We start from the raw sequence: 102862 nt of genomic DNA, 5'->3' as shown, positions 1-102862 counted from the left end.
CAATCAGCCTGTCTGTTCGTGCGAAAGACGAAGCTGACGAGAAAGATGCAATCGCTACTGTTAACAACAAACAGGAAGACGGCAACTTCTCCAACGCTATGGCTGAAGCATTCAAAGCAGCTAAAGGCGAGTAATCTTGCTCATTCGGGTTTAACAACCTGAATTGTGATGAGTTTACTTGACAGATTGCAGGTTTCGGCCTGTAATCTAGCACAAAGGGCGGCTACGGCCGCCCTTGTTTAATAAGCTGTTAGCTAATTTTCCTTGAAAGGAAACCGGAGGAATCATGACCAAGTCAGAATTGATTGAAAGACTTGCCAGCCAGCAATCTCATATCCCTGCCAAAGCAGTGGAAGATGCGGTAAAAGAGATGCTGGAGCATATGGCCTCAACCCTGGCCCAGGGCGAGCGCATTGAAATCCGCGGTTTCGGCAGCTTCTCTCTGCACTATCGAGCACCACGTACCGGGCGTAACCCGAAAACTGGCGACAAAGTGGAACTGGAAGGCAAATATGTGCCGCACTTCAAGCCGGGTAAAGAACTGCGCGACCGCGCCAATATTTACGATTGAGTTTTGACCGCTAACCGGCGGTAACTTGGTTGAGAGAAAAGCACCTGCGGGTGCTTTTTTCGTTTTTAGATGCCCACTCTGGAATCACTCTCGCGTTTTTTTCGCAATGCCTGCACGCAACGAATATTCATCTGACACCACCACGCAAGTTTGAAAAACCGCTCACGACAATCGTTTTATCCTACGCGACACTCCTGATAACAAGGAGGTGTCAATGCGTTTACCGCAGCTGGCTGGCTATGTGCTGGCTGGAATCTTACCGCTGAGTGTGCTGCCAGAACTGCCCGCGCTTTGGTGTATTAAGCTTGCCATTGTCGCGCTGATTATTCTCAGCGCGTGTGGACGGTTGGGGCGCTCCGCTTCGTTGGTGGGGCTTATGTTCTGTTGGGGCGTTCTGGCAGCGTGGCAGGTGCAGTGGCCTGCACTGACGCTGCCGGGAAAAAATCGTCAGGTTGAGTTGACGATAACGCAGACTGACGGACAAACGACACATCAGGGCATGATTACCCGGCTGGAAGGTCAGCGCCTGTTCCCCGGCACCGCGATTACCCTCTACGGTAGCTATCTGCCGCAGCCGCCGTGCGTCGGGCAGCGTTGGCGGATGACGATTCGTGCGCGCGCCGTTCACGGGCAGCTAAACTCAGGGGGCTTCGATTCCCAGCGTTACGCGTTTTCACAACACCGTGCTTTGACGGGGCGAGCGATCGCTGCGGAATTGTTGCACAATACCTGTAGCCTCCGCGCTCGCTACCTGACATCGCTGCAAACAACCCTCGCGGCCTATCCCTGGCGTGACGTCATGCTGGCGCTTGGAATGGGGGAGAGGCTCTCGGTGGCGCCGGAGATTAAATCGCTAATGCAGCAAACCGGGACTTCACACCTGATGGCGATTTCCGGGCTGCATATTGCGCTTGGCGCTTCACTGGGCTGGCTGTTGGTGCGCGCCGTGCAGTTTTTCCTTCCCGTCTGGCTGATTAACTGGCGTTTGCCGCTCCTGGTGTCACTGGCGAGTGGATTTGCTTACGCGGCGCTGACGGGAATGCAGCCGCCCGCGATGCGCACGGTGGTGGCAGCCGCCGTCTGCTGTCTGCTCCGCTTACAAGCCAGGCGCTGGGCTGGCTGGGAAGTGTGGCTTTGCTGTCTGGCAACCATCCTGTTTCTCGACCCACTGGCGGTGCTGTCCGATAGTCTGTGGTTGTCGGCAGTTGCGGTTGGCGCGCTCATTTTCTGGTATCAGTGGCTACCGTTGCCCGCGTGGGAATATCCACGATGGCTTCGCCCGCTCGCGAGCCTGATCCATCTTCAGCTTGGCTTGATGCTACTGTTAACACCGCTGCAAATCATGTTGTTTCACGGTATCAGCCTCACCTCGCTGTTGGCGAATCTGGTTGCGGTGCCGGTGGTGACATTTATGGCTGTTCCGTTGATTTTGTTGGCGATGTTCCTGCATCTGTGCGGCCCAATGTCGCTGGAAACAATGGCATGGTACGGCGCCGACCGGGTGATGGCGCTGGTGTTTGCTTACTTACGCCTGCTGCCAACCGGATGGTGGTACATTGGCAGCGCATGGCTGGGGCTTTCGCTGCTGCCGTGGGGAGCGTTGATTCTCTGGCGCTTGCATGGCTGGTTGCGCTTTCCGGCGCTTTGGTTGTCGTTAAGCATACTGCTGGCCTTCCCACTGTGGCGTAAAACGCCTGAAAATCAGTGGCAGGTTACCATGCTTGATGTCGGGCAGGGGTTAGCGATGGTTATTTCGCGAGGGGGTAAAGCGTTGCTCTACGATACCGGGCTAGCCTGGCCGGGGGGTGACAGTGGTGAACAGCTGATTGCGCCATGGTTACGCTGGCACGGACTTACGCCTCAGGGCATTATTCTGAGCCACGATCATCTGGATCATCGCGGCGGTCTGCGTTCGCTACAGCAAACTTGGCCGGAGATGTGGGTCAGAAGTCCTCTGGGCTGGGCCGGTCATCAACCCTGCGCGCGCGGGGAATCCTGGCAGTGGCAGGGGTTAACCTTTCGTGCGCTCTGGCCGCTGCCGGGGAAGGCTCAGAAGGGCAATAACGGCTCCTGTGTCGTGAGGGTTGATGATGGCAAAAACAGTATCCTGCTGACGGGAGATATTGAATTATCGGCAGAAATGGCCATGATTAGCCGTTTCTGGCGACCATTTGCGTCTACAATTATCCAGGTCCCACATCACGGTAGCTCGACGTCCTCGGGGATGGCGCTGATTCAACGGGTGGGCGGTGCAGCCGCACTGGCTTCCGCATCCCGCTATAACGCATGGCACATGCCTTCAGCAAAGGTCAGGACGCGCTATCTTCAACGGCAGTATGCCTGGTTCGATACACCGCATCAGGGGCAAATTACACTCACTTTTAGTGCCAATGGCTGGAAGATTGAAGGCTTACGAGATCAACTTTTACCTCGTTGGTATCATCAGTGGTTTGGCGAGGCTCGCGATAACGGGTAGAATATGCGGCTATTTCAACACAAGCTGGTTTTTTGAATGCAGAACGACAAAGATCTCTCCACGTGGCAGACCTTCCGCCGACTCTGGCCAACTATTGCGCCGTTTAAAGCAGGGCTGATCGTGGCGGGCGTGGCGTTAATCCTTAACGCAGCCAGCGATACCTTTATGCTATCGCTTCTTAAACCGTTACTGGATGATGGTTTTGGTAAAACAGACCGCTCAGTGCTGCTGTGGATGCCGCTGGTCGTGATTGGCCTGATGATCCTGCGTGGGATCACAAGCTATATCTCTAGCTACTGTATTTCCTGGGTTTCCGGCAAGGTCGTGATGACCATGCGTCGTCGGCTGTTCAGCCACATGATGGGGATGCCGGTCTCCTTCTTCGATAAGCAGTCCACCGGGACGCTGCTGTCGCGCATCACCTATGACTCTGAGCAGGTGGCATCGTCCTCTTCCAGCGCGTTGATTACCGTGGTGCGTGAAGGGGCTTCCATCATCGGCCTGTTCATCATGATGTTTTACTACAGCTGGCAGCTGTCGGTGATTCTGATTGTGCTGGCGCCTATCGTGTCGATGGCGATCCGCGTGGTGTCTAAACGATTCCGTAGCATCAGTAAAAACATGCAGAACACCATGGGGCAGGTGACCACCAGCGCGGAACAGATGCTAAAAGGGCATAAAGAAGTGCTGATGTTCGGTGGCCAGGAAGTGGAAACTAAGCGTTTTGATAAGGTCAGCAACAAGATGCGTCTGCAGGGGATGAAGCTGGTCTCCGCGTCGTCTATCTCTGACCCAATCATCCAGCTGATTGCCTCTCTGGCGCTGGCATTTGTCTTGTATGCCGCCAGCTTCCCAAGCGTCATGGAAACGTTGACTGCCGGTACCATTACCGTGGTCTTCTCGTCCATGATTGCGTTGATGCGTCCGCTGAAATCGTTAACTAACGTCAACGCGCAGTTCCAGCGCGGGATGGCAGCCTGTCAGACACTGTTTGCCATTCTGGATAGCGAGCAGGAAAAAGACGAAGGTAAACTGGATATCGAACGTGCCAAAGGCAGCGTTGAATTCCGTAACGTTACCTTCACCTATCCTGGCCGCGAAACCCCGGCGCTGCAAAATATCAACCTGTCGATTCCGGAAGGGAAAACGGTGGCGTTGGTGGGGCGCTCCGGTTCGGGTAAATCCACTATCGCCAGCCTGCTGACCCGCTTCTACGATATCGATGAAGGCGAAATCCTGCTCGACGGGCATGACCTGCGCGAGTACAAGCTGGCATCGCTGCGTAATCAGGTCGCACTGGTTTCGCAGAACGTGCATCTGTTTAACGACACGGTAGCCAACAACATCGCCTATGCGCGCACCGACGAGTTCAGCCGCGAGCAGGTTGAAGAGGCGGCGCGGATGGCCTACGCGATGGACTTCATCAACAAAATGGATAACGGTCTCGATACGGTAATCGGCGAAAATGGCGTTCTGCTTTCCGGCGGCCAGCGCCAGCGTATTGCCATCGCCCGCGCGCTGCTGCGTAACAGCCCAATCCTGATTCTGGATGAAGCGACCTCGGCGCTGGATACCGAATCTGAACGTGCAATTCAGGCGGCGCTGGACGAACTGCAGAAAAACCGCACCTCGCTGGTGATTGCTCACCGTCTGTCCACTATCGAGCAGGCTGACGAAATCATTGTGGTCGAAGACGGACGTATCGTTGAGCGCGGCAGCCATCGCGATCTGCTCGAACAGCGCGGCGTCTACGCACAGCTGCATAAAATGCAGTTTGGCGAATGATAGCGAAGATCTGGTCCGGCGAATCGCCGCTGTGGCGGCTGCTGCTGCCGCTCTCCTGGCTGTACGGCCTGGTGAGCGGCGTGATTCGCCTGTGTTATCAACTCGGCCTGAAGAAGTCCTGGCGTGCGCCATGCCCGGTTGTGGTTGTGGGTAACCTGACGGCGGGCGGGAATGGTAAAACGCCAGTGGTTATCTGGCTGGTGGAACAGCTTCAGCGTCAGGGAGTACGCGTTGGCGTGGTCTCTCGTGGCTACGGTGGCAAAGCGGACAGCTATCCTCTGCTGCTGAATACCGATACCACTACCGCGCAGGCCGGAGATGAACCTGTGCTGATTTATCAGCGCACCGGCGCGCCCGTGGCGGTTTCGCCGGTGCGGGTTGATGCGGTGAAAGCGCTTCTGGCGGCTCACGATCTTCAAATGATCGTCACCGATGACGGTTTGCAGCACTACCGGCTGGCACGCGATAAAGAGATCGTGGTGATCGACGGTGTGCGCCGCTTTGGCAATGGCTGGTGGTTACCGGCTGGCCCGATGCGTGAACGCGCTTCACGTCTGGATACGGTCGATGCGCGGATCGTCAACGGTGGCGAAGCGCTGCCGGGCGAAATTCCGATGACGTTACGTCCCGGCGATGCCGTCAATCTGCTGACTGGTGAGCGGCAGCCTGTTTCCACACTACAAAACGTGGTGGCGATGGCCGGCATTGGTCATCCGCCGCGTTTTTTTGCCACCCTGAATGATTGCGGCCTGCAACCGGTACGAACGGTGGCGCTGGCCGATCACCAGGCGCTGAGTGAAGCGGATGTGCAGGCGCTGGTCGCGCCAGGACAGATGCTGATCATGACCGAAAAAGATGCGGTGAAATGTCGCCGCTTCGCGCAGAAAAACTGGTGGTATCTGCCGGTGGACGCCGTGCTTTCCGGCGATCGCGCGCAGACGCTGCTGCAGGAATTGATTACCCTCGCACGGCGCTAAACCGCGTCGGCGAAAGCAGGGGAACGGCATGGCAGAACTGCAACTCACCCTTCGCGCCGCGCGGCATCTGCATCTGGCGGCACAGGGCCTTCTTACCCGTCCACGTCGTCAGCCTCAGACGACGGATATTCTCCGTACCATTCAGCAAATGTCTTTGCTGCAAATCGACACCATTAACGTGGTGGCCCGTAGCCCGTATCTGGTGCTCTTCAGCCGTCTTGGCGCCTATCCTTCATCGTGGCTCGATGAAGCGCTCGCGCGCGGCGAGCTGATGGAGTACTGGGCGCATGAAGCGTGTTTCCTGCCGCGCAGCGATTTTGCGCTGGTGCGCCATCGTATGCTGGCGCCGCATAACATGGGCTGGAAGTATCACCAAAGCTGGATGGATGAGCACGCCGCCGAGATTGCGGCTCTGAAAGCGCATATCGCTGAGAATGGCCCGGTGCGCTCCGCCGATTTTGCACACCCGCGTAAGGGGCAGAGCGGCTGGTGGGAGTGGAAACCGCACAAGCGACACCTTGAGGGGCTGTTTACCGCAGGCGAAGTTATGGTGGTCGAGCGGCGAAACTTCCATCGCGTATACGATCTGACGGAGCGCGTCATGCCGCAGTGGGACGATCGCCGGGACGCGCTTGCGCAACCGCAGGCCGAAGCCCTGATGCTGGAAAACAGCGCTCGCAGCCTGGGCATTTTTCGTCCTCAGTGGCTGGCGGACTATTATCGATTGCGCCAGCCGGATCTCCGCACGCTGCTGGCGCAGTGGCAGGAGCAGGAACAGGTGGTACTGGTAAACGTTGAACAGCTTGGCGAGATGTGGGTACATCACAGCTTACAACCCGAGCTGGCGCGGGCGGCGGAAGGTAAACTCAATGCGACCCACAGTGCGGTGTTATCACCTTTCGATCCGGTCGTCTGGGATCGTAAACGCGCCGAACAGTTTTTCAATTTTACCTATCGGCTGGAGTGCTACACGCCCGCGCCGAAACGGCAGTACGGCTATTTTGTCCTGCCGTTGCTGCACCGTGGTGAGTTAGTTGGCCGCATGGATAGCAAAATGCACCGTAGCGACGGCGTGCTGGAAATTTTCGCACTGTATCTGGAAGAGGGCGTGCGGGTCAGCCAGCATCTGGAAAAAGGTCTGATGCAGGCCATCAACGATTTTGCCCGCTGGCAGGGGGCGACGCGTGTGACCCTCGGCGCGGTGGCGGAAAAACTCTTTCTCCATCAACGACACGGTTGGGAGATTGACGCCGACCGGTAGCGCTCTATGATATGCTGCACTGGTTTTCGATACGGCCCATCAGGAGGAACCATGGATCACCGTCTACTAGAAATTATTGCCTGCCCGGTTTGCAACGGCAAACTCTATTACAGCCAGGACAAGCAAGAACTGATTTGCAAACTTGATAATCTGGCGTTTCCCCTGCGTGACGGTATCCCCGTATTGCTGGAAAACGAAGCCCGCGTTTTAGCCGCTGAAGAGAACAGACCATGAGTTTCGTTGTGATTATTCCGGCGCGTTTCGCCTCTACGCGCCTGCCGGGTAAGCCGTTACAGGACATCAACGGTAAACCGATGATTGTGCACGTGCTGGAACGCGCACGTGAATCTGGCGCTGAGCGTATTATTGTTGCGACCGATCATGCCGAAGTCGCGAAAGCCGTTGAAGCGGCGGGCGGTGAAGTGTGCATGACCCGTGCCGATCACCAGTCTGGTACCGAACGTCTGGCGGAAGTGGTGGAAAAATGCGCCTTAAGCGATGACACCGTTATCGTTAACGTGCAGGGCGACGAGCCGATGATTCCGGCGGTCATTATCCGCCAGGTGGCGGAAAACCTGGCCGCGAGCCAATCCGGTATGGCGACCCTCGCAGTACCGATTCACGATGCGGAAGAAGCGTTTAACCCCAATGCGGTAAAAGTGGTTATGGATAAAGACGGCTACGCGCTGTATTTCTCCCGTGCGACCATTCCGTGGGATCGTGACCGCTTCGCCAAAAGCCGCGAAGAAATTGGCGACACCCTGCTGCGCCACATCGGTATCTATGGCTACCGTGCCGGCTTTATTCGCCGCTATGTTAACTGGGCGCCAAGTCCGCTGGAGCATATTGAGATGCTCGAGCAGCTGCGAGTGCTGTGGTACGGCGAAAAAATTCACGTTGCCGTCGCCAAAGAAGTGCCGGGAACGGGGGTTGATACGCCGGAAGATCTGGCCCGCGTCCGCGCCGAACTGAAGTAATCCTGCCGCCCCCTGCTTCTCAGGGGGCGGCTTCCTGCCGGGTATTTCTGACTTTCTGTTTCAATTTTGATCTTGTCTGGTGAAATTCACTTTTCATATGCTCATTATGAAAGCAATGGCTTTTATGGGGGTAATCGGATATGGAACAGCTACGGGTAGAACTCAGCCATCTTTTGGGTGAATCGCTCAGCCGCGTAGAGTGCATCAACGAGCAAACGGATACCGCGTTGTGGTCGTTGTATGATGCCGAAGGCAATGCCATGCCGCTGCTGGCGCGCAGCTTTACGTCCCCCGGCCTGGCTCGCCAGCTGGCATGGAAATTCTCAACGCTGGCGCGTCACGGCACCGTGCGGATGCCGGTAGTGTATGGCGTGATGACCCACGAAGAGCACCCTGGGCCGGATGTCTTGCTGCTGGAGCGACTGCGGGGAGTTCCTGCTGAAGCGCCCACCCGTAATCAGCAACGCTGGGACGCGTTAAAAGATCAGATTGTCGAAGCGCTGCTGGCGTGGCATCGGGTAGACAGTGCGGGTTGCGTTGGCTTTGTGGATAGCACTCAGGAAAACAGCTGGCCGCAATGGTATCGACAGCGAATCGAAGTGCTGTGGGGCACGTTGAACCTGTATCAGAATACTGGGCTGACCATGCAGGATAAGCGACTGCTGTTCCGCACCCGCGAATGTCTGGAGGCGCTGTTTGAGGGCTTTAGCGATAACTGCGTGTTGGTGCACGGTCATCTTACTTTACGCAGCATGCTGAAAGATTCGCGCAGCGATCAACTGCTGGCGATGGTCGGCCCGGGGCCGATTCTGTGGGCGCCGCGCGAATACGAGCTGTTCCGCCTGCATGAAAGCCCGCAGGCGGAACAGCTGTTATGGCACTACCTCCAGCGCGCGCCGGTCGCCGAAGCGTTTCTCTGGCGGCGCTGGCTGTATCTGTTGTGGGATGAGGTCGAGAAGCTGGTCAACACGGGAAAATTTAACCGCGCCAATTTTGACCTCGCCTCGAAATCACTGCTCCCCTGGCTCTCCTGAATCGCCTTTCAGCCATTGCCAGATGCGCCCCAGCGTTTCATAGCCTACCCGGTCGCTGTGCATCAGCCAGACCGGGGAAGGGAGAATGCGCTCCCACGGATTCAGCGGCGAGGTGATAGCCAACTGGTTCGCCGGCGCGGGCAGCGGATGCAGGCCAACGTGCTGGAAGAAAATCATCGCGCGCGGCAGATGCGACGCCGACGTCACCAGCAGGAATGGGGCATCACCAATGGCGGCTTTCACCGCGCTCGCCTCTTCTTCCGTATCTTTTGGTGTATCCAGCACGATAATCTCGCTGCGCGGTACGCCAAGGCTTTCCGCGACCCGCGCACCCACTTCGGCGGTACTGACCGGGTTGGTTAATGCCGGGGCGCCGGTGAAGATCATCTTCGACCCTGGATTGGCCTGCCACAGGCGAATCCCTTCCGCCAGCCGCGGTAGGCTATTGCTAATCAGGTTTGAGCTGGGCGCCCACTGTGGGTTCCACGTATAACCGCCGCCGAGCACCACCACATACTGCGCTGGCTGCTCGCCGCGCCATGTCGGGTACTTATCTTCAATAGGTTTAAGCAGGCCGTCGGCAACAGGTTGCAGGCTCAGCAGCAGTAAAAAAAGCCAGCCAGCGGTGATGGCGCATTTACCCGTTTTCTGGAAGCGGGTAAACCACACCAGGACTATTCCCAAACCGATCAATAAAAGCAGCAAAGGTAGCGGCAGCATCATGCCGCCGATAAACTTTTTCAGCATAAAAAGCATTCTATTGAGTACCTTTTTTAACCATCTGACGCATGAATGCAGGGATATTACACCAGATAGCTTCATTCTCGCCGTGGGTGTGACAAAATAGACCCTTTGTGGCTGGTGATGGAAGGACGTCCCGTGCAGGATCGCAATTTCGATGACATTGCGGAAAAGTTTTCGCGCAATATTTATGGCACCACCAAGGGCCAGCTGCGCCAGGCTATTCTGTGGCAGGATCTTGATGTGCTGCTCGCCGCCATGGGCACGCAGCCGCTGCGCATTCTGGACGCCGGCGGCGGTGAAGGCCAGACGGCGATCAAAATGGCGGAGCGCGGTCATCATGTGACGCTGTGCGATCTTTCTGCCGAGATGATCGCCCGTGCAAGTCAGGCTGCCAGCGACAAAGGTGTGAGCCACAACATGCATTTCATACAATGCGCGGCGCAGGACGTGGCCGGGCATTTGGAAAGCCCGGTTGATCTGATATTGTTTCACGCTGTACTGGAGTGGGTGGCCGAACCGCAGGAGGCGTTAAACACGCTGTGGTCGGTGCTGCGTCCAGGCGGCGCATTATCATTAATGTTCTACAATGCAAACGGCCTGTTGATGCATAACATGGTGGCGGGCAACTTTGATTATGTTGCTCTTGGCATGCCGAAAAAGAAAAAGCGTACGCTGTCGCCGAACTACCCGCGCGACCCGCAGCAGGTCTATAGCTGGCTGGAAGAGATTGGCTGGCAAATTAACGGGAAAACCGGCGTGCGAGTGTTTCATGACTATCTGCGCGATAAGCATAAACAACAGGATAGCTATGACATCCTGCTGGAGCTGGAAACGCGCTATTGCCGTCAGGAACCTTATATCAGCCTGGGGCGCTATATTCATGTCACCGCGCTTAAGCCGCAGACAGAAACAAGGATAAACGATGAGTGAATTTTCCCAGACAGTCCCCGAACTGGTTGCCTGGGCCAGAAAAAATGATTTCGCCATTTCGCTACCCGTCGATAGGCTCTCATTTTTGCTGGCTATCGCAACGCTGAACGGCGAGCGGCTGGAAGGTGAAATGACGGAAGGCGAGCTGGTGGATGCGTTCCGTCACGTCAGTGATGCGTTTGAGCAAACCAGTGAAACCATCGGTACGCGCGCCAACAACGCGATTAACGATCTGGTTCGCCAACGTCTGCTGAACCGCTTTACCAGCGAAATCACGGAAGGAAACGCCATCTATCGTCTGACGCCGCTGGGCATTGGCATTACCGACTACTATATTCGCCAGCGTGAATTTTCGACGTTGCGCCTGTCAATGCAGCTGTCGATTGTGGCCAGCGAGCTGAAAAGAGCTGCCGATTCGGCGGAAGAGGGCGGCGATGAGTTTCACTGGCACCGCAATGTTTACGCGCCGCTGAAATATTCGGTGGCGGAGATTTTTGACAGCATCGACCTGACGCAGCGCATCATGGATGAGCAGCAACAGTCGGTCAAAGATGACATCGCGCAGCTGCTGAATAAAGACTGGCGCGCGGCGATCTCCAGCTGTGAGCTTTTGCTGTCCGAAACCTCCGGCACGTTACGCGAATTGCAGGATACGCTGGACGCGGCGGGCGATAAGCTGCAGGCGAACCTGCTGCGCATTCAGGATGCCACGCTGAGTCATAACGATCTGCATTTTGTCGACCGGCTGGTGTTCGACCTGCAAAGCAAGCTCGACCGTATCGTTAGCTGGGGTCAGCAGGCCATTGACCTGTGGATCGGCTACGATCGTCACGTGCATAAGTTTATTCGTACCGCTATCGATATGGATAAAAACCGCGTCTTTGCTCAGCGCTTGCGCCAGTCAGTGCAGTCCTACTTCGACGCGCCGTGGGCGCTCACCTACGCCAGCGCCGACCGTTTGCTGGACATGCGTGATGAAGAGATGACGCTGCGCGACGAAGAGGTCACCGGCGAACTTCCGCCGGACTTAGAGTTCGAAGAATTTAACGAAATCCGCGAACAGCTTGCCGCGCTGATCGAAGAACAGTTGGCTATCTATAAAACCAAACAGCTGCCGCTGGACCTCGGTCTGGTGGTGAAAGAGTATCTGGCTCAGTATCCGCGAGCGCGCCACTTCGACGTGGCGCGTATTGTGGTTGACCAGGCGGTTCGTTTGGGCGTAGCGCAAGCAGATTTCACCGGACTGCCGGCCAAATGGCAGGCAATTAATGATTACGGAGCCAAGGTACAGGCGCATGTCATTGACAAATATTGAACAAGTGATGCCGGTTAAACTGGCACAGGCCCTGGCCAACCCCCTTTTCCCTGCGCTGGATAGCGCGCTGCGTGCTGGCCGCCATATTGGCCTGGACGAGCTCGACAACCACGCTTTCTTGATGGATTTCCAGGAGTACCTGGAAGAGTTTTACGCCCGCTACAACGTTGAACTGATCCGCGCGCCGGAAGGGTTCTTCTATCTGCGCCCGCGTTCTACCACGCTGATTCCGCGTTCGGTTCTCTCCGAACTGGACATGATGGTCGGCAAAATTCTTTGCTACCTCTACCTCAGCCCGGAACGTCTGGCAAATGAAGGCATCTTCACCCAGCAGGAACTGTACGATGAGCTGCTGGCGCTGGCCGATGAAGCCAAACTGTTGAAACTGGTTAACAACCGTTCCACCGGTTCTGACCTTGACCGTCAGAAGTTACAGGAAAAGGTGCGTTCTTCGCTCAACCGCCTGCGCCGTCTGGGCATGGTGTGGTTTATGGGCCATGACAGCAGTAAATTCCGCATCACCGAATCGGTGTTCCGCTTCGGCGCCGATGTGCGTTCCGGCGATGACGCGCGCGAAGCGCAGCTGCGCATGATTCGCGACGGGGAAGCCATGGCGATAGAAAACCATCTGCAGCTCAATGACGAGAACGACGACCATCAGCAGGATAGCGGGGAGGAAGAATAATGATCGAACGTGGTAAATTTCGTTCGCTAACGCTGATTAACTGGAACGGGTTCTTTGCCCGTACTTTCGATCTGGATGAGCTGGTCACCACGCTGTCCGGCGGTAACGGTGCCGGTAAATCGACCACCATGGCGGCCTTCGTCACGGCGCTGATCCCCGACTTAACGCTGCTGCACTTCCGTAATACCACCGAAGCGGGGGCCACCAGTGGTTCACGCGATAAAGGTCTGCACGGTAAGCTGAAAGCGGGCGTCTGCTACTCGGTGCTTGACGTGATGAACTCGCGTCACCAGCGCGTGGTGGTCGGCGTGCGTCTGCAACAGGTGGCGGGGCGCGATCGTAAAGTCGACATTAAGCCATTCGCCATTCAGGGACTGCCAACCTCTATTCAGCCGACCCAGTTGCTGACTGAAACGCTGAACGAGCGCCAGGCGCGCGTGCTGACGTTGCAGGAGCTGAAAGATAAGCTTGAGACCATCGAAGGCGTACAGTTCAAGCAGTTCAACTCGATAACCGACTACCACGCGCTGATGTTCGATCTGGGCATCGTCGCGCGTCGTCTGCGCTCTGCCGCTGACCGTAGTAAATTCTATCGCCTGATTGAAGCCTCGCTGTACGGCGGTATTTCCAGCGCGATTACCCGCTCGCTGCGTGACTACCTGCTGCCGGAAAACAGCGGCGTGCGTAAAGCGTTCCAGGATATGGAAGCGGCGCTGCGTGAAAACCGGATGACGCTGGAAGCGATTCGCGTCACCCAGTCTGACCGCGACCTGTTCAAGCATCTGATCTCCGAAGCCACCGACTACGTGGCCGCCGACTATATGCGCCACGCCAACGAGCGCCGTGTGCATCTGGATAAAGCGCTGGAGTACCGTCGCGAACTGTTTACCTCCCGCTCGCAGCTGGCGGCGGAACAGTACAAGCACGTCGACATGGCGCGTGAGCTACAGGAACACAACGGCGCGGAAGGCGATCTCGAAGCCGATCACCAGGCTGCCAGCGACCACCTGAACCTGGTGCAGACCGCGCTGCGTCAGCAGGAAAAAATTGAGCGCTATGAAGCGGATTTAGACGAGCTGCAAATTCGCCTCGAAGAGCAGAACGAAGTGGTGGCGGAAGCCGCCGAACAGCAGGAAGAGAACGAAGCGCGCGCCGAAGCCGCCGAGCTGGAAGTGGATGAGCTGAAAAGCCAGCTCGCCGACTACCAGCAGGCGCTGGACGTGCAGCAAACGCGCGCCATTCAGTACACCCAGGCGCTACAGGCGCTGGAACGCGCGAAAGCGCTGTGCCACCTGCCGGATTTAACCCCTGACAGCGCAGCGGAATGGCTGGAAACCTTCCAGGCCAAAGAGCAGGAAGCGACGGAAAAACTGCTGTCGCTCGAGCAGAAAATGAGCGTTGCCGAGACGGCACACAGCCAGTTTGAGCAAGCCTATCAGCTGGTGGCGTCAATCAACGGCCCGCTGGCGCGTAACGAAGCCTGGGACGTGGCGCGTGAACTGTTGCGCGACGGCGTAAACCAGCGTCACCTGGCGGAACAGGCGCAGCCGCTGCGCAGCCGTCTGAATGAGCTGGAACAGCGTCTGCGCGAACAGCAGGAGGCCGAGCGTCTGCTGGCCGATTTCTGCAAGCGTCAGGGCAAACAGTACGACATTGACGATCTTGAAAACCTGCATCGTGAGCTGGAAGCGCGCATCGCCGCTCTGAGTGATAGCGTGACTGACGCTCGCGAGCAGCGTATGCAACTGCGCCAGGAACAGGAACAGCTGCAATCGCGTATCTCCGCGCTGATGCACCGCGCGCCGGTCTGGCTGGCGGCGCAGAACAGCCTGAGCCAGCTGTGCGAGCAGAGCGGCGAGCAGTTCGAGTCGAGTCAGGATGTGACCGAATACCTTCAGCAACTGCTGGAGCGCGAGCGCGAAGCGATCGTGGAACGCGACGAAGTGGGCGCGCGCAAACGTGCCGTCGATGATGAAATCGAGCGCTTAAGCCAGCCGGGCGGTTCCGAAGACCCGCGCCTTAACGCGCTGGCTGAACGTTTTGGCGGCGTACTGCTGTCGGAAATCTATGATGACGTCAGCCTGGACGACGCGCCGTACTTCTCCGCGCTGTATGGTCCGTCGCGTCATGCCATCGTGGTGCCGGATCTGTCGCAGATCGCCGAGTATCTGGAAGGGCTGGAAGATTGCCCGGAAGATCTCTACCTGATTGAAGGGGATCCGCAATCCTTCGATGACAGCGTGTTCAACGTCGACGAGCTGGAAAAAGCGGTAGTGGTGAAGACCGCCGACCGCCAGTGGCGTTATTCGCGCTTCCCGGCGGTGCCGCTGTTTGGCCGCGCCGCGCGCGAAAGCCGCATTGAGAGCCTGCACGCCGAGCGTGAAGTGCTGTCTGAACGTTTTGCGACCCTGTCGTTCGATGTCCAGAAAACCCAGCGTTTGCATCAGGCGTTCAGCCGCTTTATCGGCAGTCACCTGTCGGTGGCGTTTGACGACGATCCGGAAGCGGAAATTCGCAAGCTGAATACCCGTCGCAACGAGCTGGAACGCGCGCTGAGCAGCCACGAAAGCGATAACCAGCAGCAGCAGGCGCAGTACGAACAGGCGAAAGAGGGCGTTGCGCTGCTCAACCGTCTCCTGCCGCGTCTGAGCCTGCTGGCCGATGAAACGCTGGCCGATCGCGTGGATGAAATTCAGGAGCGTCTGGATGAAGCGCAGGAAGCGGCGCGCTTTATTCAGCAGCACGGTAACCAGTTGGCGAAACTTGAGCCGATGGTCTCTGTACTGCAGAGCGACCCGGAGCAGTTTGAACAGCTGAAAGAAGATTACGCCTGGTCGCAGCAGGTACAGCGCGAAGCGCGTCAGCAGGCGTTTGCCCTGACCGAAGTCGTGCAGCGTCGCGCCCACTTTGGTTACTCTGACTCAGCGGAAATGCTGAGCGGCAACAGCGACCTGAACGAAAAATTGCGCGAACGTCTGGCGCAGGCAGAAAGCGAGCGTAGCCGCGCGCGTGAAGCCATGCGCACGCACGCTGCGCAGGTGAGTCAGTACAGCCAGGTGCTGGCGTCGCTGAAGAGCTCCTACGACACCAAGAAAGAGCTGCTCAACGATCTCTACAAAGAGCTGAAAGATATTGGCGTACGTGCTGATGCGGGTGCAGAAGAGCGTGCGCGCATTCGCCGTGACGAGCTGCACGCGCAGCTGAGCAACAACCGTGCGCGCCGTAACCAGCTGGAAAAAGCGCTGACCTTCTGCGAAGCGGAGATGGATAACCTGACCCGTAAGCTGCGCAAGCTGGAGCGTGATTATCTCGAAATGCGTGAGCAAGTCGTCAGCGCGAAAGCGGGATGGTGCGCGGTGATGCGTCTGGTGAAAGACAATAACGTTGAACGTCGCCTGCACCGCCGCGAGCTGGCCTATCTCTCCGCAGACGATCTGCGTTCAATGTCGGATAAAGCATTGGGCGCGCTGCGTCTGGCGGTTGCGGATAACGAACATCTGCGTGACGTGCTGCGTATGTCGGAAGATCCGAAGCGTCCTGAGCGTAAGATTCAGTTCTTCGTGGCGGTATATCAGCATCTGCGCGAACGTATCCGTCAGGATATTATCCGCACCGATGATCCGGTAGAAGCCATCGAACAGATGGAAATCGAACTGAGCCGTCTGACTGAAGAACTGACCAACCGTGAACAGAAGCTGGCAATCAGCTCACGCAGCGTGGCGAATATTATTCGCAAAACCATTCAGCGCGAGCAGAACCGTATTCGCCAGCTGAACCAGGGGCTGCAGAGCGTGTCGTTCGGCCAGGTGAACAGCGTACGTCTGAACGTCAACGTGCGCGAGAGTCACTCAACGCTGCTGGACGTGCTCTCTGAGCAGCACGAACAGCATCAGGATCTGTTCAACAGCAACCGTCTGACCTTCTCGGAAGCGTTGGCGAAGCTGTACCAGCGCCTGAACCCGCAGATCGATATGGGCCAGCGTACGCCGCAGACTATTGGTGAAGAGCTGCTCGACTACCGTAGCTACCTGGAGATGGAAGTTGAGGTTAACCGTGGTTCTGATGGCTGGCTGCGCGCGGAGTCCGGCGCGCTGTCGACCGGTGAGGCGATCGGTACCGGGATGTCGATTCTGGTGATGGTGGTGCAGAGCTGGGAAGATGAGGCACGACGTCTGCGCGGTAAAGATTTGTCACCGTGCCGTCTGCTGTTCCTTGATGAAGCCGCGCGTCTCGATGCGCGTTCTATCGCCACGCTGTTCGAGCTGTGCGAACGCCTGGAGATGCAGCTGATTATCGCGGCGCCGGAAAACATCAGCCCGGAGAAAGGCACAACCTACAAGCTGGTGCGTAAAGTGGTACACAACCACGAACATGTACACGTGGTGGGGCTGCGCGGCTTTGCTGCTCAGTTACCGGAAACCTTACCAGGGACCGCCGACGCGTCATAATCGTCGCCCAGAGGCGCGCAGCGACTCCGGGAAACGGTCCATGTGTCCGAATACAGAATCTAAGGCGACAGCAATGTCGCCTTTTTTGTTATCTGTTTTTCGCCGCCAGCGCGTTATTATCTTTAGACTTCTTTACATTTGAACGGGCAAAATAGTTTTTGTCTTTATATACTGAAGGTAAGCCCACGTTAGGGGTCTTCGTATAGATAACAGGGGGCAAGGGATGTTGCTGAAAAAAGAAAATGGTCGTCGGTTGTCAGCCATGAGTTTGTGTCTGGCGATGACATTTGCTCCGCTGTTTACTGCCTTTGCGGATGAACCAGAACTGGTTCCTTCTGATAGTACCGCAACGCCAGCAGAACAAGCGCCAGTGCTTCTGAACTCGGGCGCGCAATCGTCGGCAATGGCGAGCCTTGTCGGCACTCAGCCGCTGGCTGAAGGGGCGGCGGCGAAAAGCCGCGCCGATATTCTGGCTACGCTACCTGCCGGATATCAACCTGTCTACCTGAATCCTCTGGCGACATTGTATGCCGCCCGAGAGATGAAACCCATGTGGGAAAACCGTGATGCGGTACGCGCCTTCCAGCAGCAGCTGGCGGAAGTGGCGATCGCCGGTTTCCAGCCGCAGTTTACCCGTTGGGTCGAGCTGCTGACCGATCCCGGCATCAATGGGATGGCACGTGACGTCGTACTTTCCGACGCGCTGATGGGCTATCTGCACTTTATCAGTGGTATTCCGGTTCAGGGCAATCGTTGGTTGTATAGCGATAAACCGTACACGCTGGCGACGCCGCCGCTGTCGGTGATTAACCAATGGCAGTTAGCGCTGGAAAACGGCTCGCTGCCGCAGTTTATCGCCGCGCTGGCGCCGCAGCATCCGCAGTATAGCGCAATGCATCAGGCGCTACTGGCGCTGACGGGGGATAACCGCCCGTGGCCAAAACTGACCTCGACGGCCGCATTGCGTCCGGGGCAGTGGAGCAGCGATGTGCCGGCGCTACGTGAAATCCTGCAACGTAATGGCGTACTGGACAACAGTCCGGCCATTCCGCTGCCGGGTGATAACGTCGGCAAGACGAAAAAGGCAGCGAAAAGCGGGCCCGCCGCCTATGACCGCCAGCTGGTGGATGCGGTGAAACGATTCCAGGCGGCGCAGGGGCTTGGCGCGGACGGCGTCATTGGCGCATCGACGCGCGACTGGCTGAACGTCTCCTCCGCCCAGCGTGCGGGCGTGCTGGCTCTGAACATTCAGCGTCTGCGCCTGTTACCGGGGAAAGTCTCTACCGGGATTATGGTGAATATTCCGGCTTACTCGCTGGTCTACTATCTCAACGGCAACGAAGCGCTGGCCTCGCGGGTTATCGTGGGCCGCCCCGATCGTAAAACGCCGATGATGAGCAGCGCGCTGAATAATGTGGTGGTCAACCCACCGTGGAACGTGCCGCCGACGCTGGCGCGTAACGATATTCTCCCGAAGCTGCGTAATGATCCGGGCTACCTGGAGCGACATAATTACACCGTGTTACGCGGATGGAACAGTAAAGAGACTATCGATCCGTGGCGGGTCGATTGGTCGACAATCACGCCGTCGAATTTGCCGTTTCGTTTCCAGCAGGCGCCGGGTGAACATAACTCGCTGGGGCGTTATAAGTTTAATATGCCAAGCTCCGATGCCATTTATCTGCATGATACGCCTAACCATAATCTGTTCCAGAAAGATGCGCGGGCATTAAGCTCCGGCTGCGTGCGGGTAAATAAAGCTTCCGATCTGGCGAATATGCTGTTACAGGATGCAGGCTGGAATGACGCCCGAATTTCTGATGCCCTTAAAGAAGGGAATACGCGCTACGTCAATATCCGGCAGAATATTCCGGTTAATCTCTATTATCTGACCGCCTTTGTCGGTGCTGACGGTCAGACACAATATCGAACAGATATTTACAATTACGATGTCACTGCGCGATCGGGTGCACAGATTTTGCCAAAAGCGGAACAATTGATCAGATAAATGAAGTAGTTCAGGTAATGTAGTTGTCGAATAAAAAGCGCAGATACCAGCCCCGTAGGTCCAGGGCTGGTGTCTCTGCGCGGCAGGCCGCCTTGACGCTGGCTTTGATGCCCGGTAAGGTGCTTAACGTGCGCCAGAAGTGCATATTTTTCGATCACATTACTGACTGTAGACCTGATTATCATGGACAAATTTGACGCTAATCGCCGCAAGCTGCTGGCGTTAGGTGGTGTTGCGCTCGGCGCGGCCGCCATCTTGCCCACGCCTGCGCTTGCCACCCTCTCGACCCCACGTCCGCGTATTTTAACGCTGAATAACCTGCATACAGGTGAGTTGATAAAAGCCGAGTTTTTTGACGGCCGAGGCTATATTCAGGATGAATTAGCAAAACTAAACCATTTTTTCCGTGACTATCGCGCGAATAAAATAAAAAGCATCGATCCTTCTTTGTTCGATCAGCTTTATCGCCTTCAGGGACTATTAGGAACAAATAAACCTGTGCAATTGATTTCCGGGTATCGTTCTGTTGATACCAATACCGAACTGAGAGCGCACAGTCGTGGGGTGGCTAAAAATAGTTATCACACGAAAGGTCAGGCAATGGATTTTCATATTGAAGGCGTTTCATTAAGTAATATACGCAAAGCTGCGTTATCTATGCGCGCAGGTGGTGTAGGATATTACCCACGTAGCAACTTTGTGCATATTGATACCGGGCCGGTCCGGCACTGGTAGCTCTACGCCAACCGTTCAGGCACACTGAAGTGTCTGAACGGTGACGAGTCCAAACAGGAGCAACATGAATTATCGTATTATTCCGGTGACTGCGTTCGCGCAAAACTGTTCATTGATCTGGTGCGAGCAAACTAAACTGGCGGCGCTGGTCGACCCAGGTGGCGATGCGGAAACTATCAAGCAGCAGGTTGCCGAAGCGGGCGTGACGTTGCAGCAAATTTTGCTGACCCATGGGCATCTTGACCATGTGGGGGCGGCGGCTGAACTGGCGCAGCACTACGGGGTGCCGATTATTGGCCCGGAAAAAGAAGATGAATTCTGGTTGCAAGGGCTGCCTGCGCAAAGCCGGATGTTTGGCCTCGAGGACTGTCAGCCTTTGACGCCGGACCGCTGGCTGAACGAAGGGGATACGGTGAGTGTCGGCAACGTGAAGCTGCAGGTGCTGCACTGTCCGGGACATACGCCGGGGCATGTCGTGTTCTTTGATGACCAGGCGCGTTTGCTGATCTCGGGTGACGTGCTGTTTAAAGGCGGCGTCGGGCGCAGCGACTTCCCGCGTGGCGATCACGCGCAGTTGATCGATGCGATTAAGCGCAAACTGCTGCCTTTGGGCGACGACGTGAAGTTTATTGCTGGCCATGGCCCAATGTCGACGCTGGGTTATGAGCGTCTGCATAATCCATTCCTGCAGGATGAACTGCCGGTGTGGTAATCTCAGAATAATAAAAAGGCCGCGAATGCGGCCTTTTTTGTCCCTGAAGGGAGCGTATTGATTACAGGACCGCGACGATGGCTTCGCACAGCGGCGCCATGTTGTCCGGCGTCATGCCCGCCACGTTGATACGGCCGGAAGCGACGGCATAAATACCGAACTCTTCACGTAGGCGCAGTACCTGCTCTTTGGTCAGACCGCTGAACGAGAACATACCGTTCTGCTTCGTGATGAAGGTGAAATCACGGCTCGCGCCTTTCTCCTGCAACGTATTAACGAACAGCAGACGCATGCGCTGAATGCGCTGACGCATATCGGTCAGCTCTTGTTCCCAGATGGCGCGCAGCGCGTCGTTGCTGAGAATGGTTGCGACCACGGATGCGCCGTGCGCTGGCGGGTTAGAGTAGTTCGCGCGAATCACGGCTTTCAGCTGGCTGAAGGCGCGATCGGCGGTGTCGGCATCGGCTGTGACCAGGGTGCAAGCACCAACGCGTTCGTTGTACAGGCCGAAGTTTTTCGAGTAGGAGCTCGCCACAATCAGCTCTTTGTGCAGCGCGGCAAATGCGCGCAGGCCTTCGGCATCTTCTTCCAGACCGCGAGCAAAGCCCTGGTAGGCGAAGTCGAACAGCGGCAGCCAACCTTTTTCAATCGACAGATTTGCCAGCTGTTGCCACTGCTCCAGCGTCGGGTCGATGCCGGTTGGGTTATGGCAGCAGCCGTGGAACAGCACCACGTCACCCGCCTGGGCTTCATTCAGGCTCGCCAGCAGGCCGTCGAAGTTAAGGGCATGCTTTTCCGCATCGTAGTAGTCATATTCGCGTACTTCCAGGCCAGCAGCGCCAAAGACGCTCTTGTGGTTCGGCCAGCTTGGGTTGCTGACCCAAACGCGCTTCACGTCAGTATTTTTCGCGAGGAAATCCGCCGCCACGCGCAGTGCGCCGGTGCCGCCTGGGGTCTGAGCGGTGCGCGCGCGTTTGTCACTAATGATGCTGTTGCCTTTGCCGAACAGCAGCTCTTGCGTGCAGCGACCAAACTCAGGAATACCATCAATACCGAGATAGTTTTTGGTGGTTTCATTCTCCAGCAGATACTGTTCAGCTTTTTTTACGCTGGTCAGCACCGGCGTCTTGCCGGTTTCATCTTTATAAACACCTATCCCGAGATTGATTTTTCCCGGGCGTTCGTCGGCGCGAAACAGATCGGCCAGGCCCAGAATTGGGTCGGCAGGGGCGGCTGTAATGTTCTCAAACATGACGAGGTTCCATTAATAAGTTCGGGGGAAATCCGCTATCAGGTTAACGGTAGATTTACAAAATGCCAACCGTTAGAGACTAAAAGCGCGAAGCTTTTCAAAAGTTAAGATCTTCCTCTTTAGAACGCAAAAAAGCAGGACCGAAGTCCTGCTCTTGAGGCATATAGCAGTGAGGGTCTGCTGATTAGAACTGGTAAACGATACCAACAGCAGCCTGATCGTCGGTTCCCTGCTTGGTGGCAGCAGAGTACGCGTTGTCGTCCAGCAGGTTGAACTTGTACGCCGCGTAGACGTTCATGTTCTTGTTGAAGTAGTACCAGGTGCCCAGTTCGATGTATTTAACCAGGTCAGCATCGCCGCCTTTGAAGTCGCCACGGCCGATCAGGTCTTTACCTTTGGACTGTACGTAGCCCAGGGACGGACGCAGACCGAAGTCGAACTGATACTGAACAACAGCTTCGAAGTTCTGAGTTTTGTTTGCGAAGTTGTTGTCCGGCTCGCGGGTCATGTTCAGCGTTTCAGCATACATTACCGCAGCGTAGATGTTGTTCGCGTCGTATTTCGCAGCAGTAGACCAAGCTTCTGCTTTGCTGCCGCCAGCGCTCGCCCAAGTGTGAGTGGTGCCATTGAAGGTAGAGCTGCCCGGGTTAACCTGGTCGTTGGTACGGTCTGCAACTTCATAACCTGCTGCCAGCGCGATGCCGTTGCCGAAATCATACTGTACAGAGGTGCTGAAGCCGTCGCCGTTCGCTTTCGCGCCGTTGCCGCCGTAGCCAAGGCTTTCCAGCGCGCCAGTTTTGTCGTTGTAGGTCGCTGCAACCGGGTTGCTACGATCGTTTTTACCCTGGTACTGCAGCGCGAAGCTCAGGCCTTCAACCAGACCGAAGAAATCGCTGTTACGGTAGGTCAGCAGGCCAGAAGAACGACCGTTCATGAAGTTGTCGGTAGCAGCCCAGGAATCGCCGCCCCACTCAACCAGCATATCGGTGTAAGCTGCGACGTCGTAGATAGCGCCGTAGTTACGACCGTAGTCCAGAGAACCCGCGTCGCCAAATTTCAGACCTGCGAACGCCAGACGGGTTTTAGTGCCCTGGGAGCCTTCAGAGTTGGAGGCATCCATGTTGTATTCCCACTGGCCGTAGCCTACCAGCTGATCGTTGATCTGGGTTTCACCCTTGAAGCCGATACGGGCATAGGTGGTATCTTCGTTGCTGGTGTCGCCGTTGGTGGTCCAAATGTGTTCACCAACTGCTTTACCGTAGAAGTCCAGTTTGTTGGCATTTTTGTTGTAGATTTCTGCAGCATTTGCTGCGCCAGCTACCAGCAGGGCAGGGATTACCACTGCCAGGATATTACGCTTCATCATTATTTATTACCCTCATTAGGTTTTTTTTATAGACACTCGCCACTGCCGCCAATTACTTCCGTCAATAAAAATTTACGGAACTATTGATGATAGTTTGGTGTCTTTATGTGTCTGAGAGGCATCTTTCCATTCAAAACATTCTTTCGCCACCCTGAAAATGCTACAAACATCGAGAATAAGTAAGCAAAAGAAATTATGTGTAACTAAATGTGAATTTTGAGGAACTTTGTGAACTAACTCAAAATTCTGAGATGTACGCGGGTTATTTGACCAACGCCTTATCTATCAATATGAATTTCTTATCTTTTATTTGTATAACGCTTTTTCTTATCGCACAGAGCGGATGTGTGATAATTTCGTTATGACATTTTTTAGCCGTCCAGATAGCTGTTGTTTTGGATAAAAAATGTGCTATGGCTTAAGTGATTTCCTGACTGCAATAAAAATGTGGATGATTTTTGTTCGAGGTTATTACCGGGAAATGTGATGTAACAAACTGCGCGAGGCGGGGGCTTGAAGTTTAGGTTTGTTAAAATTAATAAAGATTTCTTTACATGCGCAGGTAAAAAAAGGCCAGCTCGAGCGGCTGGCCTTGAGGATGAAACGGTTTTAGAAGCTGGCGTTACGTGGCGTTCTTGGGAACGGAATCACGTCGCGAACGTTCTGCACACCAGTGACGTAGGCGATTAGACGTTCAAAGCCCAGACCGAAGCCTGAGTGCGGCACGGTACCGTAGCGACGCAGGTCGCGATACCACCAGTAGTCTTCTTTATCCAGACCCATTTCGGCCATACGCGCATCAAGCACGTCCAGACGCTCTTCACGCTGAGAACCACCGATAATCTCGCCAATGCCCGGCGCCAGTACGTCCATGGCGGCAACGGTTTTGCCATCGTCGTTCAGACGCATATAGAAGGCTTTGATCTCTTTCGGATAGTTTTTCACCACCACCGGCGCTTTGAAGTGCTCTTCCGCCAGATAGCGTTCGTGTTCAGAAGAGAGGTCTACGCCCCAGTACACCGGGTTTTCAAACTGTTTGCCACAGTTTTCCAGAATGGTGACCGCGTCGGTGTAATCAACCTGCGCGAAGTCGGCGGAAACGAAACGTTCCAGACGATCGATAGCGTCTTTATCTACACGCTCGGCGAAGAACTTCATGTCGTCCGCACGTTCTTCAAGAACGGCTTTAAAGACGTACTTCAGCATCGCTTCTGCCAGACGGGCGTTATCTTCCAGATCGGCAAACGCCACTTCCGGTTCAAGCATCCAGAATTCCGCCAGGTGACGGCTGGTGTTGGAGTTTTCCGCGCGGAAGGTAGGGCCAAAGGTGTAGATCTTCGACAGCGCGCAGGCATAGGTTTCACCGTTCAACTGACCGGAAACGGTCAGGAAGGCTTCTTTGCCAAAGAAATCTTTGTCGTAATCCACTTTGCCTTGATCGTTACGCGGCAGGTTTTCCATATCCAGCGTAGACACGCGGAACATTTCGCCAGCACCTTCAGTATCGGAAGCGGTAATCAGCGGGGTGGAAACCCAGAAGAAGCCCTGCTCGTCGAAGAAACGGTGCAGCGCCTGCGCCAGCGTGTGGCGAACGCGGGCAACCGCGCCAATCAGGTTGGTACGCGGACGCATATGCGCCACTTCACGCAGATACTCGATGCTGTGGCGTTTTGCCGCCATCGGGTAGGTATCCGGATCTTCAACCCAGCCGGTGACTTCCACGTGAGAGGCCTGGATTTCAAAGCTCTGGCCCTGACCCTGAGACGCCACGACTTTACCGGTGACGATCACCGAGCAGCCGGTGGTCAGACGCAGGACTTCGTCATTGTAATTGGGCAGAGAATTATTAATAACGGCCTGTACAGGATCAAAGCAGGAACCGTCATAGACGGCCAGGAAGGAAAAGCCAGCTTTTGAATCTCGGCGGGTACGTACCCAGCCGCGCACGGTGACTTCGCTGTCAACGGCTACGCGGCCCTGGAGTACGTCGGCTACAGGCACAACGCTCATAATAGTCTCTCTATTCGTAGTCCAATAAAAAAATCGTTTTTCCCCGGAACGGCGGGGGGATATCTATGTTACCTGTCATCTTCCATCAGACAAGTAGAATTCGCATAAGGAAGGGGTGTTTTAAGAAATAAATAAAGAAGAAGGGAGCCGCCTGGGCTCCCTCTGGTGATTAACTGGCCTTTTTGATCTGCGGGAGATCAAATGCTTTACGTAATGCGCGAACAAATGCTTTATCGTGGCAGATGGTTTTCCCCGGGCTGTCGGAGAGTTTCGCCACCGGTTTGCCGTTGCACTCAACCAGCTTGATCACGATATTTAGCGGTTTAACCTGTGGGATATCGCAGGTTAAACGCGTGCCAATACCAAAGCTGAGATTGATGCGCGGTGAAAAGTGGCGGTACAGCTCAACGGCTTTCGGCAGATCGAGATTGTCGGAAAACACCAGCACTTTCTCGCGCGGGTCGATACCGAGCTTTTGATAATGTTTGATCGCTTTCTCGCCCCACTCAAACGGGTCGCCGGAGTCGTGGCGCAGACCCTGATAACGGGTAGCGAATTCCGGGCCGAAGTCGCGCAGGAACGCATCCATGGTGATGCAGTCGGTCAGTGCGATGCCGAGTCGGTCCGGGTATTCTTCCAGCCAGGCGGCCAACGCCGCACGCTGGCTGGTCGCCAGATCCGGGCTGATTTGCTGATGCGCCTGGAACCACTCGTGTGCCTGGGTGCCCATGGGCGTTAGGGTCAGGCGACGCGCCAGATCGTAGTTGCTGGTGCCAACAAACCACGGCTCCTGACGGAGACGACTGACAATGGCTTCCTGAACCTCGCGAGAAAAGCGGCGACGGGTGCCGAAGTCCATCAGTTTGAAAGCGGACATATCCAGGTCAGCCGTCAACTGATTAAAGTCGGATAGCTTCTGTTCCAGCATTTCCAGCGCCTGCGGCACCCCGTTTTCCGGCGAACGGTAGCGGTGAACCAGTTCGCTGATCACCGCCAGCAGCGGCACTTCCCACATGATGACTTCACGCCACGGACCTTCAAGGCGGATATTCAGCTTACCGTTATCGTTTGTTACGGTGACCTGTTGTGGATCGTAGCGGAAATCACGCAGCCAGTTCAGGTAGTCCTGCTTAAAGAAAGGCAGACCGGACAGCCAGTGGTATTCATCATCACGCAGGGTGAGTGAACGCATGGCTTCGACTTGTTCGCGAATGGCGTCAGCATAAATGCCCAGCAGATCGTCACCACGGCAGCGGAATTCCGCCGCGACGTTAACGTCGTAGTAGTGGTGGAAAACGGCCTGCTGCATATGCAGTTTGTAGGCATCTGTATCCAGCAACGAGTGCAGAACAGGAGAAGCGAATTGTGTCATGGTGCGCAGTAGCATCCTCTCACAGGAGCGTTTAGTACAATAAACAACAGGGGAGAATGGCTGGAGTATACCTTGTTTAACGATTTATTGAACCCCGATCACACGTTATGGCACGAAGCGCCACTCCGGCGTTTTGTGCGGCATGTTGCGTAAATGTATCTATTTTCCCTATTTGACTGGAAAAGATGAAGATTCTGCATAGCGCGTTTAACACAACAGGAATAGACTGGAGGTGACATTTACAAAAGATGCTAAAGGTTTTTTATGACACAACAGCCCCAAGCCAAGTACCGCCACGATTACCGTGCGCCGGACTACCTGATTAGTGATATCGACCTGGCCTTTGACCTGGATGCCGCAAAAACCGTTGTGACCGCGGAAAGCCAGGTTTCCCGTCACGCAGCGTCTGATGTGCCGTTACGCCTGAACGGTGAGGACCTCACGCTGGTCTCCATTCATGTGAACGGTGCGCCGTGGGCCGACTATAAAGAAGAAGATAACCAGCTGGTCATCTCTGGCCTGCCCGAGCGTTTTACGCTGAAGATTGTCAATGAAATCAGCCCGGCGGCGAATACTGCGCTGGAAGGGCTGTATCAATCTGGTGAAGCGCTGTGTACTCAATGTGAGGCCGAAGGCTTCCGCCATATTACCTGGTATCTCGACCGCCCGGACGTGCTGGCGCGTTTTACCACTAAAATTACCGCCGATAAGAGCAAATATCCGTTCCTGCTGTCCAACGGCAACCGTATTGCCGAAGGTGAGCTGGATAACGGGCGTCACTGGGTACAGTGGCAGGATCCGTTCCCGAAGCCGTGCTACCTGTTTGCGCTGGTGGCGGGCGATTTCGACGTGCTGCGCGATACCTTCAAAACCCGTTCCGGGCGCGAAGTGGCGCTGGAGCTGTTCGTTGACCGTGGCAATCTCGACCGCGCGCCGTGGGCAATGACCTCGCTGAAAAATTCCATGAAGTGGGATGAAGAGCGCTTTGGCCTCGAATATGACCTCGACATCTATATGATCGTTGCCGTCGACTTCTTTAATATGGGGGCGATGGAGAATAAAGGGCTGAACGTCTTTAACTCCAAATATGTGCTGGCGCGTACCGATACCGCGACGGATAAAGATTATCTCGATATTGAACGCGTCATTGGTCATGAATATTTCCATAACTGGACCGGCAACCGCGTGACCTGCCGCGACTGGTTCCAGTTAAGCCTGAAAGAAGGCCTGACCGTGTTCCGCGATCAGGAATTCAGCTCCGACCTGGGTTCTCGCGCGGTTAACCGCATCAGCAATGTGCGCACCATGCGCGGCTTGCAGTTTGCTGAAGACGCGAGTCCGATGGCGCACCCAATCCGTCCGGACAAAGTTATTGAAATGAATAACTTTTATACCCTGACGGTGTATGAGAAAGGGGCGGAAGTCATTCGTATGCTGCACACGCTGCTGGGCGAAGAGAACTTCCAGAAAGGGATGCAGCTGTACTTTGAGCGCCACGATGGCAGCGCCGCCACCTGTGACGACTTCGTCCAGGCGATGGAAGATGCTTCCAACATCGACCTCTCTCATTTCCGCCGCTGGTATAGCCAGGCCGGGACGCCGATTGTCAGCGTGCACGACGACTACAATCCGGAAACCGAGCAGTACACCTTAACCATCCGCCAGCGTACGCCAGCCACGGCCGAGCAGGAGGAGAAATACCCGCTGCACATTCCGTTCGATATCGAACTGTACGATAACGAAGGTAAAGTGATCCCACTGCAGAAAGATGGCCATCCGGTACACCACGTGCTAAACGTGACCCAGGCCGAGCAGACGTTTGTGTTCGATAACGTTTACTTCCAGCCGGTGCCGTCGCTGCTGCGTGAATTCTCCGCGCCGGTGAAGCTGGAATATAAATGGAGCGATCAGCAACTCACCTTCCTGATGCGCCATGCGCGTAATGATTTCTCTCGTTGGGACGCCGCGCAAAGCCTGCTGGCAACCTACATTAAGCTGAACGTGGCTCGTCATCAGCAGGGTCAACCGCTGTCGCTGCCGATTCACGTGGCCGACGCGTTCCGCGCTATTCTGCTGGATGAGAAGATTGATCCGGCGCTGGCCGCGGAAATTCTGACTCTGCCATCCGCCAGCGAAATTGCTGAACTGTTTGAGATCATTGATCCGATCGCCATTGCCGCAGTGCGCGAAGCGCTGACCCGCACGCTGGCGACCGAGCTGGCGGACGAGTGTCTGGCGGTGTACAACGCCAATAAACTCGACAGCTATCGCGTTGAGCATGCGGACATCGGCAAGCGCGCGCTGCGCAATACCTGCCTGCGCTATCTGGCGTTTGGCGATCGCGAGCTGGGTAACAAGCTGGTGAGCGAACAATACCATAACGCCGACAACATGACCGATGCGCTGGCCGCACTGTCTGCAGCAGTCGGGGCGGAGCTACCGTGCCGTGATGCGCTGATGCAGGAGTACGACGACAAGTGGCATCATGATGGTCTGGTGATGGATAAATGGCTGATTCTGCAAGCGACCAGCCCGGCAGATGACGTGCTGGCGACAGTGCGTAAGCTGTTGAACCATCGCTCATTCAGCATGAATAACCCGAACCGCATTCGCTCTCTCATTGGTGCCTTTGCCGGCAGCAACCCGGCGGCGTTCCATGCGGAAGACGGCAGCGGTTACCAGTTCCTGGTTGAAATGTTGACCGAACTGAACAGCAAAAACCCGCAAGTGGCCTCGCGTCTGATTGAGCCGCTGATCCGCCTGAAACGCTATGATGCAAAACGTCAGGCGCTGATGCGTTCTGCGCTGGAGCAGTTGAAGGGGCTGGAGAATCTCTCCGGAGATCTGTACGAGAAGATTGCTAAAGCATTAGCCTGATCGTCACCCGGACGAGGCGTTTATGCCGACTCCGGGGCATATGTGGTTTCCCCGCCGTTGCGGGCTAACTTGATGTAAACAAAAACGCCGCGGGATTTTCCCTGCGGCGTTTTTTTTATCAAACATGCGCGGTCTGTCGTGCTGCGCTTAACGTGGGAACCTGGATGTCTCGCCGGTGTAATGCCTGCCAGAAGGTCTCCAGCGCGCTGTCCAGACGCGTGTGCAGATTTGGGCTGAACTGCGGCTTATGTTGATAATCAGTGACCTGGCTGTCATCGGCAAACACACCCTGCAAAATCTCCTGTGCTTTCAGCGCATTGAGAACCGGCTTAAGGGCATAATCGACCGCCAACATATGGGCGACGGTGCCGCCGGTCGCCAGGGGTAAAACCACTTTTCCTTCCAGCGCACGCTCCGGCAGTAAATCGAGCAGCGCTTTTAACGCACCGGCGAAAGAGGCCTTATACACCGGCGTGGCGATGATTAAACCATCGGCATGAACCAGTTGTTCGGTCAGCGTTTGCAGTGCTGGACTGTCGAAACGTGCGTGGAAAAGATCCTCCGGCGCAAAATTCTGCAAATGCCAATGGAACACTTCCACATCCGCCGCGGAAAGTTTCTCACGAGCATACTCCAGCAGAGCGCTGGAACGAGAGGGGAAACGCGGGCTGCCGGCTAAAGTAATGACGCGCATGTTCACTCCTTATAACTAAAAATACACATTAATTTAAAATTGATAACATTTGCCTCAGTGTCTCAAAGGTCGTCAGGTGCGCGAAATACTTTTTCCGACGTAGGATTACCGGAAAATGCATATGGCGGGGAAGATATATAAAGGAGAGAAGGAAAACGATTGCGCTTTTTTTGCCGCAGGTCAATTCCCTTTCTGTGCGAGATCGCACATAATACGCCCCCGGTTTGCACACCGGGAATCCAGGAGAGTTCATGTACTATCCCTTCGTTCGTAAAGCACTTTTTCAGCTCGATCCAGAGCGCGCTCATGAATTAACGTTTCAACAATTACGCCGAGTCACCGGTACGCCGCTGGAAGCGCTTGTGCGTCAGAAAGTGCCGGAAAAGCCGGTTACCTGCATGGGGCTGACGTTCAAAAACCCTCTGGGTTTGGCGGCAGGTCTGGATAAAGATGGTGAATGTATTGATGCCTTAGGCGCTATGGGATTTGGTTCGATCGAGATCGGCACCGTGACGCCGCGTCCGCAGCCGGGTAACGATAAGCCGCGTCTGTTCCGCCTCGTTGACGCCGAAGGGCTGATTAACCGTATGGGCTTCAATAACCACGGCGTAGATAACCTGGTAGAAAACGTTAAAAAAGCGCATTTCGACGGTATTCTGGGTATTAATATCGGTAAGAATAAAGATACCCCTGTTGAGCACGGCAAAGATGACTATCTGATTTGTATGGAAAAAATCTATGCCTACGCGGGTTATATTGCGATTAACATTTCATCGCCAAATACCCCAGGCCTGCGCACGCTGCAATATGGTGAAGCGCTCGACGATCTGCTTTCCGGTATTAAAAATAAACAATCTGAGTTGCAGGAAAAACATCATAAATATGTTCCTGTGGCGGTGAAGATCGCGCCGGATCTTTCTCATGAAGAGTTGATCCAGGTGGCCGACAGTTTAGTTCGCCATAATATTGATGGGGTAATTGCCACCAATACCACATTGGATCGTTCTCTGGTTCAGGGGATGAAACATTGTGATGAAACCGGTGGTTTAAGCGGTCGTCCATTACAATTAAAAAGCACCGAAATTATTCGTATGCTGTCCGCCGAATTAAAAGGTCAGTTGCCTATTATTGGTGTTGGCGGTATCGACTCGGTGATAGCGGCCCGCGAGAAGATGGCGGCTGGCGCGTCACTGGTGCAGATTTATTCCGGCTTTATTTTTAAAGGCCCACCGCTGATTAAAGAAATCGTCACCCACATCTAGTCTTTTTCCCAGTAATGTGATCCAGGGCTTTATTTCCAGCCCTGGTTGCTTTATATTTCCTTATTGTTGCTTATTTAGACATATTGGTCTTTTATTATTTAGGGCGACAATTAACGCAATGGAAGAACAAACGCTGCACGGGATGCAAAAATGATGGGGGAGAAAAATGCGAATTAAACCTGATGATAACTGGCGCTGGTATTATGATGAAGAGCACGATCGCATGATGCTCGATTTAGCCAACGGCATGTTGTTTCGCTCGCGTTTTGCTCGCCGCATGTTAACTCCCGATGCTTTTGAACCCACCGGATTTTGCGTCGATGACGCCGCACTCTATTTCTCTTTTGAAGAAAAATGTCGCGATCTGCTGTTGTCTAAAGAACATCGCGCCGAGTTGATTCTTAACGCCCTGGTAGCGATTCGTTTCCTGAAACCCCAAATGCCGAAAAGCTGGCACTTCCGCGCCCATGATAATGGCTGGACGCCGGTGACCGGCGATGCGGCCAGCGTCTGGCTGAGCGATGACGACAGTCAGGTTAATCTGCTGGTCGTTGAACCGGGTGAAAACGCTGCGCTCTGTTTGCTGGCGCAGCCTGGGCTGGTACTGGCCGGGCGCACGATGCAACTCGGCGACCCGATCAAAATTATGAACGACAGGCTGCAACCGCAGCCGGGGCTGGACGGCTACAGCCTGGAGCAGGCGGTTTAACGGCTCAGTTTTAGCGCCGTTTTGGGAACACAGCTACAGCTCAAAATGGTGCCGTCGGTGCCTACCGCGCTTTTCTTCAATGGATTCACTTCCCCTTCGACCAGCGTCACGCGGCAGCTGCCGCACAGGCCCGCGCGGCAGGAGTAGGGCACGCGAATACCCTGCTGTTCAAGCTGCTCCAGTAAAATTTGCTGATTATTCCCGCTGAAGGTTTTTCCCTCCCACTCGATATCCACCAACGCATTTTGCTGAGCCTGCGGCGCGACGGCATCGTCGGTTTGCCCGGCGGTATAGACTTTTGCGGGCCCGGTGGTGAGGATTTCCACTTCATCCCCCACGCGCACCACGCCGCTGTTGCGGGCAATTAAATTCTGCCCGAAGTCGACGTCGCCGGTGGCTGGATCGGTACGGAACGACTGTAAGGTATTTAGCGGCTCTCCGGCGGGGTGCTTCTGCCCTTTTTCCGGACTGATGGTGGTAAAAATACAGCGGCTGCACGGTTTCACCACGTCAAAAACGACGTCGCCAATGCGGATGGTTTTCCAGCAATCTTCAGCCCAGGCTTCAACGCCGGTCACCACCAGGTTCGGGCGGAACTGTTCCATTTGCACGCTGGCTTTGCAGCGTTGTTGCAGGTCGCGTAGCGAAGCTTCGTTAACCAACAGGAACGGAAAACCATCGGCGAAGGAGAGCGGCACCGCATCGTGGCGTTTAACGCGACGCGTGAGGTCAGCGCCGAGCCAGCGCAGTTGAACGTCGCGTTTAAAGAACGGCGACAGCCACTGATTAATGGCATCCGGCGCAATACGCGAGGTAAAATGGTTGCCCCATACTTCGGTCGGCGAAGGCTGGCCGGTAAAATCAGCGAAGCGCACCAGCGCGCTGCTGCCGTCGGGCGCGGTAAGATGTAACCCATCGTGCAGCACCGCCGGGGTAAAGCGCACCATTGCCGGGAATTGTCGGGCGGTAATAAAGGTGCCATCGGGTTCGGTGATCATAAAAATGCGGTCAAATGCCAGCCCGCTAATATCGGCAAAGGCATGCGTGAGCCCGATTCCCCGCATGGATTTCACCGGATGTATAAAAAGCCGCGATAATGTAGCCACAACGCTGTCCCTGAGTCGAAAATAAGCCTTTAACTTTATGACATGGGGCGCAGATTGGCTATAATGCGCAACAATTTTCTGCGAGTAAAAGTGACGATATGAATTCTCTGTTTGCCAGTACGGCCCGTGGGCTGGAAGAGCTGTTAAAAACTGAACTGGAAGGCCTGGGCGCCCAAGAGTGCCAGATTGCCCAGGGCGGCGTCCATTTCCAGGGCGACACGCAGCTTCTGTACAAAAGCCTGATGTGGAGCCGTCTGGCGTCGCGCATCATGATGCCGCTGGGAGAATGTAGCGTCTGGAGCGATCTCGATCTGTATCTTGGCGTACAGGCTATTGACTGGACCTCTATCTTCACCCCGGATGCCACCTTCGCGGTCAGCTTCGGCGGCCTGAACGATAGTATTCGTAACAGTCAGTACGGTGCGTTGAAGGTAAAAGATGCAATCGTCGATGCCTTTACGCGCAAAAATTTACCGCGTCCGAACGTCGATCGCGACAATCCGGATCTGCGTATTAACGTGCGCCTCAACAAAGAGACCGCCTATATTTCTCTCGATCTGAGCGGCGAAGGTCTGCACCTTCGCGGCTACCGCGATCGTACCGGTATGGCGCCAATCAAAGAAAACCTGGCGGCGGCTATCGTGATGCGCTCTGGCTGGGTGCCGGGCACGCCGCTGCTCGATCCAATGTGTGGTTCCGGTACGCTGCTGATCGAAGCGGCGATGTGGGCCACCGATCGCGCGCCGGGGCTGCATCGCGGCCACTGGGGCTTTAGCGGCTGGGCACAGCACGACGACGCCGTCTGGAAAGAAGTGAAGGCTGACGCGCAGACCCGCGCACGTGCCGGGCTCGCCGCCTACGAATCCCGTTTCTTTGGTTCTGACGTGGATAGCCGTGTGGTTGAACTGGCGCGCAGTAACGCCCGTCGCGCCGGAATTGGCGAGCTGATCACCTTTGAAGTGAAAGACGTGGCGCAGCTGAGCAACCCGCTGCCGAAAGGCCCGTACGGCACCGTTATCAGCAACCCGCCATACGGCGAACGTCTGGAAAGCGAACCGGCGTTGATTGCCATGCACAGCCTGCTGGGTCGTAATATGAAAAACCAGTTTGGCGGCTGGAACCTGTCGCTGTTCAGCGCCTCTCCGGAATTGCTGAGCTGCCTGCAATTGCGTGCTGAACGCCAGTTTAAGGCGAAAAACGGCCCGCTGGACTGCGTGCAGAAAAACTATCATCTGACCGAATCGACGGGTGAGAAACCGGCGTCGCTGGCGGAAGACTATGCCAACCGTCTGCGTAAAAACCTGAAGAAGTTTGAAAAGTGGGCCAAACAGGAGGGCATCGAATGCTATCGCCTGTACGATGCCGACCTGCCGGAATATAACGTGGCCGTTGACCGCTACGCCGACTGGGTAGTGGTGCAGGAATATGCGCCGCCGAAAACCGTTGATGCTAACAAAGCGCGTCAGCGTCTTTTCGATATCATCGCCGCCACCATCGCGGTGCTGGGGATCGCGCCGAACAAGCTGGTACTGAAAACCCGTGAGCGCCAGAAAGGCAAAAACCAGTATCAGAAGATGAACGAGAAGGGCGACTTCATGCAGGTGAGCGAATATAACGCGCGTCTGTGGGTCAACCTGACCGATTATCTGGATACCGGCCTGTTCCTTGATCACCGTATTGCTCGCCGCATGCTCGGCGAGATGAGTAAAGGCAAAGACTTCCTCAACCTGTTCTCCTACACCGGTAGCGCCAGCGTGCACGCCGGTCTTGGCGGCGCGCGCTCGACCACCACCGTGGATATGTCGCGTACCTACCTCGAGTGGGCGGAACGCAACCTGCGTCTGAACGGCCTGACCGGTCGCGCGCATCGCCTGATGCAGGCGGACGTGCTGGCATGGCTGCGCGATACCGACGAACAGTTTGATGTGATCTTTATCGATCCGCCGACTTTCTCTAACTCCAAGCGCATGGAAGATGCGTTTGACGTCCAGCGCGATCACCTGCGTTTGATGAAGGATCTGAAACGTCTGCTGCGTAAAGGCGGCACTATCATGTTCTCCAACAACAAACGCGGCTTCCGTATGGACCACGACGGCCTGGCAGAACTGGGACTGAAAGCACAAGACATTACCCAGAAAACACAGTCGCAGGATTTTGCCCGTAACCGTCAGATCCACAACTGCTGGCTGATTACCGCAGCCTGAAAGGAATAAAGAATGTCATTAATTAGTATGCATGGCGCCTGGCTGTCGTTCAGCGACGCGCCGCTTCTCGACAACGCCGAGCTGCACATTGAGGATAACGAGCGCGTCTGTCTGGTTGGCCGTAACGGCGCGGGCAAATCGACGCTGATGAAGATCCTTAACCGTGAGCAGGGTCTTGACGATGGGCGTATTGTCTACGAACAGGATCTGGTCGTGGCGCGTCTGCAGCAGGATCCGCCGCGTAACGTGCAGGGTAGCGTGTATGATTTCGTTGCCGAAGGTATCGAAGAACAAGCGGAATACCTCAAACGCTATCACGATATCTCGCACCTGGTGATCACCGATCCGAGCGATAAAAATTTGCAGGAGCTGGCAAAGGTTCAGGAACAGCTGGATCACCACGGCCTGTGGCAGCTCGAAAACCGTATCAACGAAGTGCTGGAGCAGCTTGGGCTGGAGCCCGATATGGAGCTGGCGTCACTGTCGGGCGGCTGGCTGCGTAAAGCGGCGCTGGGCCGCGCGCTGGTGAGCGCGCCGCGCGTGCTGCTGCTCGATGAACCGACGAACCACCTGGATATCGAAACCATCGACTGGCTGGAAGGTTTCCTGAAAACCTTTAAAGGCACAATTATCTTCATTTCGCACGACCGTTCGTTTATCCGGAATATGGCGACCCGTATTGTCGATCTCGATCGCGGCAAGCTGGTGACCTATCCGGGTAACTACGATCAGTATCTGATCGAAAAAGAAGAAGCGCTGCGCGTTGAAGAGCTGCAAAATGCCGAGTTCGATCGCAAGCTGGCGCAGGAAGAAGTGTGGATCCGTCAGGGCATTAAGGCGCGTCGTACCCGTAACGAGGGGCGCGTTCGCGCCCTGAAAGCGATGCGTAATGAACGCAGCGCCCGCCGCGAAGTAATGGGCAGCGCGAAGATGCAGGTGGAAGAGGCTTCCCGCTCCGGCAAAATCGTCTTTGAAATGGAAGACGTCAACTATCAGGTTGACGGCAAAGTGCTGGTGAAAGATTTCTCCGCCCAGGTCCAGCGCGGCGATAAAATTGCGCTAATTGGCGCGAACGGTTGCGGTAAAACCACGCTGCTGAAGCTGATGCTGGGTCAACTGCAGGCCGATAGCGGGCGTATTCACGTTGGTACCAAGCTGGAAGTCGCCTACTTCGATCAGCACCGCGCCGAGCTGGATCCGGACCGGACGGTGATGGACAACCTGGCGGAAGGTAAACAGGAAGTGATGGTGAACGGTAAGCCGCGCCACGTGCTTGGCTACCTGCAGGACTTCCTGTTCCATCCGAAGCGGGCGATGACGCCGGTGCGCGCGCTGTCCGGCGGCGAGCGTAACCGTCTGTTGCTGGCACGTCTGTTCCTCAAGCCAAGTAACCTGTTGATTCTCGATGAACCGACCAACGACCTGGACGTCGAAACCCTCGAGCTGCTGGAAGAGCTGATCGACGGCTACCAGGGCACCGTGCTGCTGGTGAGCCACGATCGTCAGTTTGTCGACAATACCGTTACCGAGTGCTGGATCTTCGAAGGTGAAGGGCGCATTGGTCAGTATGTCGGCGGCTATCACGATGCGCGTGGGCAGCAGTCGCAGTCACAGGCGCAAAAACAGGCGAATATTAAGAAAACGCCGGAAGTGGTTCAAGCTAAAGCAGAAACTGTCAAACGCACCAGTAACAAACTAAGCTATAACCTGCAGCGCGAGCTGGAGCAACTGCCGCAGAAACTGGAAACGCTGGAAGCGGAATTAGAGGCGTTACAGGCGCAGGTTGCTGACGCAAACTTCTTCAGCCAACCGCATGACCACACCCAAAAGGTGCTGGCCGATCTGTCGCAGGCGGAACAGGCGCTGGAAGAAGCGTTTGAACGATGGGAATATCTGGAAGCGTTGAAAAACGGCGCCTGATTGAGGACTTTTCATGTGCGAACAACATCATGCTGCGCAGCATATTCTGTGCTCACAGTGCGACATGCTGGTGGCGTTGCCGCACCTCGAGCACCGACATAAAGCGACCTGTCCGCGTTGCGGCACGACGCTGACAACCGTGTGGGACGAGCCGAGACGCCGTCCCACCGCCTACGTGCTGGTGGCGCTATTCATGCTGCTGCTGGCCAACCTTTTCCCTTTTATCAGCATGAACGTCGCGGGAGTGACCAGCCAGATTGAACTGCTGGAAATTCCCAGCGTCATGTTTTCGGAAGACTATGCCAGCCTCGGGACGTTCTTCTTGCTGTTTGTGCAACTGGTGCCGGCATTCTGTCTGATTACCATCCTGCTACTGGTAAACCGGGTACCAATGCCTCATCGCCTGAAAGCGTTTCTGGCGCGCGTTCTGTTCACGCTGAAAACGTGGGGGATGGCGGAAATCTTTCTCGCCGGGGTATTGGTGAGTTTTGTGAAATTGATGGCTTACGGCGATATTGGCGTAGGCAGCAGCTTCCTGCCCTGGTGTCTGTTCTGTTTGCTCCAGCTTCGTACCTTCCAGTGCGTCGACCGCCGCTGGCTGTGGGACGATATTGCCCCGATGCCTGCGCTGGCGCAGCCGCTGAAGCCGGGCATCACCGGTATGCGGCAGGGGTTGCGTTCCTGCGCCTGCTGTACGGCCATTTTACCGGTCGACCAACTGGAATGTCCGCGTTGCCACAGCAAAGGCCATGCTCGTCGTAAAAATAGCTTACAGTGGACCATGGCGCTGCTGGTGACGTCGATTATCCTGTATCTTCCCGCCAATATCCTGCCGATCATGATTACCGATCTGCTGGGTGACAAAATGCCGTCGACGATTATTGCCGGGGTGATTTTGTTGTGGAGCGAAGGTTCATATCCGGTCGCAATGGTGATTTTTATCGCCAGTATTATGGTCCCGACGCTGAAGATGATTGCCATTGCCTGGCTGTGTCTGGACGCGAACGGCCTGAAACGGCGTCACCGTGACAGCGAACGCATGCACTTAATCTATGAAGTGGTTGAGTTTGTTGGCCGCTGGTCAATGATTGATGTGTTCGTCATTGCAGTGCTCTCCGCGCTGGTGCGTATTGGGGGGCTAATGAATATTTATCCGGCGATTGGCGCGCTGATGTTTGCGCTGGTTGTCATCATGACCATGTTCTCGGCAATGACGTTTGATCCTCGGCTGTCGTGGGATCGGGAACCTGAATCAAGCCATGAGGAGTCGTAAAAGCATGGAAACCAAGAGTGGGGAGGCAAAAGTGCAGAAAGTGAAAAACTGGTCTCCCGTTTGGATCTTCCCGATTGTGACCGCGCTGATTGGCGCCTGGATCCTGTTCTATCACTATAGCCATCAGGGGCCAGAGGTGACGTTGATCACCACCAACGCGGAAGGGATCGAGGGCGGTAAAACCCGCATTAAAAGCCGAAGCGTGGACGTTGGCGTGGTAGAAAGCACCACGCTGACCGACGATCTGACCCACGTAGAAATTAAGGCGCGTCTGAATTCCGGAATGGAGAAGCTACTGCATAAAGACTCCGTTTTCTGGGTTGTGAAACCGCAGGTGGGGCGTGAAGGCATTAGCGGCCTTGGCACCTTGCTCTCCGGCGCCTATGTGGAGCTGCAGCCGGGCAAAAAAGGCTCGGTGCTAAATCAGTATCAACTGCTGGACTCGCCGCCGCTGGCGCCGCCAGATGCGAAGGGCATTCGCGTGCTGCTCGATAGCAAAAAGGCCGGGCAGCTAAGCCCCGGCGATCCGGTCCTGTTCCGTGGCTATCGCGTGGGGTCGGTGGAAACCAGTACTTTCGATCCGCAGACCCGTAGCATCAGCTATCAGCTGTTTATCAGCGCGCCGAACGATCGCCTGGTGACCAGTAACGTTCGTTTCTGGAAAGACAGCGGCGTGGCGGTGGATCTGACTTCCGCCGGGATGCGCGTTGAGATGGGGTCGCTGGCGACGCTGTTCAGCGGCGGGGTGAGCTTTGACGTGCCGGAAGGCGTCGATCTGGGCCAGCCGATTGCGGAAAAGACGGCGTTTAAGCTCTACGACGATCAAAAAAGCATTCAGGATTCGCTCTATACCCAGCATATCGACTACCTGATGTTCTTTAAGGATTCTATTCGTGGTCTGCAACCCGGCGCGCCGGTTGAGTTCCGTGGGATTCGCCTCGGTACCGTCGCTAAAGTGCCTTACTTTGTGCCGGGCCTGCGCCAGTCGATTACCGATGATTACCGTATCCCGGTGTTGATCCAGATTGAGCCGGAACGTCTCGCGGCCCAGTTTGGCGATAGCCCTGACGTGCGCGGTCATCTGCCGATGCTGATTGAACGTGGGCTGCGTGCGGCGCTGAAAACCGGCAACCTGGTGACCGGCGCGCTGTACGTCGATCTGGATTTCTATCCAAAAGAGCCGGCGATTGCGAAAATGAAAGAGTTTAGCGGTATGGGGATCATCCCAACCGTCAGCGGCGGTCTGGCGCAGATCCAGCAGCGCCTGATGGAGACGCTGGATAAGATCAACAATCTGCCGTTAACGCCAATGGTGCAACAGGCCACCAATACGCTGTCTGAGAGCCAGAATACGATGCGCCACCTGCAAACGACGCTGGATAATCTGAACAAGATTACCGCCAGCCAGTCCGCGCAGCAGCTGCCTGGTGACATGCAGAAAACGCTGCGTGAACTGAATCGCAGCATGCAGGGCTTCCAGCCGGGTTCCGCGGCCTATAACAAGATGGTGGCCGATATGCAGCGTCTGGATCAGGTATTGCGTGAACTGCAGCCAGTGCTGAAGACGCTCAATGAGAAGAGCAACGCGTTGGTGTTCGAAGCGAAGGATAAAAAAGATCCAGAGCCTAAGAGGGCAAAATAATGAAAAAGTGGTTAGTCCTGGCTGCGGCCTGCCTGTTGGCGGCCTGCAGCACCACGGAAAATAAAACGTATTACCAGCTGCCGATAGCGACCGGAACGGTACAAAACGGTGCCAGCACCAGCCAACGCATGCTGTGGATAGAGCAGGTCAGTATTCCTGACTTCCTTGCGGGCAGCGGGGTGGTCTACCAGACCAGCGACGTTCAGTACGTGATTGCCAGCAATAATCTGTGGGCCAGCCCGCTGGATCAGCAGCTGCGTACTGCTCTGGTCTCCAACCTGAGCAATCAGCTGCCTGGCTGGGTGGTTTCATCGCAGCCGTTGGGCAGCGACCAGGATACGTTGAACGTGTCGGTAAGTGGATTCCACGGCCGCTATGATGGCAAAGTGGTGGTGAGCGGCGAATGGCTGCTCAATCATCAGGGGCAGTTAACCAAGCGTCCATTCCACATCGAACTGGCGCAGCAGCAGGATGGTTATGATGCGATGGTGAAAACCTTGGCCCAGGCCTGGAGTCAGGAAGCCGCGTCTATTGCGCGTACCATCAATCGTTAACCATAAGTAGAATTAATTGTTCTAAGGGCCGCTGTCGGTGCAAAACCGACGGCGGTTTTTTTATGTCTGAGGTCAGCGCCTTACCTGTGCCGCCTCACATTTTTTGTACAAATGTTCTTCTGATTAGCTCACAAATATGACATTGGTGTGAATTCTACGCATTGACGGGGCCATTTTTTAGCGGTATTCGTATTACGTGGCCTGCATATTTTGTAGCCACTGTTTTCTTTTCCACCAGACCAAGATATGAGGGAAACGAGGCATGAAGAGACAAAAACGAGATCGCCTGGAGCGGGCACATCAGCGTGGATATCAGGCCGGCATTACCGGGCGTCCGAAAGAAATGTGTCCTTACCAGACTATAAACCAAAGGTCTTACTGGCTGGGAGGCTGGCGAGAAGCCATGGAGGACAGGGCAGTTATTGCCTGACACTGTCTCTTTAAAAAGAAACCTCCGCACTGCGGAGGTTTCGCCTTTAGATTCATAACACCGATTTATCGCCAGCGTATCGCGGCGTTAAATGGCATCAGAATGCAGAAGTGTCCTGGAACAGACCGACTTTCAGGTCGGTCGCGGAGTAGATCAGGCGACCATCAACCAGCACTTCGCCATCCGCCAGACCCATAATCAGACGACGGTTAACGACGCGCTTGAAGTGAATACGGTAGGTGACTTTTTTCGCGGTCGGCAGAACCTGACCAGTGAATTTCACTTCGCCTACGCCGAGGGCGCGGCCTTTGCCTTCACCGCCCAGCCAGCCGAGGTAGAAGCCGACTAACTGCCACATTGCATCCAGGCCCAGGCAGCCAGGCATTACCGGATCGCCGATAAAGTGGCAACCGAAGAACCACAGGTCCGGGTTGATATCCAGCTCGGCTTCAACGTAACCTTTGTCAAAGTTGCCGCCGGTTTCGGTCATTTTCACGACACGATCCATCATCAGCATGCTAGGAGCCGGTAACTGCGGGCCTTTCGCGCCGAACAGTTCACCGCGACCAGAGGCAAGAAGGTCTTCTTTTGTATAAGATTCGCGTTTATCTACCATGTTTTCAGTAAGCCTTATTTTAAGTTCGGGACGCAGGATAGCTAACACGTGTACGCTGAACAAGTCCGATCAGTTGGAATTCGACCGGTTTAACCAGCGTAACGGCCACGGATAGCGGTAGCGAGGCTCCTGCTGCGTGGCTTGTGCGATGCGTTCCTGAATAGTTTGCAACAGCGTCTGACCTTCGCCGTCCCAGTTGAGCTGCGTCAGAAGCGGCAGCGCATCGGTGACGTCATCAATAGCCCAGATGGAGAACTCGCCGGCCTCGACGGCTTCCTGCACCTCGGTGGCAAGGCTCAGATGGCGCACGTTGGCAGAAGGGATAATCACTCCCTGTTTGCCGGTCAGGCCACGTTGGGCGCAGATAGCGAAGAAACCTTCAATTTTTTCGTTCAGCCCGCCGACCGGCTGAGCGCGGCCAAACTGGTCAACGGAACCGGTCATGGCAATGCTCTGATTGATTGGCACGTTAGCCAATGCGCTAATCAGCGCGCACAGCTCGGCCATTGAGGCGCTATCGCCATCGACCTCGCTGTATGACTGCTCAAAGGTGAGTGAAGCGGAGAAGGGGATCTGCTGATCCAGATCGAGCTCGGCCATCAGGAATGCCTGCATCAGCATCATGCCTTTGGCATGGATGTTACCGCCAAGCTCGGCCTTACGTTCAACGTCGGTAAATTCGCCATCACCAATATGCACGACGCAGCTAATGCGTGAAGGCTCGCCAAACGGGCGTGGGTGACCCGGGAAATCGATCACCGACAGGGCATTTATCTGCCCAATGCATTCGCCTTCGGTTTCAATCAGAATTTGTTCAAGTAGGATTTCATCCTGCATACGCTCGGCGAGGAAACCTTCGCGCCACTGACGCTGGGTAAGCATGGTTTTCAGCTGCTCGGCGTTGATAACGGCGTCAGAGGTAAACGGCGCGGCTTCACGTAGCTGGCGGCTAATCCACAGCGGACAGAGCGGCATAATCTCCTGATCGCCGGTATAGCGTGCGCCTTCCTGCATCAGCAGCGGCCAGGCATCGGCGGCCAGGCCTGGCAGGGATTTCTCACGTGCCACTTGCCACACCCACTGGCACCACTGGCGCAGGGTCTCTTCGTCGGCGAGCTGCAGACTGTCTTCGAACTCACTGTACAGCGAGGACTCAGTCAATTCGGGCTCCATCTCCTGGAATTCGGCCAGTGATTCTCGTTCGCCCACCAGGATGACTTTCAGGTTGATTGGCATGGAAGGAATGCTGACCGGCAGCGGACGGGCGTCATCGAAGGTCAGCCAGTCAAAACGCTGCTGAAGGACCTGATTCTTTAAACGCATCCACAGCAGCGGCTGCGACATTAGCGTGCGCAACGGCAGCACGAGGATGCCGCCGTTGGCTTGATGCACCAGGCCAGGCTGTAAACTGATTTCGCCGTTAAACTGGCGTACGCAGCCAAAGAGCTGTTCAGCTTCAACCCAGTCGGCGAAGATAACAGGCCCCTGGCTGGCAAACGTATCATCGGCGCTGCGCGCAGGCGTCATCGTGACCTTGCCGCCGGTAACCTGATAATCGACGCCCGTCAGGGTCGATTCATCGCTATCGCGCAGAGAGCGTGTTGTTTGCGTCAGCAGGTGCAGATACTCTTTTTCTTCTGGTGCTTTGACCAGCAAGAAAGGGGAGACGCCCTGAGGGTGCAGAAACTGCTCAAGTGCGTAATGTAAACGAGCCTGCAGCTCGCTGAATAAAGAGTCGTTTTCTGAGGCTAAATCAGGCTGGGCAAATAGCGCCTGGAATGCTTCAGTCGCGGGGGCGAGAAAGCGCCGGGAAAGAGTATTTATAGTCAATGTCGCTATTTTTAGTCAGATGTAAAGTGCGTGATTATACCTGATGCCGCGGGGAAGCTCACGGAGAATACAGAAGTATCTTCTGCGATGGCTTTTATCCATATCACAGTTGCAGATTTCTTCTCAGCACATTGAGAAAAAACTGTTATCCTGAAAAGAGTTACACGGTCACACTGAGATCGCCATGAAATATCAACAACTGGAAAATCTTGAAAGCGGCTGGAAGTGGAAATACCTGGTGAAAAAACACCGGGAAGGTGAGCCTGTCACCCGCTACATTGAAGCCAGCGCCGCGCAAGAGGCCGTCGATGTTTTGCTGACACTGGAACACGAACCGGTTCAGGTTAATAGCTGGATTGCTCAGCATATTAATCCGCAACTGGTGAACCGTATGAAGCAGACGATACGTGCGCGCCGTAAGCGTCATTTTAACGCCGAGCATCAGCATACCCGTAAGAAATCTATCGACCTGGAATTTGCCGTCTGGCAGAGGCTGGCAGGGCTGGCGCAGCGTCGCGGTAAGACGCTCTCGGAGACGATCGTTCAGCTGATTGAAGATGCGGAAAATAAAGAGAAATACGCGAGTAAGATGTCCAGCCTGAAGCAGGATCTCGAGGCCATGCTAGGGAAAGAAAAATAGCCCTGGCTGCGGTCGGACTCCTCTTTGCTGACAGCAGAAAATGGCCGAAAAAAAACCCCGCAGCGCGGGGTTTTTTTATGAGACGAGAACTTAAGCCGCTGGCTGAGTTACAACGTCTTTAACGCCTTTAACTTCGATCTCTACGCGACGATCCGGTGCCAGGCAGTCGATCAGTGCAGCGCGAGCTTTCACGTTGTCACAGGTGTTGCCGGTAACCGGGTTGGATTCGCCCATGCCACGTGCAGAGATTTTGTCAGACGGGATACCTTTGGAGATCAGGTAATCAACAACGGACTGAGCACGTTTCTCAGACAGACCCTGGTTGTAAGCGTCAGAACCGATGCGGTCAGTGAAGCCCAGAACAACTACGGAACCGTCTTTCGGATCCAGGTTGCTCAGCTGGGAGTACATCTGATCCAGAGCCTGTTTACCTTCCGGTTTCAGGGTCGCTTTGTTGAAGTTGAACAGAACGTCAGACTTCAGAGTGAAGTGTTTGGTCTGTACTTCTGGAGCCGGAGCCGGAGCCGGAGCAACTACCGGAGCAGCAGCATCCTGCTGGCCGAAGCGGTAGGAAACGCCTACGCTCAGCATGCCGTTATCAGGACGTACACCTACAGTGTTTGCGTCGCCGATGTTGTTAACCCACTGGTATTCCAGACGGGTAGCAATGTCACGAGTGACAGCCCACTCAACGCCGCCAGCGAATACTGGGGAAACGCCGGTGTCGTGGTTTTTACCAATCTGGTTGTTGTTGGAGTCTGCACGCCAAACCATACCACCCAGACGAGTGTAGATGTCCAGATCGTCAGTAACTGGGTAGCCCAGTTTAGCAGTCAGCTGAACGCCTTGAGCTTTCAGAGCGCCATTGGTCTGGCTGCCGGTGTATTCCATACGGCCCAGCCAGTCGTAACCCATTTCGAAACCAACGTACGGGTTAACCTGGTAACCACCGAACGCGCCTGCGCCCAGCTGGCTGTTGTGGGTAGAACCGTTGTTGTTCAGGTCACTCTGGTACCAACCGGTGTCATGGAACTGGGACCAACCCAGTTTACCACCAGCATACCAGGTGTTGTCTTGCGGAGCGGCCTGCGCTACGGAAGCGAAGCCTGCCAGTGCCACTGCAATCGCGATAGCTGTCTTTTTCATTTTTTGCGCCTCGTTATCATCCAAAATTTGCCATGAAGTTCTAAATAGACTCACGGTTAAATCCTTCCACCGGGGGCGGGGCTTAGTTAAATACTTAGCAGAACTCTGCGGTGTTAAGCTGAGCACCCCTGGCGATGTAAAGTCTACAACGTCGTTGGAAACTTACAAGTGTGAACTCCGTCAGGCTTATGAAAAAAAAAGACTTGTATACGCAATATTTAACAAATGTGTCGAAAAAATAATCGACATAAAATTCGGGAAACCGCATCAGACCAGCATTCTGCCTGTAATCATCCATAAAAACGGACAGATAAAAAAAATGCAAAAAAAATCCCAGGAAAATTCTTAATTTCGCTTAATGGTACAAATTCGAGTGAATTTTTAGCCCATTAAATTGTCCTGTTGGATGTAATGCGGTCTGAACTGGTCGCATAATGAACACCATTGCGTTACCTTCTTCCGCCGCGTTTTGTAAACGAGCATGTTCTTCTACGGACAATTCTTCGCTCAGCCAACCAATAACGACACTATAATTACCGGTACGTGATGCGCGAACCATCGAGTCGAGCATATCGCAGGGTGACATCTGGCGAAGCTGCATGACTTTTGTGAGCGGCAGACCAGAGGCCTGTACCCACTGGCGGCTTAACTTCTGCTGCGGCGTGAGCCACAGCTGCCAGCGAGACTGCTGACCTAGCTGCTGTAACAATGGCAGCAGTAACAACTGTGCCATCATCGGTTGATCTTCGCGATAGAGCACTTCACTAATTAAAGCGGCAGGGGTGCTGTTTACCGGAGTAAAAGCATGGGAAGCCGTTGTGGCGGCTGTGACAGAAGAACGATTTACGACACCAGAAGTATACATAGCTAATCCAACCTTGTGGGTTACTGTATGAATATACAGTACTACCCCAAAGTCTAAAGATCAACCTCATTTTCTGAAAGCATCTCGCAAAATTGCACAAGAAATACTCATGATGACAAATTCATCTTGCCGTACCGGTAGAACTTCCCTATGTTGCTTGTTATATGAACGATTAATAAATTTAATGTATTCATGTGCATGATTATTAAGGATTAATCATGAAGATTATCTCTTATAAACGGATTTACCAATCCCAGGAATATTTCTCGGTGTTGGGGAAAGTGAAGTCTCGGGCACTGTTTGGCGGCTATAGTCTGGCCGTCGACAATACCGTCTTTGCTATGGTCGCAGAAGGTGAGCTGTATCTGAGGGCGTGCGAAAAAAACGCCACCTATCAGGCCCAGCACTCACCGCCACTGTTAACGGTACGTAAACGAGGGCATGCGCAGCAGCTTAACTATTTTCGCGTCGATGAACGGCTGTGGTCGAATAAAGCAGAACTGCTTTTGCTTGGTCAGTTCGCGCTTGAAGATGCGCAAAGTGAGAAGCGTCGACGGCGGCATTTACGGCTCAAAGATCTTCCCAATCTCTCTTTTCATATGGAACTGCTGTTGCATGAAGCAGGTATTAAGGACGTCCGTACGCTGCGGCAAATGGGTTCTAAAACGGCGTGGATGCGGCTTCGGCAGTTACGTAAACAGCTGAGTGTGAATGTGTTGTATTCGCTGGAGGGGGCTATCATCGGCGTTCATGCCGCGGCGCTCCCGGCGAAAACGCGCCAGGAGCTGGAAACGTGGGTGCAAAATTACACCCAGAAAAGGTAATTAGCGCATCACCTGCTTCTGCAGACGGCAGATTTCAGGCAGCAGAGAAATCATCAGGCCGATTTGTTGCAGAACCAGTGGCTCTTTGCTGTCCGGACGAGGATCGAGATGATGGATCCTCGCCGCGAGCCCACTTAATGCCTGCTGAACCCGCTGTTCATCTGCGGGCTGATGATGCAGCGCATCGTCGACGTAGCAGACGGCGTCGTCCAGAAGCGCCAGAATCTCTGCGGTGGTCAGTTTTTCGCGATGGGCACCCAGCGCCGAGATATAGCTGGTGAGCGTGTGGTTCAGGCACAGTAAGCGGAACGCGGTTTCCCGCATTTCGGCGGTGACCTTCGGTTCGGTAGACATGTTGGATACCACCGAGGCCAGCTCAGCATCCCGATTATGCGCATCGCGGCGCGCAATACGGTAGGCCAGACGGTTATCGCGGCCCTGATGATACTGCTCGAGAATTGCATCCAGATAGCGACAGTTAGCGTCCACGGCTCGCTCCAGAACGCGCGGCAGGTTACGGAATTTCCAGTCTGGCCAGATAAAACTCACCGCCAGCCAGGCAATACCGCAGCCAATCAACGTATCCACCACGCGTGGCAACGCCACTTCGAACCCTTCGCCCAGCAGGTTAAAGCACAGGAGCACGAGCAGGGTAATGAACATCGTCGCGTGAGCGTATTGTACGTTGCGAAAAGCGAAGAACAGCACGCCTGTGACCACAATCAGTATCAGTTGCCCTTCCAGCGAGGGCACCAGCCAGAGAATCGGCAGGCCCAACGCTACGCCGACTAGCGTGCCGATAATACGCAGCGCCAGGCGATGGCGAGTGGCGTTGTAGTTCGGCTGGCAGACGAACAGGCTGGTGAGCAAAATCCAGTAGCCGTGCTGTAATCCGGTCAACTGGATAAAGGCATAGCCAACGCACAGCACCACCGACATGCGCACCGCGTGGCGGAACAGCGCGGACTCCGGCGACATATTACGACTCAGGCGTGAAAGAATATCGTCGAAACCGTGCAGGCTATCATCGGCAAGCACATTCTCCGTTTCGCTGTTCGTTTGCGACGGCGACTGTTCAGACTCAATGGTGGCGAGTTGGGCGTCGATGGCCCGCAGGTTGTTGAGGAGAAAACCCAGCGCTTTCATCTGCTCCGGCGCGGTACCGCTGGCGCGCACGCGATCCAGCGCGGCATCCAGATGGGTGAAGGCGCGCTCAAAACGGGCGTCATGCTGATAAGGCGTGCGCAGCAAAATAGCCTTAGCCAGATCCTGACAGGCGATAGACTGCATTGAAAGCAGGCGCTGGAAGCGGAACATCACATCGCTGTAGCGGAACTGGTCGCGTAGCGCCTGATATTGTATATGCGATGAGCTGGCCCGCTCGTGGATATCCTGGGCGACAAAATAATAGTGCAGCGTACGACGAGTGCTACGTTGGCCGCGGTCGCCGCGCAGACGCGTTAATAAAGACGCTTTCGTCTGATTGAGTGTCGACACCAGTTGTCCGTTTGCCAGCGCCAGCTCATACAGCGGCGCCTGATTATCGTCATCAAGATCGGGATCGAACAGGCGTGACTTCAGCTCCAGATAGCGGGCAAGCTGCTCGTAGCTGCGGGCGAGGTTATCCTGCAATGGGCGGATAGGAAATATCAGGTGCCCGGTCAGCGTCAGGACGTTATACCACACGGCACCTGCAATCAGCAGCAGCGGCTGCTGATACCAGTGAGCGTAGAGCGATACGCCGAGCATTGTGTAAATGGCAATCAGCAGCGCGCCAAAGGCGATGGTGGCGTACCGTTGCCCCAGCCCGCCCAGCAGAATAAACCCGATGGTCGACACGGTGAGCCCCAGCGCAAACAACCACGGCCAGGGAAATAGCACTTCAACCGATGCTGAAGCGATAAAAAAGCAAATCAGGGTGATAACCAGGTTACGTAGCCGCCCGGTCAGGCGGTCGTCGAGATCCGTTAGCGCAGCGGCGACCACCCCAAGGGTGAGCGGGATGGTCAGCTTTGCATCGCCCAGCCACCAGGGCAGGGCGGTTGTGCCAATGAGCGCAATAAATATTCTGGCGTTGTACAGCCAGGTACTGTTCCATGTATAGCGGCGAAGCAGCGGGCTTAGCATAGCGGTTAAGAGTCCTGATTACTGAAAACGGCGACGGGCATTTGCTTCGCGCGCAGCGCGCGCCACTTCGACGGGCACCACCCGACGCCCAACTGGCCACAGGGCAATAGCGGCTATTTTAAAGTTCGCAATCCCGACCGGGATACCGATAATGCTGATGCATTGGGCGATGCCAGCCATAATGTGCGTCAGGCACAGCCACCAGCCAAATAGCACAAGCCACAGAATATTGAGCAGGGTGCCGCCCGCATTCATTACGCTACTTTTGGCCCCCGGTTCAAGTTCATCGACGTGCACCGCTTCGTTGCCGTACGGCACCAGCGACAGCTTAGTGATCTCCCAGCATGAGCGAGTCAGCGGCAGCGTAATAATCAGAACGATGCTGACGAGTGTTGCCAGCAGCCAGCCGAGAGTTGTCAGAAAACCACCTAATACAAAATTCAAAATATTCAGAACAGTACGCATAAATCCTCACTGCAGCGCTGTGAATAATAAGACCTGCTGATTGTAACGTTTTTTTAGGCTGGAGCACCTATTCTCTGGCGGTTACACTGTGAGATATCGAAAAAGTCAGGATTCGGCACGACATGGAATTAAAAGCAACGACGCTGGGTAAGCGCATGGCGCAGCATCCTTATGACCGGGTTGAGATCCTCAACGCGGGCGTACGGGTGTCCGGCCCTCAGCATGAATATCTCATCCCCTTTAATCAGTTACTGGCGATTAACTGCAAGCGCGGCCTGGTGTGGGGAGAGCTGGAGTTCGTGCTGCCCGAGAATAAAGTTGTGCGCCTGCACGGGACAGAATGGGGCGAGACGCAGCGCTTTCACCGTCATCTGTTGGGATTGTGGCAGCAGTGGAGCGCGGAGATGAGTGACATCGCCGCCGGGCTGTTGGATGAACAGCTGGCGGTTATTGCCGGGAGCCGCGAAGAGAATCGCTGGTTGACTCGCCAGCAGGCGCAGGACATTCGTCAGCGGATCGTTAAGGCGCTGGAGGGTCTGCCGCTGCCGACAAACCGACTGGAAGAATTTGATAACTGTCGCGAGGCCTGGCGGCAGTGTCAGGCGTGGCTGGCAGATAAAGAAAGCGGGCGCGCGCTACATAATCAGCGTTACACCGAAGCAATGCTGGAACAGTACAGCGACTTCTTTGCGCGTATAGAATCGTCACCGCTGAACCCGTCCCAGGCGCGTGCAGTGGTCAACGGCGAGCGTTCGTTACTGGTGCTGGCGGGAGCCGGTAGTGGTAAAACGTCGGTGCTGGTGGCGCGTGCAGGCTGGTTGCTTGAGCGCGGCGAAGCCTCGGCGGAACAGATTTTGCTGCTGGCCTTTGGCCGTAAGGCGGCTGAAGAGATGGACGAGCGCCTGCAAACGCGCCTGCATACCGATGCCATCACCGCGCGTACTTTCCATGCGCTGGCGCTGTCAATCATTCAGCAAGGCAGTAAGAAGGTGCCGGTCGTCAGTAAGTTGGAGAACGATGCTGCTGCTCGCGCTAAATTGTTTATCGCGTGTTGGCAGCAGCAGTGCCGGGAGAAAAAAGCGCAGGCCAAAGGTTGGCGCCTGTGGTTACAGGAAGAGCTGGGCTGGGATGTAGAGGAAGACAGCTTCTGGGAAGATGAAAAAATCATCAAGCGAATGGGCAGCCGTCTTGACCGCTGGGTCAGCCTGATGCGTATGCATGGCGGTTCCCAGGCCGAGATGATTGCCGGTGCGCCGGAGGAGATTCGGGATCTGTTCGGCAAGCGGGTTAAGCTGATGGCGCCGATGTTGAAGGCGTGGAAAGCCGCGCTGAAAGCCGAAAATGCCGTCGATTTCTCCGGTCTGATTCACCAGGCGATTATCATCCTCGACAAGGGGCGCTTCGTCAGCCCGTGGAAGCATATTCTGGTCGACGAATTTCAGGATATCTCCCCGCAACGGGCGGCGCTGCTGGCGGCGCTACGTAAACAAAACTCGCAGACTTCACTTTATGCCGTTGGCGATGACTGGCAGGCAATTTACCGCTTTAGCGGCGCGCAGCTGTCGTTGACCACCGCCTTCAACCACTATTTTGGTGAAGGGGATAACTGCGCGCTGGATACCACCTATCGCTTCAACAACCGCATCGGTGAAATTGCTAACCGCTTTATTCAGCAAAACCCGCACCAGCTGAATAAACCGCTGAACAGTCTGACCACGGGCGACAAAAATGCTGTCACTCTGCTGGAGGACGATAAGCTTGATGCGCTGTTTGATAAGCTCAGCGGCTACGTGACGCCGGACCAGCGTATACTGGTGCTGGCTCGCTATCACCACCTCAAGCCTGCTGCCCTCGAGAAAGCGGCCACGCGCTGGCCGAAGCTGAATATTGATTTCATGACCGTGCACGCCAGTAAGGGCCAGCAGGCGGATTATGTGATTGTACTCGGGCTACAGGAAGGTTTTGACGGTTTTCCGGCCCCTGCGCGTGAGTCGATTATGGAGCAGGCGTTGCTGCCTGAGCCGGAAGATTTTCCCGATGCTGAAGAGCGGCGCTTGTTGTACGTGGCGATGACTCGCGCACGACTGCGCGTCTGGCTGCTGTTCAATAAGGCGCAGCCGTCGCCGTTCGTGGAGGTGTTAAAACAACTGTCGGTGCCGGTGGCGAGAAAACCGTAATCGAAGAACGGAGCCGACACCGCGTCGGCTCCGGGAACGTGAGGAATTATTTCAGGCGTTCTGCCAGATAGCGCTGATAGTCTGGGATCAGAATATCCACGGGTTCGCTGAAGTTCGGCGACTGAATAATAAAGTCGGCGGTAGCGGCATTGGTGGCTACTGGAATATTCCAGACGGTTGCCAGACGCAGCAGGGCCTTCACGTCCGGGTCATGGGGTACGGCGTTGAGCGGATCCCAGAAGAAGATCAGCACGTCGATTTTCCCTTCGGAGATCAGCGCGCCAACCTGCTGGTCGCCGCCCATCGGGCCGCTGAGCATCGCCTGGACTTCCAGGCCTGTTGCGCGTTGTACCAGGTTACCGGTGGTGCCGGTCGCTGACAGCGTGTGGTTTGCCAGGCAGGCCTGATGGCGCTGTACCCATTTCATCAGCATATCTTTGCAGTGGTCATGCGCGACCAGCGCGATGTGTTTACGCGCCGGTAAGGTGCGTGTTGTCAGTTCCATGTGTCTTTCCCTGAGTGTTGAATCCAGACAGATTACTGCATGCGAATCAGGCTGCAAGCCCTGATTGGCAAAAATTTGACGCCCGACATTAGCGGACTAGCGTACACTTAAGTGATTGGCCAGGAGGATAATGATGACTGAAAACGAGATTGCCAGCATTTTGACGACCACGCGAACCATCGCGCTGGTGGGCGCCAGCGACAAGCCGGACCGTCCAAGCTACCGGGTGATGAAATACCTGTTGGATCAGGGCTATCACGTGATCCCTGTTTCGCCGAAGGTTGGCGGCAAAACGCTGCTCGGGCAGCAAGGCTATGCCACCCTTGCCGAAGTGCCGGAGAAGGTCGATATGGTTGACGTATTCCGCAATTCGGAAGCCGCGTGGGGCGTGGCGCAAGAGGCGATAGCCATCGGGGCGAAGACGTTGTGGCTGCAGCTTGGCGTGATTAACGAACAGGCGGCTGTGCTGGCGCGCAATGCGGGGATGCAGGTGGTGATGGATCGGTGCCCGGCGATTGAGATCCCTCGTCTGGGCCTCGCGAAATAAACGCGCGTGCTGAGAATACAAAAAAACCCGCATAGCGGGCTTTTTATTAACGCGGCAATCAGTTACGCAGCCGCGGTGCCTGTAGCTGTCGGCGGATGGTACGCGCCAGTTCATCCATCGTCGGTTGTTCGGGATGATCCTCGCTCGGCTCACTGCTCAACTGGGCTTCGGCCAGATAGGTATGCACCGGCTGACCTTCGTCATCCTCCATCACCACGTGATACCACGGCAACGCGCGTAGTTCGTCGTTAGCCGCCAGATCGTCGGGATCAGGATCGTCAAGCGAGTAAACCGGGTCGATATCTACCACCACGCCCAGATAGCCCAGCAGGGAGTGACGCACCTGCTGGCCGATACCGAATTTGCTGGTAATCATCATACTCACCTCCCGGGAAATGGCCTCTCTCTACTTCTACTATATATATAGACACCATTTCGCTTTTCAAGTTACATGACGCGGCAGGCAAATCCTTTCAAGTACAGTCCTTCCGGGTACGTCGCAATCACCGGGTGATCGGCTGCCTGACGGAACTGCTCTATAAATTGTACATCACGACCGGCATCTACAGCGGCGTCGGCAATGATTTTCTGGAATAAATCTGCGGTCATCAGGCCAGAACAGGAGAAAGTCAGCAACACGCCGCCCGGATTCAGTAACTGAATAGCCAGCATGTTGATGTCTTTATAGCCGCGGCAGGCGCCCATCAGCTGGCTTTTGTTTTCGACGAATTTCGGCGGATCCATCACGATGACATCGAATTTCTCGCCCTGATCGCGATATTTACGCAGCAGTTTAAACACGTCGTCGCGCACGAACTCCGCTTTGCTCAGGTCGAGTTTGTTCAGCTCAACGTTCTGGCGCGCAACGTCCAGCGCTTCCTGAGACGTATCGACGCTGGTGACCTGGCGGCAGCCGCCCATCAGCGCCGAAACGGCAAAACCGCCGGTGTAAGAGAAGCAGTTCAGGACGCGTTTGTCTTCAACATAGCGGCGGGTCGCCAGGCGGCTATCGCGCTGATCGAGGTAATAACCAGTTTTATGGCCACCCTGAATATCGACCAGCAGCTTCATGCCGTGTTCTTCAATCGGCAGCAGCGCTGGCGGCAATTCACCGGTCACCGGCCCTTGGGTCAGCTCCATGCCTTCTTTTTTACGCACCGCAACATCGCTACGATCGTAGATGGCGCATTCCGGGTAGAGGGTTTGCAGGGCGCTAATCAGCGCGGCGCGCTGGTATTCGGCACCGGCACTCAGCAGTTGCAGCACCAGGAAGTTGCCGAAACGGTCAATGGTGACGCCCGGCAGACCGTCAGATTCACCGGCGATCAGACGGTAGCTATCCAGCCCATCTTTTTTCGCCAGCCAGTCGCGCCAGCTTTGCGCCTGCTGAAGGCGGCGGACGAAGAAATCGATATCGATGCTTTCATTAGCGTCAAACGTCCAGACGCGAGCGCGGATCTGCGAGGCGGGGGAATACGCGCCGCGGGCTAACCATTTACCCTGATGGTCGACAATATCAATGGTCTCACCGAGGCTGGCTTTGCCTTCCATGCGGGCAACCGCGCCGGAAAAGACCCAGGGATGACGGCGCAGCAATGATTTTTCGCGCCCTTTGGCTAACACTAAACGTACACTCATAGTTAATTTTCTGGCTGTTTGATGGAATCAGGCTGCATTTTCCCGACTTCCCTGCACAATTGCAACGCGCGAGGGCAGAATGTCGGGAGAAATGGCGCTACAGTTGAGACAGACAGAGGAGGAATAAAGATGGATAAGTGTGTGATTTGTTGGGTTTACGGTAAGGTGCAGGGGGTCGGCTTCCGCTTCTTTACTCAACAGGAAGCGCAGCGCCTTGGCCTACGCGGCTACGCGCTCAATCTTGATGATGGCAGCGTCGAGGTGGTTGTCTGCGGTAACGATGAACAGGTCGAAAAGCTGCTGGCATGGCTCAAGGCAGGCGGGCCGCGTAGCGCGCGGGTTGATAAAGTTCTGGCGGAACCACATCAACCCGAAAAAGCGTGGAGCAACTTCAGTATTCGCTATTAAATGCACTTCACCGGTTTTGGCAGGCCGGCGATTTTCGTTGCCTGTTTAGCCGGGCCTTTCGGGAACAGGCGGTATAAATAGCGGCTGTTGCCTTTCTCTTCGCCAAAGGTGTTGGCCATGGCTTTCACCAGCATGCGGATTGCCGGCGAGGTGTTGAATTCCAGGTAAAATTCGCGCACAAAGCGCACCACTTCCCAATGTTCAGGGCTGAGTTCAATGCCTTCGTTCGCGGCAATGGCCTCGGCCAATCCTTCGCTCCACAGAGTGGTGTCTTTCAGATAGCCTTCGCTATCGGTCTCAATTTCGGTGTTCTGATAGATAAGCATAATATTTCACACAACAAACAGATGGCGGGAAGTGTAGCAAATAAAAAGGCCCCGCATAAGCGAGGCCCTGATGTTGATGAGCAGGTAGGTTAGTCGCGGCTGGCGAAACCGAGGATGCTCAGCAGGCTGACAAAGATGTTGTACAGCGAGACGTACAGGCTAACGGTCGCGCGGATATAGTTGGTTTCCCCGCCGCGAATGATGTTGCTGGTCTCAAACAGGATGGCGCCGGAAGAGATCAGGATAAACACCGCGCTAATGGCCAGGTGCAGCGCCGGCAGTTGCAGGAAGATATTAGCCACCATGCCAATCAGCACCACGACGATACCGGCCATCAGCATCCCGCCGAGGAACGACATATCTTTGCGAGTGGTCAGCACATAGGCAGAACAGCTGAAGAACACCAGCGCGGTGCCGCCCAGCGCCATACCAATCACATCGCCCATACCCGCGGACAGGTAGGCGTTAAGAATCGGCCCGAGGATATAGCCCAGGAAGCCGGTAAAGGCGAAGGCAGACAGAATACCAACCGGTTTATCCGCCGTTTTATAGGTCAGGAACATCAGGCCGTACATGCCGACCAGCGTCAGAATTAAGCCCGGAGATGGCAGCCCCAGCACGGTGCTGGCGGTGGCGGTGATGGCGGAAAACGCCAGCGTCAGGCTCAGCAGGAAATAGGTGTTACGCAGGACTTTATGTGTGCTCAGCAGCGATGAGCGGTCACGCGATGAAGTAATTATGCGATCCATGAGTCACTCTCTTATGACAGATGTTATTAGTGGCACAGCATAAGAAATCTCTCTTTTATTCCCAAATCTTTTTACCCATCTTTACTCAGACTTCTGGCTCGTCACAGAAACACAATATAAAGCACGAAAGAGCGAGATCAATCTCTTATAGGTTATTGAAAGCACTTGCGTTATCAACCGTCTGTGCCAAGAGTGAACAGGGTTCTAACAACAAGGCAATGGAAATGAAATTATACAAACATAACAACATCACGATGGTTCTACTGGCAATGGGTCTGGCTGGGGCGGCGCAGGCCGCGACCGTGCCGGAAGGAACGCAGCTTGCTGACAAACAGGAGCTGGTGCGCAGCAACGGCAATGAGCCTGCTTCGCTCGACCCACATAAGGTTGAAAGCGACGTTGAGTTTAATATCATCAGCGACCTGTTCGACGGGCTGGTGGCGGTGAAACCGGACGGCAGCATTGAGCCGCGGCTGGCGGAATCCTGGGAGAATAAGGACAACACCGTCTGGACTTTCCATTTACGCCCGGGCATTACATGGTCTGACGGTTCGCCCATCACCGCGCAGGATGTCGTCTGGAGCTGGCAGCGTCTGGTGACGCCAGCCACCGCGTCGCCGTACGCCAGCTATCCGGGCAACATGCATATTATGAACGCTGCCGATATTGCGTTGGGTAAGAAAACGCCGGATACGCTTGGCGTGAAGGCGATTAACGACACCACGTTGGAAGTGACGCTGACGCAGCCTACTTCCGCGTTTCTTGCCATGCTGGCGCACCCGTCCATGGTGCCGCTCGATAAAGTGCTGATTGGTCGCTACGGCGATAAATGGGTGAAGCCGGAACACTTTGTTGGCAGCGGCGCGTATCATTTATCTCAGTGGGTGGTGAACGAGCGGATCGTAGCCGAGCGTAATCCGCGTTACTGGAATGATAAGCAGACGGTGATTAATAAGGTGACCTATCTGCCTATCCGCTCCGAAGCGGCCGACGTTAACCGCTACAAGGCGGGAGAGATCGATATTGTGTATACGCTGCCGATCAACCAGTTTAGCCAGTTGAAAAAAACCTTAGGCAGCGAGGTGGACGTGTCGCCGCAGCTGGCAACCTATTACTACGAGTTCAATACCACCAAAGCGCCGTTTAACGATGCCCGCGTACGCCGCGCGTTGAACATGGCGCTGGATAAAGACATCATCGCCGATAAGGTCATGGGGCAGGGGCAGCGGCCGGCGTGGGTAATCAGCCAGCCGGAGATTGGCGGCGTGAAGCTGAACGGCCCGGATTACGCATCATGGCCGCGCGATAAGCGAATTGCTGAAGCGAAAAAACTGCTGGCGGAGGCCGGGTTTAACGACGCGCATCCATTATCATTCAATTTGCTCTACAACACCTCTGAATCACACCAGCGGGTGGCGATTGCGGCTTCTTCAATGTGGAAGAAAAATCTCGGCGTCGAAGCTAAGCTGCAAAACCAGGAGTGGAAAACCATGCTGGATGCGATGCATACGGGTAACTTTGACGTCGTACGCTACGCGTGGATCGCCGACTACGATGACGCTTCCACTTTCCTGAACACCTTCCGTACCGGCGACAGTGAGAATACCGCAAAGTACAGCAACCCGGATTATGACGCCGCGCTGCTCGATGCGGCGAAAACACAGGACGCTGCCCAGCGTGCCCGTGACTACCAGAAAGCAGAAGACCTGCTGGCGCGCGATGTGCCGGCCATTCCGGTCTATCACTATGTGCGCACGCATCTGGTGAAACCGTGGGTAGGCGGTTTTACCCCTGACCGCCTGGGGTATTACTACACCAAAGATATGTTTATCAAAAAACATTAAGCAGGATGAGGGCGGGAAAAGCGTTTTAAAACTAGCCATTTTGTTGTTTTTTCAGACGAATAACAACTTTTTGGCTGTTTTTCAGGCAAACGAACGTTTTGGTGCTTTACAGGTCCGTTCGGGATGTTTATAGTGCGCCTCATTGGAAGCGTGGCCGAGCGGTTGAAGGCACCGGTCTTGAAAACCGGCGACCCGAAAGGGTTCTAGAGTTCGAATCTCTACGCTTCCGCCAAATACTAGCCCCGAGCAACTTTGTTGCTCGGGGCTTTTTCGTTCCTGCGATTTTCTCTTCATTTTTTCCTGTGCCCGCCATCGGCCTTGAGCAATAAGGCGTCGACCTACCACCAATAAATGCGGTGTCTTTTATCGTCGGGAAGCGCAATGCGCTCGAAGTGGAGCGTCATTCACAGGGACAAGGAGTAAATTTCAGTTAAGTCTTTCGGTTGAGAAGTAGGAATAGTCTGTATTTTGCTATTTTTTTTAGCATTAAAATCAAAGTATTAATTTTTTACCTGTCGATTTCATGCCATTTATGTGGCGTATTAATTGATGCCATTACTACAACGGAAGTATTAGTGTCTACACTCGTATTAACCGATGCGTTGCGTCCTCTGTATTTAATTGCAGCGATGAATGACGGGTTGGTGAATATCATCGAGAGTAAAACATGATGTTAATCACGGAAGTAGTTAATGATAAAAAAGAGGTGTAAGGAAATACAGGATATATTCTTCTTGATAAGGCTATTTAATTATAAATAAAAAACAATTCACGCAACATTCAATGATTACTGTGCTACCAGCCTGAGACCCTTGTGGTGCGCGGTTGTTGGGATTGCATTAACTATTCATCAAGGGAATATATTTTTAAGTATATCCTGTTAATAATTGCCATGGTAAATCATTAAATACTTAAGCTGATATTAACCATGGTGGTTTTACTGGTTTTTTAAACTCAGCGAAAGATTTTCATCGTGCTTTGTTTTTTTAGGTGTTTGTGTGCCGGGATATATTTATGTGATTGCTAACAATAACCAGTTCATAATTGTTTGTGACGAGGTTCTAATCATATGGCTAATATCTCTATTATTGCCCGGAGTGGCGCAACCACCTCTACCGTATCAGGTGAAACCGTAAGCCTCATTTCACCCAGCATTGTCAAAATCAACATTAGCCCTCGTGACGTTGCCGGACTGGAGCGCAGTGGCAACGACCTCGTTATCTCGCTGAGAAATGGCGAAAAGATTACCATCGAGAACTATTTCGTGCTCGATACTGAAGGGCACCGCAGTGAACTGGTGCTTGAGGATCAGAATGGCGCGCTGTGGTGGGTCGAAGAACCGACTGACGGTCTGCATTTTGCGCCACTGGCCGATATTGATGCTCTACTGATTACCCAAAGTAGCACCGAAGGCGCCATGCCGTGGATCCTGGGCGCGCTGGGTATTGGCGCTGGGATGGCTGCTGCGGCTGCCAGTATTGGTAGTTCAGGTAACCATCACCACAACGCAGATGAGGACCCGGCAGACAATCAGAACGGCGGCCCGGAGGGCAGTAAGGATAATGACCCGGATGACAATACCCTTCCTGGCATTCCCACTCTCCCCACCGAGAATAACCTGACTCAGGTTGACAACGTCACAGAGCTGACAATCACTGATAATGTCGAACAGTATACGGGAACGATCGCGAAAGGCGGGTTCACGAACGACAATACGCCAACCCTAAGCGGTAAGGCGCTGGCAAATTCAACGGTCACGATTTATGACGGCGAAACCCGGTTAGGTTCCGTGACAGCAGATGCCAAAGGACTGTGGAGTTTTACCCCTGCCGCGCTAGACGATGGGGTGCACAGTTTCACGACTACGGTGAGCAAGGGAGATATCAGCAGCGGGAAGAGTGGAGCCTACGTGGTGACGATTGATACTCACGCGCCGGGAGAGGTCACGCTATTCATTGCCACCGATAATCAGACCCCGGTGCTGGGCACCATCTCGGCTAACGAAACGACAAACGATAATACGCCGGTCATCAGCGGCAAAGCCGAGCCGGGCAGCACCGTTAATATTTATGATTTTGGCAAACTGGTTGGCAGTGCGCAGGCTGACGTGCACGGCAACTGGGGGCTTGAGCTAAGCACGGTATTGGGCGAAGGCAAGCACAGCCTGAGCGCAAATGCCACCGATCTTGCCGGAAACATCGGGCCCTCAACCGCGCCGCTGGTGTTCTATGTGGATACCGAAAAACCGGTCACGATGGGCGCTTTTACGGTGAGTGATGATACGGGTGGGACCGTCGTTACGTTGCCAGAAAAAGGGACCACGACAGACACTACGCCCACCTTTAGCGGCGCGGCGGGGAGTGTACAAGACGGGACAACGGTGAGCGTCTATCAGGGAACAACGCTTCTGGGAACGGCCACCGTCGCACCTGACGGCAGCTGGCATTTTACTCCTGATGCGCCGTTGCCTGCGGGTAATTACAGTTTCCACACCGTCGTCACCGACGCCGCAGGGAATAACAGCGGAGATTCCCCTTCCTTCAACCTGACTATCGCCCCGCCGGCAAGTAGCGTTACCGTGACGTCGGTCGATGATGACGTTAATCCTGGAGCCGGCGCGCTGGCTAACGGCGCGTCAACCAACGATACAACGCCAGCCTTCACCGGCACTGGCCCCGCGTCTGGCACGATAACGGTTTATATCAATGGCATCGACAGCGGCACGGTGACCGCTGATGCTCAGGGTATTTGGCATTTTACCCCGCCTGCGCTGGCGGACGATCATTATCGCTTTACGTTCTCTTCCGATGGCGGCGCGACGCTGTCAGAACCGTTTGTGCTGACTGTAGATACGCAGGCCCCTGATGGGGTTAGCGACTTGACGATCGTTGACGATCTCAACCCTGGTATTGGCCAACTGCATAGCGGGGATTCAACCAACGACGGTACGCCTGTTATCAGCGGGAGCGCTGAACCGGGATCGACAGTCAGCATTTATGACGGTGGCAAGCTGATTGGTACCGCGTTAGTCGGCACAGACGGGCAATGGGGCTTTACACCGGCCCCCGCGCTCAGCGAAGGCACGCACGCGATTTCCACTGTCGTGACCGATGCGGCCGGCAATGCCAGCGCCGCATCGCCTGATTTTGTGCTGGTGGTTGATACTACAGCGCCCGCTCCGGTGACGGCGTTTATTGCCACCGATAATGTGGATCCGAACGTCGGCACCATTGTGTCTGGTGATGTGACTAACGACAGCACGCCGATCCTTAGCGGGAAGGCGGAACCTGGCAGCGAAATCATTATTTACGACGCAGGCGTAGAGATTGCCCGTACGGTTACGGATACTAAGGGAAACTGGGGGCTGGAACTGACCACTCCGCTGAGTGACGGGCCGCACGGACTGACCGTTGTGGCAGTGGATGCGGCGGGCAACGCCAGCCAGCCAACGGATGAGCTGGTGTTTAGCGTTGATACCTCTGCTCCGCTGAGCGCATTGAGTATTGTGGTGACCGACAATATCGGGCCGGTTCAAGGTCAATTGACCAGCGGTGGCACGACCGACGATACCACACCGGGCTTTTCTGGCCTCGCTGCGCCGGGGACCACCGTTAGTATCTATGATGGTGCGACCTTGCTGGGCCAGGCGACAACGGATACGAGCGGGCACTGGAGCTTTACTCCGGACGCGCCGCTGGCCGATGGACTGCATCACTTCACCACGGTGGTCACCGATGCGGCGGGCAACGCCAGCCCGTCGTCGCTGCAGTTTGATCTGACCATTACACCAATCGCCGGGCCGATAAGCGGTCTGGTGGTGACCGATAATGTCGCTCCTGTTCAGGGCCCGCTGGCTAACGGTGCTGCTACCAATGATGACACACCGACCTTTAGCGGCAAAGCCGACCCAAACAGTACGCTGACGGTCTACGATAACGGCGCGCCAGTCGCGACTGTACCGGTGGATGGCAGCGGCAACTGGAGCTATACGCCATCATCGGCTCTGGGTGAAGGGACGCACAGTGTGACCTTCACCGTAGACAACGGCAGCGGCCCATCTGCACCGTCAGAACCGTTTATGGTGACGGTAGATACGACAGCACCCGACCCGGTGGCTAACCTGATTGTCGTCGACGATCAAGCACTGGGCGTTGGACAGCTGGCAAGCGGCGGAGTCACTAACGACAGTACGCCGATTATCAGCGGCACTGCCGAGGCTGGCAGCACTGTAACTATCTATGATGGCAGCACCATTATCGGCACTGTCCAGGCAGACGATGACGGGCTGTGGGGTTTTATCCCGGATTCTCCGTTACTCGATGGTACGCATCAGATAACCACAGCGGTGGTTGATGCCGCAGGCAATACCAGCCCGCTCTCGCCGCCGTTTGTTCTGGAGGTTGACTCCAGCGCGCCCGCGACAATTACGGGGCTGGTGGTGTCGGATAATGTGGATCTTAAGGTGGGGCCAATTTCCGATGGTGGCGTCACCAATGACAATACGCCAACTCTCAACGGAATGGCGGAAATTAACGCGACGGTCACGATTTATGACGGGACTACCGTGTTGGGAACTACTCAGGCGAATGGTTCCGGAGAGTGGAACTTCACGCCGGATACGCCGTTGGGTGACGGGCCGCACAGCCTGACCGCCACGGTAACCGATATGGCGGGTAACACCAGTCCACACTCTCCGGCCTTTAACCTGACGGTAGATACCGCACCACCAGAACGGGTTACTGGTGTCACAATAACGGCAGACAGCGGTGTACTGGCACCGGGAACCAGCACCAATGACACCACCCTGACGGTAAGTGGCTCCAGTGAACCAAATGCGCTTATCACCGTTTACGATACCGATGGCGCCACGGTGCTGGGCACTATTCAGGCAGGTCCAACCGGTAGTTGGTCTCTGGGAGTTACTCTGCCGGATGAAGGTCCCCATGTGATAACCGCTACCGCCACCGATGCGGCTGGCAACGTCGGCCCAGCGTCACTGCCTACGGTGGTGGTTATCGATCTGACGCTACCTCCGCCAATTGCCGGAATTACCGTTACCGATACGCTACTGCCGGGTACCGGTATTATTAATGCTAATGATCGGATCAACGATAATCGGCCAACACTGAGCGGCAGCGCCGAAGCCAACAGCACCGTGAATATCTACAACGGCACCACGCTGGTCGCGACGACGCAGGCGGATGCCAGCGGCAACTGGAGCGTGAAACCGACGACCGCGCTGGGTGATGGCGACTATACGTTGACCGCCACTGCCACTGACCGGGCGGGTAACACCAGCATCGCCTCGCCGGGCTTTAGTTTCACCGTGGATACCAGGGCTCCGGGATTGGTCACTGGCCTGACGGTTGCTGCCGATGGCACGCCTCTGGCGGGAGGGGCCAGTACCAATGACACCACGCCGACGATCAGCGGCGTGGGTGAAGAAGGGGCGACGATCACTGTTTACGATACTAACGGCACCACGGTGCTGGGTACGACGGTAGCCGGTAGCGGCGGCGCATGGTCGATTAATCTGCCTGTTCTTGGCGAAGGTTCGCATACGTTGACCGCGACGGCCACCGATGTGGCGGGCAACGAAGGGCCGAAGACGTCAGTGGTGGTGGTGATCGATACCGTGCCTCCAGCGCAGATAACCGGAGTTACCGTCACGGATAACCTGACACCGACAACCGGCACCGTGACTGCTGGCACGGAGATTAACGATCCGTCACCTCGTCTCAGCGGTACCGCCGATCCGAATAGCTTTATTAATGTTTACAACGGCGCGACGCTGATTGGCTCCGGTCAGGCAGACGGCAACGGCTACTGGAGCTTTGCGCCTACCGTTCCGCTGCTGGACGGAAACTACAGCCTGACGGCGACGGCGACCGATGCCGCGGGCAACGTCAGCACGCCGTCTCCTGCCTTTACATTTAGCGTTGATACCACCAGGCCGGACCCGATTACGACGCTGATTGTGACCGATAATGAGGTACCGGATATCGGTATCGTGCCGAACGGCGGCAGCACCAACGACACCACGCCAACCTTTAGCGGTAAAGTGGAGCCGGGCGCAACCGTCATTCTGTATAACGGTTCGGATATACTGGCTACCATTAAGGCGGACACGAGTGGCGGCTGGAGCTTTACCCCGGCTCCACTCGACCAGGGAACTTATCGCATCACGGCCACGGTAACAGACCTTGCGGGTAACGTTAGCAAGGCATCGGCAGAATTTGTTCTGATACTGGATACCGCTGCACCGACCGCAGCGCCGACGTTTACCGTGTCGGATAACGTCGATCCGAAACAAGAGCCGATCCTTAACGGCGATAGCACCAACGATCCGACGCCAACCCTGACGGGCACCGCAGAATTTGGCGCTATCGTGACCATCTATAATGGAACGACGGTGCTTGGTACCGCAAAGGCATCACCGACTGACGGTCGCTGGAGCTTTACGCCGACGGTTGACCTGAAAGATGGGGAATACAATCTGACGGCGACGGCGACGGATGCTGCCGGTAACGTCGGCCCGGCATCGTCACCGGCCTTTACGCTGTTTATCGACACGATGCCACCAGATAATATTACTAACCTGACGGTGAGTGATAACGTTTCGCCAGTCATCGCACTACTGAACAGCGGCGACAGCACCAACGACAGCACGCCAACCTTTAGCGGGCACGCCGAAGCAGGCACCACGGTGACGTTCTATAACAACGGCACTCAACTGTTGGGCACTGCTGTCGCCGATGGCAACGGGGTATGGATTTTTGAGCCAACTCTGGGCAATGGCGATTACAGCATCACCACCACCGTTACCGATAAAGCGGGTAACGTTAGCACCAGTATTTCTCCGGCCTTTGAACTGAAGGTTGATACCGTTAAGCCGGAGCCTATCGGCAGCTTTGTGGTCACTGATAGCGTGACGCCAGTGACCACTAATGTGGGTAATGGCGGCGCCACCAACGATACCCTTCCGGTGATCCGCGGTACCGCCGAGCCGAACAGCAATGTGATTCTTTTCGACAACGATAAATGGGTCGCGACCATTGAGGTCAACGGCGCCGGGGACTGGAGCTACCAGCCGACGACGGCTCTGACTCAGGGCTCGCACAGCTACACCACCATTGTGGAGGATGCGGCGGGCAACCAGAGCGATGCTTCCGATCCGTACGTCATTATCGTCGACAGTATTGCGCCGGATGCCGTAACCGGGCTGCTGGTGAGCGATAACGCTTCTCCGGCCACCGGGCCACTGGCTGACGGTGCCAGCACCAACGATACGACGCCGGTCTTTAGCGGTCATGCGGAAGCCGGGACCACTGTCGCCCTCTATGAAGGGGCGACACTACTGGGTGAAGTGCTGGTTGGGCCGACCGGGGAGTGGCGCATTGAATCAGAGGCCATAACGGGTGAAGGAGAGCACACGCTAACGGTTGTAGTGACCGATGCGGCAGGTAACGTCTCGACGAATAACCCGGTGTTCACGCTGAACATTGACACGCTTGCACCAGCCGCTGTCAGCACGATAACCGCCACGGACAACGTGGCTCCGCAAACGGGAGCCATTACTAATGGCTTTACCAACGACACCACGCCGACATTTAGCGGAACCGCGGCTCTGGGGAGCACGGTAACCGTTTATGACGGTAGTACCCCGCTGGGCACGACGACCGCTTCTGCGGTCGACGGTAGCTGGAGCTTTACGCCAACTACGCCGCTGGATGAAAAAACCTATGCTATCAAGGCGACGGCGACCGATGCAGCAGGCAATGAAGGACCTGCCTCGCCAGTTTTCAGTCTGACCGTCGATACCACCGCGCCGGGGCCGGTGACCGACCTCGCTATCAACGGCAGTAAGACTATTGGTATCACCAATGATGACACGCTAACCCTGAGCGGTACGGCAGAGAAAGGCAGCACCGTGACGATTTATAACGGTTCAACGCCTGTGGCTACCGTTACCGCCTCGGATGCTGATGGTTCCTGGAGCCTGACCACCAACGTTCTGACAGACGCGACCTATAACTTTATCACCACCGTCACCGATAAAGCCGGCAATGTCGGCTCGCCATCAGCATCGTTTACGGTAACTGTCGATACGAAAGAGCCTGATAAACCGGGGAATATCACCGCTTCTGACAACGTTCCTCTGTATGAAGGAACAATCACCAGTGGACTGACTAACGACCGAACACCCACTTTGAGCGGCGTGGTGGAACCGAATGCGCTGGTGACGATTTATCAAGGGAGCAATGTGCTTGGAACGGTATCCGCTGATGCGGCAGGCAAGTGGAGCTATACCGTACCTTCAATTGATACTGATGGGACTTATACCTTCCACGTCACAGCCACTGATGCGGCAGGAAATGTCAGTGTGAATTCTGAGGACCTGGTTCTGAGAATTGACGGTACCGCGCCGCTGGGTATCGCTGTGTTGGTGGTGACGCAAGATTCTGCTGGGCTGATACCTGTTGTTGGTGATAATAATCGACCGTACTTTAGCAGCGTGGCTCTGACTGATGAGGTCGGTTCGACGGTGAATATTTACGACAATGGAAAACTGATAGGCAGCACGACCATTGATGCGTTTGGAGCCTGGAGTTTCAGACCCGATGCGCCGCTGGCTGATGGTGAACATAAGTTCACCACAAAAGTCGTTGACCAGGCGGGTAACGAAAGCCCACTCATCGTTGGGGTGACGCTAAACATTGACACCCACTTGCTGAACGGTGGTATTACCGACCTGGTGGTAAGCGATAATATCGGTCCAATTCAGGGGGCTATCACTAGTGGTGGAGTAACTGATGATAGCCAGCCGACCTTTACCGGTAAAGCGCCGGTGGGTAGCACTATTGCCTTCTACGATAACACCAATCTTGTCACGCCTATTGGTACAGCAACCGTTGATTCTGGTGGAAACTGGACATTTACACCGACCGTGGCGCTAGGCGATGGTGTGCATCTTATTTCGGCTGTTGTCAGGAATCCGCTCCCACTCACCGGGATTACACCGCTGTTCCAGTTCACCGTCGATACCAAATTGCCGGACAAAATTACCGACGTGGTTGTCACCGATGATGTCACCCCGGGAGTAGGGCCCATCACCAGCGGCGATACCACTAATGACAGGACTCCGACCTTCAGTGGTATAGAGCCGCAAGAAGTGGGTAGCACCGTTATCATCACCGAAGGCTCGACTGAAATTGGCCGGGCGACTGTTGGGGCGCTGGGGGTATGGACTATCACGCCAACCACGCCGCTGGGCGATGGTCCGCATAGTTTTGTTATTAAGATGGTGGATTTGGCGGGGAATGAAAGCCCGGTGACCGTCTTTAATCTGACAATCGACACCACGCCGCCGGCTCAGATTACCGCCTTTACCGTATCTGACGACGCACTACCTGTTATCGCCAATATCGCCCAGAATGGCTTCACCAACGATACCACGCCGACACTAAACGGTGCTGCGGGTAGCGCGGAGGCTGGCAGCACGATTCGGGTCTATGACGGCATTGTTCTGCTGGGTTCCACTACCGCGCAGGCTGACGGTTCATGGACGTTCGAAACACCGACTCTGCTGAACGGTCGCCATAGTTTGACGGTTACCGCGACCGATGCGCTTGGCAACGTGAGTCTGGCTTCCCCAGCCTTCAACTTCACGGTGGATACCGTGGCACCCACGCCAATTCTGGCGCTGACGGTTTCGAACAACGTGGATTCTCCGGCGCTGGCGAACGGTGCGATCACCAATGACAATACACCGATTATCAGCGGCAGATCCGAAGCGAACAGTTCAGTTAGTGTGTACAACGGCACGACGCTGGTCGGGACAACAACGGCAGACAGCAGCGGCAACTGGAGCCTTGCACCATCCACGCTGGGAGATGGCACTTATTCTCTGACAGCAACCGCCACCGATGCGGCGGGCAACGTTAGCCTGCCGTCTCCAGCCTTTACTCTGAATATCGACACCGCAGCACCCGCGACACCGGGTGTGTTTACCTTAACCGACAACACCGCGCCGATAACAGGAAATGTTACTGAGGGCAGCGCCATCAACGATACCCGCCCGGTTCTCAGGGGGGCTGCCGGGAGCGTAGAGGGCAATGCGCTAGTCTCGGTTTACGATGGAACGACTCTGCTGGGCACTACCCGGGCGGAGGCCAATGGTTCATGGACCTTTACGCCACTGACTGCGTTGGGTAATACCTCCCACGCGCTGTCGATCACTGCGACTGACGCGGCGGGTAACGTTAGCGCGAACTCACCTGCGTTTAACGTCACGGTGGATACTGTCGCTCCGGCAATCCCGAGCGCGATTACCGTCAACGACAATGTCGGCCCGATTACCGGAAACCTGACCAATAACGGCGTAACCGACGATACCCTGCCGCAACTGAGCGGCACCGTAGAGCCGGGCGCAACGGTTAAGGTCTACGATAACGGCGTTCTGTTGACCACAACACCGATCGTTTCCGATAGCACAACAGGACAGTGGACATTCCAGATCTCGACGGCACTGACGCAGGGGGCGCACAGCTTTACCGTGACGGCGACCGATGCCGCCGGTAACGTCAGCCTGCCGTCGCCTGTCTTCACGGTAACGGTGGATACCACCGCACCGCCGCCGATTAGCAATTTTACCGTCACCGACGATGTATCACCGGTGATTGGTACGCTCACGAGCGGCAGTGCGACCAACGATAACCGACCAACGATTTCCGGCACCGGCGCGACGCCGGGTGCGACGGTCATCATCATGGACGGTACAAACGAGATAGGCCGGACTGAGGTGAATGCCCTGGGCGGCTGGTCATTTACCCCGGCAGCGACCGCGCCGCTGGCGGAAGGGCCGCATAGCCTGACGCTGCTGGTGTCGGATGCGGCGGGTAATACCAGCGCGGCGACGTCGGCCTTCACCCTGACGGTGGATACGGTCACACCAGCGGTGGGGGCACTGCCGATTGTCAGCGATAACGCAGGCGCAGTCACTGGCGATTTGGTGAGCGGCGCGCTGTCTGACGACAACACGCCGACGCTGCGTGGTACGGTAGAGCCGAATGCCTTCGTCAATATCTATGACGGCAGCACGCTGCTGGCGACGGTACAGGCGAACGGTTCCGGCGCGTGGACCTTCACACCGTCCACACAGTCGGCGCTGAGTGATGGTATCCACCGCTTCAGCACGACGATCAGCGATGCGGCGGGTAACGTCAGCGGCGCTTCTCCGGTCTTTACCTTGAATATCGACACCACGGCTCCGGTGGCGGCGACCAATATTACGGTTACCGACAACGTAGGCCCTGTCACCGGGCTGGTGGCGAACGGCGGGGCAACCAATGACAATATGCCAACGCTTAACGGAACGGCGGAAGCGAATAGTACGGTGACTATTTATAACGGTAACACGGTACTCGGGACGACTCTGGCTGGTGCGACCGGCGCGTGGAGCTTCACCCCAACCGAGCTGGCGGACGGCACCTACACGCTGTCCACCACCGTGACAGACCAGGTCGGCAACGTTGGGCCGCGTTCACCGGACTTTGTACTGACCGTGGATACGGTGGCGCCAGCAACCATGGGGGCGCTGACGGTCACCGACGATGTCGCCCCGGGTACCGGTACGATTGGCAACAATGGTCGCAGCAACGACAACCTTCCCGCCATTAGCGGCGTCTCGGAAGCCGGGGCCACCATCACGGTTTACGACGGCACGAAGGTGCTGGGAACCACCACGGCGGTGGCTGGCGGCGCGTGGAGCTTCACGCCGACGGTTGCGCTGGCGGATGGAGTCCACACCTTTACGGCCATCGCGACCGATGCGGCGGGCAACGTCAGCGGGACTTCGCCAGTGTTCACCCTGAATATCGATACCGTAGCGCCGGGGGCGATTACTGGCCTGACGGTGACCGATGATGTGGCGCCGGATCTCGGCAACCTGAGCTCTGGCAGCATTACCAACGATAGGCAACCGACCTTTACTGGCGTCGCGGAAGCCAATAGCACGGTGAATATTTATGACGGTGGGACGTTTGTCACCTCGGTGAACGTCTTAGCGAATGGGCAGTGGAGCTGGACGCCAACGGCGGCGTTAACCAGTACCACCCACAGCTTCACGTTTAGCGCCAGCGATGGAGCGGGCAACGAAGGACCGAAGACGCCTGCGTTTACCCTGACCATCGATCCGACGATTGGTACACAAATACTGAGTGCGGTGAACGATGAAGCCGGGCTATCGTTAACGACCTCGATCCAGCAGATCACCGCGCCGACTAACTCTACGGCGCAGAACCTGAATGTGCTAAATCTGGGCGTTGGCGACCTGCTGACAGTTAACCTGATCCAGGCCAACCAGTTGCCGACTTTCCATGTTGATGAAGGCGCGTCCCGCGCGCTCTCGCTACAGGCCAGCGCGGTAGGGGTGACACTGCTGTCGACCTTCGATCTGTATATTTACAAGTCCAATGGCGACGGTACCTACAGTATGTACCAGCGTTATGACGACTTCTTGCGGGTACTGGCATTGGCGAGTATCTCGGCCTCGCGCAATGTCACGTTGCCAGCGGGTGATTACGCGTTACTGCTGCGGGCGGATGACGGTCTGTCGCTGTTGACGGGTAGCCAACTTAAAGTGACATCGGACGTGACTACTGGCGTATTTGTCGATACGGCTAGCGGCACCACTACCGGTAACGTGATGACCGGTGTTGGTGGCGGTGGGGTAGATAGTACGCCGAAAGACACGGTAGTCAGCGGGGTTAGCATTGGATCGTCAAGTAACTTTACGGCGGTTAGCGGTAATACCGTGATCTCCGGAACTTACGGCACGCTGACCATTAACGCCCAGGGTGACTACACCTATACCTTGAAAGCCGGGCTATCGCCATACAGTATCACCGGGCCAGATGTTTTTAACTATCAGATTAAAGCGCCGAATGGCTCGATCAGCAGCGCGAAACTGACTATTGATCTCAACCTGCCGAACCTGCATGCGAATAGCGATGTGGTGACGCTGGAAGTGGATCCGATACCGGCAGATGTGACGACACCGGGGGTGACGAGTTCCTCGCTTATCCTGGCCAACGTCAGTTTGGGTGATTCAGGGTCGATTCTGGGACTTAATCTCGACCTCACAAAACAGTTGCAGATTGATGTGGGCGCTAACTCAACGCGCACCTTTACTCTCGACGGAACCGCTGCCGGGCTGGCTATTGGGGCGACGTTTGACCTCTATATCTACAAATACAACACAACCACCGGGCAGTACGTGCAGGACCAGTTCTTCAATAACTGGATCAGCGCCCCGCTGCTGGTGGGCTCGACCACCGATACCTTTACCCTGGGGACCGGGCACTACCTGTTCCTGCTAAAAGCGGATGGCCTAATCGCTGCAGGAACCGTTGCCACCCTGAAGACCAGCAAAGATGTCACTCACACCTACCAGGCGGCGGTCGAGTCAGTCACGGGTAACGTCATTACCGGGGCAGGCAACACCAGCGGCGGCGTAGATGTGGCGCCAGCAGGCACGGTTGTCAGCAACGTGAATGGTCAGACGATTGCCGCCACTGGCAATACCACGATTGTCGGTCAGTACGGCAACCTGGTTATCAACGCACAGGGCGTTTACACCTATACCCTGAAAACGGGTCAGCCAGCGACCGCGTTGGGGCAGGAGACTTTTACCTACGCTATTCGCAATGGCACGTCGGTGAGTACCGCCACGTTGACTATTTCGCTGCCGCCGGTCGGTTCAGCGGTGACCGCGCAGTCAATGATGTTGACCAGTGCGCTACTGGCAGACGAAAGCGTGGTGCAGGAGACAACCCTGATGCACGCCTCGGTGCAAAGCACAGCAGTTCAGGAGACGGCTAGCGAAACCCTCATGCATACGGCCTTGGTGCTGGAGTTTACGGCGCTGCCGACTGCCAGCGGTAAAGCGGATTATCAGATCCTCGACGATCAAGGACATCTGATAGCCAGCGGCACGCTGACCACCGATGCGACGACGCTGACCGCCAGCATCCCACTGGATAACACGGTATCGTCCGGCGGTCCGTATAACGTCGTGCTGCTCGATAACGCAGGCAACACCCTGAACAGCGAATTCAGCACGATTCTGACCAGCGTCGCCGTAACGCCGGAAGCCGCCGCCGCGGGCGTTACCGCCGAAGGGCAGATCGCCGAAATTGCGTCCGGCGCGCTGTGGGCCAGCATTACCCTCAGCAACGAGAGCGGCCAGCAGATTAGCGAAGTCGCAGGCAGTACGCAGTCGCAAACCCTGGAAGGACTGTACGGTACGCTGACGCTGCACGCGGACGGCAGCTACAGCTATACCCTGCGTGAAGGGGTTAGCGTGGTCGACCTGACCCAACGCGAGCAGTTCGACTACACCCTCAAGGCCCCGGACGGCACACTCAGTCACGGCAGCCTGACGATTGATCTGCATCCGCATGTCGAAGGCAGCGACAAGAACGATGCCGCCACAAGTAGCGCATATGACGATACCTATACGCTTGGCGGCGGGGGGGATACGGTGATCTTTAATCTGCTCGATAGCCACGATGCCACCGGCGGTAACGGTCATAACAATCACTGGACAGATTTCTCAGTTAGTGACGGCGATCATATAGATATCAGCAAGCTACTGACGGACTGGAGTGGTAAATCTGAAGATCTCGGCCAATATTTATCTATAGAGCACACGGCATCGGGAGACACGGTGGTGTCCATTGACCGTGACGGTGCCGGGACACAGTATCAATCGACACAACTTATCACTCTGGAGGGCGTGCAGCCGACGCTCGAAGAGCTGTTACATCAGGATTCATCGGCAAGCCACGGATAGCCTTCTGCAAGGCGACAGGCACGAAAGAGTACCTCGCGAGCCGTTAGCCCGTCGCCAGGCGGGTTAACGGTCTTCGCATCAGGACGGCATCACCTCAGGAGCTGTACCCTCCGACCCGCTTATTTCCCTATGGAAGGGACATCGCTGCGGGGCGGATATTCATCAATAGTCATCAAAAAATATAAACGGCCACTTAGGTCAACATATTGATTATATTGGGGATGTTGTATGGGGAAACGCAGCGGTAAAGGTAAGATATTTTTTTGGTTAACGGTGTGCATCCAGCCGCTGCTGCTGCCCGATGCCGGGGCGGCGTGGGGGCGTTCAGATAGTGACATCGCCAGGCAGATCAATCCGCAAAACATTGCCGCTGACGATGAATTGCCCAATCTCAGGGGGCGCGACCCGGGCCTTGCCGCCAGCGCAAAGCCGCCCGCCAATTTAACCATCAACCAGGCGGTACAGCGCGCCGTACAGTGGTATCCCGATATTGGTACTGAGGCCGGCAAACTGTTCAGCACCGCGCAAAAGATTGATGTCGCCCGCGCCAAATACTACCCGCAAATCAGCGGTGGCCTGAATAATGGCGTGACCAACAGCTATTCCAACCACGGCAACGTTCCCTCGGTCGTGCTGTCGCTGTCCCAGATGCTCTACGACTTTGGTCTGACCGACAGCGCGGTGCGGGAAGCCAACGCGGCGGTGGCCGCTCAGCAGGCTGTCGTACTGCTGAGCATTGATAAAGTCGCCCACGATACCGCCGCGGCGTTGGTTCAGGTGCAGGGCTATCAGGAGCTGGTGGCGATCGCCGAAGAACAGCTGCGCTCGTTACAACAGCTAGGCAAGCTCACCAACGAACGCAACAGCGAAGGGGCCAGCTCGCTTTCTGACGTGGTGCAAACCGATGCGCGTATTGAAGGCGCACGGGCGACGCTTGCGCAGTATCAGGCCAATCTCGAACGCTGGCGCGCCACGCTGTCGACCTATCTGGGCTGGAATAAGATTGATGTGGTGAGTAACGAATTTCCGCAAACGCTGGGTAAATCCTGCGGCGTGGCGACAGTGGACGACCAGCTCGTACCGTCGGTGCTGGAAGCGCGCGCGCGGGTAAACCAGGCTGCGGCCCAACTGGCGGGGGCGGAAGCGCAGATGAAGCCGACCATCTCGCTGGAGTCAGACGTGACCCGCTATCTTAACGATCGCTACGCCAACAGCGAACAGCTGGATCGTACCCAATATTCGGCCTATGTGCGGGTGAAAATGCCGATTTATCAGGGCGGCGGGCTGACCGCCAATCGCGATGCCGCGCAGTACAGTCTTGATGCCGCGACCACGGCGGTACGTAGCGCCCAGTTGCAGGTTCGACAGCAGCTTAGCGCCGCGCAGAACGCGTCGGTCAGCCTCCAGCAGGCGCTGCAAATCCAGGCTCGCCAACAGATTCTGACGCAAAAGACCCGTGAACTGTATCAGCAGCAGTACCTCGACCTCGGATCGCGCCCGTTTCTGGATGTGCTGAACGCTGAGCAGGAAGTTTATCAGGCGCGCTTTACACAGCAGGAAACCGAAAGCCAGCTGCGTACCCTCCAGCTTGATTGTCTGTACAACACCGGGCGAACCCGCCAGCAGTTTACGCTCAATAATCAGTCCATTCAGGGCGTGGAGATTCAACCATGACGGGAAAAGCCCGGATTGCCGAACAGGAAACGCTGGAAGCCCACGCGCTCAACGACTGGATTACCGTTATCAGTCAGGTGGCGACGCACTATCGCTTGCCGTTTTCACCCGGTGGGCTGCAGGCGATGGCTCGTTGGCAGTTGGCTAAACCGTTGAGCGTGGCGCTCAATAATATGGCGCGCCACGTTGGGTTGACGGCACGGCGGCTGCACGAAAAAAAGGACGATGTTTCCGGCTGGCGTTTGCCGCTGGTGGTACAGCTTAATACGGGGCAAATAGGCATCATTCACAGCTTTGACGGTAACGCCAGCGTCGGCATTAGCTTTCCCCGTGACGCCAGCCTGATAGCCAGCCAGCCGCTGCCCGAACTGCTTGAGATGATACAGGTCGTGGTAGCGTTTCGTCCGGCGGCGATGGCGCGCGATAGCCGGACTGAGGAGTATCTGGCTGATTTTAACCCCGGCTGGTTACGCCAGCTGGCAATGACCAAAATGAAACCCTACTGGCACGTGATGCTGGCTTCGCTGGTTATCAACGTCCTTTCGATGGCCGGGATCCTTTTTTCGATGCAGGTCTACGACCGGGTTATTCCCGCCCAGTCTTACCCAACGCTATACGTGCTGTTTATTGGCGTGCTGATTGCCGCGTTTTTTGGTCTGGCGATGCGGCTGATGCGCAGCCACGTGAGCGACATTCTCGGTAAACAGGCCGACATGCGCATCTCAGACCGGGTGTTTGGCCATGCGCTGCGGCTGCGCACGCACGTGGTACCGCGATCTACCGGCAGCTTTATCTCCCAACTGCGAGAGCTGGAATCGATTCGTGAAATGGTCACCTCGACCACGGTTTCGGTGATCGCCGATCTGCCGTTCTTTTTTCTGTTTTTACTGGTCATGGCGATCATCGCGCCGCAGCTGGCATGGATCCCGCCGGTGGCGGCGCTGATCATGATCGCGCCAGGTATTCTGCTACAGAAGAAACTGGCCGACCTGGCGCAGGAGAACGTGAAAGAGTCGACCCTGCGTAATGCCGTGCTGGTTGAAAGCGTGCAGGGGCTGGAGGATATCAAGCTGATGCAGGCTGAAAATCGCTTCCTGCAACAGTGGAACAGCTATATCCGCATTACCGCCCAAACCGGGATGAAAAGCCGACGGCTCACGCAAGGGCTCCTGGCCTGGGGTAACACAATCCAGGGGCTGGTGTACGCGGTGGTAATCGTCGTGGGCGCGCCGCTGGTCATCGATGGCGACATTACCACCGGGGCGATTGTTGCTGCCTCACAGCTGTCGTCACGCATGATTGCCCCAATGGCGGCATTGTGCGGGGTGCTGGCCCGTTGGCAGCAGGCCAAAGCGGCAAAGGGCGGCATCGACAGCATTATGCAGTTGCCGGTGGAAAACGGGGGGGATTCACAGCGGCTGCATCGTGAAGTGCTGCACGGCAATTACCACTTTGCCGATACTGCGTTTCGCTATCGCCAGGACTCGCCCATCGTCCCGCTGCGGGTCGCAAAATTAGATATTAGCGCCGGGGAACGCATCGCCGTGCTGGGACGCAACGGTGCCGGGAAATCGACCTTTCTACAGGCGCTCATCGGCGGCGTGCCGTTGGAACAGGGCGAGCTGCGGCTCGACTCCCTGAGTCTGCCGCATATCGATGTGGCCGATCTACGGCGTAATACCGGGCTGATGACGCAAAATGCCAGGTTATTTCACGGTTCGCTGCGCGACAACCTGACGCTGGGCGCGCCGCAGGCACGCGATGACGAAATCTTTGCGGCGCTGGAGATGTGCGGCGCGGATGTGTTAGTCAGCAAATTGCCCCACGGGCTGGATCATGTGGTCATGGAGGGCGGGCTCGGTCTGTCCGGCGGCCAGCGGCAATCGATCCTGCTGGCGCGTCTGATGTTACGCGATCCCAATATCGTGCTGCTGGACGAACCGACCGCCTCGCTGGATGAACACACCGAGCGTGACTTTCTTGACCGTCTCAGCCACTGGCTGGCGGGCCGGACCTTGATTATCGCCACTCATCGCAGCGCGGTGCTTTCCGTGGTCGACCGCGTGCTGGTACTCAAGGACGGCGCGCTGGTGATGGATATGCCGAAAGAGAAGGCGATGGCGCGCAGAAACGCCGAGGCAGCGGAGGTGAACGATGAAAGACGACCAGCCTGAGACCGACATTGCGCTTGCAGAACAGGCTCCGATACCGACACCGGCGAATGCCCAGCCGCTGAACTGGAACGGCGATCATGGTGAAAACGATCTGGATAACGAGAGCCTGGCGCGTTCCGGGCGAATCGTGACCTTATGCGGCGCGCTATTACTGGTGGCCTGGGGATGGGCGTCATTTAGCACGTTGGATGAGGTTTCAACCGGGACCGGCAAAGTGATCCCCAGCTCGCGCGAGCAGGTGCTGCAATCGCTGGACGGCGGCATTCTGGTGGCGCTGAATGTCCGCGAAGGGCAGCGAGTTGAAGCGGGGGAAGTGGTCGCTCGTCTTGACCCAACGCGTTCACAGTCTAACGTCGGTGAGAGCGTGGCGCGCTATCAGGCAGCGCTCGCGGCCAGCGCGCGTCTGTCTGCCGAAGTGAACGAGTTACCGCTGACTTTCCCGCCTGCGCTCAACGATGCGCCGCAACTGGTGGCCTCCGAAACCCGGTTGTACAACCTGCGCCGGAGCCAATTCTCCGACTCAAAGGCAAGGGTGGCTGATTCACTGTCGGCGGTGGATCGTGAACTGGCGATAACCCGTCGCCTGGCGAAAACCGGTGCGGCCAGCAACGTGGAAGTGCTCCGTCTTGAGCGCCAGCGTTCCGATCTTCAGCTCAAAATTCTCGACCTGCGTTCGCAGTACCTGGTTCAGGCTCGCGAAGAACTGGCTAAAGCCACCGCCGAGGCGGCTTCGCTGGCCGAGATTATTCGTGGCCGTACCGACAGCGTCACGCGTATGACGGTGCGCTCGCCGGTGAAAGGTATTGTCAAAAAAATCAAGGTCAATACTTTGGGCGGCGTGATCCCACCCAACGGCGAATTGATGGAAATTGTGCCGCGCGATGACCATCTGCTGATTGAAACGCGCCTGTCGCCCCGCGATATTGCCTTTATCCATCCGGACCAGTCGGCGCTGGTGAAGATAACGGCCTATGATTATGCCATTTACGGCAGTCTGAAAGGGGTGGTAGACAGTATTTCGCCCGATACCATTCAGGATGAGGCTAAGCCTGAAGTCTATTATTATCGCGTGTTTATCCGTACTGAGAATGATTATCTGCAAAATAAAGCCGGGAAACGCTTCAATATTGTCCCAGGGATGATTGCTAACGTTGATATTAAAACTGGCGAGAAGACGGTTATGGATTATCTGGTGAAGCCGTTTAACAAGGTGAAAGAGGCACTCCGAGAGCGGTAAGCTATTACAGCGATGGCCGATGGCTATCCAAAAATAAACAAAAAAACGATTATCAGCGTCGAGTAAAAAACCTATTGTAGCGCCACTTTGCATCCAACCCGTCGATTGATGGGACGCTAATAATAGGAAAATTATGAAGAAGACGCTGATCACTTTAATTATTGCGAATGCGCTGACCGCCACCACCGCTTTTGCGGCGGCAGATGCTGGCACCTGGTATACCGGCGGGAAACTGGGTTGGTCGCATTATTTTGACACCAGCACCACGCCACGCGCCAATGTCGGTTATGACAGCGATAACGTTGGCGGCGGTGTATTCACCGGCTACCAGATTAATCCCTGGCTGGCGGTTGAAGGCGGCTACGATTATTTAGGTAATATGCAGATCAACGGTAAAAACGGTGCCTCAGGTTCACAGATGAAGAGCCAGGGTTTGCAGCTGTCGCTGAAAGCCAGCTACGGTTTAACCGACAGCTGGGATCTGTATGGTCGCGCTGGGGCAATGGGCTATCGTGCGGAGTCGGATATTCAGGGTCATAACCGCTTTGAAACCGGCGTTCGTCCGTTGGTCGCCGTGGGCACCGAGTATGCCTTTAATAAAAACTGGGCAGGCCGCCTGGAGTATCAGTGGGTTAGCAACGTGGGTAACGAAAATCAGATTGGCGTCAGCAGCGACATCAGTTCCGTTACCGCAGGCATCTCTTATCGTTTCGGCCAGCATGACGATACGCCAGCCGTGGCGCCGATTGCCGCCCCGGCGCCACAGCCAGCGCCGCAGCGTTTTAATCTGAAATCTGACGTGATGTTTGGCTATGACTCCGCCGCGTTAACCTCCGAGGGCAAAGCGGCTATCGCCCAGCTGTACCAAAGCCCGGGTATGCAGCCCGCGTCTGGCAAGACAACCGTGGTGATTGGCTATAGCGATCGCATTGGTGCAGCGGACTATAACCAGCAGCTTTCAGCGCAGCGCGCGCAGGCGGTGGCGGATGAACTGGTGGCGTTAGGTATGCCTGCGGCCAACATTCGCGCGGAAGGTCGTGGCGCCAGCGACCCGGTGACCGGTTCTCAGTGTGACAGCCAGTCGGGAGCGCAGTTGATTAGCTGCCTGGCGCCGGACCGTCATGTTGTGATTGAGATAACCGATAAGCACTAATAACAACAGCCAAAAAGCCTCCTCATATCGTTATGAGGAGGCTTTTTTTATTCGTAGATGATGGTATTTAACGAGTCTCTCAACTGTCTTAAACCTGAAATATTGCGCTCTTCCAGGTAGTAGTTATTAATCAGTTTAATTTTATCCAGTTTGCTCAGGGAAGTATAAACCCGATATGTCTGGCTACTGCTGTCAAACATATCATGAATATTAACATCCTGTAAAAACGCTTGTTTCAAATAGAAAGAAAGGTCGTCGAGAGTACATCTGTTGTCATAATGTAAATAGCCAAAGCTGATTCTGTTTGCCGGAAATTCTTGCGGTTGATTTTGAACGATGGGCACCTGGAGTAAATCAATCGTTCGCAACAGGCTATGGCCTGACTTCTTTCGTGGGATAAGCGCGCCGGAGAGTATGAGTTTGTGGAGTTTTCGCATCGTATTACCTTTGTTGCTACAATGCGCTATTTATTATCATTGATGCGTAATGGCTTCGAGTCCTTTATTGTTTATAAAAAAATAACGTCGTAATTTTATACTTTTTGCAATAGACATGAATTTCTTCTGAAATAAGAAGAGATGTGGGAAGCATTTCCCCATGATTATCTTGCCTGGTGCGTCTGGAGTATCAACTGATTTAACGAGCGAACGACACGCGGTTTCTCCCGGCCTTTTTGGCTTTGTAGAGTTCCTTATCGGCATGTTCCGTTAACGTCTCCAGTGAATCTTGCGCTGACCATTGCGCGACACCAAAGCTGGCGGTCAGATACGCCGAAATTTGTGATCCCTTATGCGGGATTTTTGCTGCGGAAATAGCGTTGCGGATACGTTCTGCAATATTGACGGCATCGTCTGCATGATGGCAACGGGCCAGGATAACAAACTCCTCGCCGCCAAAACGAAATGCGGTATCTGAAGATTGACGTAAGGACTGGCTAATGCATTTCGCCGTATTGATTAAGCAGGCATCACCCGCAATATGGCCGTACAGATCGTTGTACTGTTTGAAAAAATCAATATCCATAATGATCATGAACAGCTTCTCATCGGATAAAGAGAGCCGTTTCGCGTGGTCGGCGAAATGAACAGCCAGGCTGCCTTTATTAAACAACCCTGTTAATGCGTCACGATGTGCCAGGCGGGTGAGCTTCTTGATTAACAGATTTTTTGCGTACTCGCTTCTTTGGGTACGCAGATACCATTCCAGCAGAATGTAGCGTGCGGTGATCACGACGATAAAAATAATAATGGAGCCTGCAATTTGCAGCATATTGAATTTCTCAAATGTCGCAAGCTCGCTCAACAACATGGAAGTGGCGATAGGAATACTGAATAACAACAGTATCTTACCAGAAATGTAAAATGATATGGTCGCCGGGAGCAGTATGATGATCAGTAGTGAGAGCGACAGCGCCGGCGTGTTGTTCTGCTTCACCATCAGGTAAAACATACCGGCCCACAACAGGCCTAAAATCAACACATGGAGCGGCAGTATCGTCGCCAGTTGCTCGCGGTGAATGACCTGCCTGAGTACTAGCCCGATGACGGAGAAAAAAATCGTCGCCATACACAGAGAGTTGAGCGTATCGCTGGCGATAAAATGAATATTGTTGAGCAAATTGCTGGCGAGCAGCCACAGACAGAACACGACGTTCAGCGTAAGAAACCAGATATAGCCCCACGAGTTAACGATGTCGAGGTTTTGCTTATCCCCTGAAAGGGTTTTCGTCATGTTCCGTTCTCTACCTGGATAAGGGGACTTATTGAATTATAGAAATATAAACATCTTACTGCGTAATCGCTACCTTTTGATTTTATTATGAATCCAATAATAAACATAAAATAGCGTGTCAATAGTTCGGGCGATGAACCTTCTACATATAAAATGAACGCTATATTCCCCCCTGGGTTCATCTCTTCTGTTGGCCCTGCTTGAATTAACCAAAGTCTGGTCTAAGCTCAGAAGAGCAGAGGGCTCAGGCAGTCTTCTGCGCTGAAAAATAACAATAATTATTTCTTCTGGGTGATGGCTATGGCGCAATTGCGGCGATGGATAATATTGCTATTGTCTTTGGCGCTTTGCCCGGCTGAAGCCAGCACTCTTTTCGATCCCGAAGATGGCATGCTCGATATGAGCCGCTATCTGCAGGATAACCCCTATGGTTTTCTTCCGGTCCCCGTGGTGATTACTGAACCGGCCGTCGGCTACGGCGGCGGACTATTCGGCCTGTTTTTACACGGGAAAGGCAAGGTGAATAATGGCCGCTATACGCCACCGGCGATAAGCGCCTTTGGCTGCGGCGGAACGCAAAACGGCAGCTGGTTTGTCGGCGGTGGGCACCGACGCACCTGGCAGGATGACCATATTCGCTACCTTGTTGCCGGTGGGTACGCTGATATCAATCTTGATATTTATACTGGCGACGTTGCGGGTTTTGACTCGCATCGCGCGATCAACACCGCCACTCAAGGCTACGGTGGTATGCAGAAACTGCTGTTTCGACTCGGCGATACGCCGATGTTTCTCGGCGCATCGCAATTTTGGGCCAGAATGGACATTTCCGCCAAAAATAATCCCCTGATTGATCGTGCCTGGCAGCGCGTGTTGGGTGACAGCAGTATCTCATCGAGCCTTGGCGTGGTCGCGGAATATGATACGACCGACAACTTCTTCTGGCCGTCAGAGGGCGTCTCGCTGAACGGCGAGTATCAATTTTACGGTAGCGCGCTCGGCGGCGATTATCGTTACGACTTATTGACTCTGGATGGCAAGTTTTTTATTCCGCTTAACCCGGAATGGACGCTCTCTCTGGCGGGAAACTATCAAACACTCTCACCTCAGGATAACCACCTGCCGCCGATGGCGCGACCCTACATCGCGCTGCGCGGCATTTCCCGCTATCGCTATCAGGGCAATGACGTCAGTACCGTACAGACGCAGCTTGCCTGGCGGGTTACGCCGCGCTGGATAGTGCAGGGTTTTATCGGCGCGGGCAGCGCCGCCAATAGCAGCGCTGACCTGTACCGCAGCGCCGAGGTGGCGTGGGGCACCGGGTTCCGCTATCTGATTGCGCGTGAATATGGTTTGCACACCGGTATTGATGTGGCCTTTAGCGATAGCGAGCAGGCCGTCTATTTCAACGTGGGCTCGGGTCTGTAAATGAGGGGCCTTTGAACAAATGGGAAGAAGACCGATGAGATGGATAAACACCGTAGTGCCGCTAATCTTGTTCTCCGGCCTGGCCGCCGCAGCCGAAAGCGAGGAGCGAACTTTTCCTATCTGGGGCGACGAGGCGCGGGCGCGAGGCTATGCGATTCCGTTGCCGTTTGGCGTCAACCTCAACTATATGAATATGCGGCAGAATATTGATGTCCAGAGCATCAGTTTTTCGGGACTGGCGTTAGGCGATCACCCCATTCCCGTCGACATGTTCGATATTGATGCCGGGCACACGCGTGAGCAAAGTAAAACGGAAACGCTGCGTCTGGATATGTGGGTATTCCCATTCCTCAACGTTTATGGGCTGGTGGGGCACTCACGCGGCTCGTCGGTCTCGAACGTTTCCGTCAATGCGGATCCCTCGCGTTACCGCGGACTGGATCGCCTTATCGCCGGGTCTGTGCATCAGCTTTACGAGAGCGGTCAGTTGCAAAATATTGATTTCACCCTCGATTTCAAAGGCACCACCTGGGGAACCGGAATTACCCTGGCCGGTGGCTACCAGAACTGGTTCGCGCTGGTGGATACCAACTATACGCGCACCGATTTCGATATTCTGGACGGTAAGATCTCTGCCCTGACGGTTTCTCCGCGCGTAGGTTATCGCTTTAGTTTCGAAGGGCCGGTGGGGCCATCACATCTGAGTCTCTGGTTGGGCAGCATGTATCAGGATGTCCAGCAGGAGTTTAAAGGCAGCCTGGAAGACCTGAAGATGCCCGCCACGCTTCAGCCGCTGATTAACGCGGTGAACCAGAACGGGGAGGGACGATTTCGCGTCAAGCAGCGCCTCACTTCGCCATGGAATATGCTGGTCGGCACGCAGTATGAAATGACGCCGCACTTCAATCTCCTGACCGAGATTGGCTTTAACGAGCGCAATAGTTTTTTCATTGCCGGTGAATATCGCTTCTGATGAACAGCTGCCGCCTGTTGCTGACCAGCACGCTGATGCTGATGGCCCTGCCAGCAGGCGCGGTATCGCTCGACCAAAAATCAGTGGATGAATTGCTTTCATCGCTTGGCGCGGATAACCAATACGATCCTGCCAAAGGCATTAACTGGAGCGTGCTACCCGGCCCCTTTTATACGCCTGAACTGAAACTGGGCCTGGGAATGGCCGTCGCGGGGCTTTACCGCGTGGATCCCCACGATAGCCGCACGCAGAACTCCTCGCTTTCCTTCACCGGTTTTATCAGCGCCAGCGGCGCACTGGGTATGGGTGTCAACAATTATACCTTTTTTACCGATGATCGCTGGCGGCTGTTTGTCGATGGGGCGATAACCAAAGTTCCGACGGGGTTCTGGGGCATTGGCTACGACGCGGCGCAGGGGAGCGCGCAGGATTACACCAATAATTCGGTACGTTTGCGTCCGGTACTGATGCGCGAAGTGATCGACAATTTCTATATTGGCGCCGGGTGGGATTTTTCTTCGATGCAGGCCAGCGTTGACTCGCCGCACGAAGGCGACCGATTTTCTCATTACGATGCATCAACCTCGCCGCTCTCTTCGGGGGCTACCGTCAGCGTTAACTACGACTCGCGGGATGTGGTGACGCGCCCGGAGCACGGGCAGTTTTTTAAAGCCGAGTATACCTGGTTCGATCCTTCCGTTGGCTCAGACAGCCACTTTACCGCCACCGAGCTGCAATATAACGTCTATCACCTGTTGAATGAAAAAGCGGTGCTGGCATTTGACGTTTGGGGGCGCTTTACTCGCGGTGATGTTCCCTGGGACATGCTGTCGATGGCCGGCGATGACCGCCGACTGCGCGGCTATTATCAGGGGCGTTATCGCGACAATGATGTCGTGAGCGGGCAGGTAGAATACCGACGAAAGCTGAACTGGCGTCACGGGTACGTGGTGTGGCTGGGCGCTGGCGCGCTGGGCAGTGATATTGGTGATTTAAGCCATCATCCGCTGCTGCCGACCGCGGGCGTGGGCTATCGTTTTGAGGTGAAACCCGCCATGAACATTCGGCTGGATCTCGGTTTTGGCAAAGAGAGCGCCGGGTTTTATTTCCAGGTGGCGGAGGCATTCTGATGATGAAATGGCTACTTCTTCTTACGCTTGCGGTCACGGGCGCGCAGGCGAATGACATGCTTTTTCCTGTCCAGCAGGCGAGGAAAATCGCCCCGGTTGCCGCAAGCCTTTCGCCGCCGGAGTCACTGCGCCCGTGCTGCGCTTTTGGTCATGACCTGCACGTCAGAGCCGTTGGTGTACCGGTGCCGTTTTATCAGATTGGCAACGTGCTGACGTTAGACACGCTGGGTGAGCACCGTTACAACGACAGCGCGCTGGGGGCGGTGAAAAATCTGGTTGGGCTGAGCGATGAGCAGAATGGGCTTATCTATACTCATCGCGGTGGGTTTATTGATATTGCCCACGTGCGCGATACGGCGGATAACACTTTCTTCATCTTCAGCCAGCTCTACCCCAAGCTGGGCCAGCGCTGGCGCTATTTTTATAGCAACGAACTGGGAGTTCGCCGGTTGCAGTTAAACGCGTTCACCCCTCCGGCCTCAATGATCTCGCGGTATACCCTGGCGGCGTGGCTATCCGCTCATCTGGCCTTCGAGCTGGCACAGTGGCATGAGATCGCCCAGTGGTACGGTTTTGAGTCTGTCCCCGGGTTTCCGGAAGAAATTTCGGCATTCTCGCCGGAGGATCTCTACTCGAATCTCCTGGGCGCGCGAATGGCGATCACGGTGATATTACAGGGCAAGGGCCATTCCGTGGAGGCGTTCAACGCCGCCATGACCGATGAGCTGCATCGCGTCCTGTTGGCGTTAGATGTGGCGACGCAAAGCGAAACGGAGCAGAAATTCCGTGAACTCGATGGTTACTGGTGGAACAGTAAACGGCGGGTACCAGATAAATTCCTGGTGCTGAAGCGCAACTACAACCTGGAGAACAACCGATTACCCACGCCTGTGCCAGCTGAGAAAACCGCGCCGTACCAGCTAACGATGCCGAAAGTGGTTGAGGGGTATCAGCTGTCGCGTCTGGGGGCGCTGCAAATCTACCCCGGTGATGATATGCAGCAACTTCCGGCCCCCGCCTCCTACTACGATCCGTCTCAGTTCCAGGGGCTGGCCGATAAGGCGCAGGCGGCGGATAAAGTGCAACTTGAGCGCATTCAGAAGTAATCCGGCGATAAACACCGCGCATTACCGTCAGAATGTGTAAATTTTCTTTATTTATCAATTGCTCACATTATTCTTTCTGCAACGTTGCCACTGCCATCCGTGACAAAGGTAAGAATGCAGATGAAAACCCTGTTTCGGGCTTCGGTCCTTATCTCGCTGATATCGCCGCTCGCCGGTTATGCCGCGCCTGAAGCGCAGACGGATTATTTTCAGCGTATCAGCTTTCATGCCCCCAGCACGCCAGGTTTTCGCACGGCCAGCATACTGAGCGCCGGATTTACCGGTGCGATCGTGACCATGAGCAGCAACCACGAGGCGTTGAATCTTAATGACGTGGTCTTCAGCTTCAATCACAGTTGGCTGAAAATCGACGCCCATCATGAAGGGCGGGTTACGCTGCGGATGGTACGACAGCCGCTGGCGCATGAAAGGGCGGGGACGTTGACGCTGCATAACCGTAAGAGTGGCAATTCCCAGCGCTACGACTTTACGGTCTCCACCTGGCTTATGGGCGACGGCGCGGTGGATGATAACTTTGTGCAGGCTCGTGAGCGCTGCGCGCGCCAGGGCGGGCGGCTGCTTACCACTCGCGAACTGAGGGACGTGTCCCGTAAATGGTTTGGTTTCAGTAAAGGCAATTTGCGTACGATGTATCCGCAGGCAACGCTGTTTAACGCGCAGGCGCGAGCCGGCGGCAGCTTCTGGGTACACGAAGCAAAAGCGCTGTACCTGCACACGGGGGTCAAAAGCCCCGAACGTGGGATTAACACCATCTGCCGCTACGAGTACGAAAATAGCGCAATATAATGCCGGGCCGCGCATCGGCTATTATTTAACAAGGTCGGGAAATAAACGTTTGCCGGCAATAGCGCAATAATTGTTAAATATCACGGCTATGTGGCACAGATGGACAAGTTGTCAGATAAACCTCACTGTAAAATAAAGTTTTGGTAAGATGCAGTGACTTTTATGATTTTAGTTAGCTTACTTTTTCGTGTTGTATTTTTAGCCCTGGCGGTAGTCGTTGTCGTACTGTGCCTGCATGTTGATGTGAATATAATCAAAAATGGTCTGACCGAAGACTCATTCACTGAAATTGTTCAGGAAAGTATTCTCTTTATCATTATCATGGTGCACCTTGTACGCGGGTGGAAACACAGCGCAATGCGCCAGTGCAATATTCTGATCGCCGGTTTTTTCCTTGCCATGCTGATCCGTGAGCTTGACGCGGTGTTTGACCTCATCCGGCATGGGAGCTGGCTGTGGTTCGCACTGGCGGTAAGCCTGGCGACCCTTTACTACGCATTTCGTCAGCCGCAGCGGGTGCTGGCACAGCTGGCTGAATATACCACGACGCCGTCATATGGATTAATGATTGCCGGTCTCCTGGCGATTCTCGTCTTTTCCCGTTTGTTCGGTATGTCGATACTCTGGCAGTCTATTTTGCAGGATGGCTACGTCCGTATTGTCAAAAATATGGTGGAAGAGGGGAGCGAGCTGTTTGGTTATATTATCTGTCTGATGGCATCGGTAAATATTCTTCCTGAACGTCGCAAATCCTGATGCGGAATATTTCTTTCCGTAAAAATTACCTGTCACGAAATTAACTCAATGATGTGATTCATCTCTTTTATGCAACGGTCTCGATGACGAGGCCGTTTCGCCTTACCGACAGGCGAAAGCAGGCGGAATCAATATTTCCCTTCATTGTTAAGCACGAAGTGTTTACCTTCCCGATATTTTCCTGTTTTTCTCTTTCGCACAGTTAAAACCGCTGCCATGATCGCTGATGACGACGCTTTGTTCGTCCCGGAGCGCTCTGACGACCGCGTATGTTTTGCACCGCTTATTAATTGCAGGTAGGATGCTTCGCGGCGATTTTATCTCTACACAGAATGACGGGAAAAATCGCATTGATCGTCGTGGCTCGCGTTCCGTTCGCGACGACCTGAAATCTCCTTAAATCAGACAGGTAACAGGGAAAATGGAAACACAAAACACTCAAGCCGCGGAGCAACACGCGGCGAAACGACGCTGGCTGAATGCCCACGAAGAGGGGTACCACAAGGCCATGGGAAACCGTCAGGTGCAGATGATTGCGATCGGCGGGGCCATTGGTACCGGCCTGTTTCTCGGGGCTGGCGCGCGCCTGCAAATGGCTGGCCCGGCGTTGGCGCTGGTGTATCTGGTATGCGGTATTTTTTCATTCTTTATTCTTCGCGCCCTTGGTGAACTGGTGCTGCATCGTCCTTCCAGCGGCAGCTTCGTCTCCTATGCCCGTGAGTTTCTCGGCGAAAAAGCCGCCTACGTGGCGGGCTGGATGTATTTCGTCAACTGGGCGATGACCGGTATCGTTGATATCACCGCCGTGGCGCTCTATATGCACTACTGGGGCGCATTTGGCGACGTTCCGCAGTGGGTCTTCGCGCTTGGCGCGCTGGCGGTGGTGGGCACCATGAACATGATTGGCGTTAAGTGGTTCGCCGAAATGGAGTTCTGGTTTGCGCTCATCAAAGTGCTGGCCATTGTTGTCTTCCTCGTGGTGGGTACCGTCTATCTGGGCAGCGGCAAGCCGCTGGACGGCAATGCGACCGGTTTCCATCTGATTACCGACAACGGCGGTTTCTTCCCGCATGGCCTGCTTCCCGCGTTGGTGTTGGTACAGGGCGTGGTTTTCGCCTTTGCCTCGATTGAACTGGTCGGTACCGCGGCCGGCGAGTGTAAAGATCCGCAGACCATGGTGCCGCGCGCCATCAACAGCGTGATCTGGCGTATTGGTCTGTTCTACGTCGGCTCCGTGGTGCTGCTGGTCCTGCTGTTGCCGTGGACCGCCTACCAGGCGGGGCAAAGCCCGTTCGTCACCTTCTTCTCGAAGCTGGGCGTGCCGTACATCGGCAGCATTATGAACATCGTGGTCCTGACCGCCGCGCTCTCCAGCCTGAACTCGGGCCTGTACTGCACCGGGCGTATTCTGCGCTCGATGGCGATGGGCGGATCCGCGCCGAAGTTTATGAGCAAAATGAGCCGTCAGCAGGTGCCGTATGCCGGGATTATGGCCACGCTGGTGGTTTACGTGGTGGGCGTATTCCTCAACTATCTGGTGCCGTCTCAGGTGTTTGAAATCGTCCTGAACTTCGCGTCGCTGGGGATTATTGCTTCATGGGGCTTTATCATGGTCTGCCAGCTTCGTCTGCGTAAAGCCATTAAAGAGGGCAAAGCCGCTGACGTCAGCTTTAAGCTGCCGGGGGCGCCGTTTACCTCCTGGCTGACGCTGCTGTTCCTGCTGAGCGTGCTGGTGCTGATGGCGTTTGACTACCCGAACGGTACCTACACCATCGCTGCGCTGCCGCTGATTGCTATTCTGCTGGTCGCCGGTTGGTTTGGCGTTCGCAAGCGCGTGGCGGAAATTCACCGCACCGCGCCGTAATCTCTCCTGCAGGCCTGATAGTGAACCTATCAGGCCTGCTTTTCTCAGAACATCCGAAAACGGTATTCAATAATGGCTTCAGAGGACAGCGTCTGCGTGCGCGTATAGTGGCCGTTAGTGAGCACCGGCGTTTTACCGCTGGTTTTATACGACCAGCCGGGGCCAAACATCAGCCAAACTGTTAAATTCTTCAGCGGCGGCGCGGAAGGCGTCCAGCGGGTAAAGGCGCTAATTTCGCCGGTACGCACGTGGTTATTCTTGTAGTTAAACTGCGCGATATTTCCCGCCAGCCCGACAGCTAAATCCGGCGTCAGTTTATAGTCGGAAATATTTGCCAGCACCAGTTCGCCATCGCGCATATAGTCATCGCCGGCATAGGCCATTGAGATAAATGTGCCGCGTGAGTTTTTACTCATATGGCGGGGATAGAAGCCGACTTCATTCTCTTTTTTGGCACTGGTATAGCCCACACCCCATTTCGTACTCCAGCGGTCGGCCTGCCAGCTGGCGTCGATGGCGAAATGCCAGGCGTTATGATCGAAGTCGCGTTTGCTGGCGGGCATCGCCAGATAGTTATCCAGCGCTTCGGTTGCATAGATTTGCGTGCCGATATTCAAACGCTCGACGGGCCGCAGTTGGGTAAACAACAGATGCCGGCGCAGATAATTTTCGCTCTCACCGTAGCCATATTGCGCGCTGAACAACTGGCTGTTCCACAACAGTTCGCCGCTCGCCAGATGGTTGATTTTCTCTCCGGTATTGGTCTGCAACTGTTTTTTATCCGGCGAGTTACGGTCCATTGAATTCTCGATATAGGCACCGCGTAGCGTCAAATGCTCATTGCTGATGCCGCCGCTAATCCCCGAATAGGTGGTGGGCGAGAGGCGATTGGAGGTGGAGATAACGCCGTAATTTTTCAGTACCTGCCAGCCCCAGCGGGCGTTCAACTGGGTATCCGCAACGTTATATTTCAGCTTAATATTACGTTGGCCGAATTTAGAATATCCCTCAGCATTGCTTTTTTTATTACCCTCGCCGTTATTATACAGTACGCCTCGGGAATTAAAATAATCACTGGCGCCTAACTTCACCGCGCCATAATAAACGGCATCAACGCCAATGAAATCGGCAAAATAGCCCGATTGATAATCCACCGCCACGCCCTGGCCCCAGGCATTGTGCACGTGTGTGGGGTTTGCATTCTCCTCCTTCAGATATTTCCAGTAATTCTTTAATGACAGGGTCATCGACGAATCACGAAAAAAAGCGTTATCCAGATACGCGTATTCATTTTGATTGTCGGCGGCCCATGCTGACATGGCGCAGCCTTGCATCAGCATAAGCAATGCTGTTGCTAATGGTGTTATTTTCATGTGTGATCCCAGAATAGATTCGCGGGGGCAAGAATCCCCGCGGTATTATCAATGTAGATATTATTTTTGATTATTCAGACGCTGTTTACCGGTTTCGACGTAGTGCAATGAGCCAATTTCCGGCACGCTGTAGTGACCGTTTTTATAGATAATTTTGACCACGGCGGCGTTAGCCAGCGGCTTATTTTTGTCTGGCGAATCGGTGAGATCGGAGATCATAATTTGCATCGATGTGCCCGACGAGATAGCCAGCACGGTTTTATCGCCGTTCGCCTGCGCCTGCTTGACGATAGTCGCCAGCGCGGCCTGGGTGCGGGCTTTTACCTGCGCATAGTTTTCTGCCAGCCCTTTCGGGTCGGCTTTCGCCAGCGCGTCCTGTGAATCCTTCACGGGCAGGGTTCCCGCCTTCATCGCCTGGAACAACGCGGCGCTATCGGCTAATCCGAGCGCGTGTGCGCCGGCTTCCGCCATATCTTTATTGAAGCCGCCCTCAAAACCGCCAAAGAAGGCTTCACGCAGGCCGGGAAGCTCATTGAGCTGGTAGTTTGCGACCCCCATTTGCTTGAGAATGACCGCCATGGTTTCGCGCTGGCGTCCCGCGTCGCTGGAGTAATAGCGGTCAAATGCGATCCCTTTTAACCCTTCGCCAAGATAACGGGCGACCCGGACGCCATCTTCGGTCAGCGGCGTATCGGCCCAGCCCTGAACGCGATCGAAGGTATTAAACAGCGTTTTACCATGACGGGCAAAATAGAGGGTGACGGTATCATCGTGGGCAGAGGGGGCAATATCTGCCGCAGAACAGGTCGCCGCGCTGGCAAGCGCCATTAAAGCAATCAGCCATTTTTTCATTGGGTATCCTTTTTATATTTTTAATTAAAAACAAAAAACCCGCGCCCCTTCTCAATCATCAAAATAGCATGCTTGAGAAATGACGCAGGTTTTGCCTGTTGCAAACAGTAACAATCCAGTTTTGCCGGACAATAGCACCATCAATTTTAAATGGCAGTAATTATTTTATCTCGGGCTTATATTTGTGATCGCCTTCAAGTCTTTTTTTGGATGATTTAGTCAGGTGATTTTTTCTCTGCTTAACCAAAGAATGGCTTATGCGTGAAATTAAAACAGGGAGGATGTCAGCTTAATCTGGCATGATATTATGATGCTGGTCACAGAAAAGGAATAGCCCCTCTGGATCTTGAGCGGCTTAGACGGTACTTTCTCAGCCATCTCAGGATTGTTACTGAAATAAGGCAAAACCTAAGACACTTGTTGCTCTGCATGGGCGGCGGGTGTCTTAGGTTTTTTTTTGCTTGTCATAAGCACCTGTTCCCCTTATCCGAGGAGTTACGATGAATCTACTGAAAGTTATTGCCCCGTTGTTCGCTATATGCGCTTTTTCTGCTCAGGCCGGAGCGGCACCGCTGAAAATATTGGTCGTCAACGATGATGGCTGTGAATCGCCGGGCAGTACATCGCTTCAGGATAAACTTAAGGCAAAAGGCTATGATGTCTGGATGGTCGCTCCGGCCACGAATCAAAGCGGTATTGGCTCGGCCATTACCTTCAAAACGGGAAAAATCTTTGATGTGAAAAAGGTCGCCGAGCAGCGCTATTGCTTCCCGGGCACGCCAGCGGACTCGGTCGATTTTGGACTCCATGGCCTGCTGAAAGAGGCCGCGCCTGATTTAGTGATTTCCGGCGTCAACGACGGCCCGAATACCGGGATGGCACAGGTGAATTCCGGAACCGTCAGCGCCGCCGCTCGCGCAGTTCGCTACGGCGTCCCGGCCATTGCCGCCAGTATTGGCTATCGGTTTACCGACGAAGAGATGAAAAATAAATGGCCAAGTACGCATAAATACTGGCCCGACTCCGTCGATTATGTCGTTGGCGTTGTGGATAAACTGAATAGTCAGCGTGTGAAAGGGCAGCCGTTATTACCTGCGGGTACCGGGTTAAGTATTAACTATCCGGCGCTGGCGTCGGCGGATATTAAAGGCGTGCGCTATGTCGATAATCAGCGTTTCCCGGTCGCCCAAATTGGCTACGATATTCTGCCCGACGGTACGGCGAAACAGACGATGAATCCGCAGTCGCTAAAACCGGTACTCGACGACAGTGATTCTGGTTGGCTGAATAAAGGCTATATCACCTACACCATTTTCGATGGTTCATGGAATGCGCCGCAGTATGAAGCCCAATATAAGGCATTGCTGAATCCCTGAAACGTGGCGGGTGGCGATGGTCATTAAAAGCTCATTGCCAGCCCTACGCCATAGCCGCTGGTGCCGTTGCCAAACATATAGCGCGCCACCAGCCGCGTTCGGGTAATAAAGACCGGGTACTTGCTGCTGTCCATTTCAATGCCCAGTCCCACCGAGCTCAGGCTATCGAAGCCGAGCTTGCCGCGCTGCTCGCCGAGGTATTCGGTGTGCGCGCCCTCCAGCACATAGCGCACCGGGCTTTTCAGCAGCGTCCAGTCGAACAATGGCGCACGGCGGCGCAGATACAGCCCCAGATTTTGCGCCGTGGCGCTTCCTTCCACGGCACGAGAGGTGCTGCCGAAGGTTTGCAGATTCATTCCCGTGTAGCGCAACTCCACATCGATATCCTGCGCAGGGGAGAGAAGCTCATAGTCGAGCATCAACGAACCGCCCAGCCCGTAGGCATTGAGTCGGCCGCCGTCGAGGAAATCGTAATCGGCGTTTTTATGCCGCTCCAGCGCCCAGGCACCCACGCGCAGATCGCTGGCCATGGTGCCGAGCATGACGTTGGCGATGGGACGCAGCACCAGATTGCCGCCCCAGCGGTCGCGGTGCAGGTTGAAATCCCAGCCGATACCGCCGGTGGTGGTCAGGCTGTTCCATTTGGTAGGAATACGTCGGCTCTGGTCGCCGTCGCTGATCACAAACTGCGGATCATAACGGCTGTAGCCCAATGCGCCTTCCAGATACAACGGAAAGGACTCCCCCATGGTGGCGCCGCCGCCGAACTGGGTAATGGAGAGCTCGGTTTTATCATCGGAACCGGAGCCAATATTGAGATCGCTGGCGGTGATATCCGGCACGATCATAAAGCTCATTAAGGTCAGCACCGCGTCGGCGCGCTGCTTGATCCGCTGGCCCTCCGCCGCTACGGCATCCGGGCTGAATGCCAGCGACGCGAGCAGGAGTAGGGTGATGCCGGGATATGCTGCAATCATGGCGCGAGCAGCCTCAACCAGAGAAGATAGATTAACTATAGAGCAGGATTTCTTGCTCAGCGCAGCGGTGGAGCAGACAAAACCTTACACTCACCCCCTTGCGGATCATTGAGTATTGTTTATGATTCGTCGGTCCTGATTGATTGGGTGAATAATGCATAATCGTCCGCTGGTAGCAAAATGGCTGTTGATGATGACCTGTCTGGCGATGGCTATCTGCCTGGTCCAACGGGCTGTCTATCTGCACCATTTTCTTGCGCAGGCCAGCAACCCGGTTCAGGTCTTCTCCAGCCCGGCGACGCCGGAAGCGGAACTTGGCCCGTCGCCGTGTCAGCTGAGCGCCAGCTCGCTACTGTGCGCCCAGCCGATGTTCTTTGACGGCGCGCTCCCCGCCGTTATCCTCTTCCTGGCCCTGATGCCGCTGTTTGTCGAAGTGCGCGCGTTTGTCTTTCGCGACGTGCCACGGCGACCGCCAACCTTACGAATACACCTCAAAAACTGCGTTTTCCGTGAATAAAACATCGCCGTCTTAGCGATTAAATTTTTCATTTACGGAGAAAACACATGTTGAATATCTTCAGGGGATTCCTCCTCCTGTTGCTCAACTGCGCGGGCATTGCCCACGCAGCGGATAGCGGGTGGTTAACTTCCCCGCAAAACGATCACGCCCGCATTCGTTTCCAGGCCGAAAGAGGTGAGGGCCGAGTGTACGGTCTGCTGACCGTTGAACTTCAGTCCGGCTGGAAAACCTACTGGCGCTCGCCGGGGGAAGGGGGCGTTGCGCCCGAGATAGTCTGGCAGAACGGCGAGAAGGCGCAGTGGTACTGGCCGGTACCGTCGCGCTTTGACATTTCCGGGCTCACCACGCAAGGCTACCACCGGCGGGTGGCGATTCCGATGATCATCACCGGGAACCTCGGGGATACGCTGGCTGGAACGCTCACGCTGTCCACCTGTAGCAACGTCTGCTTGTTAACAGACTACCCGCTGCAACTTAATCTTAATCATCCCACCGACGAAACCTTCCAGGACGACTTCGAACAGGCGATGCGGACGGTTCCGGCCAGCAGCGGCGTTTCCGCCGATCTCAGCGCACATCTGGCAGGGAAGCAACTGGTGATTAGCGGAACAACGCCAGACGAATGGCGCTCGCCGGAAATCTATTTCGATCCGCTGGACGGGGGCATTCTGCCCGGAGAGCCTCAGGTGCAAACGCGCGGCAAGGCGTTGACCGTGACCGTACCGGTCACCGACGAATGGGGTGAAGTCCCCGCGACGCTGGCGGGGAAAACGCTCTCCTTTGTGCTCACCAATCATGACCGGGCGCAGCAAACAACCCTCACGGTCGGCCCTGATAGCGCTGCATTGCACGATGACACGGCGACCGGCCTGAGCCAGATGCTGCTGTTTGCGCTGCTCGGTGGTCTGCTCCTCAATCTGATGCCCTGCGTGCTGCCGGTGCTGGGGATGAAGCTCAGCGCGGTGCTGCATGCCGGTACGGACAGGCGCAAGATCCGGCTGCGCTTTCTGGCGACCAGCGCGGGGATCCTGTTCTCCTTTGCGCTGCTGGCGGCGATGGTCTCCGCGCTGAAGCTGACGGGGGCGGCACTCGGCTGGGGCATTCAGTTCCAGAACCCGTGGTTTATCGGCCTGATGGTGGCCGTCACCTTTGTGTTTGCGCTCAATCTGTTCGGCGTTTTCAACGTGCTGCTGCCATCGACGATGACGGGCAGAATGGCGACGGCAGGGGGCAACGGTACGCTGGGCAGCTTCTTTGAAGGGGTCTTTGCCACGCTGCTGGCGACGCCTTGTTCGGCACCGTTTCTCGGTACCGCTGTCGCCTTTGCGCTGGGCGCACCGCTGACGACGCTGTGGCTTATTTTTATCGCGCTCGGTATCGGCATGGCCCTCCCGTGGCTGCTGGTGGCAATGGTGCCGAAAATCGCCTTGCTGCTGCCGCGCCCAGGACGCTGGATGAACGGGGTGAAAACGCTGCTCGCATTGATGATGCTGGCCTCCAGTCTTTGGCTGGCGACGCTGCTTGCCCAGCATATCGGCGACAGAATCAGCGGGGTTATGGTGCTGACGCTCACGCTGCTGGCGCTGTTCGCTTTTATCTTCGTAACCCAACGTCGGGGAGCGAGTTTCTTTGTGGTTCTGGTTTTGCTGGCGGCCTTAAGCGGTTACCAACTGCATGGGATCCTCCTGGCTTCGCCTGCGCCCAGGGCTGAAACGGCGATCCGCTGGCAACCCTTGAGTGAAGCGGCAATTGCACAGGCCGTCGCGGACGGGAAGCGGGTCTTTGTCGATATCTCGGCAGACTGGTGCGTGACCTGCAAAGTGAATGAAATACGGGTATTGAATCAGCCGGAGATTATCGCCGCGCTGAATGCGCCTGATGTGGTAGCCCTACGCGGTGACTGGAGCCAACCCTCAGATGCCATCGCTGCTTTCCTGCAAAAACGTAACCGCTTCGCCATCCCCTTCAATGAAGTCTACAGGCCGGGGCAAACCACCGGCGAGATCCTCCCGCCGCTGCTGGACAAAAAGATCCTGCTGAGCGCCCTGAACCCTGTTAAAGGTGAATAACCCATGAAAAACACGCTGATTTTTGGCTTACTGCTCCTTGCTTCGTTGCGCGCCTTCGCCGCGCCGCCGCTGACGCCCGCACAGGAAGCGCGCGTCCAGGAACTGGTGCAGGAGACCTTGCTTAACCATCCGGAAATCCTCGCCGCGGCGGCGGAAAAGCTCGACCAGCAGAGCGCACAGGCCGATCGCGAGCAGTTGCAGACGGTCCTTAAGCAACACCAGGACTTTCTCTTCAATGACCCGAACTCTCCGCGCTTCGGGGCGGCGCATCCCCGGTTGACGCTGGTCGTGTTTACCGATTACAACTGCCCTTACTGCAAGAAATTTGACCCGTATCTGGCAAAGATCGTGGCGAAATACCCCGACGTGGCGGTGGTGTTTAAGTTTCTGCCTTACCGCGCAGAAAGTTCGGTCACCTCGGCACGCGATGCGTTGACCGTGTGGCGTACGCATCCTGAGCAGTTCCTTCGCTTCAACGATATCCTGATGGCGAGAAAGGGCTATCACGATGATGCCAGTATTGCTGAAGCGAAAAAGAAAGCCGCAGTGGTGGTGGATAAGCCCGATGAACAAAGCCTGGAAACGCTGAAGAAAAGCCTGGCGGTCGCGCAGCAGCTTGGGATTCAGGGCACGCCCGCCACGCTGATTGGCGGCGAACTGCTGTCGGGCTGGATCCCGTATGAACAATTTGACGCAATGGTCAGCGAAGCGCTGAAAAAACAGTAAATTGACTCGCGGGGGGACTCCCCCGCGTTAAGGAGAGACGAGTATGAAACCGATCGCGCTGATGGCGTTATCCTTAATCCCGACGCTGGCCTTTGCCAGCGCGCCGCTGCCCGACATTGTAAAACGCTTTAGCGAGCAGCAGAACATCACGATAGTCAAAGAGATAGACGCTCCCGGCGGCATGAAAAGCTGGGTCGGTCAGTATCAGGATATGGGCGTGACGCTGTTTCTGACGCCGGATGGCAAGCACGTGGTGTCCGGTTATCTTTATGACGATAAAGGTAAAAACCTGAGTGAAGACTATTTCAAAAGCGAAATTTATATCCCGATGGGCCGGGAGATGTGGCAAAAGCTCAACAGCGCTCACGCGCTGAAAGAGGGGGTCGATACGGCGGAACGCAAGGTGGTGGTCTTCGCCGATCCGTTCTGTCCGTATTGCAAAACGTTCTGGTCGGCGGCCCAGCCCTGGGTGGCGGCGGGTAAAGTGCAGCTTAATACGCTGTTGGTGGCGTTCCTCAACCCACAAAGCGGGCGTAACGCCACGGCCATTCTGAACGCCGATGACCCGGTGGCGGCCTGGCGGGAGTACGAGCTCTCTGGCGGCAAAAAACTGCCGCCGTTTACGGGCACCACGCCGCGTGAAACCTTCAATTTGCTCCAGCAGCACCAGAAGCTGATGGACGATCTGGGGGCGAGCGCGACACCGGCCATTTATTATATGAATGATAAAAATGAGCTGCAGCAGGTGGTCGGCATGCCGGATGAAAAGCAACTGATTGACATGTTCGGCCCACGCCCCTAAGTCATAGCAACGTGCGCGCTGGGGCGGGGGTGACCCCTCCGGCGCCCGTTTAGCCCCAGACGTGGATAAAATTCAGTAACACGGTCACGATGACCCAGGCTAACAAAAAATAGCGCCGCTTGTCGTTGCGAGATTCCAGCGCGGAGAAATAGTTGGCGCTGTAAAAGGTGGAGACAATAATCGCCAGCGTGACGACGATATGCCATACCGATTCCCGGATGCCAACACAGGCGCTGACGGCGCTAAAACAGAGCACGATAGCAATGCCGTTAAGCGCGTTGCACATCAGCCAACCCCACAGGCTGGCGGGCCGGACAAACATTTGTTCGAGTCGTAATACCAATGAACTATTCACCCTGTAAATATAAAGTGCGCATAAAATGCAGCTTATGCGTAGGCGTGTAGTTGACCAAAATCAACGTTGTGGGCTGATGTCGACAATTATGTCCTGAATGTTGAGCGGTGTTGGCGTACAGACGGCCAGACTGAGCGCATTTTGCTGGCAATGAGCAATAAAATGCGTCGCAGGCTGCGTACTGTCGATGTCGGCCATCCGCCATACGCCGCCGCCGCGCTGCTTCACGATAGCCTCTTTCCGCGTCCAGATGCGCCAGAAGGCGGCGAGCTGGTGTTCCGGGCGTTCGGCGGCAATTTCCGCCTGTTCGCCGTCGCTATAAAACGCACTCACCAGCGATGGCCAGCGCGGGCGCGGGCGGATAACCTCGATATCGCAGCCCACTTCCCCTTCATCGCTGAGTAGCAGGGCGATGTTGTCGCCGCTGTGGCTCAGGTTGAACCACAGCGCCTGCTCCCCCCCAAACGCCGGTTTCCCTTGTTCGCCATAGATAATCTCCGGCAGCGGCGAGCAGACGTGGCAAAGTAGCGCCCGACCCGCCAGCCAGGCGGCCCGTCTTGCGCCCGGCGGTGCCGCCGCCATAATTTCTGCGGCGAGCGGAATGGCGCTTAAGGCCGGAATGTTCCCCAGATAAAGCCGGTACATTTCAGGGCCAGCGTTGAATAATCATCGAGGTGTTGATGCCGCCGAAGGCAAAGTTATTACTCTGCAGGAACTCACAATCCACCCGGCGGGCCTTCGCCATGATGTAGTCCAGCGCACCGCAGTTTTCATCCGGATGCCGCAGGTTGAGCGTGGGCGCAAACCAGCCTTCGCGCATCATCTGCAGACTCATCCAGGCCTCCAGCGCGCCACAGGCGCCGAGGGTGTGACCAAAATAACCTTTCAACGAGGAAAAGGGGACGCGGTCGCCGAACAGCGCGGCGGTTGCCTGGCTTTCGGCAAGATCGCCGCGGTCCGTTGCGGTGCCGTGGGCCGAAATATAGCCGATATCCTGCGGACTTAAGCCTGCCACTTTCAGCGACTGCGCCATACAGATTTGCATGGTTTCGCGCTGTGGCTGGGTGATATGGGCGGCATCGCAGTTGGTGGCAAAGCCGACGATCTCGCCGAAGATGGTCGCGCCGCGCGCTTTTGCGTGCTCCAGTTCTTCAAGAATGAGCGTTCCGGCACCTTCACCCACCACCAGTCCGTCGCGTTTCTCATCGAACGGCGAGGGCGTTGTTTTCGGTTGGTCATTGCGCTGGCTGGTGGCGAACAACGTATCAAAGACCGCCGCTTCAGAGGGGCACAGTTCCTCTGCGCCGCCCGCGACCATCACGGTCTGGTAACCGTGGCGGATGGCTTCCCACGCGTAGCCAATCGCCTGGCTGCCCGAGGTACAGGCGCTGGAGGTGGGGATAACCCGTCCGCGCAGGCCAAAGAACAGGCCGGTATTGACGGCGGTGGTGTGCGGCATCATCTGCACGTAGGTAGTGGCGGTAATGTTATTGGTGTGCTTCTCGGTCAGCATGGTGGCGAATTCGCTCATCGGGCCGGTGCTGCCGGTTGAGGAACCATAGGCAATCCCGGTTTCACCATTAGTCAGCACCTTATCGTCGAGCAAACCCGCCTGCTCCAGCGCCAGCTCGGTGGCCCGCGTCGACAGCAGCGACACGCGGCCCATCGCGCGGATGCGTTTACGGGTGTAATGGTCCGGCAGCCTGAAGTCTTCTATCGGCGCGCCCAGCAGCGTTTGCAGCCCGTCGAATTCCTGCCATTCCGGCATATACCGTACGGCGTTTTCGTAGGCCAGCAGCCGGGTGGAAACGTCCTGCCAGTTATCGCCAAAGGCGGTGACGCCGCCCATCCCGGTAATCACCACGCGGCGCGTCATAGCATCCCTCCATTAATGGAAATGACCTGGCGAGTCACGTAACCGGCAATATCGGACATCAGATAAGCGGCCAGCCCGGCCACTTCGTCCGCCTGTCCCATGCGTTTCATCGGTATAGCGGCCATGGCTTCTTTCAGTGCCGTCTCTTCCATCTGCAGCATGCCGGTATCGATAAGGCCCGGCGCAATGCAGTTGACGGTGATTTTGCGTTTTGCCAGCTCTATCGCCAGCGCTTTGGTGGCGCCAATAATGCCCGCTTTGGCGGCGCTGTAGTTCACCTGGCCCCGGTTGCCCATCACGCCAGAGACGGAAGAGAGCGTGATAATGCGTCCTCCCTGGCGCGCGCTAATCATCGGCATAATACAGGGCTGAATGACGTTGTAGAAACTGTCGAGATTAGTGTGGATCACCGCATCCCAGTCGTCATCGCCGAGCGCCGGGAAGGCGGCGTCGCGCGTTATGCCAGCATTGCTCACCACGCCGTACCATGCGCCATGCGCCGCAATATCCTGCTCCAGCACCGTGCGGCACTGCGCACGATTTGCGACGTCAAATTGCAGCAAACGCCCCGTGCCACCAAGGGCATGAATCGCTTCCAGCGTCTCCTGCGCACCAGCCTCGTCCTGATGATAATGAACGCCGACCACAAAACCTTCCGTCGCCAGCTTTTGGGCGATGGCGCGCCCGATCCCCTTGCTGGCACCGGTCACTAAAACTGAACGACTCATGCGCACGCTCCTTGTTGAAAGAGAGAATGAAGTTCTTCCGCCGTCGGCTGGAAGGTATTCACACGACCCGATGCCAGCGGCTCCGCGCCGACATGAATTGTGCATTCAAAGCTGCCGAAACGTTCGTCCTGCATCAGACGGCTGATGGCGACAGAAAGCGTTTTTCCGCCTGGCAACGCGCCCGCGGCGCAAACCAGCTCACGGGCGCCGAGCACCATCCCCAGCGCCATCGCCTCCAGCCCTTTCTGCTGACGATGCCAGCCGGACCACACGCCGACGGTCTGCGCCATCAGCTCCAGCGCGAACCAGCCGGGGAGATTTCCTTGCGGATCGAGATACGGCCCCAGTACGCCGTTGGAAGTCACGGCGACGCGGCACATGGCGGTTTCCTCGGTCACGCTCACCACCTCTTCCAGCAGCAGCATCGGGGCGTCGTGCGGCAGATAGTCGCCGGGTGATAAATAGCGGCTCATGAAACCCTCCCGAGCAGGATGCTGGCGTTGTTGCCGCCAAACGCGAACGAATTTGACAGGATAATCGGGCGCTTCAGCGTCTGCGGCTGCGTAATAATCCCGCAGGGTGCCAGTGCCGGGTCGCGCGGCGACAGGCTAAAGTCCTGGGCAGGAAGCGGTAGATTTCGTTGTAATATTAACATGCTGAGCGCCGCCTCGGTGATGCCTGCCGCGCCCAACGTGTGGCCGGTCAGGTGCTTGGTGGAACTACAGGGCACCGCTTCGCCAAACAGCGCGTTCACCACGCGAGATTCGATCCGATCGTTCAGCGGCGTTGCGGTGCCGTGCAGATTAATGTAGCCGATATCGGCAGCGGCCATCTCCGCGTCGTTGAGCGCTTGCTGAATCGCGCGAATCGCGCCTTCTCCCTGGGGATGCGGCGCGGAAATATGGTAAGCATCGCTCGACTCGCCGACGCCCAGCAGCGCGATAGGCTGCGGCTCACGCGTCAGCAGCATCAACGCCGCGCCTTCACCGATGGTGATGCCGCAACGATCCTGAGCAAACGGCTGGCACCGCGTGGTGGAGAGCGACTCCAGACTGTGGAAACCATTAATCGGCATCCGGCTCAGGGTGTCCGAGCCGCCGACGATCGCCACGTCCGCCAGTCCGGCCTCAATCAGGCGACGACCGCTGATGATCGCGCGGGCGCTGGAGGAGCAGGCGGTTGAAAGGGTAAAGGCCGGGCCGTCGAGCGCCAACCAGTGGCTGAGAAAGCGCGACGGGTCGCCCAGCTCCTGTTGCGGATAGCGCCACGCGGTGCTGGCTTCGCCGTTCAGGGTCAGGTTGACGTGTGCGTCGCCCTCATCCAGTCCGGAGGTACTGGTCCCGAGCACCACGGCAACCCGCTCGTGGCCATACTGCGTGATGGCGGCATCCACCTGCGGCTGAATCTGCGCCAGCGCGGCCAGCAGCAGCTGGTTGTTGCGCGAGCGGTGGTCGCGAAAGGTATCAGCAATGACGGGCAGCTCGCCGTCGACGCCGCCCAGCACTGCCTCGGGATGTCCCTGAAGCCAGCCGGTTCTTGGGCGCATGCCGGGGGCCACGCCGCGCGTCAGGTTCGCGGCGATCTCATCGAGCGTGTTGCCCAGCGCATTGATCATGCCAACTGCCGAAATATAGATCATCTCAGTCACCCAGATATTGAATGGTGATGTGGTATTTAAAAACGTGCTGCGCAATGCTGATTGGCTCACGTTTGCCGTGGCGGTTGAGGTAGGTGATTTCGGTCACCAGCTTACCACGGGCGTTGCGCAGCTCGCGCTTATCGCCGCTGTCGGTCAACGTCCAGCCGGCGGGCAACTGCGGCTGCCAGGCGCTGATGGGCCAGTGGCTGAGCATCACGTCGGCCAGTACCTGGCTGGCGGGCGGCAGCTGTGGCGCAACGATCGACTGTTCGGTGTGCAGCCCGTGTTCGTCGTAGGTGGCGAGAAACAGACGAATACCGACCGACGACAGCCCCGCGAGGGTGAGTTTTTTATCATCGGCGTTCAGCATGACCAGCAGCGACTGGGTCTGACCGTTGAAGCTGCCGGTCAGCAGCTGCTGAGAACGGAGCGCCGGAGAGATGCCCGGCACCGGTAGGGTCACGCGGGTTCCCGGCTCCAGCCACGCCTGCGGGCGAGCGGATGGCGCCGGTGGCGTGTGGCTGCAAGCGGTCAGCAGCAGAGTGCCTATCAGAAAAAGGGCGCGGATTGCCGGATGGCGACACGCGTCGCGGTACGCTGTAGGCCGCATAAGGCAACGCCGCCATCCGGCAAAAAAGGTCGCTGT

78 protein-coding genes and 1 tRNA gene are annotated in these 102862 nt (G+C 55.7%); 49 read left to right on the top strand and 30 right to left on the bottom strand.

The window, feature by feature from the left end; translation table 11 throughout:
• From ACW14G_RS02435 to ACW14G_RS02395, 9 genes are all read left to right on the top strand, one after another.
• A partial coding sequence (locus tag ACW14G_RS02435) for a hypothetical protein (RefSeq protein ID WP_281549415.1) occupies window positions 1–134 on the top strand: 134 nt, incomplete at its 5' end.
• A gap of 152 nt (window positions 135–286) precedes the next feature.
• Window positions 287–571, top strand: a complete 285-nt coding sequence (gene ihfB, locus ACW14G_RS02430) for an integration host factor subunit beta (protein ID WP_015965094.1) — start codon at window positions 287–289, stop codon at window positions 569–571.
• Window positions 572–785: 214 nt separating this feature from the next.
• Window positions 786–3047: a ComEC family protein gene (locus tag ACW14G_RS02425; RefSeq protein WP_249022087.1), complete on the top strand. Its 2262-nt coding sequence runs from the start codon at window positions 786–788 to the stop codon at window positions 3045–3047.
• A gap of 36 nt (window positions 3048–3083) precedes the next feature.
• Window positions 3084–4832: a lipid A ABC transporter ATP-binding protein/permease MsbA gene (gene msbA / locus ACW14G_RS02420; protein WP_163448511.1), complete on the top strand. Its 1749-nt coding sequence runs from the start codon at window positions 3084–3086 to the stop codon at window positions 4830–4832.
• Complete coding sequence (lpxK, locus tag ACW14G_RS02415; RefSeq protein WP_249022086.1) at window positions 4829–5809, top strand: tetraacyldisaccharide 4'-kinase; 981 nt, start codon at window positions 4829–4831, stop codon at window positions 5807–5809. Before msbA ends, lpxK begins: the two co-directional genes overlap by 4 nt.
• Window positions 5810–5837: 28 nt before the next feature.
• A complete protein-coding gene (locus tag ACW14G_RS02410; protein ID WP_249022085.1) occupies window positions 5838–7070 on the top strand; it encodes a winged helix-turn-helix domain-containing protein in 1233 nt (410 codons plus the stop codon).
• A 51-nt stretch (window positions 7071–7121) separates the two neighbouring features.
• Entirely contained in the window at window positions 7122–7304 is a 183-nt protein-coding gene (gene ycaR / locus ACW14G_RS02405) for a protein YcaR (protein ID WP_035892430.1), read from the top strand.
• Window positions 7301–8047 (top strand): 3-deoxy-manno-octulosonate cytidylyltransferase, encoded by a 747-nt coding sequence (gene kdsB, locus ACW14G_RS02400; RefSeq protein ID WP_249022084.1) that lies wholly within the window; start codon window positions 7301–7303, stop codon window positions 8045–8047. Before ycaR ends, kdsB begins: the two co-directional genes overlap by 4 nt.
• A 140-nt stretch (window positions 8048–8187) precedes the next feature.
• Window positions 8188–9081 (top strand): YcbJ family phosphotransferase, encoded by an 894-nt coding sequence (locus ACW14G_RS02395; protein ID WP_163448518.1) that lies wholly within the window; start codon window positions 8188–8190, stop codon window positions 9079–9081.
• Here ACW14G_RS02395 and elyC read toward each other — a convergent pair.
• On the bottom strand, window positions 9058–9837 hold the full coding sequence (gene elyC / locus ACW14G_RS02390) for an envelope biogenesis factor ElyC (protein ID WP_249022083.1): 780 nt from the start codon (window positions 9835–9837) through the stop codon (window positions 9058–9060). The two genes, ACW14G_RS02395 and elyC, sit on opposite strands and share 24 nt — an antisense overlap.
• 123 nt (window positions 9838–9960) lie before the next feature.
• Here elyC and cmoM point away from each other — a divergent pair, with 123 nt between their 5' ends.
• From cmoM to ACW14G_RS02355, 7 genes are all read left to right on the top strand, one after another.
• The gene (gene cmoM / locus ACW14G_RS02385) at window positions 9961–10755 is read left to right on the top strand and encodes a tRNA uridine 5-oxyacetic acid(34) methyltransferase CmoM (RefSeq protein ID WP_163448522.1); all 795 of its coding nucleotides are present in this window, start codon (window positions 9961–9963) and stop codon (window positions 10753–10755) included.
• Window positions 10748–12070, top strand: coding sequence for a chromosome partition protein MukF (gene mukF, locus ACW14G_RS02380; protein WP_163448524.1), 1323 nt, complete (start codon window positions 10748–10750; stop codon window positions 12068–12070). The genes cmoM and mukF overlap by 8 nt, the downstream gene beginning before the upstream one ends.
• Window positions 12051–12755: a chromosome partition protein MukE gene (gene mukE / locus ACW14G_RS02375; protein ID WP_064548815.1), complete on the top strand. Its 705-nt coding sequence runs from the start codon at window positions 12051–12053 to the stop codon at window positions 12753–12755. The genes mukF and mukE overlap by 20 nt, the downstream gene beginning before the upstream one ends.
• Window positions 12755–17203 (top strand): chromosome partition protein MukB, encoded by a 4449-nt coding sequence (mukB, locus tag ACW14G_RS02370; RefSeq protein ID WP_271458612.1) that lies wholly within the window; start codon window positions 12755–12757, stop codon window positions 17201–17203. The genes mukE and mukB overlap by 1 nt, the downstream gene beginning before the upstream one ends.
• Window positions 17204–17426: 223 nt before the next feature.
• On the top strand, window positions 17427–19211 hold the full coding sequence (gene ldtD / locus ACW14G_RS02365) for a L,D-transpeptidase (RefSeq protein ID WP_167576287.1): 1785 nt from the start codon (window positions 17427–17429) through the stop codon (window positions 19209–19211).
• Window positions 19212–19394: 183 nt separating this feature from the next.
• Window positions 19395–19946: a YcbK family protein gene (locus ACW14G_RS02360; RefSeq protein ID WP_163448529.1), complete on the top strand. Its 552-nt coding sequence runs from the start codon at window positions 19395–19397 to the stop codon at window positions 19944–19946.
• 64 nt (window positions 19947–20010) lie between these two features.
• Window positions 20011–20658, top strand: a complete 648-nt coding sequence (locus ACW14G_RS02355) for an MBL fold metallo-hydrolase (protein WP_065355691.1) — start codon at window positions 20011–20013, stop codon at window positions 20656–20658.
• 61 nt (window positions 20659–20719) lie between these two features.
• Here ACW14G_RS02355 and ACW14G_RS02350 read toward each other — a convergent pair whose 3' ends face one another.
• From ACW14G_RS02350 to pncB, 4 genes are all read right to left on the bottom strand, one after another.
• Window positions 20720–21910: an amino acid aminotransferase gene (locus ACW14G_RS02350; RefSeq protein ID WP_163448531.1), complete on the bottom strand. Its 1191-nt coding sequence runs from the start codon at window positions 21908–21910 to the stop codon at window positions 20720–20722.
• Window positions 21911–22094: 184 nt separating this feature from the next.
• A complete protein-coding gene (locus ACW14G_RS02345; protein WP_275957276.1) occupies window positions 22095–23276 on the bottom strand; it encodes a porin in 1182 nt (393 codons plus the stop codon).
• Window positions 23277–23885: 609 nt separating this feature from the next.
• Window positions 23886–25286: an asparagine--tRNA ligase gene (gene asnS, locus ACW14G_RS02340; RefSeq protein ID WP_249022081.1), complete on the bottom strand. Its 1401-nt coding sequence runs from the start codon at window positions 25284–25286 to the stop codon at window positions 23886–23888.
• A 169-nt stretch (window positions 25287–25455) separates the two neighbouring features.
• Window positions 25456–26658: a nicotinate phosphoribosyltransferase gene (gene pncB / locus ACW14G_RS02335; protein WP_167576286.1), complete on the bottom strand. Its 1203-nt coding sequence runs from the start codon at window positions 26656–26658 to the stop codon at window positions 25456–25458.
• Window positions 26659–26922: 264 nt separating this feature from the next.
• Here pncB and pepN point away from each other — a divergent pair, with 264 nt between their 5' ends.
• Complete coding sequence (gene pepN, locus ACW14G_RS02330; RefSeq protein WP_249022080.1) at window positions 26923–29535, top strand: aminopeptidase N; 2613 nt, start codon at window positions 26923–26925, stop codon at window positions 29533–29535.
• 118 nt (window positions 29536–29653) lie between these two features.
• On the opposite strand, the gene ssuE is transcribed toward pepN, so the two are convergent.
• A complete protein-coding gene (gene ssuE, locus ACW14G_RS02325; protein WP_163448539.1) occupies window positions 29654–30229 on the bottom strand; it encodes an NADPH-dependent FMN reductase in 576 nt (191 codons plus the stop codon).
• A gap of 251 nt (window positions 30230–30480) precedes the next feature.
• Here ssuE and pyrD point away from each other — a divergent pair, with 251 nt between their 5' ends.
• Both pyrD and zapC read left to right on the top strand, forming a co-directional pair.
• The gene (gene pyrD / locus ACW14G_RS02320; protein ID WP_223802246.1) at window positions 30481–31491 is read left to right on the top strand and encodes a quinone-dependent dihydroorotate dehydrogenase; all 1011 of its coding nucleotides are present in this window, start codon (window positions 30481–30483) and stop codon (window positions 31489–31491) included.
• 166 nt (window positions 31492–31657) lie between these two features.
• On the top strand, window positions 31658–32200 hold the full coding sequence (gene zapC / locus ACW14G_RS02315; protein WP_163448543.1) for a cell division protein ZapC: 543 nt from the start codon (window positions 31658–31660) through the stop codon (window positions 32198–32200).
• Here the strand turns inward: zapC and ACW14G_RS02310 are convergent.
• Window positions 32197–33306 (bottom strand): YcbX family protein, encoded by a 1110-nt coding sequence (locus tag ACW14G_RS02310; RefSeq protein WP_223802247.1) that lies wholly within the window; start codon window positions 33304–33306, stop codon window positions 32197–32199. The genes zapC and ACW14G_RS02310 overlap by 4 nt on opposite strands.
• A gap of 98 nt (window positions 33307–33404) precedes the next feature.
• On the opposite strand from ACW14G_RS02310, the gene rlmKL reads away from it, so the two are divergent.
• The 6 genes from rlmKL (at window position 33405) to rmf (ending at window position 41329) form a co-directional block, all read left to right on the top strand.
• Window positions 33405–35510 carry a bifunctional 23S rRNA (guanine(2069)-N(7))-methyltransferase RlmK/23S rRNA (guanine(2445)-N(2))-methyltransferase RlmL gene (rlmKL, locus tag ACW14G_RS02305; protein WP_163448547.1) on the top strand — a complete coding sequence of 702 codons (2106 nt, stop codon included), beginning with the start codon at window positions 33405–33407 and terminating at the stop codon, window positions 35508–35510.
• Window positions 35511–35522: 12 nt separating this feature from the next.
• Window positions 35523–37430 (top strand): ABC transporter ATP-binding protein, encoded by a 1908-nt coding sequence (locus tag ACW14G_RS02300; RefSeq protein WP_249022079.1) that lies wholly within the window; start codon window positions 35523–35525, stop codon window positions 37428–37430.
• A 13-nt stretch (window positions 37431–37443) separates the two neighbouring features.
• Entirely contained in the window at window positions 37444–38703 is a 1260-nt protein-coding gene (gene pqiA / locus ACW14G_RS02295) for a membrane integrity-associated transporter subunit PqiA (RefSeq protein ID WP_223802249.1), read from the top strand.
• Between the two features lie 4 nt (window positions 38704–38707).
• Entirely contained in the window at window positions 38708–40345 is a 1638-nt protein-coding gene (gene pqiB / locus ACW14G_RS02290; protein WP_249022078.1) for an intermembrane transport protein PqiB, read from the top strand.
• Entirely contained in the window at window positions 40345–40899 is a 555-nt protein-coding gene (gene pqiC / locus ACW14G_RS02285) for a membrane integrity-associated transporter subunit PqiC (protein ID WP_163448555.1), read from the top strand. Before pqiB ends, pqiC begins: the two co-directional genes overlap by 1 nt.
• Window positions 40900–41161: 262 nt before the next feature.
• Window positions 41162–41329 (top strand): ribosome modulation factor, encoded by a 168-nt coding sequence (gene rmf / locus ACW14G_RS02280; RefSeq protein ID WP_163448557.1) that lies wholly within the window; start codon window positions 41162–41164, stop codon window positions 41327–41329.
• Window positions 41330–41426: 97 nt separating this feature from the next.
• Here rmf and fabA read toward each other — a convergent pair whose 3' ends face one another.
• On the bottom strand, window positions 41427–41945 hold the full coding sequence (fabA, locus tag ACW14G_RS02275; protein ID WP_064548854.1) for a 3-hydroxyacyl-[acyl-carrier-protein] dehydratase FabA: 519 nt from the start codon (window positions 41943–41945) through the stop codon (window positions 41427–41429).
• A 69-nt stretch (window positions 41946–42014) separates the two neighbouring features.
• On the bottom strand, window positions 42015–43775 hold the full coding sequence (locus ACW14G_RS02270) for an AAA family ATPase (RefSeq protein WP_249022077.1): 1761 nt from the start codon (window positions 43773–43775) through the stop codon (window positions 42015–42017).
• 184 nt (window positions 43776–43959) lie between these two features.
• On the opposite strand from ACW14G_RS02270, the gene matP reads away from it, so the two are divergent.
• The gene (gene matP / locus ACW14G_RS02265) at window positions 43960–44415 is read left to right on the top strand and encodes a macrodomain Ter protein MatP (RefSeq protein ID WP_163448559.1); all 456 of its coding nucleotides are present in this window, start codon (window positions 43960–43962) and stop codon (window positions 44413–44415) included.
• A gap of 90 nt (window positions 44416–44505) precedes the next feature.
• Here matP and ompA (ACW14G_RS02260) read toward each other — a convergent pair whose 3' ends face one another.
• On the bottom strand, window positions 44506–45561 hold the full coding sequence (gene ompA / locus ACW14G_RS02260) for a porin OmpA (RefSeq protein WP_167576276.1): 1056 nt from the start codon (window positions 45559–45561) through the stop codon (window positions 44506–44508).
• A gap of 355 nt (window positions 45562–45916) precedes the next feature.
• On the bottom strand, window positions 45917–46426 hold the full coding sequence (gene sulA, locus ACW14G_RS02255) for an SOS-induced cell division inhibitor SulA (RefSeq protein ID WP_163448561.1): 510 nt from the start codon (window positions 46424–46426) through the stop codon (window positions 45917–45919).
• Window positions 46427–46644: 218 nt separating this feature from the next.
• On the opposite strand from sulA, the gene ACW14G_RS02250 reads away from it, so the two are divergent.
• The gene (locus ACW14G_RS02250) at window positions 46645–47250 is read left to right on the top strand and encodes a TfoX/Sxy family DNA transformation protein (RefSeq protein ID WP_249022076.1); all 606 of its coding nucleotides are present in this window, start codon (window positions 46645–46647) and stop codon (window positions 47248–47250) included.
• Here ACW14G_RS02250 and yccS read toward each other — a convergent pair whose 3' ends face one another.
• Window positions 47251–49377, bottom strand: a complete 2127-nt coding sequence (gene yccS, locus ACW14G_RS02245; RefSeq protein WP_167576274.1) for a YccS family putative transporter — start codon at window positions 49375–49377, stop codon at window positions 47251–47253.
• Between the two features lie 18 nt (window positions 49378–49395).
• Window positions 49396–49842, bottom strand: coding sequence for a YccF domain-containing protein (locus ACW14G_RS02240; protein ID WP_064548868.1), 447 nt, complete (start codon window positions 49840–49842; stop codon window positions 49396–49398).
• 122 nt (window positions 49843–49964) lie between these two features.
• On the opposite strand from ACW14G_RS02240, the gene helD reads away from it, so the two are divergent.
• The gene (helD, locus tag ACW14G_RS02235; RefSeq protein ID WP_249022075.1) at window positions 49965–52019 is read left to right on the top strand and encodes a DNA helicase IV; all 2055 of its coding nucleotides are present in this window, start codon (window positions 49965–49967) and stop codon (window positions 52017–52019) included.
• A gap of 46 nt (window positions 52020–52065) precedes the next feature.
• Here helD and mgsA read toward each other — a convergent pair whose 3' ends face one another.
• The gene (mgsA, locus tag ACW14G_RS02230; protein WP_064548873.1) at window positions 52066–52524 is read right to left on the bottom strand and encodes a methylglyoxal synthase; all 459 of its coding nucleotides are present in this window, start codon (window positions 52522–52524) and stop codon (window positions 52066–52068) included.
• A 133-nt stretch (window positions 52525–52657) separates the two neighbouring features.
• On the opposite strand from mgsA, the gene ACW14G_RS02225 reads away from it, so the two are divergent.
• Window positions 52658–53071 (top strand): CoA-binding protein, encoded by a 414-nt coding sequence (locus ACW14G_RS02225; protein WP_064548875.1) that lies wholly within the window; start codon window positions 52658–52660, stop codon window positions 53069–53071.
• Window positions 53072–53129: 58 nt separating this feature from the next.
• On the opposite strand, the gene hspQ is transcribed toward ACW14G_RS02225, so the two are convergent.
• Entirely contained in the window at window positions 53130–53447 is a 318-nt protein-coding gene (gene hspQ, locus ACW14G_RS02220) for a heat shock protein HspQ (RefSeq protein ID WP_064548889.1), read from the bottom strand.
• Between the two features lie 71 nt (window positions 53448–53518).
• Window positions 53519–54709, bottom strand: a complete 1191-nt coding sequence (gene rlmI, locus ACW14G_RS02215; protein ID WP_163448573.1) for a 23S rRNA (cytosine(1962)-C(5))-methyltransferase RlmI — start codon at window positions 54707–54709, stop codon at window positions 53519–53521.
• A 129-nt stretch (window positions 54710–54838) separates the two neighbouring features.
• On the opposite strand from rlmI, the gene yccX reads away from it, so the two are divergent.
• Window positions 54839–55117 (top strand): acylphosphatase, encoded by a 279-nt coding sequence (yccX, locus tag ACW14G_RS02210; protein WP_249022074.1) that lies wholly within the window; start codon window positions 54839–54841, stop codon window positions 55115–55117.
• On the opposite strand, the gene tusE is transcribed toward yccX, so the two are convergent.
• Window positions 55114–55443, bottom strand: a complete 330-nt coding sequence (tusE, locus tag ACW14G_RS02205; protein WP_064548881.1) for a sulfurtransferase TusE — start codon at window positions 55441–55443, stop codon at window positions 55114–55116. The genes yccX and tusE overlap by 4 nt on opposite strands.
• A gap of 89 nt (window positions 55444–55532) precedes the next feature.
• The gene (yccA, locus tag ACW14G_RS02200; RefSeq protein ID WP_064548883.1) at window positions 55533–56192 is read right to left on the bottom strand and encodes an FtsH protease modulator YccA; all 660 of its coding nucleotides are present in this window, start codon (window positions 56190–56192) and stop codon (window positions 55533–55535) included.
• Between the two features lie 224 nt (window positions 56193–56416).
• Here yccA and ACW14G_RS02195 point away from each other — a divergent pair, with 224 nt between their 5' ends.
• The 7 genes from ACW14G_RS02195 to ompA (ACW14G_RS02165) all read left to right on the top strand — a co-directional run bounded on the left by ACW14G_RS02195 (window position 56417) and on the right by ompA (ACW14G_RS02165) (window position 79128).
• On the top strand, window positions 56417–58036 hold the full coding sequence (locus tag ACW14G_RS02195; RefSeq protein ID WP_249022073.1) for an ABC transporter substrate-binding protein: 1620 nt from the start codon (window positions 56417–56419) through the stop codon (window positions 58034–58036).
• A gap of 144 nt (window positions 58037–58180) precedes the next feature.
• A tRNA-Ser gene (locus ACW14G_RS02190) sits at window positions 58181–58268 on the top strand.
• Between the two features lie 837 nt (window positions 58269–59105).
• Window positions 59106–72890: a BapA/Bap/LapF family large adhesin gene (locus ACW14G_RS02185; RefSeq protein ID WP_419057721.1), complete on the top strand. Its 13785-nt coding sequence runs from the start codon at window positions 59106–59108 to the stop codon at window positions 72888–72890.
• A 228-nt stretch (window positions 72891–73118) separates the two neighbouring features.
• On the top strand, window positions 73119–74564 hold the full coding sequence (locus ACW14G_RS02180; protein WP_455648431.1) for a TolC family outer membrane protein: 1446 nt from the start codon (window positions 73119–73121) through the stop codon (window positions 74562–74564).
• On the top strand, window positions 74561–76738 hold the full coding sequence (locus ACW14G_RS02175; RefSeq protein WP_249022070.1) for a type I secretion system permease/ATPase: 2178 nt from the start codon (window positions 74561–74563) through the stop codon (window positions 76736–76738). Before ACW14G_RS02180 ends, ACW14G_RS02175 begins: the two co-directional genes overlap by 4 nt.
• Window positions 76719–77975: an HlyD family efflux transporter periplasmic adaptor subunit gene (locus ACW14G_RS02170; protein ID WP_163448584.1), complete on the top strand. Its 1257-nt coding sequence runs from the start codon at window positions 76719–76721 to the stop codon at window positions 77973–77975. The genes ACW14G_RS02175 and ACW14G_RS02170 overlap by 20 nt, the downstream gene beginning before the upstream one ends.
• Window positions 77976–78108: 133 nt before the next feature.
• Window positions 78109–79128, top strand: a complete 1020-nt coding sequence (gene ompA, locus ACW14G_RS02165; protein ID WP_249022069.1) for a porin OmpA — start codon at window positions 78109–78111, stop codon at window positions 79126–79128.
• A gap of 47 nt (window positions 79129–79175) precedes the next feature.
• On the opposite strand, the gene ACW14G_RS02160 is transcribed toward ompA (ACW14G_RS02165), so the two are convergent.
• A complete protein-coding gene (locus ACW14G_RS02160) occupies window positions 79176–79565 on the bottom strand; it encodes a hypothetical protein (RefSeq protein WP_249022068.1) in 390 nt (129 codons plus the stop codon).
• Window positions 79566–79764: 199 nt separating this feature from the next.
• Window positions 79765–80859, bottom strand: coding sequence for a membrane-associated sensor domain-containing protein (locus tag ACW14G_RS02155; RefSeq protein ID WP_283164036.1), 1095 nt, complete (start codon window positions 80857–80859; stop codon window positions 79765–79767).
• A 300-nt stretch (window positions 80860–81159) separates the two neighbouring features.
• Here ACW14G_RS02155 and ACW14G_RS02150 point away from each other — a divergent pair, with 300 nt between their 5' ends.
• The 7 genes from ACW14G_RS02150 (at window position 81160) to ansP (ending at window position 88923) form a co-directional block, all read left to right on the top strand.
• The gene (locus tag ACW14G_RS02150) at window positions 81160–82287 is read left to right on the top strand and encodes a BamA/TamA family outer membrane protein (RefSeq protein WP_249022066.1); all 1128 of its coding nucleotides are present in this window, start codon (window positions 81160–81162) and stop codon (window positions 82285–82287) included.
• 34 nt (window positions 82288–82321) lie between these two features.
• Window positions 82322–83260: a porin family protein gene (locus ACW14G_RS02145; RefSeq protein WP_163448593.1), complete on the top strand. Its 939-nt coding sequence runs from the start codon at window positions 82322–82324 to the stop codon at window positions 83258–83260.
• Window positions 83260–84390 carry a BamA/TamA family outer membrane protein gene (locus ACW14G_RS02140; protein WP_249022065.1) on the top strand — a complete coding sequence of 377 codons (1131 nt, stop codon included), beginning with the start codon at window positions 83260–83262 and terminating at the stop codon, window positions 84388–84390. The genes ACW14G_RS02145 and ACW14G_RS02140 overlap by 1 nt, the downstream gene beginning before the upstream one ends.
• Window positions 84390–85496 carry a DUF4056 domain-containing protein gene (locus tag ACW14G_RS02135; protein ID WP_163448597.1) on the top strand — a complete coding sequence of 369 codons (1107 nt, stop codon included), beginning with the start codon at window positions 84390–84392 and terminating at the stop codon, window positions 85494–85496. Before ACW14G_RS02140 ends, ACW14G_RS02135 begins: the two co-directional genes overlap by 1 nt.
• A 120-nt stretch (window positions 85497–85616) precedes the next feature.
• Complete coding sequence (locus tag ACW14G_RS02130; protein WP_249022064.1) at window positions 85617–86303, top strand: hypothetical protein; 687 nt, start codon at window positions 85617–85619, stop codon at window positions 86301–86303.
• A gap of 162 nt (window positions 86304–86465) precedes the next feature.
• Window positions 86466–87059 (top strand): transporter, encoded by a 594-nt coding sequence (locus ACW14G_RS02125; RefSeq protein WP_163448601.1) that lies wholly within the window; start codon window positions 86466–86468, stop codon window positions 87057–87059.
• Between the two features lie 421 nt (window positions 87060–87480).
• Window positions 87481–88923, top strand: a complete 1443-nt coding sequence (gene ansP / locus ACW14G_RS02120) for an L-asparagine permease (RefSeq protein ID WP_163448603.1) — start codon at window positions 87481–87483, stop codon at window positions 88921–88923.
• Window positions 88924–88967: 44 nt separating this feature from the next.
• Here the strand turns inward: ansP and ACW14G_RS02115 are convergent, their stop codons facing one another.
• Both ACW14G_RS02115 and ACW14G_RS02110 read right to left on the bottom strand, forming a co-directional pair.
• The gene (locus tag ACW14G_RS02115) at window positions 88968–90296 is read right to left on the bottom strand and encodes an OprD family outer membrane porin (protein WP_167576263.1); all 1329 of its coding nucleotides are present in this window, start codon (window positions 90294–90296) and stop codon (window positions 88968–88970) included.
• Window positions 90297–90356: 60 nt separating this feature from the next.
• Window positions 90357–91148 carry a histidine phosphatase family protein gene (locus tag ACW14G_RS02110; RefSeq protein ID WP_163448804.1) on the bottom strand — a complete coding sequence of 264 codons (792 nt, stop codon included), beginning with the start codon at window positions 91146–91148 and terminating at the stop codon, window positions 90357–90359.
• 500 nt (window positions 91149–91648) lie between these two features.
• Here ACW14G_RS02110 and surE point away from each other — a divergent pair, with 500 nt between their 5' ends.
• Window positions 91649–92524, top strand: a complete 876-nt coding sequence (gene surE / locus ACW14G_RS02105) for a 5'/3'-nucleotidase SurE (RefSeq protein WP_163448803.1) — start codon at window positions 91649–91651, stop codon at window positions 92522–92524.
• Window positions 92525–92547: 23 nt separating this feature from the next.
• Here surE and ACW14G_RS02100 read toward each other — a convergent pair whose 3' ends face one another.
• Window positions 92548–93501: a hypothetical protein gene (locus ACW14G_RS02100; RefSeq protein ID WP_167576262.1), complete on the bottom strand. Its 954-nt coding sequence runs from the start codon at window positions 93499–93501 to the stop codon at window positions 92548–92550.
• Between the two features lie 154 nt (window positions 93502–93655).
• Between ACW14G_RS02100 and ACW14G_RS02095 the strand changes: the two genes are divergently transcribed.
• From ACW14G_RS02095 to dsbG, 4 genes are read left to right on the top strand one after another with little or no spacing between them, the layout of a single operon-like run.
• Window positions 93656–94018, top strand: a complete 363-nt coding sequence (locus tag ACW14G_RS02095) for a hypothetical protein (protein WP_163447887.1) — start codon at window positions 93656–93658, stop codon at window positions 94016–94018.
• A gap of 47 nt (window positions 94019–94065) precedes the next feature.
• Window positions 94066–96090 carry a protein-disulfide reductase DsbD family protein gene (locus ACW14G_RS02090; RefSeq protein ID WP_249022063.1) on the top strand — a complete coding sequence of 675 codons (2025 nt, stop codon included), beginning with the start codon at window positions 94066–94068 and terminating at the stop codon, window positions 96088–96090.
• A 3-nt stretch (window positions 96091–96093) separates the two neighbouring features.
• Window positions 96094–96816: a DsbA family protein gene (locus ACW14G_RS02085; RefSeq protein ID WP_249022062.1), complete on the top strand. Its 723-nt coding sequence runs from the start codon at window positions 96094–96096 to the stop codon at window positions 96814–96816.
• Window positions 96817–96859: 43 nt separating this feature from the next.
• Window positions 96860–97618: a thiol:disulfide interchange protein DsbG gene (gene dsbG, locus ACW14G_RS02080; protein ID WP_249022061.1), complete on the top strand. Its 759-nt coding sequence runs from the start codon at window positions 96860–96862 to the stop codon at window positions 97616–97618.
• A gap of 49 nt (window positions 97619–97667) precedes the next feature.
• Here the strand turns inward: dsbG and ACW14G_RS02075 are convergent, their stop codons facing one another.
• The 7 genes from ACW14G_RS02075 to ACW14G_RS02045 all read right to left on the bottom strand — a co-directional run bounded on the left by ACW14G_RS02075 (window position 97668) and on the right by ACW14G_RS02045 (window position 102826).
• The gene (locus tag ACW14G_RS02075) at window positions 97668–97904 is read right to left on the bottom strand and encodes a hypothetical protein (RefSeq protein WP_064548925.1); all 237 of its coding nucleotides are present in this window, start codon (window positions 97902–97904) and stop codon (window positions 97668–97670) included.
• Window positions 97905–98033: 129 nt separating this feature from the next.
• Window positions 98034–98618 carry a 4'-phosphopantetheinyl transferase AcpT gene (acpT, locus tag ACW14G_RS02070; protein WP_163447891.1) on the bottom strand — a complete coding sequence of 195 codons (585 nt, stop codon included), beginning with the start codon at window positions 98616–98618 and terminating at the stop codon, window positions 98034–98036.
• A 1-nt stretch (window position 98619) separates the two neighbouring features.
• A complete protein-coding gene (locus ACW14G_RS02065) occupies window positions 98620–99849 on the bottom strand; it encodes a beta-ketoacyl-ACP synthase (protein WP_163447892.1) in 1230 nt (409 codons plus the stop codon).
• Complete coding sequence (locus ACW14G_RS02060; protein WP_249022060.1) at window positions 99846–100577, bottom strand: 3-ketoacyl-ACP reductase FabG2; 732 nt, start codon at window positions 100575–100577, stop codon at window positions 99846–99848. Before ACW14G_RS02060 ends, ACW14G_RS02065 begins: the two co-directional genes overlap by 4 nt.
• Window positions 100574–101050, bottom strand: a complete 477-nt coding sequence (locus tag ACW14G_RS02055; protein WP_249022059.1) for an ApeP family dehydratase — start codon at window positions 101048–101050, stop codon at window positions 100574–100576. Before ACW14G_RS02055 ends, ACW14G_RS02060 begins: the two co-directional genes overlap by 4 nt.
• The gene (locus tag ACW14G_RS02050) at window positions 101047–102216 is read right to left on the bottom strand and encodes a beta-ketoacyl-[acyl-carrier-protein] synthase family protein (protein WP_249022058.1); all 1170 of its coding nucleotides are present in this window, start codon (window positions 102214–102216) and stop codon (window positions 101047–101049) included. The genes ACW14G_RS02055 and ACW14G_RS02050 overlap by 4 nt, the downstream gene beginning before the upstream one ends.
• A 1-nt stretch (window position 102217) precedes the next feature.
• A complete protein-coding gene (locus ACW14G_RS02045; protein ID WP_249022057.1) occupies window positions 102218–102826 on the bottom strand; it encodes a DUF3261 domain-containing protein in 609 nt (202 codons plus the stop codon).
• Between the last annotated feature and the right edge of the window lie 36 nt (window positions 102827–102862).

The sequence above is a fragment of the Kluyvera sp. genome (assembly GCF_965301105.1).
The sequence above is the reverse complement of the archived record's forward strand: the minus strand, read 5'-3'. Positions and strand labels throughout refer to the sequence as shown.

What these genes read in the sequence shown, in the direction of transcription:
- ihfB (WP_015965094.1), top strand. Translation starts at nt 287, where the DNA reads ATGACCAAGTCAGAATTGATTGAAAGACTTGCCAGCCAGCAATCTCAT.
- ACW14G_RS02425 (WP_249022087.1), top strand. Translation starts at nt 786, where the DNA reads ATGCGTTTACCGCAGCTGGCTGGCTATGTGCTGGCTGGAATCTTACCG.
- msbA (WP_163448511.1), top strand. Translation starts at nt 3,084, where the DNA reads ATGCAGAACGACAAAGATCTCTCCACGTGGCAGACCTTCCGCCGACTC.
- lpxK (WP_249022086.1), top strand. Translation starts at nt 4,829, where the DNA reads ATGATAGCGAAGATCTGGTCCGGCGAATCGCCGCTGTGGCGGCTGCTG.
- ACW14G_RS02410 (WP_249022085.1), top strand. Translation starts at nt 5,838, where the DNA reads ATGGCAGAACTGCAACTCACCCTTCGCGCCGCGCGGCATCTGCATCTG.
- ycaR (WP_035892430.1), top strand. Translation starts at nt 7,122, where the DNA reads ATGGATCACCGTCTACTAGAAATTATTGCCTGCCCGGTTTGCAACGGC.
- kdsB (WP_249022084.1), top strand. Translation starts at nt 7,301, where the DNA reads ATGAGTTTCGTTGTGATTATTCCGGCGCGTTTCGCCTCTACGCGCCTG.
- ACW14G_RS02395 (WP_163448518.1), top strand. Translation starts at nt 8,188, where the DNA reads ATGGAACAGCTACGGGTAGAACTCAGCCATCTTTTGGGTGAATCGCTC.
- elyC (WP_249022083.1), bottom strand. Translation starts at nt 9,837, where the DNA reads ATGCTTTTTATGCTGAAAAAGTTTATCGGCGGCATGATGCTGCCGCTA.
- mukF (WP_163448524.1), top strand. Translation starts at nt 10,748, where the DNA reads ATGAGTGAATTTTCCCAGACAGTCCCCGAACTGGTTGCCTGGGCCAGA.
- mukE (WP_064548815.1), top strand. Translation starts at nt 12,051, where the DNA reads ATGTCATTGACAAATATTGAACAAGTGATGCCGGTTAAACTGGCACAG.
- mukB (WP_271458612.1), top strand. Translation starts at nt 12,755, where the DNA reads ATGATCGAACGTGGTAAATTTCGTTCGCTAACGCTGATTAACTGGAAC.
- ldtD (WP_167576287.1), top strand. Translation starts at nt 17,427, where the DNA reads ATGTTGCTGAAAAAAGAAAATGGTCGTCGGTTGTCAGCCATGAGTTTG.
- ACW14G_RS02360 (WP_163448529.1), top strand. Translation starts at nt 19,395, where the DNA reads ATGGACAAATTTGACGCTAATCGCCGCAAGCTGCTGGCGTTAGGTGGT.
- ACW14G_RS02355 (WP_065355691.1), top strand. Translation starts at nt 20,011, where the DNA reads ATGAATTATCGTATTATTCCGGTGACTGCGTTCGCGCAAAACTGTTCA.
- ACW14G_RS02350 (WP_163448531.1), bottom strand. Translation starts at nt 21,910, where the DNA reads ATGTTTGAGAACATTACAGCCGCCCCTGCCGACCCAATTCTGGGCCTG.
- ACW14G_RS02345 (WP_275957276.1), bottom strand. Translation starts at nt 23,276, where the DNA reads ATGATGAAGCGTAATATCCTGGCAGTGGTAATCCCTGCCCTGCTGGTA.
- asnS (WP_249022081.1), bottom strand. Translation starts at nt 25,286, where the DNA reads ATGAGCGTTGTGCCTGTAGCCGACGTACTCCAGGGCCGCGTAGCCGTT.
- pncB (WP_167576286.1), bottom strand. Translation starts at nt 26,658, where the DNA reads ATGACACAATTCGCTTCTCCTGTTCTGCACTCGTTGCTGGATACAGAT.
- pepN (WP_249022080.1), top strand. Translation starts at nt 26,923, where the DNA reads ATGACACAACAGCCCCAAGCCAAGTACCGCCACGATTACCGTGCGCCG.
- ssuE (WP_163448539.1), bottom strand. Translation starts at nt 30,229, where the DNA reads ATGCGCGTCATTACTTTAGCCGGCAGCCCGCGTTTCCCCTCTCGTTCC.
- pyrD (WP_223802246.1), top strand. Translation starts at nt 30,481, where the DNA reads ATGTACTATCCCTTCGTTCGTAAAGCACTTTTTCAGCTCGATCCAGAG.
- zapC (WP_163448543.1), top strand. Translation starts at nt 31,658, where the DNA reads ATGCGAATTAAACCTGATGATAACTGGCGCTGGTATTATGATGAAGAG.
- rlmKL (WP_163448547.1), top strand. Translation starts at nt 33,405, where the DNA reads ATGAATTCTCTGTTTGCCAGTACGGCCCGTGGGCTGGAAGAGCTGTTA.
- ACW14G_RS02300 (WP_249022079.1), top strand. Translation starts at nt 35,523, where the DNA reads ATGTCATTAATTAGTATGCATGGCGCCTGGCTGTCGTTCAGCGACGCG.
- pqiA (WP_223802249.1), top strand. Translation starts at nt 37,444, where the DNA reads ATGTGCGAACAACATCATGCTGCGCAGCATATTCTGTGCTCACAGTGC.
- pqiB (WP_249022078.1), top strand. Translation starts at nt 38,708, where the DNA reads ATGGAAACCAAGAGTGGGGAGGCAAAAGTGCAGAAAGTGAAAAACTGG.
- pqiC (WP_163448555.1), top strand. Translation starts at nt 40,345, where the DNA reads ATGAAAAAGTGGTTAGTCCTGGCTGCGGCCTGCCTGTTGGCGGCCTGC.
- rmf (WP_163448557.1), top strand. Translation starts at nt 41,162, where the DNA reads ATGAAGAGACAAAAACGAGATCGCCTGGAGCGGGCACATCAGCGTGGA.
- fabA (WP_064548854.1), bottom strand. Translation starts at nt 41,945, where the DNA reads ATGGTAGATAAACGCGAATCTTATACAAAAGAAGACCTTCTTGCCTCT.
- matP (WP_163448559.1), top strand. Translation starts at nt 43,960, where the DNA reads ATGAAATATCAACAACTGGAAAATCTTGAAAGCGGCTGGAAGTGGAAA.
- ompA (WP_167576276.1), bottom strand. Translation starts at nt 45,561, where the DNA reads ATGAAAAAGACAGCTATCGCGATTGCAGTGGCACTGGCAGGCTTCGCT.
- sulA (WP_163448561.1), bottom strand. Translation starts at nt 46,426, where the DNA reads ATGTATACTTCTGGTGTCGTAAATCGTTCTTCTGTCACAGCCGCCACA.
- ACW14G_RS02250 (WP_249022076.1), top strand. Translation starts at nt 46,645, where the DNA reads ATGAAGATTATCTCTTATAAACGGATTTACCAATCCCAGGAATATTTC.
- yccS (WP_167576274.1), bottom strand. Translation starts at nt 49,377, where the DNA reads ATGCTAAGCCCGCTGCTTCGCCGCTATACATGGAACAGTACCTGGCTG.
- ACW14G_RS02240 (WP_064548868.1), bottom strand. Translation starts at nt 49,842, where the DNA reads ATGCGTACTGTTCTGAATATTTTGAATTTTGTATTAGGTGGTTTTCTG.
- helD (WP_249022075.1), top strand. Translation starts at nt 49,965, where the DNA reads ATGGAATTAAAAGCAACGACGCTGGGTAAGCGCATGGCGCAGCATCCT.
- mgsA (WP_064548873.1), bottom strand. Translation starts at nt 52,524, where the DNA reads ATGGAACTGACAACACGCACCTTACCGGCGCGTAAACACATCGCGCTG.
- ACW14G_RS02225 (WP_064548875.1), top strand. Translation starts at nt 52,658, where the DNA reads ATGACTGAAAACGAGATTGCCAGCATTTTGACGACCACGCGAACCATC.
- hspQ (WP_064548889.1), bottom strand. Translation starts at nt 53,447, where the DNA reads ATGATTACCAGCAAATTCGGTATCGGCCAGCAGGTGCGTCACTCCCTG.
- rlmI (WP_163448573.1), bottom strand. Translation starts at nt 54,709, where the DNA reads ATGAGTGTACGTTTAGTGTTAGCCAAAGGGCGCGAAAAATCATTGCTG.
- yccX (WP_249022074.1), top strand. Translation starts at nt 54,839, where the DNA reads ATGGATAAGTGTGTGATTTGTTGGGTTTACGGTAAGGTGCAGGGGGTC.
- tusE (WP_064548881.1), bottom strand. Translation starts at nt 55,443, where the DNA reads ATGCTTATCTATCAGAACACCGAAATTGAGACCGATAGCGAAGGCTAT.
- yccA (WP_064548883.1), bottom strand. Translation starts at nt 56,192, where the DNA reads ATGGATCGCATAATTACTTCATCGCGTGACCGCTCATCGCTGCTGAGC.
- ACW14G_RS02195 (WP_249022073.1), top strand. Translation starts at nt 56,417, where the DNA reads ATGAAATTATACAAACATAACAACATCACGATGGTTCTACTGGCAATG.
- ACW14G_RS02185 (WP_419057721.1), top strand. Translation starts at nt 59,106, where the DNA reads ATGGCTAATATCTCTATTATTGCCCGGAGTGGCGCAACCACCTCTACC.
- ACW14G_RS02180 (WP_455648431.1), top strand. Translation starts at nt 73,119, where the DNA reads ATGGGGAAACGCAGCGGTAAAGGTAAGATATTTTTTTGGTTAACGGTG.
- ACW14G_RS02175 (WP_249022070.1), top strand. Translation starts at nt 74,561, where the DNA reads ATGACGGGAAAAGCCCGGATTGCCGAACAGGAAACGCTGGAAGCCCAC.
- ACW14G_RS02170 (WP_163448584.1), top strand. Translation starts at nt 76,719, where the DNA reads ATGAAAGACGACCAGCCTGAGACCGACATTGCGCTTGCAGAACAGGCT.
- ompA (WP_249022069.1), top strand. Translation starts at nt 78,109, where the DNA reads ATGAAGAAGACGCTGATCACTTTAATTATTGCGAATGCGCTGACCGCC.
- ACW14G_RS02160 (WP_249022068.1), bottom strand. Translation starts at nt 79,565, where the DNA reads ATGCGAAAACTCCACAAACTCATACTCTCCGGCGCGCTTATCCCACGA.
- ACW14G_RS02155 (WP_283164036.1), bottom strand. Translation starts at nt 80,859, where the DNA reads ATGACGAAAACCCTTTCAGGGGATAAGCAAAACCTCGACATCGTTAAC.
- ACW14G_RS02150 (WP_249022066.1), top strand. Translation starts at nt 81,160, where the DNA reads ATGGCGCAATTGCGGCGATGGATAATATTGCTATTGTCTTTGGCGCTT.
- ACW14G_RS02145 (WP_163448593.1), top strand. Translation starts at nt 82,322, where the DNA reads ATGAGATGGATAAACACCGTAGTGCCGCTAATCTTGTTCTCCGGCCTG.
- ACW14G_RS02140 (WP_249022065.1), top strand. Translation starts at nt 83,260, where the DNA reads ATGAACAGCTGCCGCCTGTTGCTGACCAGCACGCTGATGCTGATGGCC.
- ACW14G_RS02135 (WP_163448597.1), top strand. Translation starts at nt 84,390, where the DNA reads ATGATGAAATGGCTACTTCTTCTTACGCTTGCGGTCACGGGCGCGCAG.
- ACW14G_RS02130 (WP_249022064.1), top strand. Translation starts at nt 85,617, where the DNA reads ATGAAAACCCTGTTTCGGGCTTCGGTCCTTATCTCGCTGATATCGCCG.
- ACW14G_RS02125 (WP_163448601.1), top strand. Translation starts at nt 86,466, where the DNA reads ATGATTTTAGTTAGCTTACTTTTTCGTGTTGTATTTTTAGCCCTGGCG.
- ansP (WP_163448603.1), top strand. Translation starts at nt 87,481, where the DNA reads ATGGAAACACAAAACACTCAAGCCGCGGAGCAACACGCGGCGAAACGA.
- ACW14G_RS02115 (WP_167576263.1), bottom strand. Translation starts at nt 90,296, where the DNA reads ATGAAAATAACACCATTAGCAACAGCATTGCTTATGCTGATGCAAGGC.
- ACW14G_RS02110 (WP_163448804.1), bottom strand. Translation starts at nt 91,148, where the DNA reads ATGAAAAAATGGCTGATTGCTTTAATGGCGCTTGCCAGCGCGGCGACC.
- surE (WP_163448803.1), top strand. Translation starts at nt 91,649, where the DNA reads ATGAATCTACTGAAAGTTATTGCCCCGTTGTTCGCTATATGCGCTTTT.
- ACW14G_RS02100 (WP_167576262.1), bottom strand. Translation starts at nt 93,501, where the DNA reads ATGATTGCAGCATATCCCGGCATCACCCTACTCCTGCTCGCGTCGCTG.
- ACW14G_RS02095 (WP_163447887.1), top strand. Translation starts at nt 93,656, where the DNA reads ATGCATAATCGTCCGCTGGTAGCAAAATGGCTGTTGATGATGACCTGT.
- ACW14G_RS02090 (WP_249022063.1), top strand. Translation starts at nt 94,066, where the DNA reads ATGTTGAATATCTTCAGGGGATTCCTCCTCCTGTTGCTCAACTGCGCG.
- ACW14G_RS02085 (WP_249022062.1), top strand. Translation starts at nt 96,094, where the DNA reads ATGAAAAACACGCTGATTTTTGGCTTACTGCTCCTTGCTTCGTTGCGC.
- dsbG (WP_249022061.1), top strand. Translation starts at nt 96,860, where the DNA reads ATGAAACCGATCGCGCTGATGGCGTTATCCTTAATCCCGACGCTGGCC.
- ACW14G_RS02075 (WP_064548925.1), bottom strand. Translation starts at nt 97,904, where the DNA reads ATGTGCAACGCGCTTAACGGCATTGCTATCGTGCTCTGTTTTAGCGCC.
- acpT (WP_163447891.1), bottom strand. Translation starts at nt 98,618, where the DNA reads ATGTACCGGCTTTATCTGGGGAACATTCCGGCCTTAAGCGCCATTCCG.
- ACW14G_RS02065 (WP_163447892.1), bottom strand. Translation starts at nt 99,849, where the DNA reads ATGACGCGCCGCGTGGTGATTACCGGGATGGGCGGCGTCACCGCCTTT.
- ACW14G_RS02060 (WP_249022060.1), bottom strand. Translation starts at nt 100,577, where the DNA reads ATGAGTCGTTCAGTTTTAGTGACCGGTGCCAGCAAGGGGATCGGGCGC.
- ACW14G_RS02055 (WP_249022059.1), bottom strand. Translation starts at nt 101,050, where the DNA reads ATGAGCCGCTATTTATCACCCGGCGACTATCTGCCGCACGACGCCCCG.
- ACW14G_RS02050 (WP_249022058.1), bottom strand. Translation starts at nt 102,216, where the DNA reads ATGATCTATATTTCGGCAGTTGGCATGATCAATGCGCTGGGCAACACG.
- ACW14G_RS02045 (WP_249022057.1), bottom strand. Translation starts at nt 102,826, where the DNA reads ATGCGGCCTACAGCGTACCGCGACGCGTGTCGCCATCCGGCAATCCGC.